General features: G+C 63.6%; 81 protein-coding genes and 1 riboswitch. Of the genes, 47 read left to right on the forward strand and 34 right to left on the reverse strand.

From position 1 onward, the window contains the following. A partial coding sequence (locus LH128_RS22295) for a two-component system sensor histidine kinase NtrB (protein WP_008831953.1) occupies positions 1-1,268 on the reverse strand: 1,268 nt, incomplete at its 3' end. Between the two features lie 125 nt (positions 1,269-1,393). On the opposite strand from LH128_RS22295, the gene LH128_RS22300 reads away from it, so the two are divergent. From LH128_RS22300 to LH128_RS22325, 6 genes are all read left to right on the forward strand, one after another. Next, on the forward strand, positions 1,394-2,083 hold the full coding sequence (locus LH128_RS22300) for an alternative oxidase (protein WP_008831954.1): 690 nt from the start codon (positions 1,394-1,396) through the stop codon (positions 2,081-2,083). 29 nt (positions 2,084-2,112) lie between these two features. Continuing rightward, the gene (locus LH128_RS22305) at positions 2,113-2,472 is read left to right on the forward strand and encodes a histidine kinase (RefSeq protein WP_008831955.1); all 360 of its coding nucleotides are present in this window, start codon (positions 2,113-2,115) and stop codon (positions 2,470-2,472) included. 1 nt (position 2,473) lies between these two features. Then, positions 2,474-2,857, forward strand: coding sequence for a group III truncated hemoglobin (locus LH128_RS22310; RefSeq protein ID WP_008831956.1), 384 nt, complete (start codon positions 2,474-2,476; stop codon positions 2,855-2,857). Beyond that, the gene (locus LH128_RS22315) at positions 2,854-3,147 is read left to right on the forward strand and encodes a DUF1971 domain-containing protein (protein WP_008831957.1); all 294 of its coding nucleotides are present in this window, start codon (positions 2,854-2,856) and stop codon (positions 3,145-3,147) included. Before LH128_RS22310 ends, LH128_RS22315 begins: the two co-directional genes overlap by 4 nt. A 59-nt stretch (positions 3,148-3,206) precedes the next feature. Further along, positions 3,207-3,656, forward strand: a complete 450-nt coding sequence (locus LH128_RS22320; protein ID WP_008831958.1) for a globin domain-containing protein — start codon at positions 3,207-3,209, stop codon at positions 3,654-3,656. A gap of 74 nt (positions 3,657-3,730) precedes the next feature. Continuing rightward, positions 3,731-5,863 (forward strand): putative bifunctional diguanylate cyclase/phosphodiesterase, encoded by a 2,133-nt coding sequence (locus LH128_RS22325; RefSeq protein ID WP_037520874.1) that lies wholly within the window; start codon positions 3,731-3,733, stop codon positions 5,861-5,863. 54 nt (positions 5,864-5,917) lie between these two features. Here the strand turns inward: LH128_RS22325 and LH128_RS22330 are convergent, their stop codons facing one another. The 3 genes from LH128_RS22330 to LH128_RS22340 all read right to left on the reverse strand — a co-directional run bounded on the left by LH128_RS22330 (position 5,918) and on the right by LH128_RS22340 (position 7,633). Beyond that, on the reverse strand, positions 5,918-6,298 hold the full coding sequence (locus LH128_RS22330; protein ID WP_008831960.1) for a nuclear transport factor 2 family protein: 381 nt from the start codon (positions 6,296-6,298) through the stop codon (positions 5,918-5,920). 39 nt (positions 6,299-6,337) lie between these two features. Beyond that, positions 6,338-6,871 (reverse strand): DUF937 domain-containing protein, encoded by a 534-nt coding sequence (locus tag LH128_RS22335; RefSeq protein ID WP_008831961.1) that lies wholly within the window; start codon positions 6,869-6,871, stop codon positions 6,338-6,340. Positions 6,872-7,042: 171 nt separating this feature from the next. Beyond that, positions 7,043-7,633 (reverse strand): hypothetical protein, encoded by a 591-nt coding sequence (locus LH128_RS22340; protein ID WP_008831962.1) that lies wholly within the window; start codon positions 7,631-7,633, stop codon positions 7,043-7,045. Between the two features lie 86 nt (positions 7,634-7,719). On the opposite strand from LH128_RS22340, the gene LH128_RS22345 reads away from it, so the two are divergent. The 6 genes from LH128_RS22345 (at position 7,720) to bktB (ending at position 12,856) form a co-directional block, all read left to right on the forward strand. Next, on the forward strand, positions 7,720-8,868 hold the full coding sequence (locus LH128_RS22345) for a winged helix-turn-helix domain-containing protein (RefSeq protein WP_008831963.1): 1,149 nt from the start codon (positions 7,720-7,722) through the stop codon (positions 8,866-8,868). 86 nt (positions 8,869-8,954) lie between these two features. Next, positions 8,955-9,030: riboswitch (Fluoride riboswitch) on the forward strand. A 20-nt stretch (positions 9,031-9,050) separates the two neighbouring features. Continuing rightward, a complete protein-coding gene (gene crcB / locus LH128_RS22350) occupies positions 9,051-9,428 on the forward strand; it encodes a fluoride efflux transporter CrcB (protein WP_008831964.1) in 378 nt (125 codons plus the stop codon). A gap of 185 nt (positions 9,429-9,613) precedes the next feature. Beyond that, complete coding sequence (locus LH128_RS22355) at positions 9,614-10,507, forward strand: DnaJ C-terminal domain-containing protein (RefSeq protein WP_008831965.1); 894 nt, start codon at positions 9,614-9,616, stop codon at positions 10,505-10,507. Beyond that, entirely contained in the window at positions 10,504-10,842 is a 339-nt protein-coding gene (locus tag LH128_RS22360) for a chaperone modulator CbpM (protein WP_008831966.1), read from the forward strand. Before LH128_RS22355 ends, LH128_RS22360 begins: the two co-directional genes overlap by 4 nt. A 268-nt stretch (positions 10,843-11,110) precedes the next feature. Beyond that, positions 11,111-11,422, forward strand: a complete 312-nt coding sequence (locus tag LH128_RS22365; protein WP_008831967.1) for a hypothetical protein — start codon at positions 11,111-11,113, stop codon at positions 11,420-11,422. A gap of 237 nt (positions 11,423-11,659) precedes the next feature. Continuing rightward, positions 11,660-12,856, forward strand: coding sequence for a beta-ketothiolase BktB (bktB, locus tag LH128_RS22370; RefSeq protein WP_037520907.1), 1,197 nt, complete (start codon positions 11,660-11,662; stop codon positions 12,854-12,856). Between the two features lie 73 nt (positions 12,857-12,929). Here the strand turns inward: bktB and LH128_RS34715 are convergent, their stop codons facing one another. Next, complete coding sequence (locus LH128_RS34715) at positions 12,930-13,085, reverse strand: hypothetical protein (RefSeq protein WP_327195240.1); 156 nt, start codon at positions 13,083-13,085, stop codon at positions 12,930-12,932. Between the two features lie 332 nt (positions 13,086-13,417). Beyond that, positions 13,418-14,491 (reverse strand): catalase family protein, encoded by a 1,074-nt coding sequence (locus LH128_RS22380; RefSeq protein ID WP_008831970.1) that lies wholly within the window; start codon positions 14,489-14,491, stop codon positions 13,418-13,420. Between the two features lie 116 nt (positions 14,492-14,607). On the opposite strand from LH128_RS22380, the gene LH128_RS22385 reads away from it, so the two are divergent. From LH128_RS22385 to LH128_RS22400, 4 genes are all read left to right on the forward strand, one after another. Then, a complete protein-coding gene (locus LH128_RS22385; RefSeq protein ID WP_008831971.1) occupies positions 14,608-15,603 on the forward strand; it encodes an SDR family oxidoreductase in 996 nt (331 codons plus the stop codon). A 68-nt stretch (positions 15,604-15,671) separates the two neighbouring features. Continuing rightward, positions 15,672-16,178, forward strand: coding sequence for a (2Fe-2S)-binding protein (locus tag LH128_RS22390; RefSeq protein ID WP_008831972.1), 507 nt, complete (start codon positions 15,672-15,674; stop codon positions 16,176-16,178). Then, a complete protein-coding gene (locus tag LH128_RS22395) occupies positions 16,175-17,188 on the forward strand; it encodes an FAD binding domain-containing protein (protein WP_008831973.1) in 1,014 nt (337 codons plus the stop codon). The genes LH128_RS22390 and LH128_RS22395 overlap by 4 nt, the downstream gene beginning before the upstream one ends. A 10-nt stretch (positions 17,189-17,198) precedes the next feature. Next, on the forward strand, positions 17,199-19,451 hold the full coding sequence (locus LH128_RS22400) for a xanthine dehydrogenase family protein molybdopterin-binding subunit (protein WP_008831974.1): 2,253 nt from the start codon (positions 17,199-17,201) through the stop codon (positions 19,449-19,451). Positions 19,452-19,531: 80 nt separating this feature from the next. Here the strand turns inward: LH128_RS22400 and LH128_RS22405 are convergent, their stop codons facing one another. The 4 genes from LH128_RS22405 to LH128_RS22420 form a co-directional block, all read right to left on the reverse strand. After that, entirely contained in the window at positions 19,532-19,921 is a 390-nt protein-coding gene (locus LH128_RS22405) for a hypothetical protein (RefSeq protein WP_235870846.1), read from the reverse strand. Between the two features lie 147 nt (positions 19,922-20,068). Continuing rightward, on the reverse strand, positions 20,069-20,824 hold the full coding sequence (locus LH128_RS22410) for an RES family NAD+ phosphorylase (protein WP_008831976.1): 756 nt from the start codon (positions 20,822-20,824) through the stop codon (positions 20,069-20,071). Then, the gene (locus LH128_RS22415; RefSeq protein ID WP_233448251.1) at positions 20,817-21,500 is read right to left on the reverse strand and encodes a hypothetical protein; all 684 of its coding nucleotides are present in this window, start codon (positions 21,498-21,500) and stop codon (positions 20,817-20,819) included. The genes LH128_RS22410 and LH128_RS22415 overlap by 8 nt, the downstream gene beginning before the upstream one ends. A 397-nt stretch (positions 21,501-21,897) precedes the next feature. After that, positions 21,898-22,662: an AraC family transcriptional regulator gene (locus tag LH128_RS22420; protein ID WP_008831978.1), complete on the reverse strand. Its 765-nt coding sequence runs from the start codon at positions 22,660-22,662 to the stop codon at positions 21,898-21,900. A 102-nt stretch (positions 22,663-22,764) separates the two neighbouring features. Here LH128_RS22420 and LH128_RS22425 point away from each other — a divergent pair, with 102 nt between their 5' ends. After that, positions 22,765-24,000, forward strand: coding sequence for an MFS transporter (locus tag LH128_RS22425; protein WP_008831979.1), 1,236 nt, complete (start codon positions 22,765-22,767; stop codon positions 23,998-24,000). A 130-nt stretch (positions 24,001-24,130) separates the two neighbouring features. On the opposite strand, the gene LH128_RS22430 is transcribed toward LH128_RS22425, so the two are convergent. Then, on the reverse strand, positions 24,131-25,132 hold the full coding sequence (locus LH128_RS22430; RefSeq protein ID WP_008831980.1) for a rod shape-determining protein: 1,002 nt from the start codon (positions 25,130-25,132) through the stop codon (positions 24,131-24,133). 57 nt (positions 25,133-25,189) lie between these two features. Beyond that, positions 25,190-25,462, reverse strand: a complete 273-nt coding sequence (locus LH128_RS22435; protein WP_008831981.1) for a hypothetical protein — start codon at positions 25,460-25,462, stop codon at positions 25,190-25,192. Between the two features lie 495 nt (positions 25,463-25,957). Between LH128_RS22435 and sciP the strand changes: the two genes are divergently transcribed. Next, positions 25,958-26,257: a CtrA inhibitor SciP gene (sciP, locus tag LH128_RS22440; RefSeq protein ID WP_008831982.1), complete on the forward strand. Its 300-nt coding sequence runs from the start codon at positions 25,958-25,960 to the stop codon at positions 26,255-26,257. 118 nt (positions 26,258-26,375) lie between these two features. On the opposite strand, the gene LH128_RS22445 is transcribed toward sciP, so the two are convergent. The 5 genes from LH128_RS22445 to rnk form a co-directional block, all read right to left on the reverse strand. Further along, positions 26,376-26,591, reverse strand: coding sequence for a hypothetical protein (locus LH128_RS22445; RefSeq protein WP_008831983.1), 216 nt, complete (start codon positions 26,589-26,591; stop codon positions 26,376-26,378). Between the two features lie 248 nt (positions 26,592-26,839). Then, the gene (gene gdhA, locus LH128_RS34185; RefSeq protein WP_008831984.1) at positions 26,840-29,065 is read right to left on the reverse strand and encodes an NADP-specific glutamate dehydrogenase; all 2,226 of its coding nucleotides are present in this window, start codon (positions 29,063-29,065) and stop codon (positions 26,840-26,842) included. A 151-nt stretch (positions 29,066-29,216) separates the two neighbouring features. Next, positions 29,217-29,648 (reverse strand): hypothetical protein, encoded by a 432-nt coding sequence (locus LH128_RS22460; protein WP_008831985.1) that lies wholly within the window; start codon positions 29,646-29,648, stop codon positions 29,217-29,219. Between the two features lie 246 nt (positions 29,649-29,894). Beyond that, entirely contained in the window at positions 29,895-30,068 is a 174-nt protein-coding gene (locus LH128_RS33690; RefSeq protein WP_179443507.1) for a hypothetical protein, read from the reverse strand. Between the two features lie 55 nt (positions 30,069-30,123). Continuing rightward, entirely contained in the window at positions 30,124-30,540 is a 417-nt protein-coding gene (rnk, locus tag LH128_RS22465; RefSeq protein WP_008831986.1) for a nucleoside diphosphate kinase regulator, read from the reverse strand. Between the two features lie 334 nt (positions 30,541-30,874). Between rnk and LH128_RS22475 the strand changes: the two genes are divergently transcribed. The 7 genes from LH128_RS22475 to LH128_RS22505 all read left to right on the forward strand — a co-directional run bounded on the left by LH128_RS22475 (position 30,875) and on the right by LH128_RS22505 (position 47,296). Then, a complete protein-coding gene (locus LH128_RS22475; RefSeq protein WP_165362024.1) occupies positions 30,875-36,436 on the forward strand; it encodes a DUF3883 domain-containing protein in 5,562 nt (1,853 codons plus the stop codon). A 325-nt stretch (positions 36,437-36,761) separates the two neighbouring features. After that, a complete protein-coding gene (locus LH128_RS22480) occupies positions 36,762-36,977 on the forward strand; it encodes a cold-shock protein (protein ID WP_008831988.1) in 216 nt (71 codons plus the stop codon). A gap of 59 nt (positions 36,978-37,036) precedes the next feature. Continuing rightward, positions 37,037-37,258: a hypothetical protein gene (locus LH128_RS22485; RefSeq protein WP_008831989.1), complete on the forward strand. Its 222-nt coding sequence runs from the start codon at positions 37,037-37,039 to the stop codon at positions 37,256-37,258. A gap of 670 nt (positions 37,259-37,928) precedes the next feature. Further along, on the forward strand, positions 37,929-38,321 hold the full coding sequence (locus LH128_RS34720) for a hypothetical protein (RefSeq protein WP_008831990.1): 393 nt from the start codon (positions 37,929-37,931) through the stop codon (positions 38,319-38,321). A gap of 262 nt (positions 38,322-38,583) precedes the next feature. Further along, on the forward strand, positions 38,584-40,344 hold the full coding sequence (locus tag LH128_RS22495; RefSeq protein ID WP_008831991.1) for a hypothetical protein: 1,761 nt from the start codon (positions 38,584-38,586) through the stop codon (positions 40,342-40,344). A 2-nt stretch (positions 40,345-40,346) separates the two neighbouring features. After that, entirely contained in the window at positions 40,347-41,888 is a 1,542-nt protein-coding gene (locus LH128_RS22500) for a hypothetical protein (protein ID WP_008831992.1), read from the forward strand. Further along, positions 41,885-47,296 carry an FtsK/SpoIIIE domain-containing protein gene (locus LH128_RS22505; RefSeq protein ID WP_008831993.1) on the forward strand — a complete coding sequence of 1,804 codons (5,412 nt, stop codon included), beginning with the start codon at positions 41,885-41,887 and terminating at the stop codon, positions 47,294-47,296. Before LH128_RS22500 ends, LH128_RS22505 begins: the two co-directional genes overlap by 4 nt. Before the next feature lie 100 nt (positions 47,297-47,396). On the opposite strand, the gene LH128_RS22510 is transcribed toward LH128_RS22505, so the two are convergent. Genes LH128_RS22510 through LH128_RS22525 form a run of 4 tightly spaced genes read right to left on the reverse strand, consistent with a single transcriptional unit; the run spans position 47,397 to position 53,640 of the window. After that, a complete protein-coding gene (locus tag LH128_RS22510) occupies positions 47,397-48,236 on the reverse strand; it encodes a phosphoadenosine phosphosulfate reductase family protein (RefSeq protein ID WP_008831994.1) in 840 nt (279 codons plus the stop codon). Continuing rightward, positions 48,233-51,541 (reverse strand): hypothetical protein, encoded by a 3,309-nt coding sequence (locus tag LH128_RS22515; protein WP_037520888.1) that lies wholly within the window; start codon positions 51,539-51,541, stop codon positions 48,233-48,235. Before LH128_RS22515 ends, LH128_RS22510 begins: the two co-directional genes overlap by 4 nt. Continuing rightward, on the reverse strand, positions 51,538-52,461 hold the full coding sequence (locus tag LH128_RS22520; protein WP_037520891.1) for a DUF4007 family protein: 924 nt from the start codon (positions 52,459-52,461) through the stop codon (positions 51,538-51,540). Before LH128_RS22520 ends, LH128_RS22515 begins: the two co-directional genes overlap by 4 nt. Positions 52,462-52,470: 9 nt before the next feature. Further along, positions 52,471-53,640 (reverse strand): cysteine desulfurase family protein, encoded by a 1,170-nt coding sequence (locus LH128_RS22525; protein ID WP_008831997.1) that lies wholly within the window; start codon positions 53,638-53,640, stop codon positions 52,471-52,473. A 37-nt stretch (positions 53,641-53,677) separates the two neighbouring features. Between LH128_RS22525 and LH128_RS34725 the strand changes: the two genes are divergently transcribed. Continuing rightward, a complete protein-coding gene (locus LH128_RS34725) occupies positions 53,678-53,812 on the forward strand; it encodes a hypothetical protein (protein ID WP_327195241.1) in 135 nt (44 codons plus the stop codon). Between the two features lie 26 nt (positions 53,813-53,838). Further along, on the forward strand, positions 53,839-56,169 hold the full coding sequence (locus tag LH128_RS22530; RefSeq protein WP_172705144.1) for a DUF262 domain-containing protein: 2,331 nt from the start codon (positions 53,839-53,841) through the stop codon (positions 56,167-56,169). Between the two features lie 104 nt (positions 56,170-56,273). Here LH128_RS22530 and LH128_RS22535 read toward each other — a convergent pair whose 3' ends face one another. The 4 genes from LH128_RS22535 to LH128_RS22550 form a co-directional block, all read right to left on the reverse strand. After that, entirely contained in the window at positions 56,274-56,825 is a 552-nt protein-coding gene (locus LH128_RS22535) for a DUF1003 domain-containing protein (protein ID WP_008831999.1), read from the reverse strand. 158 nt (positions 56,826-56,983) lie between these two features. Then, entirely contained in the window at positions 56,984-57,133 is a 150-nt protein-coding gene (locus LH128_RS22540) for a hypothetical protein (RefSeq protein ID WP_244917342.1), read from the reverse strand. Positions 57,134-57,694: 561 nt separating this feature from the next. Beyond that, positions 57,695-58,582: a hypothetical protein gene (locus LH128_RS22545; RefSeq protein ID WP_037520924.1), complete on the reverse strand. Its 888-nt coding sequence runs from the start codon at positions 58,580-58,582 to the stop codon at positions 57,695-57,697. A gap of 100 nt (positions 58,583-58,682) precedes the next feature. Then, positions 58,683-59,243: a PRC-barrel domain containing protein gene (locus LH128_RS22550; protein ID WP_008832002.1), complete on the reverse strand. Its 561-nt coding sequence runs from the start codon at positions 59,241-59,243 to the stop codon at positions 58,683-58,685. Positions 59,244-59,400: 157 nt separating this feature from the next. Here LH128_RS22550 and LH128_RS22555 point away from each other — a divergent pair, with 157 nt between their 5' ends. Both LH128_RS22555 and LH128_RS22560 read left to right on the forward strand, forming a co-directional pair. After that, positions 59,401-59,964, forward strand: a complete 564-nt coding sequence (locus LH128_RS22555) for an SRPBCC family protein (protein WP_008832003.1) — start codon at positions 59,401-59,403, stop codon at positions 59,962-59,964. A 5-nt stretch (positions 59,965-59,969) separates the two neighbouring features. Next, positions 59,970-61,169, forward strand: coding sequence for a zinc-dependent alcohol dehydrogenase (locus tag LH128_RS22560; RefSeq protein ID WP_008832004.1), 1,200 nt, complete (start codon positions 59,970-59,972; stop codon positions 61,167-61,169). Between the two features lie 19 nt (positions 61,170-61,188). Here the strand turns inward: LH128_RS22560 and LH128_RS22565 are convergent, their stop codons facing one another. Both LH128_RS22565 and LH128_RS22570 read right to left on the reverse strand, forming a co-directional pair. After that, on the reverse strand, positions 61,189-61,545 hold the full coding sequence (locus LH128_RS22565) for a response regulator (RefSeq protein ID WP_008832005.1): 357 nt from the start codon (positions 61,543-61,545) through the stop codon (positions 61,189-61,191). Positions 61,546-61,687: 142 nt separating this feature from the next. Beyond that, the gene (locus LH128_RS22570; protein ID WP_008832006.1) at positions 61,688-62,110 is read right to left on the reverse strand and encodes a DUF3597 family protein; all 423 of its coding nucleotides are present in this window, start codon (positions 62,108-62,110) and stop codon (positions 61,688-61,690) included. Between the two features lie 138 nt (positions 62,111-62,248). Between LH128_RS22570 and LH128_RS22575 the strand changes: the two genes are divergently transcribed. Beyond that, positions 62,249-62,803 carry a DUF4142 domain-containing protein gene (locus tag LH128_RS22575; protein ID WP_008832007.1) on the forward strand — a complete coding sequence of 185 codons (555 nt, stop codon included), beginning with the start codon at positions 62,249-62,251 and terminating at the stop codon, positions 62,801-62,803. 92 nt (positions 62,804-62,895) lie between these two features. Here the strand turns inward: LH128_RS22575 and LH128_RS22580 are convergent, their stop codons facing one another. Further along, positions 62,896-63,312 carry a low affinity iron permease family protein gene (locus LH128_RS22580; RefSeq protein ID WP_008832008.1) on the reverse strand — a complete coding sequence of 139 codons (417 nt, stop codon included), beginning with the start codon at positions 63,310-63,312 and terminating at the stop codon, positions 62,896-62,898. A gap of 208 nt (positions 63,313-63,520) precedes the next feature. Between LH128_RS22580 and LH128_RS22585 the strand changes: the two genes are divergently transcribed. Continuing rightward, positions 63,521-63,706, forward strand: coding sequence for a YdcH family protein (locus LH128_RS22585; protein ID WP_037520926.1), 186 nt, complete (start codon positions 63,521-63,523; stop codon positions 63,704-63,706). Positions 63,707-64,054: 348 nt separating this feature from the next. On the opposite strand, the gene LH128_RS22590 is transcribed toward LH128_RS22585, so the two are convergent. Then, positions 64,055-64,957 carry an EamA family transporter gene (locus LH128_RS22590; protein WP_008832010.1) on the reverse strand — a complete coding sequence of 301 codons (903 nt, stop codon included), beginning with the start codon at positions 64,955-64,957 and terminating at the stop codon, positions 64,055-64,057. Between the two features lie 29 nt (positions 64,958-64,986). Between LH128_RS22590 and LH128_RS22595 the strand changes: the two genes are divergently transcribed. From LH128_RS22595 to LH128_RS22630, 9 genes are all read left to right on the forward strand, one after another. Further along, positions 64,987-65,523: an Lrp/AsnC family transcriptional regulator gene (locus LH128_RS22595; protein WP_037520898.1), complete on the forward strand. Its 537-nt coding sequence runs from the start codon at positions 64,987-64,989 to the stop codon at positions 65,521-65,523. A gap of 171 nt (positions 65,524-65,694) precedes the next feature. Then, complete coding sequence (htpG, locus tag LH128_RS22600) at positions 65,695-67,587, forward strand: molecular chaperone HtpG (RefSeq protein WP_008832012.1); 1,893 nt, start codon at positions 65,695-65,697, stop codon at positions 67,585-67,587. A gap of 258 nt (positions 67,588-67,845) precedes the next feature. Continuing rightward, positions 67,846-68,001 carry a hypothetical protein gene (locus LH128_RS33695; RefSeq protein WP_165362022.1) on the forward strand — a complete coding sequence of 52 codons (156 nt, stop codon included), beginning with the start codon at positions 67,846-67,848 and terminating at the stop codon, positions 67,999-68,001. An 81-nt stretch (positions 68,002-68,082) separates the two neighbouring features. Beyond that, complete coding sequence (locus LH128_RS22605) at positions 68,083-68,502, forward strand: DUF167 domain-containing protein (RefSeq protein WP_315975831.1); 420 nt, start codon at positions 68,083-68,085, stop codon at positions 68,500-68,502. Between the two features lie 45 nt (positions 68,503-68,547). Then, entirely contained in the window at positions 68,548-71,979 is a 3,432-nt protein-coding gene (locus LH128_RS22610; protein WP_008832014.1) for a response regulator, read from the forward strand. A gap of 7 nt (positions 71,980-71,986) precedes the next feature. Further along, positions 71,987-72,814: a CheR family methyltransferase gene (locus LH128_RS22615; RefSeq protein WP_008832015.1), complete on the forward strand. Its 828-nt coding sequence runs from the start codon at positions 71,987-71,989 to the stop codon at positions 72,812-72,814. Next, entirely contained in the window at positions 72,811-73,386 is a 576-nt protein-coding gene (locus LH128_RS22620) for a chemotaxis protein CheB (RefSeq protein ID WP_008832016.1), read from the forward strand. The genes LH128_RS22615 and LH128_RS22620 overlap by 4 nt, the downstream gene beginning before the upstream one ends. Beyond that, positions 73,383-74,516 carry a hybrid sensor histidine kinase/response regulator gene (locus LH128_RS22625; protein ID WP_008832017.1) on the forward strand — a complete coding sequence of 378 codons (1,134 nt, stop codon included), beginning with the start codon at positions 73,383-73,385 and terminating at the stop codon, positions 74,514-74,516. The genes LH128_RS22620 and LH128_RS22625 overlap by 4 nt, the downstream gene beginning before the upstream one ends. 179 nt (positions 74,517-74,695) lie before the next feature. Then, positions 74,696-75,322: a glutathione S-transferase family protein gene (locus LH128_RS22630; RefSeq protein WP_008832018.1), complete on the forward strand. Its 627-nt coding sequence runs from the start codon at positions 74,696-74,698 to the stop codon at positions 75,320-75,322. A 95-nt stretch (positions 75,323-75,417) separates the two neighbouring features. Here LH128_RS22630 and LH128_RS22635 read toward each other — a convergent pair whose 3' ends face one another. Both LH128_RS22635 and LH128_RS22640 read right to left on the reverse strand, forming a co-directional pair. Continuing rightward, positions 75,418-75,843 (reverse strand): DUF983 domain-containing protein, encoded by a 426-nt coding sequence (locus LH128_RS22635; RefSeq protein ID WP_037520901.1) that lies wholly within the window; start codon positions 75,841-75,843, stop codon positions 75,418-75,420. Between the two features lie 223 nt (positions 75,844-76,066). Beyond that, a complete protein-coding gene (locus LH128_RS22640; protein WP_172705145.1) occupies positions 76,067-76,405 on the reverse strand; it encodes a hypothetical protein in 339 nt (112 codons plus the stop codon). Positions 76,406-76,571: 166 nt separating this feature from the next. On the opposite strand from LH128_RS22640, the gene LH128_RS22645 reads away from it, so the two are divergent. Beyond that, entirely contained in the window at positions 76,572-76,841 is a 270-nt protein-coding gene (locus tag LH128_RS22645) for a hypothetical protein (protein ID WP_008832021.1), read from the forward strand. A 46-nt stretch (positions 76,842-76,887) separates the two neighbouring features. Here LH128_RS22645 and LH128_RS22650 read toward each other — a convergent pair whose 3' ends face one another. Beyond that, the gene (locus tag LH128_RS22650) at positions 76,888-78,183 is read right to left on the reverse strand and encodes a hypothetical protein (protein WP_008832022.1); all 1,296 of its coding nucleotides are present in this window, start codon (positions 78,181-78,183) and stop codon (positions 76,888-76,890) included. Between the two features lie 110 nt (positions 78,184-78,293). On the opposite strand from LH128_RS22650, the gene LH128_RS22655 reads away from it, so the two are divergent. Then, complete coding sequence (locus LH128_RS22655) at positions 78,294-79,289, forward strand: lytic transglycosylase domain-containing protein (RefSeq protein ID WP_008832023.1); 996 nt, start codon at positions 78,294-78,296, stop codon at positions 79,287-79,289. A gap of 50 nt (positions 79,290-79,339) precedes the next feature. Here LH128_RS22655 and LH128_RS22660 read toward each other — a convergent pair whose 3' ends face one another. Both LH128_RS22660 and LH128_RS22665 read right to left on the reverse strand, forming a co-directional pair. Then, positions 79,340-79,888, reverse strand: a complete 549-nt coding sequence (locus tag LH128_RS22660) for a hypothetical protein (RefSeq protein ID WP_008832024.1) — start codon at positions 79,886-79,888, stop codon at positions 79,340-79,342. A 95-nt stretch (positions 79,889-79,983) separates the two neighbouring features. Then, positions 79,984-80,496, reverse strand: a complete 513-nt coding sequence (locus LH128_RS22665; RefSeq protein ID WP_051211559.1) for a hypothetical protein — start codon at positions 80,494-80,496, stop codon at positions 79,984-79,986. Between the two features lie 361 nt (positions 80,497-80,857). On the opposite strand from LH128_RS22665, the gene LH128_RS22670 reads away from it, so the two are divergent. From LH128_RS22670 to LH128_RS22690, 5 genes are all read left to right on the forward strand, one after another. Next, on the forward strand, positions 80,858-81,178 hold the full coding sequence (locus LH128_RS22670) for a TrbC/VirB2 family protein (protein WP_008832026.1): 321 nt from the start codon (positions 80,858-80,860) through the stop codon (positions 81,176-81,178). A 56-nt stretch (positions 81,179-81,234) separates the two neighbouring features. Beyond that, positions 81,235-81,525, forward strand: coding sequence for a type IV conjugative transfer system protein TraL (gene traL, locus LH128_RS22675; RefSeq protein ID WP_008832027.1), 291 nt, complete (start codon positions 81,235-81,237; stop codon positions 81,523-81,525). Between the two features lies 1 nt (position 81,526). Then, positions 81,527-82,093, forward strand: a complete 567-nt coding sequence (locus LH128_RS22680; RefSeq protein ID WP_008832028.1) for a type IV conjugative transfer system protein TraE — start codon at positions 81,527-81,529, stop codon at positions 82,091-82,093. Then, positions 82,090-82,893 carry a type-F conjugative transfer system secretin TraK gene (locus LH128_RS22685; RefSeq protein ID WP_037520903.1) on the forward strand — a complete coding sequence of 268 codons (804 nt, stop codon included), beginning with the start codon at positions 82,090-82,092 and terminating at the stop codon, positions 82,891-82,893. Before LH128_RS22680 ends, LH128_RS22685 begins: the two co-directional genes overlap by 4 nt. Before the next feature lie 4 nt (positions 82,894-82,897). After that, the coding region (locus tag LH128_RS22690) for a TraB pilus assembly family protein (protein ID WP_008832030.1) at positions 82,898-83,775 on the forward strand (878 nt) is incomplete at its 3' end.

An 83,775-nucleotide genomic window follows, 5' to 3' on the forward strand; every position in this document is an offset into this window, starting at 1 on the left:
GCCATGTCGGCGTCGGCCGGCGCGATGGCGATGGTCAACGCGCGGGGCCCCGGCCCAGTCCCGGCCATGGCGTCGATGGCATTGCGAACGAGGTTGAGCACCACCTGCTGGATCTGCACCTTGTCCGCGAGCACGAGGTCGATCTCAGGGCTGAAGTCATGCTGGACGCGTATCCCATGCTCCTTGGCGCCGACGAGCGCCAGCGCGCTCGCCTCCTCGACAAGCTTCGGCAGACTTTCGACCGTTCGTTCGGTTTCGCCGCGCGCGACGAAATCGCGCAGCCGGCGGATGATTTCCCCGGCGCGCAGCGCCTCGGCGGCGGCGCGGCCGACCGCATCGATAACCCGGTCGTTGCGATCCTCCTCGCGTTCGAGCAGCATCTTGCTGCCCTTGAGATAGTTGGCGATCGCGGAGAGGGGCTGGTTCAGTTCATGGGCAAGGGCCGAGGCCATTTCTCCCAAGGCGGTCAGCCGCGAGACGTGAACGAGTTCGCTCTGCAATTCCTGAAGCCTCGCCTCGGCATGCTGGCGCTCGGTGAGATCGCGGATGAAGCCGGTGAAGAAGCGCTGCCCGTTGGCCTGCACTTCGCCGACGGCGAGTTCGAGCGGAAAGGTCGACCCATCGCGGCGTTCGCCCACGACGACACGGCCCTTGCCGATGATGCGGCGCTCTCCGGTCTGGTAATAGCGATCCAGATAGCCATCATGGGCTGCGCGGTAGGGCTCGGGCATCAGCAGCCGCACGTTGCGGCCCGTGAGCTCCTGTGCCTTCCAGCCGAACATCCGTTCCGCCGCAGGGCTGAAGTCTCGAATGAGCCCCGCAGCATCGATCACCACCATGGCGTCGGGGACGGTGTCGAGGATCGAGCGCAGATGGGCTTCTCGGCTGGCGAGGCCGGCAGCGGCCTCGTCCGAAGCAAGACGGGCTCGCTGAAACCACTCGCCCCCCAGCGCGATGGCGAGCCCGATCGCCACGAAGGCCACCGCGGCAATTACGCTGCCTTCCTCGATCGGGCCTGTCAGGTGGTCGCACCACAGACCGGCGGCTGCGCCGGCCAGCGAAGCCAGCGCGCCGACGCGAAGGCCTGACAGGGCGCTTGCCGCAACCACGCCCGGGACGAAGAAGATGAAGGTCGCGCGCGCGCCGAGCTGATCGGCAAACAGGAGCCGCACCGCGAGGCCGCCGGCGATCGCGAGCAGCGCGACGCCCAGGGCAGCGGGCAGGGCGAGCCGCGGCAGGAGCCGGCTTGCACCATCGCCGCGAGCCACCTCCGGGAAGTCCCTTAGGGGCGCTGCGGTAGGGACATCATCCAAATTTTCGTCCTTCCTTTCCCTGTCTACTTACGGCCCATCAGCGGCGCCCCGTCAATCGCGTCGCCATCGGAGACACGACAATGACTGCACCGTTCATCGATCTGGGCGTTCACCACAAGGCCAGCGGACTTTCCGACAAGGTGGCGCTCGGCTTCACCAAGGTCCTGCGCTGGTGCGCGGACACCTTTTTTGCCCAGCGCTACGGTCACCGGGCCGTCGTGCTCGAGACCGTCGCGGCGGTGCCCGGCATGGTCGGTGCGACGATCAACCACCTCGCCTGCCTGCGCCGCATGTGTGACGACAAGGGCTGGATCAAGACGCTCATGGACGAGGCTGAAAATGAGCGCATGCACCTCATGACCTTCATCGAGATTTCCAAGCCGACCTGGTTCGAGCGGGCCGTGATCATCGGCGTGCAATGGGTGTTCTATGTCTTCTTCTTTGCTCTTTATCTCTTGAGCGCCAAGACGGCCCACCGCGTCGTCGGCTATTTCGAGGAAGAGGCGGTGATCAGCTACACGCACTATCTCGCGGAAATCGACGAGGGCCGCAGCGCCAATGTGCCGGCGCCCGAGATTGCCAAGCGGTACTGGGGGCTGCCCGAGGAGGCTACCTTGCGCGATGTGGTGCTGGTCGTCCGCGCGGACGAGGCGCACCACCGCGACGTCAACCACGGCTTCGCCAATGAACTGGGCGGGTTGCCGGTTGGAGCCGTCGCGCAGTGCCCGCCCCACGCCGAGCTCGTCCCGAACTGGAAGAAGGCCGCCTGAGCCTCGGCCTGACTGCGGAAGGACATGACATGGTCTTGGATCGCCCGGTCCTGCTGTTCGAAAGCGATCAGCCTGTCCTGTCCTCCCTGCAGTTCGCCCTGAGCCTCGAGGGGTTCCTGCCCGCGGATGGCAATGTGCCGGACGCGGACCCCGCGACGGCCGAATGCCTCGTCATCGACCAGCGATATCGCGCCGATGGGATCGGCTTTCTGCAGGAGCTGCGGGACAAGGGCGTCGCCGTACCGGCGATCCTGCTGGCGACCAATCCCTCGCGGGAACTCCGTCGACGGATGAAGCCGCTCGGAGCGGTCCTGATCGAAAAGCCGCTGCTCGGCAACGAGCTCACTGATGCCCTCCTGACCATCCTCGCTTCCAGCAAGGCCGCCTGACATGTCTGCTTGCTACCTCGACGAAACTGCCATCGACCTGCTCGTACCCGCCTTCTATGCCCGCGTCCGGGCGGATGCGTTGCTCGGGCCGATCTTCGAGAGCGCCATCGACGACTGGCCCCATCACCTGGCGAAGCTGAAGGATTTCTGGTCATCGGTGATGCTGGCAAGCGGGCGCTACAAGGGCCAGCCGATGCCCGCCCATATCCGTCACGAAAGGGCGTTGAGTAAGGAGGCCTTTGCCCGCTGGCTCGCGATCTGGCGAGAGACCACGGACGAACTTCTCGCGCCGGCCGTCGCCAGGGCGTTCCAGGACAAGGCGGACCGTATCGCCCAAAGCCTTCAGCTAGGGATGCAGTTTTATCGCGAACGGAGCGCCGCATGACTGTCGCGATCCCAGCGAACGCCAAACCGTACAAGCGCACCGCGACCTTTACCGAAACCACCATCCCGGCAGGCCTGCTGGGCGACCATTCGACCAAGGAGGGCACCTGGGGCCTGATCCGGTTGGAAGAGGGCGCGCTTCGCTATGTGGTGACCGACGAGCGCCGGCCGCCTTCGGAGCAGGTCCTCACCGTCGCCGGCGAGCCGGGCGTGGTCGAACCGACCATCCTGCACCATGTGGCGCCGGTGGGGCCGGTTCGCTTCCACGTCGAATTTCTAAGGGTGGATTGATCGCCTGACCGGCACCTCCCCTCGTTCCCAACCTCAATAGCCTATCAAGGAGTTCCCTTATGCGTACAGCCTCACCCGCCGCCATGGAGATCGTCAAGGCCACGGCCCCCGCTCTTGAGAAGCATGGCGTCGAGATCACCACGGCCATGTATGCCCGGCTGCTGCAGGACCCCGAGATCGCCGCCATGTTCGATCGCGCGGCGCAGGAAAGCGGCGAGCAGCCGCGCCGGCTGGCCGGCGCGATCCTGGCCTATGCCAAAAATATCGACAAGCTCCAGAACCTTGGGGGCGCCGTGCAGCGCATGGTCGCCCGGCACGTCGAGACCGGCGTCAGGCCCGAGCATTATCCCCATGTCGCGGCCGCTCTCCTCCCGGCGATCCGTGAGGTGCTGGGCGCCGAAGTCGCCACGGACGATGTGCTAGCCGCCTGGGGCGAGGCCTATTGGATGCTTGCCGACATTCTCATCGCTGCCGAAACGCAGGCCTATGAAGAGGCCAGCGCGGCCTGATCGGTCGCGGGGGAGCATCCGTTCCCGAGGCAGCCGACAGGAGAGCTTTAACCTAGTTGCGATATCGCGAATCCATGGCCGCAGCTGTCCGTCTTCTCCGCGTTTCTGTGCCGAGGCAGTATCTTTGGCCGCTCCTGTCGCTGCTCGGCGTATGCTTCGGTTTCATCTTCCTGCTCATCTTCCTCAGTACCCGCGCGCAGGATGCCCAGCAGCTCGAGCGGGAGCGCCAGGCGCTCGGGGGCGTGTTCGCCACCGCGTCCGCGATGGTGCAGCACGATCTGCAGGATTACGCCAAATGGGACGATGCCGTGCGTCACATCGGTTCGCGTTTCGATGCGGCCTGGATGGACGACAATGTCGTGGCCTATCTGGGCCGCACCCAGGGATATTCCGACATCTTCGTGCTCGGCGCGGACGATCGGACCCTTTACAGTTTTAAAGACCGGAAGATCGCCCCGAACACCGCTCAACTGCGTCTTGGCGCCGACTTCGTTCGATCTATCGCCGAAGTGCGGCGCTTGCCGCCCGAGGGCAGTCCGATCGTCAGCGGCTTCACGCGCTCGGGCAACCAGGTCCTGGTCTATGCCACGGCCGCCGTAGTGCCCTTGACGGGTAAGATCGCGGCGCCCCGAGGGCCGACCCGCCTTCTGGTCATCGCCCGGCACGTCGACGAGGCGTTTTTGGCGGACCTCACGCGCGAACTCAATGTACACGATGTGCGGCTGACGCTGGGGAACCGGACAGCCGGAATGGACGCCATCGCCATCAAGGGCCGGTCGGGCGAACGGATCGCCTGGCTGGAATGGCGGTCGCATCATCCGGGTGCATCGCTGAGGCAGCATCTGGTGCCGGCGATCCTGGCGGTGGCCTTCGTCGCCTTTGTGGCGGCCGGTCTTATTCTTCGCCGGGGCAGCCAGTCGATCGAGGCGCTGCGCGCAAGCGAACTGCTCGCCCGGCATCTGTCGGATCACGATCCCTTGACCGAACTGCCCAATCGCCGCGCGTTGGGGGAACGACTGGGCGAGCTTGTCGCGGCAAGGCAAGGACTGGCCCTGCTGTTCCTCGATCTCGACGGGTTCAAGGACGCCAATGATGTCTACGGCCATAGTGCCGGCGATCTTCTGCTCAAGGAAGCTGCTGGTCGCCTGAAGGCCGCGGCGGGCGAGGCCTTTATCGCGCGCGCGGGCGGCGACGAGTTTGCCGTTCTCTTGAGATCGCCATCGTCTGGCGTGGCGGCCGCGACATGCGAGGCCATTCTCGAAGCGTTCTCGACGCCCTTCAAGGTTGGCGCCTACAGCATCACGATCGGGACCAGCATCGGCTATTTCGAGAGCGCCACATCCTGCGACAGCGCGGAAGAACTCATTCGCAAGGCGGACGTCGCCATGTATGCCGCCAAGGATGCGGGCCGGAACTGCGCGCAGGTTTACCACCCCTCGCTCGACGAAGGCCATGAACGGCGCCAGCGGCTCGAGCAGGATCTCAAGCGCGCGGTCGAGAACGAAGAGATCTACGTCCGCTATCAGCCGATCGTCGATGCCCAGTCGGGCGAGGTCGTGGCCGTCGAGGCGCTGGCGCGCTGGTCTCATCCCGTACATGGCGATGTCCCGCCGGATGTCTTCATTCCCATCGCCGAGATCAGCGGGCTGATCAATGCGATCGGCCGCCAGGTGCTGCTCAATGCCTGCCGGGAAATGCGCGAGACCGGGCTCGATCTGGCCGTCAACCTGTCGCCGGCGCAATTTTGGGATGGCAATCTCTACGACGAGGTTCAGCAGGTCCTGGAACGGACCGGCTTTCCCCCCGAGCGGCTGGAGCTGGAAATCACCGAAAGCTTGCTGCTGCGCCGTCCCCAGGTCGCGGCGGCTGTGATCGACCGTCTGCGCTCACTCGGTATCCGCATGGCCCTCGACGACTTCGGCACCGGGTTTGCGAGCATCGCCTATCTCCAGCAACTCACGATCGACCGGCTCAAGATCGACAGGTCGTTCCTCGCTCCGCTGGAATCGGAGCCTGACATGCGAGAGGTGCTGGTCTCCATCGTCGGCCTGGCGAAGGCCTATCATCTCGAAGTCTGCGCCGAAGGGATCGAGACACCGGGACAGGCGCAGCTTGCGCGCCTGGCCGGCTGCGGCCGCTTGCAGGGCTGGCTGTTCGGGCGTCCGCAAGCGGCGAGCGCCTTCCAGGCCGTGGCCTTGCGAGCTTAGGAGCGCGAGGGAAGCGGTCGGCCGGTCAACGGCCGCGCCGATCCTGCGGAACGATCATGGCCGAACGACGGGCGAGCAATGGGCCGCCTCGATGCGCCATTGATCGCCCGGCAGCCGGTGCCAGCAGCGCGTATAGGCGAAGGTGCCGCTGAACGGTTGCGCGTCGTAGGATCCCGACAACTGGACCGCGAGGCAGACCACCGCGCTGTCGCCCAGGAGGCGAACGAGGGGTGGCTCGACGGGGTCCAGTTGTTCGATGCGAAGCAGGCCGGACTGGTGAGCGCCGAGATCATCGCCCTTGTTGAGCCGCGCGTCGACCTGGTTGGTAAAAATCACGTCCGGGCTGAGCAGGGCATCGAGGGTCGCCACATCGCTCGCGAGCATCGCCGTGCGAAGCCGGCCTTCGGCATGCTCGATCTGCGCGCGGTCGTCCATAAGCAGGCCTGCCCCAAAGTCGGTTGAAAGGGAGGGCGGTCAACGGCCGCCCAGGATCGATCCCAATATGCCGCCGAGCCCGCCGGCTGACGCGGCGCTTCCGGAGGACCCGCCGCTACCGGCGAGCGCACCGGCGATGCTGCCCAGAATGGATTCCAGTCCGCCCTGCTGCCCCCCGGAGCGCTTGGCGAGGTGCCCCGCGATGAGCATCGCGAGGATAGGGAGCATCTTCTTGAGGATCGCTGGATCGAGGCCAGTGGCCTGCGATGCTTGCCCGGCGACCTCGCGGCTTACGTCCTTCGAGCCGAACAGGCTCCCCAGCAGTTGATTGCCAAGGCCGGTGTCAGTGGGGTTGGAGCCGACGACATTATCGATGAGCCCCGAGCCACCCAGCGCCTGGACCTGCGCCGCGAGACCTGCCGGTTCAACCGGGGCCGCCGTCTTGCCGTTGATACCGCCGATGAGCGAGGGAAGAAGAGCCTGCGCCCCGCGCTCGGCGTCTTCGCGTGAAATGCCAAGTTGCTGGGTCAAGGCGTCGAGGCTTCCTTCGGGAAGCAGATCGGCAAGGTTCATGTCACGTCTCCAATTCGCATGTGGGGCGGGGCAGCGTTGCGCCCAGGGGTGGGCATCATCGGTCAGGGCGTCAACAGGCTTTCAGCCGCGCCGATACTTGCGCAGCGATGAGGCGGACAGTTCGCTCAGCCCTGCGGCGCCAAAAGCGAGCGTGGCTACTTGGATCAAGGGCTACCGCGACGATGTCGCCGCGCCCTCGGCCCACGAGGCGGCCAGCCAATAGAGGACCGCGGCGATAAGCCAGAGGCCGGCGAACAGAGCGCTGAATGTTCCGCCGCGCGCATCAATCTGTGCGCCCATCGCCGCGATGCCTGCCTGGGCAGCGGCAGCCGCGCCATGGGAGATCGCCATGCCCAGCGGCTTGAAGCGCGCCATCGCCGAGCCGATGAAGGCGATGATGGGCACGCCCGCGAAGAGGAGGTTGAAGGGATTGTCTTCCGACCCGATCATGCCGACCGCGAGATTTGCCCAGACCGTCAGGAAAACGGTGAGGAGCGATACCACGCTGGCCGCGCGGGACCATGGATTGGGCGAGCGCCGGACCAGCCATTCGGCGGCGAGCCCCGTTCCGCCGAGCATGAGGCCCGTGACGAGGAAGTCGGTTTCGTCCCAACGCACCTGCGGGGTGTAGCGCATCGCGATGGCGGGGAGCGCGAGGAGAAGCAACGCGAGCCCCCAGGCCGAGATCCGCCACGGATTGAGCGCCTGCTTGAGCCTGCCATTGCTGGACGCTGCGTAACTATCGTTCCGATGATCATCCATGATATCGCCTCCATTCGAGATGAGATCATCAGGGTCCCGGAAAGACCGATGAGCGTCATGAGAAGCATATGAGGTTTTGCTGAAAAGTGCCGCCGCGTGGATATCATTTCGGCCAGTTCGTCCTCGATCCCGAGGATCGGCGCCTGCTGCGTGACGGCGTTCCGGTCGAACTCAACGCGCGCTATCTCGACGCACTGGCGCTTCTCGTGCGCCATGCCGGGTCGCTCGTCGGCAAGGACCGTTTTCTGGCGGAAGTGTGGAAAGATGTGCCTGTCACCGACGAGGCGCTGACCCAGTGCATCCGGCTCCTTCGCCAGCGTCTGGGTGACGATGCGAGCCGTCCGCATTTCATCGAGACGGTACCCAAGCATGGCTACCGCTTCATTGCCGAGGTCGACTGGCGCGAAAGCTCTGCCCCGGCCGAAGACGCGGCCCCCCACACGCTTCCCCCGTCGGCCGCGCCCTCGGCGCTCCGCCGCGTAGCGATGATGGCGGGAGCCGGGACCCTGGGTGCTGGGGGCGCCGGATTGATCGGCGGGCTCGCATACGGCTTTATCGCCGCGACGCCGCCGCTCTCGAACGGAGGCGGCGCCGCGTCCTCCGTCTTCGTGTTGCTCTGGCTAACCCTGGCGGTGGCGCTCGTGGGCGGCGCGGGTGTCAGCCTAGGGATCGCTTGGGCCGAGGCCGCTGGAAAACGCCCATGGCTTACTCTTGGCGGCGCAGTCGGCGGAATGATCGTCGGCGGCGTCGTGAAGTTGCTTGGGATCGACGCGTTCAATCTCTTGTTCGGCCAGTCACCGACAGGGATTACGGGCGGGCTCGAGGGGCTTTTCCTGGGGGCTGGGGTAGGCCTTGGTGCTACCTTGTCCGGCATGGGCCGCTCTGATCGTTCCCTTCGCTCTGTGGCAGCGCGCGCGGCGCTTTGCGGCGGTGCGGCGGGCAGCGTTGTCGTTCTTCTTGGCGGACATCTCATGGCCGGGAGTTTCGAGCAACTCGTCCAGACATTCCCGCAATCGCGGATCGGCCTTGCGCAGATCGGCGGCCTGTTCGGTGAACAGGGTCTTGGTCCGGTGGCGGAGACGGCATGCGCGTTCGTCGAAGGGGCGCTGTTCGCGGCGGGCCTGGTCGTTGCGATGACGCTGGCGCGCCGTGAGATGGACAGGCCTGAAGGCCGCTCGGCGGCGACGTCCACCCTGGTTGCGAGCCGCAGAGGCGGCGCGCCTCGGTTGGGTTAGAACCCGCCAGCCGGGGCATGGGCAGCGAGCGCCGCCGGTCGCCTCGTTCCGGCTATCATTGACCGTCTAAATCGTCAGGCCTAAATGTTGCGGGAGGCAATGGATTCCTGCCTGGCATGTCGCCGAACCGCCCTCGCACGGGACGATGATTCCTACCGGCGCCATCTGGCGAAGGAGGAATCATGCGCTTGTTCTTCATCGTGTTCATGGGTTCAGGGATCGGTGGCGCGCTGCGCCATCTCGTAGGGCTCGTATCGCTCCGACTGCTCGGACCGAGCTTTCCCTATGGAACGCTGGCCATAAATGTCTTCGGCTCGGCGCTGATGGGGTTGGTCGTCGGAGTGCTGTCGATGCGCTCGGGGACCAGCCATGAGTTGCGGGTCTTCCTGACCACCGGCCTCATCGGCGGTTTCACCACCTGGTCGACGTTCAGCCTTGACGCGTACAGTCTGTGGGAACGCGGCGAACAGGCGGCGGCGATAGGCTACGTCCTTGGCAGTCTCATCCTGTCTTTCGCGGTTCTGGCCGTTGTCCTGGTGGTGGCTCGCCGCTTCGGTTGATGCAGATTAGAGGTTCGACTGAGTGTCAGCGCTCATTTGCCGGCGGCCCTGACGGCGCCACGGAGCCAGACGAAAATCGTGCTGCCAGCCCCAACCGAAATCTTGTTTTTGTCCCGACTGCAACAAAATTGGATGAGCGCGGCTATGCCGCGCTGGGCCAATGATACAGGAGCGAGGGCACGACGTTGAGCAGTCCTTATGAGGTCTTGGGGGTATCGCCGACAGCCTCGGCGGATGAAATTCAGAAGGCCTACCGAAAGCTCGCCAAGACCCTCCATCCCGATCTCAATCCCGGCGACCGTACGGCTGAAGACAAGTTCAAGGCCGTCGCGGGAGCCTATGATCTCCTTCGCGATCCCGAAAAGCGGCGTCGCTTCGACGCCGGCGAGATCGATGAGACCGGCGCCGAGCGACCGCCGCAGGGCTATTACCGGGACTATGCCAGCAACGATTACGGCCGATATGCCAATAGCGGCGGCTTTGCGGATTTCGACGAGGACCTGTTCGCCGACTTGTTCCGGCAACGTGGGAGAGGGCAGCCCAATCGGCGCGGCGAGGATCTCCAGTTCCGCCTGGGTCTGACCTTGGCGCAGGCGATCACGGGCGGCGAACAGCGACTGACCCTGCCGGGTGGTGGTACGCTCGACGTCAAGATTCCTGCCGGGGTCGTCGATGGCCAGACATTGCGCCTCAAGGGCAAGGGCGGGATGGGCTTTGGCAGCGGCGGCCCCGGTGACGCCTACATCATGCTCGAGGTTCTGCCCGATCCGCGATTTGCGCGAGAAGGCGATGATCTCGTTCTCGAGGTTCCGATCTCGCTGAGCGAAGCGGTGCTTGGCGGAAAGATCCAGGTGGCGACACCCACGAGCCAGGTGTCGATGACGGTGCCGGCCGGTTCGAACAGCGGCAGCACATTGCGACTGAAGGGGCAGGGGGCCCCGCGTGCAGGCGGCGGCCGCGGCGACGAACTGGTCAGGCTCAAGATCGTACTGCCCAAGCCGTCCGATCCGGAGCTCGAAGCCTTCGTGAAAAGCTGGGAGGCGGGCAGGGCACACAATCCGCGGGAGACAAGCCGATGATCGACCTGGACGACTTCGTGCAGCGCACGGGTATCGCACGGAAGGTTCTGACGACCTGGATCGAGCGCGAATGGCTGGTCGCCGAGCACCCGGGCACGTTGCAGCTCTCGGAGATGGATGCCGCCAGAGCACGGCTCATTCATCAGTTGGAAGGCGATTTCGGGATTAACGACGAAGGGATCGAGATCGTTCTCCACCTGCTCGACCAGATCCATGGCCTGCGCCGCGCGCTCGAGACCATGCAGCGAGCAGGACCTGCCGGGCAGGGCAGGGTGACCCGGCGTGGGAGCCGCCTCCGCCAGCGCTACTATCGCCTGGGCAAGCGCCGGCCCTAGTTGGCCATTCGCCGCCCGCCCATAGGCGCGAGCAAGATGGGGATTATCGCCAAAGGCACACCGGTGACGCGCCTGGTTCGCGCGCAGTGGGAAAGTCGGCGGAAAGAGGCGGGGAAGACTGTGGAACGCCTGTGAAAAAGAACGGGACCGCACCCGCGATACAATTCGGCGTGTCGTGGAGCATCGGCGACAAATCGGGTGGTCACAAAATCGAAGTTAACGACGAGAGTGGCGCAAATCTGTAAGGGTCCGCTTCAGGAGTAGACAGATGCCTTACAGCTTTTCCCCCGTATCCGTCGATACGGGCTGCGAGGATGTTCAGGGTCTGCAGGTCTTTCGGGATGATCGCCTGATTGCCCTGTTCGTTCGCCTGGACGCGAATTGTCACAGTGACCACCGAGGTTGCTGGTTTCTGGAGGCGGGCTTTGGCCGCTGCGCGGCGATGTCCGCCGGACCCTTTGATAGCGTGTTCGATGCCTTTCGATGGACCGCGGAACAATATGAAGGCCGTCGCATCGGGGACGGGCCCTTGCACAAGCTTGGTATCCTAGCCGAGCAAGTGGCACACTGCATCCATTAGCGCTCCGAAGCGATCGCAACACCGATCCTGGCTCCGAGGAGACGTGACCGAGCACATCTTCGGCCAGCGTCGGCGGCGGGAGCCTCTAACCCTCGGCACCCCACCACCGCGACCCGCGCCACCACGAGATGATTCCATAGGTATACATCTCCATTTATCCGCGCTAATAAATCAGAACTGATGTTTAAAGCATCACTGCGCGGCATTGATGCCAGCGGCTCGCTGAAAGGAGCGATCTTGGAAGACGTTGTGATTCTGGCCGGTACGCGAACGGCGATCGGCGACTTTGGTGGTAGCCTGAAGGACGTCGCGCCCTGGCAGCTTGGCCGTATCGTCATTTCCGAGGCGATCGCCCGCGCCGGGATCGCTGCCGAGGACGTCGGCCATGTCGTCATGGGGCAGGTGATCCAGAGCGAGCCGCGCGACGCCTATCTCGCTCGCATCGCGGCGATCGCGTCCGGCATCCCCGACCGGACGCCGGCGCTCACCTTGAACCGGCTATGCGGATCGAGTGTGCAGGCGATCATTTCCGCGGCGCAGATGATCGCCCTTGGAGAATGCGAGATTGCTGTGGCCGGGGGCGCGGAGAGCATGAGCCAGTCGCCTTATGTCACCAAGGCGATGCGCTGGGGACGGCGCCTGGGCGACGAGGTGATGGTTGACGCACTGAGCGCGGTTCTGACCGATCCGTTCGGCGCCGGGCATATGGGGGTCACCGCCGAGAATGTCGCCGAGCGCCACGCGATCAGCCGCGAGGCGCAGGATGCGCTAGCCGCGCAAAGCCATGCCCGAGCGGCCCGGGCGATCGCGGAAGGTCGCTTCAAGTCGCAGATCGTGGCGGTCGAAGTAAGGGAGCGGGGAAAAGCCAGGTCGTTCGACGTCGACGAGCATGTCCGTCAGGACGTGTCCTCCGAAAGTCTGGCATCGCTCAAGCCGATTTTCAAACCCGAGGGCGGTACCGTCACGGCCGGCAATGCGAGCGGCATCAACGACGGCGGCGCGGCCGTGATCCTCGCGTCGGAGCGGACGGCGCGAGCACGCGGTTTGCAGCCCATGGGGCGGGTCGTCGCCTGGGGGCATGCGGGCGTCGCGCCGGAAGTCATGGGTCTGGGCCCGGTCGAAGCCGTACCGATCGCTCTGGCCCGTGCCGGGCTAACTCTGACCGACATGGATGTCATCGAGGCGAATGAAGCTTTCGCAGCCCAGGCCTGCGCCGTGAGCAAATTGCTGAGTTTCGACCCGGAGAAGGTCAATCCCAACGGGAGCGGGATTGGTCTTGGCCATCCGGTGGGCGCGACCGGAGCCATGTTGACGGTAAAGGCGCTCTATGAGCTGACCCGCACCGGCGGCCGCTACGCCCTCGTGACCATGTGCATCGGCGGTGGGCAGGGGATCGCGATGATCATCGAGCGGCTGGGTCCAAGGCTTTTGTGAATTCATGGCTTAGCGGCATGCTGTTTGGCAGCGGCGGGCTGGGCTGGAATGGAAAGCGCGGAAGCGCTTTACCCTAGGCGGAACCGCCCGGAGGGCTGGCGTCTTGCGCGCTGGCGTCAGCCTCCGCGGCACCGGCTTTTGCGCCTTCCTCGGCGGCTTCGGCCACCGACTTTTCAAACATCTTCTTGAGCACCCAGCCCACTGCGAAAGTGACGGTTGCGGTGACCACCGTCCGTGCGGCGGTCTCCTCGAGAGACCGGATGAATTTCCGACGCCGGCTCGGGGCCGTGGCGCGTTCGATGATACTGTCAGCTGCTTTCATGTCCTGCCTCGCGTGATCCTTCGGTCGTGGAACGCGCTAGGCCTGGCTGCGCTCCCGGCGCCTATGGATCATGCGCAATAAAATTACGTCCAGGAGGCCCAAGTAGCTCCCGTCCGCAGGAGGGAGTGCGCCCTGCTACAGGGTTGTCATGCCGGTTGCCGACGCTACTTGCCGGTGGTCTTGACGCCGATTCGCGTCCCATCATCTCGATGGCGTCACGGGCTACGACACTGCCGCGATCAGGCAGACGGCTCGTGAATCGGACAGCGGTTGTACGCGGAGCGGTAATTGGCCGACATCGGATAGGCGCTGCGCCGGACGCGATTGATGACGCCGAGTGGCTGGTGAGCGGCAAGGCCATGCCATGGACTGAACGCAAGCCCGTCGTCGATGCGCCTGGCCTTCTCGTCGTTCCAGCCAGGCTGGGGCTCGACGACAATCCGGCCGATCGCGCGGAATGGGCTTTGAGCTTCGTCCCAGACCACTGTGGCATCCTCTACGGGCATCGCCTCGAGATCGGTGCACAACTGCACGCGCAATTCCCATTCCGCGCCGTGGGCGGCGATCACCGCGTTTACTTCTTCGCGCAAGCCATTGTCCCGGCCCGCCAAATCGACCGGCTGGTCTTTCAGTGCAACGAGGTGCGGCGACACAGGAGCGAGCGAAAATTTCGCGATATGGTCGCCGAACCGAAAGGCGGTCTGGCTGTAGAAGGTTTCGCCGAGCGGATGCGTGACAGGGTGACCGCCCAGTTGTTTGATCTTAGCGCTCTCGCCGCCAAGGGCTTCGATCACCGCTTCTGTGCCGCGCAGGACGGCTGACAGCGCCTTCTTGCTGCGTTCCGCCTTGTCCGTGGTCCTGGCGAGCAGTTTCAGATTGGCGAGAAAGTCCTTGGCTCGAGGCGCCGAGAAGGCCGGTCCGTTGACCATGATGATGTCCTGCGTGCTGGCATCCTCGGAACCTGGAAGCCGCTCGCCTTCGACGCCCAGGATCTTGATCGCCATCCCGCGCGGCAGGGAGACGCTGTCGGGAAGGATGTCGCCGGCGTTCGTCGAGATGCGCAGCACGACCTTGTGGTGGCCGGGGCGGACGGCGATGCCCTGGGCAAGTTCGGCCGGCAAGCCGTCGAACAAGATGAGCATACCTTCAAGCAGGCCGTGGCTCTTGGCATGCACGCTTCGCACCGCGTGCCCATAATCCTGCGAGGTCGTCTCGAGGATCCTGTGCAGTTCCCGGTCGATCGCCATGCTGGTCTCCGCTTCCTCCGGCTCAGGCGTCTCGACATCGGGGGAGAACAGAACCGGCTGCGGCATGAGGTGTTCCTTGGATTTAGCGTCTGTCCCGGAACCCGTCGCCGGGCAGGCGAGTTCCCGTAGCGCATCCATTATGCGGTCGCACGGCTACCGCCGCAAACCGACCGGACCGCCCCATGCCGCACCGACCGCTTTCCGATCAGGTCTTCGTCATCACTGGCGCGAGCTCTGGCATCGGCCTGCTTACCGCGCGCAAGGCGGCAGGGGCCGGCGCGCGCGTGTTCCTCATCAGCCGGAATGACGCGGCCCTGCGCGCGATCGTGCAGGAGGTCGAGGCGGACGGTGGCCGGGCGGCTTACGCTGTCGCCGATGTCGGGGAGCGCGAGGCGCTGCAGCGCGCGGCCTCCTGCGCCATAGCGGCCTTCGGCCGCATCGACACATGGGTCAGCAACGCGGGGGTCGCCATCTATGCGCCGCTGCTCGCCACGCCATTGGAGGAACATGAGCGATTGTTCCGCACCAACTATTTCGGGGCGGTCAACAGCGCGCAGGTCGCCGTGCCCTATCTCACGGCAAGCGGCGGCGCGCTCGTTACGATCGGCTCGATTGCCGGCGACATGCCTTCGCCTGTCATGGGCGCCTATACTGCCTCCAAGCATGCGATCCACGCCTTCGTCGCCTCGCTGCGGATCGAACTCAAGGCCGCGCGATCGCCGGTGCGGGTGACGCTGATCAAGCCGTCGGGCATGACCACGCCGATCGCGATGCATGCCGCCAATCACGAGGACGGCCAAGCGCGGATCCCGCCGCCGCCTTATGATCCGGCGCTCGTGGCCGATGCCATACTCTATACCGCGACCCACAATGTTCGTGCCCTCACGGTCGGCGGCATCGGACGGCTGGAGGTGTTGTTCGCCAGCCATTTTCCGGCGCTGTTCGAGCGTCTCGCGCCGCTCGTCGGGCCTTTTCTCGTCGATCGCTCGAAGCCCGCGACGCAAGGTGACAATCTTTTCGGGCCCGGCACTGATGGCGAGGCACGCTCGCGCAACGAGGAAGGGCGCCGATCGAGCCTAACCCTGGCGGCACGGACACGGCCACACGCGGCTGCGGCGCTCGTCGGCGGGGCTGCTGTGATCCTGGGCGGCCTGTTCCTGCGCAATCGGCGATCCTAGGGGAACCACGGGGCGACCGGGGGGATTATTGAACAGAGCCGCGCTCCCGCGCGGGACATGGAGCTGCCATGGCCACCATTTCCAAACCCGCGGCCCCTGGCGACGTCGAACCTCTCGATATCAGCCTCACCATCAACGGCGAACGGCAGGCGTTCACGGTCCTGCCCTGGGTAACGCTGCTCGATCTGCTGCGCGATCATGCCGATTTCACGGGCACGAAGAAGGGCTGCGATCATGGCCAGTGCGGTGCCTGTACCGTGCTGGTCGGCGACCGCCGGATCAACAGCTGCCTGCGTCTTGCGGTGATGCATGATGGCGATAACATCATAACGATCGAGGGGATGGGCGATGGGGATGCGCTGCATCCGCTGCAACAGGCGTTTTTGGACCACGACGCCTTCCAGTGCGGCTATTGCACGCCGGGCCAGATCTGCTCGGCCCAGGGGCTGATCAACGAAGGCCGTGCCCGAAGCCGGGAGGAGATACGCGAGCTCATGAGCGGCAATCTTTGTCGCTGCGGCGCGTATACGAACATCGCCGACGCCATCGAGCAGGTTTTGGGAGAGCGAGCATGAACCGCTTTGGCTATGCGCGGCCAACGTCGATCGCGGACGCCGTCAGGCTGGCTGCAAAGGACGGTGCGCGCTACATCGCGGGTGGCACGAACCTGGTCGATCTGATGAAGGAACATGTCGAACGGCCGACGAGCGTGATCGACATTACCCGGCTGCCTCTGGGCAGGATCGAGGAGGCTGAGGATGGGGGATTGAGGCTCGGTGCGCTCGTGCCCAACGCCGACACCGCCTATGACCGGCGCGTCCAGGAGCGTTACCCGCTCCTGTCGTCGGCGATCCTGGCGGGCGCCAGCCCCCAGCTGCGCAATGCCGCGACCAATGGCGGGAATCTCAACCAGCGCACGCGTTGCTACTATTTTTATGACACGGCGACCGCCTGCAACAAGCGGGTTCCGGGCTCTGGCTGCGGCGCGATCGGTGGGGTCAACCGCATCCATGCCATTCTGGGGGCTAGCGATCAGTGCATCGCAACCCACCCGTCGGACATGTGCGTCGCCCTGGCCGCGCTCTCGGCCCAGGTGGAAGTGGCCGGCCCGGACGGCGTGCGCACGATCGCGTTCGCCGACTATCATCGCCTGCCCGGCGAGGATCCCGCGCGCGACAACAGCCTCGAGCGCGGCGAGCTCGTCACGGCCATCATTCTTCCGCATGAGGATTTCACGCAGAACTACACCTATCTGAAGTTGCGCGACCGCTTGTCCTACGCCTTCGCGCTCGTGTCGGTGGCGGCGGCTCTGCGTATCGAGGGCGCCAGGATCGCCGAGGCGCGCCTCGCGCTTGGCGGCGTGGCGCACAAGCCCTGGCGCCTTCCCCACGTCGAACAGTTGCTCGTCGGCCGCGAGGCGGACGAAGCGGTCTTCCGGCAGGTCGCTGACGCACTGCTCGACGGTGCGGCCGGCCAGGGCGAGAACGACTTCAAGATCCCGCTTGCGCGTCGCGCGATCGTGCGGGCGCTGTCGCAGGCCGCGGCCGGTACGCCGCAGTCACAAACCGACAAACGCGTCGCCTGAGGACATGACCATGGCAGCCATCATCGCCCGCGACGGCATCGGCGCTCCGCTCAGCCGGGTCGAGGGTCTTCTCAAAGTGACCGGCAAGGCGCGCTATGCCGCCGAATATCCCGCCACTGGCCTCCTCCATGGGGTCGTGGTCAATGCCGCGATCGCGTGCGGGCGGATCACCCGGATCGACGACAGTGCCGCACGCGCGGTCGCAGGCGTCGTCGATGTGCTCACCCATGAAAATCGGCTGGAGATCGCATCCGCGGACAAGAAATTTCAGGATGACGTTGCCCCGCCCGGCTCGCCCTTGCGCCCCCTGTGCGACGCGCAGATCCACTATAATGGCCAGCCGGTCGCCCTCGTCGTCGCCGAGACATTCGAGGCGGCGCGCTATGCGGCAAGTCTCGTCGAGCTCAGCTACGAGCAGGCTGCGCACAATACCCGGTTCGAAGTCGCGCTTGCGGAAAAGTTCGTACCCAGGAAGAAGCGGTCAGGATATTATCCCCCCAAGAACCGCGGCGACGCGCGGTCGGCCTTCGAGACTGCACCGGTCACGATCGCCGGCGATTATCACAAGGGCGCCGAGCACCATAATCCCATGGAGATGCATGCCTCGACCGTCTTCTTCGAAGGAGACGGCAGGCTCACGGTTCATGACAAGACACAGGGTCCGCAGAATGTGCAGGCCTATCTGGCCGGCGCGTTCGACCTGAAGGCCGACGATGTCCGCGTGCTCAATCCCTTTGTCGGCGGCGCGTTCGGTTCGGGCCTGCGGCCACAATATAATGTTTATCTGGCGGCCATGGCCGCCTTGAAGCTGAAACGCTCGGTACGCGTCGTGCTCACCCGCCAGCAAATGTTTACCCATACGCACCGCCCCGAATGCCTCAACTCGATCTCGCTTGGTGCCGAGCGGGACGGGGCTCTGACAGCGATCCTGACCGACGCCACGACCCTGACGTCCAGGTTCGAGAATTACATGGAGACCGTCGTCAACTGGGGCATGATGAACTATGCCTGCGAGAACGCGGAAGGTGCCTCCTTTATCGCGCCGGTCGACACCTATACGCCTGGCGACATGCGCGCGCCCGGCGCGGCGACCGGCATGACACAATTCGAGATGGCGATGGACGAGCTGTCCTACGCGGTCGGCATCGATCCTCTCGACTTGCGGGTGAAGAATTACTCCAACATCGACGCGATGAACGGGACCGAGTTCACCAGCAAGGCTCTGCGCGAAGCCTATGCGCAGGGTGCCCAGGCTTTTGGATGGGACAGGCGCAGCCCGCAGCCGCGTTCGATGCGCGAAGGCAAGGAACTGATCGGCTGGGGCATGGCGACCGGAATGTGGGACGCGATGTTCTCCAAATGCGCGGTCCGTGCGACGCTCAAGACCGACGGCACGCTCGAAGTCGCAAGCGCGATGTCGGACATCGGCACGGGCACCTATACGGTGATGACCCAGGTCGCGGCGGATACGCTCGGACTACCGGCCTCGGCTATCACGGCAAAGCTCGGCGATTCCACCCTTCCGCTATCGCCGGTAGAGGGCGGCTCCTGGGGCGCGGCGTCAGTGGGCGCAGCGGTGCAGCTTGCCTGTCATGGCGTGGCCGCCCGGCTCGCCAAGGCTGCTGTGAAGATGGACGGCGATCCGCTCGCGGGCGCGAAGCTGGATGACCTGCTCTTCGAGAATGGGACCATGCGCCGCCGTGACGGCAAGGGGGAAGCGGTCCCCTTCACGGCGGCGATGGAGGCTGCGGCGCTGGACAGGATCGAGGTCGAGAAGACAGCGCAGCCTGGCCCCCTCGACATGGTCAGTCTGATGCGCAAGTCGCGCAACACCCATAGCGCGGTGTTCTGCGAGGTGCGGGTGGACGAGGAGCTGGGCGTCGTCCGTGTGACAAGAGTGGTGAGCGCGATCGCGGCCGGCAGGATCATCAACCCCAAGACCGCGCGCAGCCAGATACTTGGCGGGGTCGTGATGGGGATCGGCGCGGCGCTGCACGAGGAAAGCTTCCTCGATCACCGGCTCGGCCGGTTCATGAACCACAATTACGCGGAATATCATGTGCCTGCCCATGCCGACATCCACGATATCGAGGTGATCTTCGTCCACGAGCCGGACCCCGAAGTCACCCCGCTCGGCGTGAAGGGCCTGGGCGAGATCGGTATAGTCGGCACTGCGGCCGCAGTCGCAAATGCCATTTATCACGCGACCGGGGTGCGGGTACGCAGCCTGCCCGTCACGATCGACAAGCTGCTTGCGGACTGAATCAGCGCTTTCCGCCTGGGCGCTTCACTGGCGCCCGGCCACCCGCGGTGATCGCGCGGGATGGCCGAGAAGCACGGATGTCAGGGGGCGGGATATCGTGCGACGATTGCGGCGAGCTCCGCCGAAATCGCGTCTGCATCGCGGATAAGGTCGTCGGCCTGCGCATCAATCTCCTGCTGGATGTCGCGGGGCCACTCATGCTCCATCGTGGCGGAAAGCCGGCTGGCAGAATTGAGATAGGTGCTGGTACGCGCTTCCAGCATGGTGCACTGGTCCGCGTCGGTGTCGCTCTGGGTTGTCGGGTGGGCGGCGGCGAGCACCTTGCGGGCGGCGCGAACCAGCGCGCTCATGCGCAGACCGATCATGCCAAGATGCTGGGCGCGCCACTTGTCGACGGTCGCGTTGTCGTAGGCGGTGCGCGTGTCGCGGATTTCCTGGATCAGGAAGTCCGCTTCGGCGTGCGGGGTCATTTTGGATTTCGGTTCGAACATAGGCATTCTCCAGGCTTTGGCGCCGCCCGTACAAGCCGCGCGGTCGCCAGGGTTTTAGGAAGGGGAGGGAGGCTGCTGCCTGGCGGAGCAGGTCGCAGCTGGATCGCCGAAGCGGGCTTCGCGTGGCTATTTGCCGGTGATCTTCACCCCGATGATGTCGGCGAGCTCGACGAGTGCAGTGAAGGTGTCGGCATCGGCGACGATATTGACGGGCGCTTCGACGCTGCTGAATGGATCGGGCGGCAGCCGGTCTTCGAACAGAATGAGGGCGCGCGCGCTATCGTCCTGACGCGATACCCAGCCCAGGCCCTGCACGTCCGTACACTGGGCATGGATGGCCTCCGCCCAGGCGCGGGTCTGCGGATAGAAATCCTTGTCGCTCTCGATGAGATCGACCCGCGGAATACCAAGCTTGCGCAGCGCGGTGCTGCCGAGATCGGCGAGCCTGAGGTCCGCGGCGGGTTGCAATCTGGAATAATGATGCTTCCTGAGCTTGCGCTTCGCGACGGTCTTCAGTCCCGGCGCATGAGGCACATCGTGGAAGACCGTTTCCATGGCAGCGCATTCGAGCGTGGTACCGCCATAGATGGTGGGGATCGCGTCACCTGCGGCATCGCGGATCGGGCTGAAGCGGGCATTGCCGCCAGGCCCGGGATTGAATGCGTCCGGGGTGTATTCATCGGGGTGAATGCGATGGATTATCTGGCTCGCTGGCCAGCTCGTGCGTTTTACGAGCGCATCGAGATTGGCGGGCGGCGAGGCGATCGTGCGCGAAGGGATCGCTCCGGCACGGGCGGGAGCGGGAGCGACAGGCGCCATCTTGCGCGTTCGCGGCTTGGCTGGATCGGCACCCGCTTCGCGGGGTTTGGCTCCTTTAGCCATGACGCACGCCTGCGACCTCGTCTCGCGCGGCCGCGAGTACGCGCTCGGGATCGCTGATGAGGAGATCCTGTGGCAGAGCGCCGCCCAAAAACCCGTTGGCGGACGCGAACCAGATCGCGATATCCCAGGAGTCGAGTTCGTCGCCGAACACCTCGAGGATAGGCGCGAGGCTCTTCACGGGACGATACTGCGCGTCGGGATCGAGGGCATAGGCCGGATAGAGATCATTGCCATCGTGGCGCAGCGCAAAGATCCGCCTCTCGCGCTTCCACTTGTTTGGCTGGGCGCTCGAATTTTGCCCGGAGAACCCGGCGATTTCGGAAAGCTTGGCGGCATTAACCCATTCCGCGCTTTCCAGCACGGCCTTACGGGCTTCGGCGTTCATCCGAGCCTGGGTGAGCAGATGTTCGGGCGGCGAAACGGCGGGGACGAGGGCGTCGACCAGCTTTTCGAGGGTTGCTGTCTCATGGGCGGCGAGGTTGCGCAGAATCATCGGCGCGATCAGGCGAACCGCCTCGGCAAAGGCAGAGGCCGCAGCCTCGCCAGCATGTTCCAGCTGAAAAGCGATGATGGGTCCGTCATCGTCCTTTAGGTGCGCGCGCACGTCGCGTGCGGAGCCCGTTAGCGGCTTAATACGGACGTCCGAGAAATCCGACCCTGTTGCGGTGGCCATCATCGCCTCCTTGGATATGACGGTTATCTACATAACACGATATTCTAAATATTCAATGGCCGACGTTCCCCGAAGGCACTTGCTCCGATCAACCGCCGTGTTTTTGCAGCAAGCAAATGTCGCACGACCCAGCCATCAATGATGTGCCGCGCTTTGTGCCGCGCGGCACATCATTGATGGGTGAGCCAGATCAGCACAGCTCGAGGTAACAAAGTTTCGATGGGAGCAGCACCGACCGAGGGGTGCAGCAGCGGATCCAATATTCTTTAGAGAACCGGAACTGATAGCAGTTCACAAGAAAGTCGCGAAAAAAGGCGATCTCTAAGGCTCGCTGAAGGCTCGCCACCCTGGTCGACGACCCGACGATGCCGTCGCAATCAGCATGGACCGTAGGTCGCTGTCACCCCGCACGATAATGGCTTGGGGGAACGCCAAGGACCCGCTTGAACATCGTCGAAAAATTGCCGGGTCCGTCATAGCCCAGATCCAGTGCAACCGCCGTCACGGGTTCGCCGGCCACGAGCCTTGGCAGGGCCACCGAGAGGCAAGCCTGTTGCCGCCAAGCGCCAAAGCTCATCCCAGTCTGCAGGCGAAAATGTCGCGTAAAAGTCCGGCGGTTCATCGCCATCGCGTTGGCCCACAGGTCGATGGCCGCCGAGGCGTCGGGCTGGTTCAGGAAGGCGTGGCAGAGCGATGCGAGCTTGGAGTCGGAAGGGAAGGGCACTGCCAGGGGGATGGCCGGCGCACGATCGATTTCTGACGCGAGCAAGGTCATGACCTGTCCGTCACGCCCGTGCTCGTCATATTCGATCGGCAAATCGGCCGCCTCGACAAGCAGTTGACGCAGCAAGGCCGACACGCCGACAACCTGGGTCCGCGCGCCGCGCGACGGACAGATGCCGGGTTCGATCAATACGCTGCGCGTCTGTACCGCTCCGACCATGCGCACAGAATGTGCCGTTCCGCCCGGGATCCATACCGCCCGTTCAGGCGGGGCGACCCAGGCGCCATCGGGTGTGCTCACTGCCATGACCCCGCGCGCGGCATAGAGAAACTGGCTGCGGCGATGACGATGTTCGGCGAGCTCGTAGGAGGGCGGATAGTCATGCCCGATCGCGACGAGCGGGCGCGGCGCTTTGTCATGCTCGGTAGTCATGATGTTCATGGCTTTGTCCCAATCGCAGAAACGAATGACCCATAGGGCGAAGCGGGACGCTCGTCACCTCGCTACAGGCGGTTGCGCAGATTTAAGAAGAAAGCAGTTTCGATGGCCACCAACGCCGCCCCGATCGTCAGCACAACGCCCGCCGCTCCCTCGGGCGAAAACCGCGCGCCGCACGTGCAGGGTTTCGTTACCGGCATCGTTGGCGCGGTAGCGGTGGCCCATCTGCTCAACGATCTCATCCAGTCGGTGCTTCCGGCCATCTATCCGATGCTGAAGGCGAAATATCACCTGACGTTCGGCCAGATCGGCTGGCTGGCGATGGTCTATCAGATCACCGCCTCGCTGCTGCAGCCGTGGATCGGGCTGCACACCGACAAGTATCCCAAGCCCTGGCTGCTGCCCGCGGGCATGGCGGTGACCCTCATCGGTATCGCCGGCGTGGCGCTCGCCGGCAGTTATGAGACGTTGCTGATGGCCTCGGCCGTGATCGGCATCGGCTCGGCGACCTTTCATCCCGAAGCCTCGCGGGTGGCGCGAATGGCCTCGGGAGGCCGGTTCGGAACTGCGCAATCCTGCTTTCAGGTCGGGGGCAACAGCGGTTCCGCGCTTGGCCCTCTCATCGCCTCGGCCGTGATCCTGCCGTTCGGGCAGACCTCGGTCGGTTGGCTTGCGCTGGCCGCCATCGCCGCGATCTGGGTGCTGTTCCTCGTCACGCGCTGGCGGCTGCATCATCCGCAGGCTCGCGCTGCTTCCGCCTCGGCGGCGGCGGCCCAGCCTCTGAACAAGGCGCTGGTCGCGTGCGCGCTCGGCGTTGTGGGCGTCCTGCTATTCGCCAAGTTCATCTATATCGGCGCGTTCACCAACTACTTCACCTTCTACCTGATCGAGCGTTTCGGCCTCACGGCACGGGAGTCGCAATTCTATCTTTTCTGCTTCCTGGCGGCGGTCGCGCTCGGCACTTTTGCCGGCGGTCCGGTGGGCGACCGGATCGGACGCAAGGCGGTGATCTGGGTGTCGTTCCTGGGCGTTGCGCCCTTTGCGTTGATCCTGCCCCACGTCGGATTGACAGCGACCGCGATCCTGGCGGTCATCATCGGACTGATCCTGTCCTCGGCTTTTGCCGCGCTTGTCGTCTATGCGCAGGAGATCGTGCCCGGACGGGTCGGCATGGTCTCGGGCCTGATGTTTGGGCTCATGTTCGGGATCAGCGGTATCGGTGCGGCAGGCCTTGGCCAACTGGCCGATCACTACGGTATCGTCTGGGTCTATGGTCTGTGCGCGTGGTTGCCGTTGTTGGGCGTGGCGACGGCGCTGTTGCCAAAGCCTGACGCGAGCTAACCCGTTCCGCCCAGCGACGGGGAAGAAGTTTCTCGCCCGCCCGCCCGCTCGCGTCGGTCAGCTGCCTCCAGGGCTCCTGCATCGCCGGTCTGTTCGGTTTTCCCTGGATCGACAGCGGAGTTGGATCCGCTCAAGCGTCGAGCAGTCGCTCCAGGCCCTTGGCGACGCATTGCGCGGGCTCATCGGCCGTCATGACCTCAAGCCCCGTCGCCTCCGCGATCATAGTGCGCATCAAGGGCACGAGAGCACTGCCGCCCGTCAGCAGGATGCCCTTGTCATGGATATCCTGGCTAAGGTCGGGCGCGGTCTGCCCGAGCACGTCACGCACGACCTTCACGATCTGGGCTACGTGCTTTTCGACGACCCGGTCGAGATCGGCCATCTTGATCGCAATCGTCTTGGGGAGGCCGGTGCGCAGGCAGCGTCCGCTGACAGGTATCGCATCGCCTTGCGCGCTGCGTGAGCCCTTATGCGCGACATAGTCGAGCTTGAGCTGCTCGGACGAGCGATCGCCGATGAGGAATTTGTGCTGGAGATGGACCTGGTCGGCGAGCGCGCGATTGAGGGTGTCGCCGCCGATCCGCACTGATCCGGTCCCGCAAATCCCGCCAAGCGAGAAGACCGCGACCTCGGTCGTTCCCGCGCCGCATTCCACGATCATCGACCCGGCGGGCTCATCGACCGCGAGCCCGGCCCCGATGGCGGCGGCCAAGGGCTCGGTGAGCAGCGTGATCGGGCCGAGCCCCGCGTCGGCCGCTGCGGTGAGCATCGCTCCGCGCTCTGCCTGGGTCGCGTCGGCGGGCACGCCGATGATAGCGGCAGGCGTGCGCCAGCGGCGCCTGCCCGTGGACTTCGACAGCGCATAGCGAAGCACCCGCTTTGCCGCATCGATGTCCTGGAGCACGCCGCGGCAGAGCGGCCGCGCGATGCGCAGGGCCGCTGGCGTGCGGTCGATCATTGCGTAGGCCTCGCGGCCGGCGGCGAAGAGGCTGGTCATGCTGTGCTTGCCGGCGACACAGCAAAGCGATGGCTCGTCGAAAACGAGACCGTCGCCGCGGCGCAGGACGCGGATGTTCGCGGTCCCGAAATCGATCGCGATCTCAGGTCGCCGCTGGGGCAGGAAAGACGTCATCGGATCGTCCTACCCGTCCCTGGCTTCCTTGTCTTCCATATTGGCGTCTGGCCGGCATCAGACGGCCTGCTCCCGGTCGCGGATCGCGCCCCAGAAACCGTCGATGCAGCGCGCGAGGAGGGGCGCATCGGCATCGCTGGCGAGCACGTCCCTGAGCACCGGCGCGAGACCGTCTCCAAACAGGGCGTAATATGGTCGCGGTATCGCGAGCGGATCGGCGCGAGGGCTGCCGGCGCACGATAGCGCGGCGATGAGAAGGCCCACCAAGTCGCGGGCGGCGTGCTGGTCCGCTTCCGTCGGCGCAGGCCCGCTTGCGAGATGCTGCGCCATGGCGGTCTCTATGGCCGGACGGTGGGCGGACAGGAGGGGCCCCGTGTCTTGCGCGGGGGTTTGGCTGTTCATGAAGAAGGTCCAGTCGGTGGGCGTCCGCTGAGGGGACGCATCGTTCGGGAGGCTCGAGCGAGCCTTGGCTGTCGCACCCCGGCCGCGTGTCCCGCCTGGCTTAGAGGCAGGCCCGCGCCGAGGGGTGCAGGCGCGTCATGAGGGTGCCGCCGTGCGCTGCGAACCGGAGAAAGGCTGGAAGGCCGCTCATCCGCCGAGCGTAGCACGCATCGCGGGGTGCGCAAATGACAGGGCGTTCGCCACCGAGCCGCGCGGCGGATGCTGGGCCGTCCAGTGGCCCTGGCCTCGAGGCTATGGGCGGCGATGACAGGTTCGAGAAATGCGCCGCGCCGCTACGGCTAATGGTCTGTTAAGCCCCTTGGCTCAGACATTGGAAACCCTGTCCGATCACTATCGGCTCCTCCAAATCGCGGGAGAGCTAGGATGATCGAAGGGCAGAAAATTCGCCCCGCGCGGGTGATCGGGCCGCTGGGTGAGCCGCTGAGCCTCGAGACGTTGCCGCCGCCGGACACGTCGCGCTGGGTCGTCAGACGTAAGGCCGAAGTCGTCGCGGCGGTCAATGGCGGGCTGCTCACGATCGGTGAGGTGTGCGACCGTTATGACCTGACGCTTGAGGAGTTCGCCGGCTGGCAGCGCGCGGTCGACCGCTCCGGTTTGCCGGGCCTGCGCGTGACGCGGATCCAGCACTATCGTGAGCTCTACGAACGGCAGTCGCGCTACTGAAGCTTGCCGGCGAAGCATCGGCGTCCGAAGAATGCGATCCGGAAAACGGCTGGCAGCATGCCCCTGGTTCTCGCTGCGGCTTCGGGGGCCGCTTGCGCGGGCCCCCGTCAGCGGCAGGTCAATTGCCTTGGGTGGCCGCCTTGTGCTGGAGCCGGCTCGCTTCATGGCGGGCATGATGGGCCTTGTGGGCTGTCGCCCGGGGCGCCTGCGAGGGGTTGATGCATTCGTCGGTAATCGTCTTCGAACACAGCGGATAGTCGCCCGCCGGTTCGGCGGCATTTGCAGCACTTACGCCGCCGATCGCGAGGACGGCGGCAAGCATGAAGGTCTTCATCGTCCTGGTCCTTCTTCCAACGAGCGCAGCGGGATTGCAATGCGACTCGCGAAGACGATACTAGGTTCGACAACCGGGCAATTCACGTTAACCATTTGTCATGGAACCAAAAGGTGAAGCTGACCTGCTTTACTTCTTGCGACAGAAGTCTCTACTGAACCGGTCGATGTCGCCGGTCACAGTCGAGCGCACATCCAGGCGCCGTTGCTTCAGACAACCGTGGGGAATGGCGGCCTGATTCCAGCGCGCTAAGTGGATACGCGCCCGCTTCGCTCAAGCTTGCCCCAGCCAACCCATGGCCCGCGGACGGCGTTGACCATCGCGCGGATGACGACGCCGTACATGAGTTGGCGATAGACGATGCGCTGCGCGACCAGGAGCAATGCCGGATAGCGCTTCTCGCGCCGCTCGAGCCGATAGGCGATCCAGCCGCACAGGACATCGATGGCGGTGAACAGGATCCAGTAAACCGCCATGCGCAGCACGTCGCTCTGGGTCTGCGCCCAGCCGTGCTGGCTCACCCGAAGGATTGTCGTGAGGAGGCTGACGACCAGCGCCAGGTCGATAAGCGGCGAGATCACCGCGAAACCGATCTGGAACACCCAGGCCTGCGGCACGCCGACATAGGCGAGACCGGCCGGGCGGCCCGTTTTCCAGACGGCGCGGTGCTTCCACAGGCATTGCAGCGTGCCGAAGGCCCAGCGGAATCGTTGCTTGACGAGCGCACGGAAGCTTTCGGGGGCCTCGGTCCAGGCGATCGCATCGGTATCATAGGTGACCCGCCAGCCGTGACGCTGGATGGCGATGGTCAGGTCCTGGTCCTCGGCCAGCGTGTCGGTCGGGTAGCCGCCGACGTCCGCGAGCGCCGTCTTGCGCCAGGCGCCGACGGCGCCGGGTACAACCATGATGGCATCGAACTGCGCGAGCGCGCGGCGCTCCAGGTTCTGGGCCGTCACATATTCGATGGCCTGCCAGCGTGTCACGAGATTGATCCGGTTGCCGACCTTCGCATTGCCGGCGACGGCGCCAATCGCGGGATCGGCGAACCAGCGCGCCAGGCGCGCGATGGTTTCGGGCTCAAATTGCGTGTCTGCATCGAGCGCGATGATGACCTCGCCGTGGGCGAGTTCCAGGCCGCGATTGAGGGCGCGTGCCTTGCCGCCATTTTCAAGGGTGAGAAGGCGCACGCGCGGTTCGTCCGAGAAGGCCTGTCGGACGATTGCGCTGGTCGCGTCTGTCGACCCGTCGTCGATGACGATAACCTCGACCTCAACCTGCGTGCTCGCAAGGACCCGGCGCACGGAAGGCTCGATCACCATGGCCTCGTTGAAGGCGGGGATGAGCACCGAGACGAAGCGTCCCGGGACGATGGCGGGCGGCTGGGGCGCGCGGTGCGGACGCGATGCCCTGACAGCCAGAATAGCGAGCATGATGGCACGGGCGAGACCCAGGAAGCCGTTCTCGATGAGCGCTTTGGCGTCGCGGCCGGTGAGTTCGTTTTGAGTGGCGGATGGCATGGCGATTTCGCAGGGGACATCCCAGATGGAGCCGGTATCGGAGAAACGTGCCCCGTCGCCCTTGAGCCTGGCATATTCCGAAATGCGTTCCCGGCGGCTTTCCTTGACCTCCTTGAGGAGCGCGAGATCGATGCCGGCCTCATCGACCACATAGCCGCTGGAGTCCGAGCAGGCGACGACCTTTCCCCCGAATTCGGTGATCTTCTCGGCGGTGTAGATGGCGACATTACCCGAGCCCGACACCACCACGCGGCGATTTTCGAAGGTGAGCTGCTTGGTCGCGAGCATGCGTTCGACGAAGTACACCGCGCCGTAGCCGGTTGCTTCGGTCCGCGCGCGGGAGCCGCCGTAGACCAGGCCCTTTCCGGTAAGGACACCGGCTTCGTAGCGATTGGTCAGGCGCTTGTACTGACCGAACAGATAGCCGATTTCCCGGCCGCCCACGCCGATGTCGCCGGCGGGGACGTCGGTATATTCGCCCAGGTGCCGGTGAAGCTCGGTCATGTAGGACTGGCAGAAGCGCATGATCTCGCCGTCCGATCGGCCGCGCGGATCGAAGTCGGAGCCGCCCTTGCCGCCACCGATCGGAAGGCCGGTGAGCGCGTTCTTGAACGTCTGCTCGAAGCCGAGAAATTTGATGATGCCGACGTTCACCGACGGATGGAAGCGCAGGCCGCCCTTATAGGGGCCGAGTGCCGAGTTGAACTGTACGCGAAAGCCGCGGTTGATGTGGACCTGGCCCCGGTCGTCGACCCAGGGGACGCGGAAGATGATCTGGCGCTCGGGCTCGCAGATCCGCTCGATGAGGGCGTTCTCGAGATAGCTGGGATATTTCGCGACGACGCGGCCCAGACTTTCGAGGACCTCGGTCACGACCTGGTGAAATTCGAGCTCTCCTGCATTCCGGCGCAGGACCTGATCGAGCACGGGCTCGAGCTTCTCATCGATCTTCGACATGATTTCTCCCAAGGGCGAACACCCTCAAGCGCTTAATGCGAGGCTGTACGAAAGGCCATCGTGGTGTCTTCGGTGAGAGGGGTGGGGGTGGCAGGGGCGCTCTTCGCGCGGATGCCGTCGGCTAGCAGGTCATTGGGGGCATCGCCTTGGCTCAGGCGTTCGGCTTGCCGGCGAGTGCTGCGCAGATGGCGCTGGGGGTCCATCCGGTTTCGGTCGCGGTTTGCACGATCGTATTATAGGTAAGATCCTTGAAATCGGCGACTATGCGCGCACACTCCTCGTTGAACCAGGGATCGAGCTCCTCCATATATTCCCCGAGTGCCGCTTTCACGAGCAGCATATTGACCGAAAGGGAGAAGGCTAGGCCCTCCGGCCTTTGGTGCTCGTTCCAGACGGCGATGAGAGGCATGTCTGCCTGGGCCGCTTTGAAAGCCTTCTCAGACTGCAGATCGGAGCGGTAGACCGGCTTCAGGCCGTGGACGTCGGCCAGATGATTGAGCGTTGCCTGGCGGAAAGCCGCTCGAATTTCGTCATCGGAGATGACCAGGGCGGCTGTCTTCGTTTGCCCGGGCAGCTTCACCACCTTCGGGACGGAGCACTGCGCATTTGCTGCTTCAGCCGTTTGAACATGCGCAATGCTCCGGGTTGTGTGGTCCAATGCAAGTTACAGCAGGGCTGCCTGAGAGGAAAAGCTTTCAATTGTCGCAGCTCGGTGTTCGTGCAGATTGCGCTTGATTGATGAAGGTCCCGACATGCTATCGTTGCAGGTGGCCATTTCGGCGACGCAATACGGTCGACGATCTGCGGCGAGCGCCTAGGCCGGGACTGACTATATCGACTTTGCCGGGTGGGGGGCCTTCGCTTCCTCGCCGCCGGCGGCGCCACGATCGATGATGAAAATGCCATTCTCCAACCTGGCAGCCCTGCGCATAGCCTGCCATGTTCCGTATTTGGCTTTGACGTAACGCGCCAATTTCATAGATTTGTCGGTGTTTACACGCATTCAGGCCTCCAGTGCAGGAGCAGTGCGCGCGGCGCCCGGCTAGGTAACACAGTCATTAGCTAAGCGGCAGCGGCTCGCGGCTTACCTTCGCGATGGTGAGCAGCCGTTCATGTCCATCGCGATCGGGCCAGAGAATGGATTGTCCGGCGCGCAGGCCGATGAGCCCGGCACCGACCGGTGTAAGGATGGATATACGTCCTTCGGCGATGTCGGCGTCTTTGGGATAGACGAGCTGGTAGCGATGCTCCTTACCACTCGCCGCGTCCGTGAACTGGACCACGCTGTGCATCGTGACAATGTCGCCCGGAATCCTCTCAGCTTTGTGGATGGTGGCGCGTCCCAGTTCCTCCAGCAGCAACTGGCTGACCTGGGGCAGGCGGCTGGCGGCGCTGGTGGCCAGATCGGCCAGGATATCGGCTTCGCTGTCGATCATATGGATGGGCGGCCGGCGGGCCGCTTTGGTCTTGGTCATGGCTATGGCTTTCCGGAATAGAGACAAGGCGCACCAATCCAAGTGGTGCGTCACATTGTACTGATCGAGCCCCGGGCTCGGGGCAGGATGCGCCGGAACCCGGGGCTAAATGCCCGCGAGAAGCTGTCCCCCGTGGTGGCGGAACCGGAAGTGATGACGCAGCATCTGCATCGGGTGATGATGTCCCCCTTGTGCCCCCAAGTCAAACCCGATGCCAAGCCATCCGCCGAGATGCCGCTCGCCGGCCTTGCGCGTAGCACGGCGCATGGGCAACGTGCGCGGAGGGGGAAAGCCGATCGCAACCGTAAGTGACCCAGACCGCAGCCCAGCTGCCTTGTCCGAGCGCGCCAGTCTTTTGGCGGCGTTGCCGCCGCGCGCCCATATCGAGCGCATCGCAAGTCGGAAGATCAAGGGTTTCTGCGGAACGATCGACGAGGACGGCGTCTATTACGACCCCGTCCACAAGCAGAACCAGAGCCTTTCCCAGCACATCATCGCGGACTATCACGGCCGCTTCCTGATCGAACTCATCCAGAACGGGCACGACGCCCATGACCGGGCGCGACGGGATGGAGAGATCGCTGTCCTGCTCGCGGGTGATGAAGGCGACAGCGGCACGCTTTACGTCGCCAATCGAGGGCAACCTTTTGCGTCCAGGAATGTCGACGCGCTTTGCGAAATGGGTTTGTCGAGCAAGCCGCCGGGCGAGGCGGTCGGCAACAAGGGCCTCGGCTTTCGCAGTGTCCGGCACGTCAGCGATATTCCGCAAATCTATTCGCGCCTGACCGAGGACAGTCCGGGTGATCTCTTCGACGGCTATCGCTTCACCTTCGCCCGCGGCAGCGAACTTGATCCGCTGCTTCCCGACGAGGCCACGCGGGCGCTCGCGCGCACCGACCTTCCAGCCTTTTACATCCCTCGCTGGCTGGACCAGACGCCGGACACGGTGAAGGAATTCGCGCGCAAGGGATTCTCGAGCGTGATCCGATTGCCGCTGCGCAACCAGGCTGCCCTCGATGTGGTTCGCGCCGAGATATTGGGCCTGGCCAAGGCCGAAGCGCCGATGCTGCTGTTCCTGCGCCGAATTGCGACGCTGCGCGCAGAAATCCAGGGTGACCGGATCAAGGAGGACGCGCTCGACCTGAAACTCTCCCGGAGCGAGACGCCGCTCGAAGACGATCAAGGTCCAGCTTTGGTCGATTTGGGCGAAAACGACTCCTTCTGGGTCGCCCGGGCGGAAATCCCCGAGAGCGACATGCAGGCGGCGGTTGCAGAGGGCCTTGAAAGTGGCGCACTTCCGGAGAGCTGGAAGGGGTGGAAAGGCAGCGGCGAGGTAGCGGTTGCTGTCCCGATCGGCGAGACGATGCCGGACTTTCACCCTCGTCTTTACACCTTCTTGCCAATGGGGCGCGGCGCCACGTCTCCGTTCCGCGGCCATTTGCACGGCAGCTTTTTTCCGAGTTCGAACCGGACGAGCCTCGACCCTGCCGTGCGGGTCAATGCCCTGGTGCTCGATCATGCGGTAAAGCTAGCGTCCGCGACGGCGGCCTGGCTGGAGCGACATGGCTCTGCGCAAATGGAAGCGAAGGTCCCCCTCCTCACCGCTGTGCGGGCGGCTGTCGACCTCTTGCTCTGGAATACGCCGACGAGCCTACTGCAGGGCGAGAGCGATGGCGAGGGCGAGGAGGCGATTGACCTCGGCACCGCGATGACCGCTGCGATTGTTCGGCAGTGGGGGGCGTCCTCGCTGGCGGATGCGGACTTCGTTCCATGCCTGGCCGATTGGACCGGGGATGCGCTCGCCCGGCCCCCCTTCGGGCCGGTTGCCTTTGTCAGTCCGGCGGGCTCGCGCCGTGTGCAGGGCGCCGACACGTCCTTCTCGCTCGACGTGATCGCGCGGCACGGGCAGTCCGCGGGCCTCGCGCCCTTCTGGCCGGGGCTTGGCGAGCAGCGCAGCGAGAAGTTGGCGCTGTTTCTGCGCAGCCATGCCGGCGGCCATTTCAAGGATCGCATGACCGCATCGGAGCGGGCCATCATTGTCGAGGGGCTGGCGAGGGCGATCGCGAAGCCGCGCAGGCCTGATTGGACGCGTTGGACCGCCTTTTACCGCGACCTGTCCGACTTCATGGGAGGCGATGCCTCGACACTGGCGGGCAAGGCGATTCTGATTTGCCAGGATGGCTCGCTGCGCGCCACGCGATCGCAAGCGCGACCCGAGCCGTCGCGGGGGGAGACGCCCAAGCGCCGGACGCGCCGCGCGCCGCGCGAAGCTTCGGTGTTTGTGCCGCCACGGCGCGGCGATGCCGAAGACAGCATTGGCGAGGATTTCTATCCGCCAGCCCCGCTGCGCGAATTCTTCGCCTTCCTGCACGACAGACTGCCCTGGTATGGGGAGCTCGCCGCCGCTCGTCAGTTCCTGGAGAAGGATCTGGCGACGGCATTCGAAAGCGAGGCGCTGCTCACCCGCATTTCGCAGATTCTCGAGCGGGACGAGACGAAGAAGGTCAGGGCAGCGGGACTGCGCTGGGCCTTTGCCATCTGGCGCCGCTCGGTTGCGATCAAGCGAGCCGTCACGCTGTCTTCCGCTTATCGCCTCTTCGTGCCGACGATCGATGGCGAATTCATCCGCGCGTCGGAGGCGGTCTTCTCCTCGGCCTGGCCCGACCGCACCCTTGGCTATGACCTGCAGCAATTTCTCGAGCTCGCGCCTGCGGGATCCGCCGATCTGGACGAGGTGCGCGCCCGCCGGCTGGCCGCGCCGTCCGCCGCCGTGTTTGGAACGCGGTTCGTGGACGACTGGACGGATTTTCTGATCGGGATTGGGGTGCAGCGAGGCCTCGAGCCGCGGACGAAGGAGCTTCAGCATTATGTCAGCGCCGGACGGGTGACGAGCTTCGATTTCCTCAAGGATCTCGGGCTCCCTGACAGTTTCGGATCTCTGTTGAAAAAGGACATCGCGACCCGGCCGGGAGTTTCGCTTGGGCTGCCTACATCGACCGATTATGATGTCGGGGCGCTGTGGTGGATGCCAGGGCAAGCAGATGTCGACGCCTTCAGCGACGAGGCGCTCGACGCCTATGCCAAGCTCGTTCTTGCCTGGATCGGGCGTGCTGTGCACCGGCATCTCTGGATGCCGGTCAAGCATCGCTACAATCATCGCTCGGACAATCGCGATTGGCCCACGCCGCTAGCGGCTTTCCTGCGATCCGCCGCATGGCTGCCCTGCGAAGAGCCGGGCGCCGACGGGCTCAAGCGGTCGCGGCAGGAAGGCGCCAAGGTCTGGCTTGCGCGCGGAAGTGATCGCTTCCCGCCGTTTCTTCGCCGCCTCTCCTACAAGGCCGCCCGAGCGCTGGACCGAACGCCCGACGCCGTCGTCGATACCCTGCGTAAGCATGCCGGGCTCAAGACCTTCAATGCGCCCGACACGTTGCTCGAACAGGCAGGCTTTCTGGCCGAACAATTCGCCCAAGGCTGCGTCCGCCGGTTTCACGAACGCGAGCTCGTCAACATCTATGCGCGCTGCTGGGCCCGGCTTGTTGAGAAATATGGGGCGCAAGATACGACCGTGCCGCCGGGAAAGCCGCCCGCGGCGCTCTTGGTGCGCAGGCGCGGTCAGCTCGGCGTTGCGACGGTGGCGGCCGGTGCCGCCGAGACGATCTATGTTCGAGACAGCACGGATCTGATCGCGACGAGCCTGGTCGAGGTGCTGGGCGATCCGCTGCTCGACGTCCGCGGGGCCGAGCCGGAGCGCGTGGGCGTGCTCCTTCACAAGCTGTACGGCGACGTCGTGCGGCGAACCTCGCAGCTCGCTTACGCGATCGAGGTCGATGGATCGCCTCTCGAAGAACTGGGCCTGGGCCCCAAGTTGGTAAGCTGCTGCCCCTGGCTCCGCTTGATGCTCGCCGTGGCGCTCGAGGCCCTCGACAGTGTCGATCTCAATCGCTTGCCGGCGGACCGTGCCGCCATTCTGCAAACGCTGGACCGGCTCGAGCTTCATCAGACCGCCGCGCTTCGCTTCCTGCTGAACGGCCAGGATGTGACGCCGCCCACTGCGCGCGGAGCCTATCAGTTCGAGCGGGCCGAGGGCGAGCCACTGCTTGTGGTCATGGGAACCGGCCCGCTCGACTGGGGCAAGATCGAAGCGGCGTTGCCGGCGATCGGCGAGGCTATCCGGCATCCGGCCGTTGTCCCTCACATGAAGCTGCTGGCTCGCCAGTTGCTGCTCGACGATGTGGCGGTCGACGATCAGCCTTCAGGTCAGGGGGACCTTCTGCGTCTGTGCCGCGCGCTGGAACTCACCGAACAGGCGGGCGAAGCCGCGCGCGACGCGCTGGGCGAACGGCTGGACCGGTTGGCGCCCTGGTTTCGTGCGGTGGTCTTCCACCATGGCGGGGAAAGCGCATTCGAGACCTGGATGCGAGACGAGGCTGCCGCGCTGGAGGATGCGGGCGTAGCGACCGAGCAGTTGCGATCCCTGTTGCCTGCGGTGAGCAGCGTGGACGAGATCGTGGCGGCGGCCAGGGCTTCGCTTTCGACAGGGGAGCTGCGCGAACGGCTGGGCCTGGAGTTCGGGAGCTTCAATGCCAGCCTGGTTGCGACGGGAAGCGCGCCGGACGTCGACCCGGAGGGCCAGCAGCAGCAGCTCGACTTCTACGTGGCGGACAATCGCATTCTGATCGTCGACGCGCTTCGCAATCTGACAGCGCCGACGCTGCTCGCGTTCACGCCTGATCCGCGCTACAAGACGGCCCTCGAAGCCTTGGGCGCCCTCAAGCCCGATCCCGACTGGCTCCTACGATATGAGCGGATACCCGAGCCACTCCTGGCCGCTCATGTGGCGGCATGGCTGGCAGCGACAGGCGCGCCGGCACTCGGCGAGAATCCGGAAGGGCTGGGCGATCTCGCGGCCGTTCGCACCGGCAACGCCACTATCCTGCGTCAGGTAGCTCGTACAGCGCCGCCGCTGGTGCGCGCCTGGGGCGTGCGGCATTCTGTTTCGGTTGGTGACCTGTGGCGCGACGCCGGGCAGGTGGAGACGGAGCTTCGCCGCAGGCTCGATGATGCGGGCGCGTTCGACTGCCGCCAGTGGGATGAAAGCGAACTCCTCATGTGGCTGGAAAAGCTCGGCGCCTGGCCCTCCGGCATGAAACATAGTCTCGACCGAGTGGTGTTGGGCGTCCCCGAAACCGACATTGAAGCGGCGGCGCAAAAGGCGCGGGAGGAGCGGGAGCGACGCAGTCGCGAAGCGCGATCGGTGCGGCTCAATGGGACGCTGCGCGACCCGCTCGATGTGGACTGGCTCAGCCTGTCCGCCGAGTTGGCCGGCAGCCTGTCAAAGAAGCTTCTGAACCGGCCGATCGGCAGCTTTGCACAGCTGTCCGCTGGTGGCGGCGGCCGCAGCTGGCGCTGGGGATCCGGATCCGGCGGCGGAGGCGGTGGCGGCGCCTACAGCGGGATACCGCAAGAGAAGAAGGACATGATCGGCCGGCTGGGCGAGCTCACGGTCTATCATTGGCTGAAGGCTCGGCAGCCTGGTCAGGATATCGACCGGTGCTGGGTGTCGGGTAATTCCGGGGCCTTCGTCGGCCAGGAAGGACGGGACAATCTTGGCTATGATTTCCGGATCAGCTTCAACAAGCAGGTCTGGTATATCGAGGTGAAGGCGAGCACCGAAGACCCTTGCCAGTTCGAGATGGGAGAGACCGAGGTACGGTGGGCGCGGGACGTAGCCCGCTCTCGCGCGGCCGACCGCTATGTGATCGCCTATGTGGCCAATGTGGGTCAAGCCGGCGCCACGACCATCGACATCCTGCCCAACCCGCTAGGCCCTGAGGCCGACGGTGTGGTGAACATCGCGGGCGATAGCATTCGCTACACGTTCGACCGCCGACGCTAGGAAAGGAAGCGGCTTATGACGTCTGATGGGATGGAGTAAGGTTCGACACGGATCGAGTCTGCTCAGAACCCCTTTCTGAACTCGGTCTGCCGGTCGCGAGGGCGACCTTGCGGCCGGCCTTCGCATCTCATGGATCTGCGCCCGCCTTTGCGTCGTCGTGCACGGCGGCCTTGTTTTTGCGTGATCAGGCCCCATATCTTGCCTGCTACAGTCGCAAATAGACGGTCTTTCGGTGCTTTGCGGCTCTGCTCTTCCTTCTTTCCCTGCCCCTCGCAGCACGAGGGTTTCCGATGTCCGGGAGCCCGCTTCTAGAAGGATATCTCGCATGAGCACCATCACCGGCACCGTCAAGTTCTTCAATGCCGACAAGGGCTATGGCTTCATCGCCCCCGAAACCGGCGGACAGGATGCGTTCGTCCACATCTCGGCTGTCGAGCGCGCGGGCTTCAACACGCTCAGCCAGAACCAGCGCCTCAGCTATGAACTGGAAACCGACCGCCGCGGCAAGACGAGCGCGGTCAACCTGCAGACGCAGGACTGACACACAAGGAGGGCGGCATGAAGTGCCGCCCTTGTTTTTTGTATTCGAAAGGATTGTCCATGGCGAATGACGCCGAGCACTATCGGGGGCTGGCGGCCCGCGCCCAGGCGGAAGCTGACGCGGCGACCCTCACCAATGCCCGCGACCGTGCCCTGAGGTCCGTCGCGGCCTTCGAGACCATGGCGCTTCAGCACGAACATACCGCCAAGCGCCGAGCGGAGCGTGAAGCCTCCGCTGCGGCTGACCGATTGGTCGCGTTCGGCTCGCCTGTACTGCAATAGCGGGCAGACTGGCGCCCGCGCCGTGTTGCAAGCGAGCCCTTCCCTTGCTTCCCGATCCGCGTAACGATTCCCTTCACCGGCGGGCGCAATGCGGATGATGGGGCCTGGCAGCCCCGAACAGCCAATTTGCTACGAAGAGATCGTCTGCCGGCTGAATATGGTGCCGACATCGGATGCGACCTGGCAGCACATCCAGTGATGCTGCTCAAATAGCGATGGTGGAGCACCGCAGGTTCCCCACAACTTGGCTGCCCCACCCGGCTGGTTGACGCCGGCCGGCCCACTGGCTGATACCTGCTTGCCTGTGATTGATCAGTTAGCGCCGGATTGGCAGTACCACATTGCTTTAGTCCGCAGTTCTCCCCTATGACGATACGGTCTGCGGAGACGCGGATGGAGGCGTGGAAACCTTCTTATGTGAGAGCCGGCGAGCTTAGGCTACCGGGCAGCGGACGCGTATGTCCAAGGCCTGGCCCAAAGGCGTTCGCGCCTGACTCACATCAGGTTTCCAATGCCCGGTTTCCGGGCTGCACGCTTCCCTACCAGGCAGCGTGCTGTCGGCTGTCTGCGGCAGATCGACCCACGTAAAGCGGAGCATGTTTGACCACATCATCAAGGGGGGCGGAAATGAGAAAAATAGCGGATACTAACGTTCCAATGGGACGGACTTGTGGCGACTGAGCCGACTTCGCAGTCGCGCGCCGCGTCGCTCATACGTCAGGTCCTGGCTATACTGGATGAGAGTGGTGAGACCACCGCGGCCGCCTATCTGCAGCACGCCCTGGACATCCTGCCCGAAGGGCCGATGGACGATGTTGGGGCGCCGAAGCTCCGCTGCCATATCCCGCTGATCCGCGCCATGGGCGGTGCGCTTGCCCTCGTTGGGACCTTGATCGCGCGTGGCGGAGATGTGCCGATGGACGAATTCTCGCGCCTCCTGGGCATTTACGCGGCCGCCACCTCGGAGAGCGACAATGATGAAGGGATGGTTCTCGCATACTGGGCTGGCATGGTGCGAGATGTGGCAGAAGCTCGGCCCGGCAGTCCGGCGAGCCCCGCCTAGATAGGAGGGGCGCGTGGGGTCGACCGCCGTAGCGGTCTATAGCGATAAGCCTTGTGCCCGGTCAGTCTTGCGCGGGCGTTAAATTCTTATCCTAGAATTCCTGACAATTCTCTGGCGCAGGTCGGCACTTTCCATTGATCGTGCGCGCCCTTTCAGTAGAAGCAACAGGTCGGCGAAGGGGGGAAGTTTGTCAATTCATGCGACTGCAGCGGCTTGGGTGCGCTTCTTGCGCAACTACGGTCCGATCCCAACCAATGATAATATGTACGATGAATCGATTCAGCGCGCACTGAAGCGACATAAGATCGTGCCCATCACGCTGCCGGCCCCTCTGGTGAAGCGTTTAGTAGAGAACTTCCGGGCAGACATGCCTGCCTCGCACATCATCACCGGGACGGCGGGCGACGGAAAGACTTATCATTGCCGCGAGGTGTGGACCGCGCTCGGTGGTGATCCCGCAGTCTGGAACGAAGGCGCGAAGGTCCAGACGCTGGCCATCGGCAGCCGCTCTCTTGTCATCGTCAAGGACCTCAGCGAACTGCGCGATGAGGAAAGTGCCGGCTTGATCGCTGACTTCGCGCGTGACGTGGCCAATCCCGCAACTTCGACCTTCTATCTCCTGGCGGCTAACCATGGCCAGCTTTTGGAAAAGCTCAAGTCCGCGCCGCCGACAGATGAGATCGAACGGGTCACCACCGTTATCGAGGAACTCCTTGTCACGGGCAATAATCCCGATCCGGCTATCGCCATCGACCTTGACGATCTCAGCCGGTCGCCTGCCGCTGAAACGGTGATGACCATCATTGATGAGGTCACGCAGCATGATGGTTGGGACGGGTGCGGTAGTTGTGCCGCCAATACGGGCGATGCCATCTGTCCGATCTACGAGAACCGGCGGCGTCTGATAGGGGAGGGCGAGGGAGACGCCTTTAAGCGCCGCATCGCGGCGCTCATCGAATTGAGCGAGCGCAATGGAAACCACTTTCCCGTGCGCCAGCTCCTCGCTCTCATTGCCAATAGCCTGTTGGGCCATCCCGATGCGCGCGATGGATTGATGAGTTGCGCCGAGGTGCCGCGGATCGTCCAGGAAGGCAGAACTGATCTCGCGAGCATCTACCGGAATATCTTTGGCGAAAACCTGAGACCGAGCAAAGCGGAGAAGACCGAACTCTTCCGCAAGCTCAATGTCTTCGGGATCGGCGCGGAGACAAGTAATCGTGTCGACAATCTGTTGGTCTACGGGGCGGACGATCCTGCTTATCGGGCAGATTACGAGCGGCTGGTTCTTGTCGATCCCATCTATGGGGCGACCCCGGCCTATTCGGCAGCGCAGCGTGCCTATCTCGAAGGGGTCGAAACAACAGATCGCACGGCGTTTCTGGCGAGCCTGAGATCCCAGCGCCAGCGGCTCTTCTTCACCTTGCCCGATGAACTGGCAGTCGATTATGACCTGTGGGATTTGACGGTCTTCCGATACGCCGGCCTCTATCTCGAGGTAGCGGAGAAACTTGCAGCCAAGCAGCCGGTCCCCCGGCAGGCCATCACGATGATAGTGCGGGGCCTCAACCGTATCTTTACCGGGATGCTCGTCCAGAACCAGGACGAACTGGTTCTCGCCACCTCCGGCAGTTATTCGCAGTCCAAGCGCAGCCCCCTTCTCGATGAACTTATCTCCGTCCCGCGGCAGGGCGGTGAGGAAGTCGCCATAGTGAGCGACGGGACAGGCGGCTTCTCTGTGTCGGTACGGTTGGTCCGCGGGTCGGACATTCCTCTCGTCACCCTCGCACTCTCGCCGACACGGTTCGAATTTCTGGGCCGCGTCGCCGAAGGCGCGCTGCCCAGCAGCTTTTCGCTGGAATGCCATGAAGACCTCCTGGCCTTCAAGGCGCGGCTTCTGCGGGAGACCGAGAACCGCCGGAAGCTCGATGGCGATGAGATTGTGGATGGAGAATTGATGCTCCGCTTTATTGATCTTGGCAACGACGGACGCGCGGTCGCGCGCCGCGTAATCGTGCGGGTTTAACGATGGAAATTCTTGCCCGCCCGACGAGTTTTGATGATCGCACCGGCCCCGATTTCTGGATCGACGAGGCTATCTGGGGACATCGTTTGTACGATGAGCAGACCCCGTGGCTGACATTTCTTGAGTTCATGACGGTGCTGCTTGCCGAGCACCGAGCGGGACGAGCATTGCGTGAGGACGCGCTCAACAGCCTGTCTTATCGACCGCAGCTTCAGCTACGGCTGCGTAACCTCGTTTTCAACAATCCGCACATCATGACCGTTCTGGCCGAGGATCGCGCTGACGACGCCGCCTGGAGCATTTGGCTCACCAAGATGGCAGAGTCCGCAGGCGGTATCGAAGAGCGGGATTTCTCCTATCTTCGCGAACGCTTCGAGACTTTCCAAGACTTCGCAGCGGTGATCAGCTTCCTGCAGGGGTCGGCGATCGAAGGATCGAGCAACAAGCGTTGGAGCTCGAAATTCGTTTTCCCGTTTGGGCCGAACGCGCTCTATGAGGACGCCAACGTCAATCCTCGCGGGGGCGTATCGAACGATCGACGCTTTTTCGCCCGAACAGGCGAGTTGCTCTACCTCATGCTTTGTAGGAGCAGGGATGCCGATGCGCTGCGCGGCCTGCTAATTTCGCGCTTTCTGGAAAATCCCGCACCTTATGATCGGATGGCGGCCGCGCTGCAGGGCGAGCCCCATTTCTCCAAGGTCGAGCGAGCGGGGGCCTATCTTCCCTGTTCAAGCCATAGCCTGTTCGACCGCCTGGCCGAGGATTGGCTTGCCATCCTTCAACTGCCGATTCCGGCCTATGACGCCATCCCGCATCTCGTGACGATGACGGGCCTGAACCTCATTCTTTACCAACTCGAGCGTGCGCGTGAGGTGTTGGAAAATGAGCCGGTGCAGCTGGTCTGCGAAATAGTATCGCCGAAGAAGTCGGTGGTGCGGGATCTTTCGGCCGATTCCTATCAACGCAACAATGGACTTCCCCAGCAGGCGGTGGAGCGCTTCGTAAGGCGCGTGGGAGAGACTGAGGAATGGGCAACGGCGCTTCGCTCCGATGAACCTGTCCTGCTCGCCGCGGACATTCTGAAGAAGAATTTCGGCTGGCCTGACACTGAGGAAGAGGAAGCGGCAACAGACCCACAGACCCTCATCAACCAACTCGCCGACAAGGGGATCAGCCGTCACAAGCAGCACATCGGTAAGATCCATATGAGCTGGGCAAGGGCGATAGGGCTGTCATCGCGGCGGTCTAGCCGGCGTGTGCGTTATGCGCCCACCGATCGGCTGCTCAAGACATTGGTCGCCTGCTGTGTCGAAAAGCGCTTGGAATTCAGAGATTTTCTCGCGCTTTTGCATGATCGCTACGGGATCGTCATCGGCGACGCCCAAGCGCGTACCTTTATCGAAAGCGGTGATGCCGATCAGGAGGATTTCTCCGATAATGCCCGGCGCCTGGAGGAGCGCCTTGCTAGCCTCGGGCTGCTGAAGCGTCTCTCCGATTCTTGCGCCTATGTCGAAAACCCGTTTCAGCGAGCCCAAGCCGCGTGACTCCATCAGATCTTATCGGTGCCGCTGGCGCCGCGTCAATTCGCCAGCGCCTTGCCAATCTTGCCGATGCCGAGGGCGTCGCGCGCTATCTTCTGGACCGCCTGACGGGAGAGCAGGTCGCGGCGATCACGCGCGCACTCCTTGAGGATCCTGCGACCGATGCCCTGCTCAAGATTGCGTTGCCGCGTACTTTGATCGGCAACTTTGAGCTTCCGGCTCACGTCGTGACCGACGAACGCACGGTCGCGATCCGCCACGCGGATTGCGATCGTCCAGCTCTTCTCATCGCGAACACCGACGACGACCAGGGCGCATCGCTCGGCGACGTGACGCTCATCGGCGCAAAGCAGCTGACCGAGGACGCGGAGCCGTGGGTGGAAGCCGCTGCCGCCGGGCTTGGGCTTCCCGACAGCCAGATCGGCGCGTGGAAAGCCGCCCTCAAAGGTCTGAATGCGGCCGACGATTGGACGCTCCATCAGATCTCGAATTATGTGGCTCTGACACGCGAGCGGATCGCGGCAGAATCGGCCGCGGTTCCGGACGCCTTGGGATGGGCTTTACCCGCGCTGCACCTGCCGCGCGACAGTGGCTATTTTCTCGCGATCCGCGACAAGGAGCTTGAGCAGGCGCGACGCTGGAAGCGCCTATTTGAAAAGCTCGTATCGGATCGAAAACCGCTCCTCGCCAAGCAGAAGCCCAATCGCCAGATTATCGAGAGCGATGAACTGCGGTCGCAGTTCGAGGCTGTGCAGGAAGATATTCCGGCGGAGGTTCATAGTGCGATCGAGGACTTCATAGCCTCCACTCCGGGGTGGAACGAGGCCGCCGATGCGCTGTCGCAATTTGAATGGGAATCCCAGAGTGTCCTCCAGCTGTTTTCTGGCATCAAGCTCAAGAAGACCACCCTGCCGCAGGAAACGCTGGCCTTTTTCGAATTCACGCTGCCAGATAGGCTGAGCCGATCCGACCTCGACTATCTCGAGGCGCTGAAGGGGCGCTCACTCAAGGAAACGCGCGATGATGATCGCGACTTCTTCGAGGCGCATCGCGACGATCTGGGCCAGGACAAGGCGCTGCGGGTCAAGTGGGAACGTTTCATCTTTGGGCGCCCAATCGAGTGCAACGATTTCCTTGAGGGCTTGCTACGCGCTTTCGAGCGCCTGTTTGGGCAGGTGAACCTCGCAGCGGGCAAACGCACCCTCAAGATTCGCGCCGCGCGAAAAAGCCGTTCGCAGCTCCTCGATATCAATGCCGACGTGGGTCTCGCTTTCGGCCTTCGCTATCGCGGACTACCGGCGCTGACTGGAACCGCGGTCGAATGGGAAGTGCCCTATCTCTTCGACTATGAGGAACTTCTCGACCGCGCGAAAAAGCGCAAGAAGTATCGGCGCAATGAGTCCACCTCGCGGGCGGCGCTACAGATCAAGTTCGACGTCATCCTTGAATGCGGATCGGAGCGGGCGACCGTTCAGCTGATCTGGATTGCGCAGCCCAATGCGATCGGACTGGAGTTGCCCAAGGATCTTGGTCGTCTCGTCAAGCGCCCGATGACCCGCAGCAGCGTCGCGCGTTTGCCGGTCAGCCGTAAGGGTGCTCTGCAATCGGTCTCGCTTGGAGACGTGGGAACACTCCAACCTGCTTTTGGGCAGGACGCGGGGTCGCTCATTCCCCGCACCACTCTTGGCGAGGATCTAGCCAAGGCCTTTCCCAAGGCGCTCAAGCTCGCGGGGCAGGGGGGGCGCATTGATCCGGCAGGTATCGCCGCGATCGAGGCCGCATGGTCTGAGTTTGCCGGAAAATATATCGAGGCCATTGCCGCCTTGCAGGTATCGGGCTTTGCCTCGCCCATATTCCTGGCACAGGCCGAAGCGTTCGGCAGTCTGCTGCGCACGCTTGCGCTTCACGCGCCAGGCGATCTCAATCGTCGTGATCTGTGGGAGCCGGTCCTGAGCTTGGGTGTGATCCCGGTGACCGGAAGCGCACCTTCGGCGATCGTGGCGGCCTGGCATCCGCTCCGGCTTGCCGCGGGAGCGATCCGAATGCGCTCGGTGGCAGGTCTGGCAGACTATCTCCTTTCCGATGTGGACGTGAATTTCGGAGATTCTCGCCTGTTCTTCTCTGATCTGCGCGATGAACTTGCCCATCCGCTCTATCCCGAAATCGCGGTAGGTTATGACGGTACGGAGCCCGTGCTGCTCTCCGAGACGGGGACGATCAACGATTACAGCCTGCTTGAGCGGCCGGTGCGCGATCCTTCGGAGGCGACGACTGACGTCGATCCCGGTGAGGCCTCACGACAAATCCGCGGGCTGCTGGAGCGCTATCTGGACCTCCAGCCGCATGAACGCTCAAATCTCAGCATCATGCTCTTTAATTGCGATGCGGCCGGACTTCCTCTCGCAACCGTAAACAGTCTGAGTTCGGTGCAGGACCAGGAAGAGGTGCATTGCAATGTTCTCGTTCGTCACCGCGATCGATCGCGCCTCTCGCGGGTCTATGGCGAGTTGCTCGACCGATCGGAGGGCGATCCCGATGCCGTTGTGGTGAGCGAGACCTCGCGCAACTTCATGTCCAAGCTGCGGATCGGCGTAATGCTCGACAGCGGCGCGCTCCGCCCCGGCAATGCCGCGCGCGAAATTGATGTAGCATTCCTGCATGATGTAGTGTCTCGCCAGGCGCGGGAGCAGTGGTTTGCGGTCCCCGCCGCGGAGACGAACCCATCCCTGCTAGAGCACGTGCCCGCCCGCTGGTCCTACCGGCGCGTGACGGCGGAAGATGAGCTGAAGGCAACGGTCTATCTCACCTGTCCGCGTCAGCCCGATGCTGGCTGGGCCTATGTCGATGCGGTGGCCAATGTGATCCGGCGCCAGGCCCACGGCAGCCAAGAGCATTACCTCCCTGCAAGACAGATTTCGTTCCAGGATTCAGGCCTCAAGGCGATGTTCGACGAGGTTCATGAGCTTGCCGAATGGGTCGCGACCTATGACGACCTTCTCGACAAGCGGCAGCTTGCGGCGCAGGGGATCAATGTCATCCGGTACCGGCGACAGCGGACCCATGGCCGCAACATGGTGGTTTCCTCCACGTCGGAGCTGCGCATTCTCAATGTCCTGGTGCGTCGCCGGCTGAACGAACTGTCGCTAGGTCTCGATGAGCATCGTCTCTCGAAACTGGCGCGACGGCTTATCGAGGATGCCAACTCGATTTCGGGTGATATCGTACTGCGGGCCGCGAAACGGGGCGTGTCCGCGGGGGAACTTATTGGCCTGGTTCTCAGCCGTGCCCTCGTTGCCGAGGAGCTCGGCGCCCAGCCTGCCGTCGCCTGGTTCCTGCTCGATGACTATGCCGAGTGGCTGGGGCAACGCGAGGAAGGGATCGCCGACATTCTGGGCTTGTGCCTGGTCGGAAGCGAGAGCGAAGGACCACGCCTCCGCGCAATCGTCACCGAAGCCAAGTATGTCGAGCAGAGCGGGTCGGCCGAAGCGAGCCGGAAGTCGCGGCAACAATTACGGCAGACAGTTGCGCGCATCGATGACGCGCTGTTCGGCGATCCGGGGCGACTGGATCGCGACCTCTGGCTTTCCCGCATTGCCGATCTCCTGCTCGACGGCAACGCCGCACTGGGTCAGGCCCACTTGCTGGAGCAAGTCCGGGACGGCATCCGGCGAGGTGGTGTGCCGATCGATTTACGCGGCTATTCCCACATTTTCATCACGGGACCGGCAACCGATGGCAGTTCGCTTGGTGAACAGGAGCGCATCACTGACGTGAGCGGGGGGCTCCAGGAGACCTTCTCGCGCGAAGGCCTGCGGCAGCTTCTCAAGGCCTATGAAGGCGGTCAGCCGCTAAAGCCAATCCGCGCTGGACTTGGTGAGGCAGATAGCTGGGATCGTCCCAGTTACCGTGACCCTGCTCCCCGCGTCGACTGGACCAAGGACGTCACGGCCGAACCCAAGGCGGCAATAGCGGCCCAGGTCGTGGCCCATGACTATGATGACGATGATTTCGAGGAAGAGGCGACGGCGTCTCCAGAACGTGTCGCGGCAGACCTAGTGCCGGCTGCGATTGAGGCGACAACGATCGATGTCGATGTCGATGGGCCCGGTCAGACGGCAGCGGCCGTTGCCGAGGTGGTCCCACAAAATCCAGCGCACATCCCGCCGGCGATCGACGCGCCGACCGGGGCAGTGGCGGCTGCGCGGATGGCACCGACAGCACCGGCAGGATCGACAACTTTTAGCGAACTCGTAGCGGCGCGCGCTGAACGCGCACAGGACGATTCTGCCGACGATCAGGCGTGGCTCGAAGCGACCTCACAGAGGCTGCGTTCCGCGCTTATGGGGTATAATCTTCAGGCCAAGGTTCTAGGGACGCGCCTGACGCCCAATGCGGCTCTCATCCGGTTCATGGGCAGTGATCGACTTCGGGTCGAAGACATCGAGGCGAAGCAATCGGCACTGCTTACCACGCACGGACTGCGTCTCATCTCGGTTTCGCCTCATCCCGGAGAGATTGTCGTCGGCGTGGCACGACCACAGCGGCAGATCGTGTCTCTATGGGATGTCTGGGGACGCCGGGAACTGAACCGCAACGCGGCGGGCGTGAATGCGTCGTTCGTGCTGGGCCTGAAGGAAATGGACGGAGAAATCCTTTATCTCAACCTGGGAGGACCCTTTGCCGGCGGGCAACAGCATGAGCCGCACACGCTCGTTGCCGGCGCGACCGGTTCGGGGAAGTCAGTCCTGATCCAGGCCCTGCTCCTTGATATCGCGGCGACCAATCCGAGTAGCTTGGCGCACATCCATCTCATCGATCCGAAAATGGGTGTAGACTACGCGGCGATTGAGCGACTGCCGCATCTGCAAGGCGGCGTGATCGTTGATCAGACGCGCGCGATCGAGGTGATGGAATCCCTCGTCGCCGAGATGGAGCGCCGCTACGAACAATTTCGTGTCGCCGGCGCGCGCGATATCCGGGCCTATAATACCAAGGTCGGTCCGGCAGAGCGTTTGCCCTACGTGTTTCTTGTCCATGACGAATTTGCCGAATGGATGCTCACCGACGACTATAAGACGGCCGTCACCTCGAATGTGTCGCGCCTGGGCGTGAAGGCGCGCGCGGCGGGCATGCATCTTATCTTTGCAGCGCAGCGTCCGGACGCCAACGTCATGCCGATGCAGCTGCGCGATAATCTCGGCAATAGGCTCATTCTGAAAGTTGCAAGCGTTGGAACTTCCGAGATCGCCTTGGGGGTCAAAGGGGCGGAGCAACTGCTCGGTCTGGGGCATCTTGCAGCGCGGCTGAGCGGCGAGCCGGCGATCATCTATGCGCAGGCCCCTTTCCTTTCGGACGAAGATATAGATGCCGCGGTGGATGCCATTATCCGCAGCGAGAACCAGACCGCATAGGGATCGCGCAAAGCTCGACGCGCTTGGAGACTATACAAGCGCGTCGGCTGCTTTCCCCTGTTTCTCGCGGCAACGGCCATTGTGCTTTTAGACGCTCGGTTCACTTATGGCAGATCACACAACTGCTCGAACCCTCATCGACACCATAAATATCATCCAAAGTGGGAGCAGGTTTGGCGGATAGAGGATTGACGCGGCGGTTGCGCAACAGGCGCTCACGCCGCTTTTGATAGTCGTCCTTGATCTGATCGACGCGTTTCGGTTCGATCAGTTCGGTCAAACTCTCCCCCTGCGTCCAGGTAAAGGGAGAACCGTCCCGCAACGCGGTTTTTTCATAGTCGACCGCTTCCTGGAACCGGGCGGGATGCTCCTCGAAAAGGCGAACCCATTCGATCTTTTGCTGGAAGAAGCAAAAGGTACAGCCGGATCGCGAGCGCCACTGATAATATTCGGGTTCGCCGACGTCTGAGTGCTGGAGGATTTCAAGCACGCCAGCGCGATCTATACCAGCGTCGCGCAACGGCAGGTGAACCCGCATATTGGGATGGGTAGCTTGATAACCTTCCCGGCTCGGCTCATCCGCGCGAATAGCTACATAGGAATGGACGATCGTGCCCGCATCGAGATCTTGGCGGAGCCAATGCTCAAGCGGGCGAAGCTTGAGCTGGCGCGTGCACCAGCGCGTGCGGGGCGACGGCAGGAAATTGCCATATTCCTTGAGCCAGAAGTCGAAGTCGCGATCGGGATTGAGCCGCGCGATCGAACGCCCGAGAAAACCCTCAAGCTTGTCGAGGAACTTGTAGACTTCGGGAAGTTCCTTGCCCGTATCGGTGAAGAAATATTCAAGTGGCAGATCGGAATGATGCTGGCGCATATAGACGGCAAGGGCCGCGCTATCGCGGCCGCCCGAGAGGCCGAGGATGTGTCGTTCCTTGGTCATGCCGCTTCCACTTCGTCATCGGCTTCGGCAGCAAGCATTGCCACCGCGCGCGCGAGCGCTGCGAGCCTCAGGCGGCCCGATTTGTCATCGGATCGCAGTTCGGCAACAACGCGATCCGCAAGGGTCGCAGCGGCTTTCTTTTCCTTCTCGCTCAACACAAAACTGCGCATCAGGGGCGGAGTCTTAGGGTCAAGGCCGACCACAAGCGCGAGCGCCTCAGTGTGGGATTGCCGGTCACGCACCACGGCAAGAGCCTCGAGCTCGCGGAAGCGGCGGCCAAAGCGAGCGATCCCGGTCAGTGCCTCTTCCCGATCGCGGTCCGACCAGTTGCGTGCGGGCTTGTGGAGCAGGACGCTGACCAGGCTCTCAAGATCGCCGGTTCCCTGCTCGATCGCTCCGGCACGATCAGCGAAGGCATCGAAGGCATAATCGTTGGTGAGACCCTTGATCGTGGCGGCGCGCTCCGAAATGCCACCAAAGCTTTCGATATCAATGCCAAGGGCACGGGCAAGCGCTTGGCGCAATTCCGTCAGCAACTCAGGGTAGCTGGCCTCGCATGCAAGGAGCCCTTGATAAACGAGTTCAGGGGAAAGCCGTTGGCCGAAAGCCTCTGGCAAGGCATCGAACAGCAGCGCCTCGGGATCCTCCGCCTTCGTCACGACGGCACGGACTTTGCGTGCATCGTCTGCCAATCGCTGGGTGCGTAAGGCATAATCCGGCAACGCCTCGAAGCGCTGGAACAGCGCAGCCGCAACGGGAAGGGAACCTTCGCTTGACGCCGTGCCGAGGAGTTCTCCCAGACCGCTGAGGAATGCAGTCTCCCGCACCGAACGGTCAATTCGCCGCAGACGGAAGTCGGCGGGCCGCTGTAGCAGCTTGTCGACAACCACGTCGTTGATGGCGGTCTGGTAGACCCCGTCAATATAGATGGCGACGCTGTCCCGACGGGCGAGCATATAGGCAAGCGCCAGGACGGGCATGACGCCCGCCTTAAGGCCGTAAGGAGCTCGTGCCCACTGGCTGAATACTGTGTCGAGTCCCTCTGAGCCAGCGGCGTCGATCAGGTCCCAGGCAGGCTGAAGCGAGCGGCCTTCCGGACTGTCATCGGGATCGTAAAAAGCATAGTTGCCCGCAGGCGTCTGCCGATGGAGTCCGAACGGCTTGAGGACCGTCAGATATAGCCCGAGCTCTGCCGGGTAGCCCGTTATACCCAAATCGGCTTCCGCGGAGCGGCTGACCATTGCGTGTGCAAGGTCGCGCAGCGCGGCCATGGCGTTTGATGAGGGCTTGTCGCGCTGCAGCAGCTCGCTCTTGAGGATCGGTGCTGAGGGATACCCAGCGTCGGCCAGCGCGCTTGCAACGACGGCGAGTGGTTCGCGCAGCCCCTTCGCTGGCGCGGGCGCGAGGAACCAGCGCGCGGTCTCGAGAGCGGCTTCGAGACTGCGATGGAGTTCATCGACGCAAAGGGACTGGCGCGCTGCGATCTCGCGCCGCGCAATCCTGTCGCCCTCAAGTTGTGGGTGGTCGCGAACGACTCTCTCGACCGCGAGCAGTTCCGAGGCGGACGATCGGAGGGCGAAACTGTCCGCGGCAGCTCCGACCGCGATTACTCGGCCTTTCCGTTTCAGGAGCTTTGCGGTCGCTTTTGCCAAGACATCAAGCTCGGCAGGCTGCACCGAACCATCGCCGAGGATCAGGACCAAAAGGCCACTACCTCGTTCGCTGCGGGCCAGAAGCGCGGTGGAGAGAGACTGCGCGCTCTCGTCGGCTCCAACGATATGGAGAGCGATCTCGAACGTACGTAGAGCGCCGGTGAGGAAATAATGCCGCTTCGCGGTTGCAAATCCAAACCCTGCGCGCTGGGGGATGGGATCGAGCTGCCGGTTGTCGATCGGCATGATCGCGCGGCTGACGGCATCTTCCAGATCGAAATCGCTGCCAGCAAACAGGGCGTACCCGCCGAGACGGGGTTGGCGGATGAGAACAGCCCAGTCGAGGAGATCCTTGATCGCGGCTTCCCGCTCGGCCTCTGCTGCCATGGGATGGGCCGCGGTCAGAAAATCGTCGGCAAGGGCAACGCCTGAGCCATTGCGGAAGAATTCGATGACGGCGGCGGACTTTGTCAATGCTACGTGCAGCGGCCCACCCTTGGCGCTGGCGCGTTCGATGGCCTCAAAGGCAAGGCTAAAGCGACTACCATCGGGGCCGCTGGCAAGCGCCATACCGAAGTTGGCAGAAAGATAGTCCCAAAGCATCGAGGGATCATACGTCCCTGCTCCAACCTTGGTGGCTGTGAGGAACTGCTGAAAACCGGCAGGTTCGGCCGAACTCAGAAAGCCGAACACGCTGCGCTCGTTCTGCGCGAAGCGCGCGCGAGAAACGGGTCCGAGAAGCAGGGCGGTCACAGGATTGAGGGGCCATGTGTCCGCCAGGGCCTGCGCGAGACTGGCGATTTCGGTAGGCCGGCGCTGAGCGACGGCCGTCGCGACGTGACCGGCATTCTCGAGGGCTTCGGCCGGCGGCGTGCTCGCGATCGCGCGGCCAAGCAGGGCAACGGTCTCGTCCGCACCACTGAGAAACGCGATGTCCTGATAGCGACCCTGGACCTTTGCCCATTCCTGGCGGGCATCGCGTGCAGCGCGCGCGGCATATTGTTCAAAAGACTGGTGAAGAATGCCGATGACGACCAAACGGCCGTCGCTACGTGACGCGCGCTCGGCGAGATCCTGCAGGAGATGGACATCGCCGCCCTCGAGCGCCTCATGCTCAAGCATCTTGCCAAGCTCGTCGAGGATCAGGAGCGTCCCGCTGCTGCGCGGCGCTGGGCCAGACAGGAGCGCTTCAATCAGGCGGTCATCGCTGGAGCCATGACGGTTTCGGGCTTGCTCGTCCCAGCCAAAGCTGCTTGCGGCTGCTTCGGCGATTGCCTCTCGCAAGCGTACCCGCCCACCTGTAACCGCGACGACTTTCCAGTCACCACCACGCTTGGGAAAAGCTTTGGCATAAAGCTCGCTCAGCGCCTCGCCCGCGATCTCCCGCGCGATCTTACGGTTCGCTTTGGGCCCCGCGACGAGGTTGGCGAGGAGAAGCGCCGCACTTGACTTGCCGCCGCCGTAAGGGCCGGTCCAGGTGAATGCACCCTGTTGGCTCTCGATCTGGCTCTCAGCAAGTTGCGTTAGCGCCTTGCGGACCGTCGCCTGGAGCACGTAGCCCACAAGTGGCGGAGTACCGTTGAGGTCCGCATCCAGGCGCGCGGAACGCGCGAAGCGGCGATCGATAGCGACATGCGCTGCGAGCGACTTCATGCCGCGACCTTCCAGCCCGGAGCAGCGCTATACGCCGCGGGGACCAGTCGCCTAGCGTCGATTTCCTCAATTTTCTGCACCTGTCGCAAACCTGCGGTATCGACCCACTGCCAGGCGCCTTCAGTCACATCGTCAATGCGCATCAGGCGCGTGATGACGCTGTCCTCATCAAGTTTGAACACGCGCCCAGGCGAGCCTGGCGCGTAGCAGATCTGCTCGGCCGTGAGCGTGGTCGCGCCGCCGGACCGGTCCCAGAATGTTCCCAGGGCATAGGCGAAGATTGCATCATGCAGGGTGGGCTTGGGGCCGCGAACAAATTCATACCAGCCACCAAGACGGGCTTCGCGGATGAGAGCGAGCTCGGCGAGGAGCGGCTCGGCCGCGTCTTCGCTGAATGTCTCCCCCTTGCGCACGTAGCTGCGCAGAAAAACTTCGATGTCGCGCTTCAATGTGCCGCGGGTTGCGCGCCAGCCTTGCGCTGCAACTAGCGCGCTGATTTCCTCCAGGAGATTGGTCGGATCGAACTCGATCGCGTTGAGCACGTTGAACGCGTAAAAGGCTGTGGTCGCCTTGGTCTGGACACTCGCAATATGCCAGTGCACGAGCCAGATCGTTGCCGCCTGCTCGAGGAAGGGATCGAGCCCGTCATCAGCAAGAATGGCATGGCCCAGCGTGGTGGGGCGGATGATCCGATCCGCCTCGTCGAAAAGTCCCGAGGCATTCGCCCAGTAGCGCATCGAATTCGCCATGTTGCGCCCGACGCCGAAGCGGGCAATGGCTTCCTGTTCCTGGAATGTTCCTATAGGGGCTTCCGCGCCGACTGCGTCGTATGCCTTCTTCAACCACAGCAGTCGGAGCGGGAACGTCTCGTGTCCCGTGAACTGCACCTTCGAATCAATTTTCAAACCATCCCTAGCCATGCGAAAACGCTACTGGCGAACCTCTCCAGTAGCAAGGGCACATCGCGAGGCAGCAGCGACAATATGATCCGTCGCCGAAAGAATTTCCTCTTCGGTATTGTAGCGATTGCAGAAAACGCGGATCACAGATCGTGCTTCCTGCTCGGAAAGTCCAATGGCTTCAAGAACATGGGATATTCTGATCTGGCCGGACGTGCAAGCTGAGCCTGTCGAAATCGCTACCTGCGAGCCAAGCAGCGCGCTCAGGGTGTCGCCGTCCATCCCGGCGATCGCAATCGCGGCGCCGCCCGGGACTCTGTCGGCGTCGCCGCTCACGAGTGTAACGCGTAGCTGGCGTTCGCGCAGACTATCGAGAAGGCGTGAAAGCAGGCGTTCGCCATGGAAGGGATCCGTACCGAGCGCCGAATGCGCGAGCCGCGCAGCTTCTGCGAACCCGGCAATAAGAGCAACAGGCTCAGTACCCGATCGCAGGCCATTTTGCTGGTTGCCGCCGACCAACAGAGCATCGGGCTTCACGGCGCCGGCGGAGACATACAGCGCGCCGATCCCCATGGGGCCGTAGCATTTATGCGCAGAAAGGCTGAGATAGTCGACGTCGAGATCGAACACGTCGACCGGGATCTTTCCGAGAGCTTGCGCGGCGTCACAATGAATAGATCCGCCCGCCTCATGAATGATCGCTGCCGCTTCACCGACAGGTTGGATCGTGCCGAGCTCGTTGTTCACGAGCATGAACGAGGCGAGCAATATATCGCTGCCGGCAAGCGCGCGAAGAGCTTCGAGATCAATCGTGCCGGTGGGGGTTACAGGCACGATGGTAACGCTGCAGCCTTCAGCTTCTAGACTACGGACGGGTTCGATCACCGCCTTGTGCTCGATTGCCGACATCAGGATGCGACGCCGTCCTGGATGGATACGGGCGAGCGCGCGCGCTGCGCCGATGACCGCGAGATTGTTCGCCTCGGTCGCACCTGAAGTGAAGATGATCTCATCAGGCGCGGCGCCGATCAGGGCGGAGATCGCCGCTCTGCCATCCGCAATGATCCGGGCGGCCCGCTCTCCCGCAGCATTAGGCGAACCCGCATTACCTGGCCTCGACCACGCGTCGAGGATCGCCGCTTGTGCCTCGGGCGCAAGGGGAAGCGTGGCAAAGCCATCAAGATAGATAGGATCGTTCATTCAGGCCGGTCTTAGTCCATTTTGGCGCTGGCGACGCATGAAAGTCTCGAAAGCGACAGTATCGGAACGAACAGAGAACATCAACCGGCCGGCAATTTTCTCCCCGCAATTTATGATGGATGACGCAGAAGAAGCGCTTGGCTACTGGGTAGATCTCGCCGCAGCGGGATAATGGGGAAGGGGAACCCGGATTTGCCGATGAATATCTCGCAAATTTTCAGCGCCGAATCCGAGAGCGTTCATGATTTTCTGACACGGGAGGGGCAGGGTTGCTTCATTCCTGCCTACCAGCGTGGCTATGCGTGGGACAGTGGTCATGTCGGACGCTTGCTCGAGGATGCGACGCTCGGACTTGAACGGCTGATCAGCGATAGCTCTTCAGTGCGATTTCTGGGCTCTATCATCACGGTGCGCGGCAATGCCTTGGTGGCGGCGGCACCGCCATTCGACCGAGAACTTCCCCGCCACGTGATGACGATCATCGACGGCCAGCAGCGGCTCTGTACGATCGTCATCCTCAACATCATTTTCCACGAGCGCTTGCGCCGTCTTGTCCGATCGATGGAGGATGCCGACGAAGCGGGCGTCGTAGCACTGAGGGACGATGCCGCCGATTTCCTCGATGACCTCGCCAAGACGATCCGCTTCGAACGGTCGCGATTACCGGATCTCCATCGCTTCTACCCGCGCATTGTGCGCGCGATAGACGACAGTTGGTCACGAAACGCAGTGACCGCCCGCTACGAGTCCCCCATTGCCCGCGCAATCTGGAGCTATGTCGAACATATCCAGGACGATGAAGCCGGAGAATTTGAATATACCGGAACTGACGCTGATGGTGACATCCTCGAAGGTCATGAGGCGCTCGTCGACGCGATGGCAAACCTCGCCGAACAGGTCGACCAGCTTGCCGCGGACCAGCATGCGATCCTGTCTCTGCCGCCAGTTGATGCCTTGATCGCGGGGGCTTCGCATGTGCTTGCGGAATTGTGGCCGCACGTCTTGTCGGCCCCGGCACGTGCCTTCCTGTTGGGAGATGACGACGAACCGTTTTTTGTCGAGGCGACCCAAACGATGCGCCTCTTGGCGCTGGCACGCTACGTGAACCTCAGGATGGCCGCGACGGTGATCGATGCGAGCAACGAAGATTATGCCTTTGATATGTTCGAATCGCTAAACACCACGGGGCAGCCGCTTACCGCGTTCGAAACGTTCAAACCCAAGGTTGTCGAATCCGAGACGCCGGCCGCTTACCCGGCATCCCCATCCAAGGTTTCGATCGACAAGGTTCAGCAGTTCCTGGATCGGTTCAAGAATGCGGAGCAGCGGCTCGGAGCGACCGCTTCCCTTCTCATTCCGTTTGCCCTCGCCGAGAACGGTCATCGCCTGGAAAAACATCTCAGTCACCAGAGACGTTATCTTCGAGACCAATACGCGGCGGCAAACACCCGAAATGCCAAGCGGAACTTCGTGAAGCATCTGGCCACTACTTCGGATTTCGTAAGTTCGGCGTGGCGCCCCCACGGCCGGCGTGCCCCGCAACTCCTTCCTGACCCAGCGCGTTCGGATGACGTAGCTGAATTCTGTTTCGAGGTCTTGCGGGCGATCCGGCACGAAATTGTTTTGGCGCCGTTATCGCGCTTCTACGCCGCCTTTTGTGACGCCGCCCCTGCCGGCCGCGACCGGGCGGCGGAAGAGTTCTTTGGGGCGATCAAGGCCGTAACGGCCTTTTCGATGCTGTGGCGAGCTGCGAAGGGCGGGACAGCCAACATCGACAGCGTCTATAGGGAACTGATGGCGCGAGGCATCGGTGGGGGCGCAGCCTTGGGGCGGCAGAATGGCGGGGCAGTCTCGCTTGCTAATCTGCGCGCGGCGCTCCTGGCGAAGCTCGATGCAGAGCACCTCGATCGCGCGACATGGGTTGCCGACACGAGTGTATCTGCGATCTACAAGACGGGCCAGTCGATTACGCGGTTTCTGCTACTGACGGCTTCGCACAATGCCGTTCCGGACGATGATGTGCCGGGGATGATTGTGCGAGGGCGTCGGGGTTCCAATCCACTTTTAAGTCGCTCCCAGTGGCTGGATGACGAAATGCTCACGGTCGAGCATGTCGCACCGGACGCCGCCCACAGTCCGGGTTGGCCAAGGGATGTTTATGCCGAGCGCCGGACGGTGCAGCGCCTTGGCAATTTCGTCCTCATTCCCGAGGTCGAGAATAACCTCCTCGCAAACAGGCCATGGGTCCAGAAGCGCATTCTCTATCGGGTGTTCGGGGCCGACACTGCGGCGAAGGCGAGGAGGGCGATTGCCGCAGGCCGGGAGTTCGGCTTCAATCCTGGCCGACGAGCGGAAGACCTCGTCGAGGAGTCGTCGGTTTTGCCGATGTGCCAGGCCATCAGCGCGTTCGAAGGTCCGTGGGACGAAGCGTTTATCGCGGCGCGCTCGGTCCGTCTGGCAGAATTGGCCTGGGACACTGTCCATCCTTGGTTGCAACCACCCCCGCCAAGACGTCGCGGTCGCCGCTAATGGGGCGAAGCGTCAGTCAGGACACGGACCGGGCTCATGCGCACGGCCCATCTCCAGCAATCTGCGATGGCGAAAAATCCTAATCTGGGTTTCACGCCCGGGACTCAACGGTCTCGGCGTGTCACGCCGAGATGCGCGAACAGCGCCTCCTGCCCGGCCGCCAGTTCGTCCAGGCGGGCCATGATCAGGTCATCGAGTTTTTCGTGGATGCGCATGATCTCGAGCTCCGCACGGAGATTGACCTCATAATCCAGGCTAGCTCCCAATCGGTCCTTCGCCGCCTGCCGGTTCTGGCTCATCATGATGATCGGCGCCTGCACGGCGGCCAGCATCGAGAGCATCAGGTTCAGGAAGATATAGGGATAGGGATCGAAGGCGAGATGGAAATGGCCGAGAATATCGGTGTTTAGGATCATCCATCCGAACAGGACGAGCGCGAAACCGATGATGAACCCCCATGACCCGCCGATGGCGGCGACCCGGTCCGCTAGCCGTTCTCCCACGGTCGCACGTTCATCGGCCGCATCCGCGACGTCCTGGCTGGTCGGCAGCTGGTCGCGAATATCGATAAGGACATTGGCTTCTTCGGGCTCGAGCGCGTCGGCCGACTTGCCAAGGAGGGAATGAGCGAGCCGGTGGAGGTCCGTGTCGGTCATGCTGCGCCTCATCTATCTGCTGGTGAGATTCTGTTCAGGAACGATAACAGCCAGCCGCTCGTGTGAGCAACGAACCTCGGGACGTCGGAATCGAACGGGAGACGATGGCATTCGCAGTCTCATCCCGGTGCCGGGGCGCTGCGCGCAGCCCGGCGCGCTTAGCTGTCGAGGGGCATGGCGGCGATAAGCGCCGCGCTTCTGGGATCAATATCCTCAAACCCGCCTTTGGCGAGCGCGGTGTCGATGGCATGCTGAAGCCTCGCGATCACCATATCGTCGTCGATCTCGTCGAGGAAAGTCAGCGCCATGCGCATCAGGCCAACTGCCACCGCCGGGCCCCGTGTGTCACTCGCATTCATCGCCTGACCTTCCTGTCAAACTGTCGAAGCGAAAGCGTAAGGAGCGATCTCCCGAACTCCCGCGCACTGGACGCGGGAGCCGCCGGAGCTGCTAACATGCGAACACACATGCGCCGCCACCTTTAACCCTGAGGTCTGGACATGCGCAGCGGCACCCCGGGAACCGATGGTTCCGAGTTGCTCGCGTTCGCGGGATTAGCAGTCCCGGCGCCGCCCTTTTCGCAGCGCGTTGGCGGTCTACCAAAGCTGGCCGATAAGGCCAAGCCATGATGCCTGCCGGCGCCCTCATGAACGATATCGCTATGTCATCTTTGGGCGTCTGGCGAACAAACGCGTCTGGGCAGAAAGGGAGCCTCCAGGAATGCTCCGCCTTTAGCTCATTGGTAACGGTGGTCCTCTGTGTATCGGGAAGACAGAGCGGGGGGCTCAAGCGGCTCGCGGCGCCGGCCAGCGCTGCGGGCCGCACTCACCGGCTCTCCTGTTGGTGTGATCCAGAAAGACCCTTCCGCGTCATTCGCCGTTCGCCGCGCCATTTTTGCCGATTTCCCGCTCAAGCCAGGCGACGAAGCGCCCATCCTCGAAATTCGCTGGCGTCAGGGCATACGCCCCGTCCTCGGCCATCGCAGCCCCCATCTCCCCATCCTCCGCGATCCCAGCGTCCCCTGGAAGCACGATTCGCAGCTGGCCGATTATCGTCTCCTCGCGCCGCAGGCCGACTTTCCATTGGCGGGCGAGGCCGTCCTCGCCAAGGTCCCGCATGATCATGCAGTCCACACCGTGACAGTCGAGTTTGTCGCGGAGCGCGATGAGCGCCTCGAGCGCGTCCCGCTCGAAGGCCGCTCCCACCGGCATGAAGCAGCGCGCGCTCTTGATGGCTTGCGCATAACCGCGCCGCGCCACCGCCTTGCCTGTCGGATCGACCGTACAGACGAGCAGCACGAGATGAGGACCTGGGAGGTCCAAATCACCCTCGATGCCGAGTTCCACGACCAGCGGCGAGGCATGGCCGAAAAGGACGGCGCGCGGCGCGACCGCCTGGGCGAGTAGCAGAAGAAAGCCCTGCCGCGCCTGCTGCAGGATGAGCGTGCGGGCTAGCGCGCCGTTCCAGTAGGGGCCGCTGCGGGTCCAGAGGAGTTCGCTCAGGCGGTGGCCGCTGGTGAGAACCACCTGGCCGGCAGCCTCCACGAGCGCATCGAGCTCGTCCGTGAGGGCAAGTTCGCTTCTGTGGGCGGGCCCCGGCAACACGTTGCGGCCGGCGCGCGCCATCAGCGACCACAGGCCGCGCCCAAGATCCGAGGCGATCCGCTCAGGCTTCTCGCCGGGCAGCGGCGGAAGCGCGTTGTCCAGGGAGATGGAAAGAAATTCGGGCGCGGAGATCCGCGCAAAGCCGTCCTGCATGATCGTCGCCCCCTCCTGCAAGTCTGCCGTCTCTCTCCTCGTTCAGCAAGGCATGGTGACTACCGAGAGTCGAACCACGACGCTGTGACCACTCGACCGTCTAGCTGCGTCCCGGCGTCGTGCCCGCCGCCTGGGGCGCCGCGGGCCAGTCGCCATCGGCGAGCTCAGGCAGCGCCTCGAACCATGTCCTCTCATGATGCAGGGTGAAGCCCTTGCAGCCAAAGTCGAGATCGCTGCGTGCGACTGCGCGCAGGGTCTCGCCAATGCCGCCCACGCCGCCTGAGCGTATGACCACGTAGCTCACGGTGCCGTCCGCGCAGGTCACCAGGGCCTCGACCACGGTGCCGACCACCTCGCCATCCGATGCCGTGACGGGGAGGCCCGTGATCCCGGTGGCCGTAAAGAGCGTGGGCAGCGCCGAGCGTCGGCTCGCTTCGCTGGCGGACTGGCCGCCATCTTCATAGGCGCGCTGCCGGCCTAGCCAGCGCCAGATGCCAATCAGGTTGACCAGCGTCAGGAAGCCGTTGGTCGCCAGCAGATTTGTCTGCCCGGTCGAGAGCCCGACCACGGACCAACAGATCGAGCCTAGCGTAAAGACGACGAAGCCCCAGCCGGTGACGCGAGCACCGAGATTGGCGGCTGTCATCATGGCGGCGATCATCGTCGCGATCGGGGCGATCCATCCGGCGGCGTCTTCCAGCTTGCTCTCCTATCGCTTGGCCAGACGTCCGATCGGTCGTTTGGGAGGTCCGTGATCCTGGCATCGATCGGAACCCCCGCTACGCGGTGACGTTCCCGAACGAAGGAGATCCGCAGCCATGACAGATTCTGAAACCCGCAGCCGAACCGCCGGACAGGATGACGCCCCCGTCACCGCGTCGAAAACCGCCGATCCCGATCGCAAGCTGCTGGCCGAGGCGGTCACGATCAACCGACCGGCGCGCGAGCTCTATGATTTCTGGCGCGATCCCACGAACCTGGTTTCATTCATGGACAATATCGTCTCGATCGAGCCGATCGACCGCGATCGGTCGCGCTGGACCGTGAAGGCACCGGCGGGCCGCGAAGTGTCCTGGGAGTCGGTCATCACCAAGGACGTCCCGGGCGAGGAAATAACATGGCAGTCTGCCGAGGGCGCCGACGTCGCCAATAGCGGCCGGATCGAGTTTCGCGATGCTGGGCGGCGCGGCACCGTCGTGCGCGCCGTGATCGCCTATGATCCGCCCGGCGGCGTGATCGGCGAACTGGTCGCCAAGCTCTTCCAGCGCGAGCCAAGGATCCAGACGCGGCGCGACCTGCGCCGGTTCAAGCAGCTTATGGAAACCGGCGAAATCGCTACCAACGCGCGTAATCCGCGCATCCTCGCAGAAGAAGGAAAGTAAGCGCGATGAAGGCGATCACCTGGCACGGCAAGCACGACGTGCGCTGCGATACCGTCGACGATCCCGCGATCGTCAATCCGCGCGATGCGATCATCCGCGTGACCTCCACCGCGATCTGCGGGTCGGACTTGCATCTTTACGACGGCTATATCCCGACGATGCAGAAGGGCGACATTCTCGGCCACGAGTTCATGGGCGAAGTCGTCGAGGCCGGGCCCAAGAGCAGCCTCAAGGCCGGACAGCGCGTCGTCGTGCCGTTCACCATCTCGTGCGGCAGCTGCTACCACTGTTCGAAGACGCAATATTCGGCCTGCGAGAATGCGAACCCGGCCGACAACCAGGATATCGGGCGCGAGGGCTATGGCCATCCGATGCCCGGCCTGTTCGGCTACAGCCACATGACCGGAGGCTATGCCGGCGGGCAGGCCGAATATGTCCGCGTGCCCTTCTCTGATGTTGGCCCGCTCGTCATTCCCGACGAGAGCATTCCGGACGAAAAGGTGCTGTTCCTCTCGGACATTCTCCCGACGGGCTGGATGGCGGCAGAGAATGCCGAGATCGAGCCGGGCGACACGGTGACTGTCTGGGGCTGCGGTCCGGTCGGCCTGTTCGCGGTGCAGTCGGCTTTCCTGATGGGCGCCGAGCGGGTCATCGCGATCGATCATTTCCCCCGCCGCCTGGAACTTGCGCGCAAATTCGGTGCCGAGACCGTCAATTTCGAGGAGAGCAAGGTCTACGAGGCGCTGATGGAGATGACGGGCGGGATCGGCCCCGACGCGGCGATCGACTGCGTGGGCCTTGAGGCGCACGGCGCCTTTGCCGACAATATCATCGACCAGATCAAGGCGTCCACCTTCCTGGGGACCGATCGCATCCACGCCATCCGGCAGGTGATCCTGGCGACCCGCAAGGGCGGGCGTGTCTCTATGCCCGCCGTCTATGGCGGCTTCGTCGACAAGTTCCCCTTGGGCGCGCTGATGGAGAAGGGCCTGACCCTCAAGACCGGCCAGACGCATGTGCAGCGCTATCTGCAGCCGCTCTATGCCGCGATCGCGGAGGACAAGATCGATTCAACCTTCCTTATCAGCCACCGCATGGCGCTCGAGGACGGGCCACTCGGCTATCAGAAATTCCACGACGAGCAGGACAGCTATACGAAGATCGTTCTGAAGCCAGGGCAGGCGGCGGGCGCGACGGCGGCCTGACGCCGCGCATGCGGCTTTCTTACACGCCCGCGAGCGCGTCGATCGAAGCCTGTACGTTCTCGTAAGTATAGGGCTTGGTCAGGGTCCGGGCGCCAGCATGGCGCTCCGACGGCGCCTGGAGGTTGCCACCCGTGGCAAGGACGAACGGGATGCCGCGATCCTGAAGCGCGTCGGCGACCGGCCAGGAGGTTTCCTTTCCCAGGTTGAGGTCGAGGATGGCGAGGTCAAAGCTCTGCGCTTCGATCTCGGCGAGCGCGTCGGCAACGCTTCCTACGGCCGCGCCGATCCGATGACCCATCATGTCGATGAAATCCTCGAGCATCATGGCGATGAGCGGTTCGTCCTCAACGACAAGAATGTTGCGTGTGTTTGTCATGGGTTCGGCAATATGCCTCCCTCGCAGGCGCGCCAAGCTATATCCGGGACCTGCCCGGCCTGCACGCCTCGCAGCCTTCGTCACTGGATCGTCGTTGCGGCAATGCGGCTGCTCCGCTGGAACAGCCGCGAGGCGCAACCGCCTAATTGCGCATGTCGTCGGGAACAATGCCGCCATTTTCGGCAAGCTTATCCATGACGGCGCGGTGAAGCGCGATATTCTGTTCGGCTGAACCGGGTTCGCCGGCATTCACCCCGAGTTCCTCGGCCAGCTCCTTTCGGGCGGTGAGACTGGAATCGAGATCGAGAAGCTTCAGGAGATCGACGATCGAGTTCTTGTAGTTGCCGCCATCATCGTCTTTCATTGCGGCCATAGCCTCCAGGACGGGCCCGACGTCGACCGATGTTTGCGCCGGTGCAGCGGCGGTGGCGGCCGGAGCGGGAGTCGTGGGGACTGGGGCGGGACTTGGCGCGGCAGGCGCGGCGGAGGGTGCAGGATTCGCGGGCGCGGCCTTGGCCGCGTTCGGGTGGAAGATCTTGCTCAGGATGTTGCCGAAGATGCTCATCGTCTCGTCTCCTTGGGTCTCTTGCCGCGCTGCGGGCGGGCAGGGGTGTAACGTCCCGCGTTCGAAAAGGTCCGCCGCTGGAACGATGAAGCCTGGTCCGCGTTGAGCAGGCGTCCTGCTCGAATGGGGGAGTTATTCATGAAACCGCTTCTTTTGGTGTCTCTTTCGGCCGCCGCGCTTTGCCTTTCCGCTTGCGGCAAGAAGGCCGAGCCTGTCGAGAACACGGCAGCGACCTCCGCGGCCGAACCTGCCGCGCCGGCACCTGCGGTCCTGAGCCCGGGACAGGCCTTTGCAAACACGGCGGCAGCAAGCGACGCTTTCGAGATCGAGACGTCAAAACTCGCGGCGAGCAAGGCGCAGTCCGCAAAGATCAAGTCCTTCGCCGAGCAGATGATCAAGGCCCACACGGACTCGACTGCGAAGCTCAAAACGGCGGCCGCGGCCGCGACGCCGGCGATCACGCCTGATGCGGCGTTGACTCCGGCCCAGCAGCAGGAGCTCGCCGATCTGCAAACCAAGTCGGGCGCCGAATTTGATCGTGCCTATGCGCGCCTTCAGGCCGATGGCCACCAGAAGACATTGGATGCGCTCAAGGCCTATGCGGCAAGCGGCGACGTTGCATCCCTCAAGACCTTTGCGTCAGAGCTCGTGCCGATCGTCACTGCGCACCTCAATATGGCCAAGGGCCTCTAACGCCAGCCAGATTAACCAACCGGGGTGTCTGGCGGACGCCCTGACCTAAGCATCATGAGGCGCCTGCGCTCCGAATGGGCGCTGCGCGCTTGTCAGTAGCGTTTGAGCAGAGTTTCCACGGTGCGGGTGACGGTCCGATCCTTGTCGTCGTCTGCTTCATTGCGGATGTCGTTCTCCAGGGCTTCCCGAATTTTGGCGATCTGGGCGTCGGTCAGATGCTCGATGCCCACGAACTCGACGCGCGCCTTGTCGAGCGCGCGGATGATTTCGTCGAGCTTGGCCTGCATCGCGGCACCATCGCGGTTCTGGCTGTTCTGGATGAGGAAAACGGCGAGAAAGGTCAGGACGGTCGTCGCGGTGTTCACGATGAGCTGCCAGGTGTCGGAATAATTCAGGAATGGTCCGCTGACTGCCCAGAGAATGATGAACAGGGTCGAGAGAATGAAAGCCAGCGGCTGGCCCATGATCGTGGCGGAGCGGGTGGCGATGGCGGTGAAGAAGCGATCCATGGGGAGATTGTCCAAATCTTTGCTGAGACGATGGTGGTGCTTTGACGCCCAGGCGGCGTGTTGCTGTACGATTGCCGGGGTGCCAGACCAAGCCATGCTGATGTCGGCCAGACGTCTCTGGAATCACTGGAAAAGGGAAAAGCGCGCACCTATTCTCAGGCTGTGCGCGAGAACGCGTACATAGTCACAACCTGGCATGGAGAAGACGATGTCCGACCATTATCTGAACCATCTGCGCGAGGAGCACGCCCGGCTGGAGGCAGAGATCGAGCAGGAACTGCGGCGGCCTGTACCCGACCAGCTTCTGGTCGCGCGTCTCAAGAAGCTCAAGCTCGCCGCTAAGGATCGACTGACGGCCATGGATCGCGGTCGCGCCCAGAGCTCGGCGGCCTGACGACAGGACGGCGGAGCCGAGAACGTCGGTTCCGCCTTTCCGCTGAAGCGCGCGTGACAGGTACATCGGTTAGTGCGTTGGGAATTGACTCGCGGGTGCTACAAATGTCCCGTCGATCGCGTTAGACGTGGACCATGTATGTGCGTTGTCTTCTGGTTGGGCATAAGCCGTCTTCCGCTTCCATAGCGCGCGACAAGCAGGGCCAGTACAAAGCGTTCTGCGAGCGATGCGATTTGCCGATCGAGATGGATCATAAAGGCGCCTGGCGCGTGCCGCCCCCCATTTATGATCGGCCCTCAGGGAAAGACAGCGTCTCGGCTGACGATTAGCGGTGGGCTGCGGGCAGGACTACTGCGCCGGCGGCAGATCCGCCTTGGCATCGCCCAGCAGTACCGATCCCGCTGAAGCGGCAACGACGAGCGCCACGGCCAGCCACTGCATGGGCAGAAGAATTTCGCCCAGCAACACGCCGCCTGCCACGGCGCCGGCGGCGGGTTCAAGGCTCATGAGCACGCCGAACCGGTTCGCTGGGATCTGCTTGAGCGCGATCATCTCGAGCGAATAGGGCAAGGCGCTGGAAAGCACGGCGGTGACGAGACCGGTGAGGACCAGCGAAGGGGCGAGCAGGGTCGCGCCCGCCTCGACGATGCCGAACGGAACGACGACCAGGGCCGCGGTCGCCATGCCGAGCGCGACAGCCTGGCCGCCCGGGAGATGCGTCGTTTTCTTGCCGAACACGATATAGAGCCCCCAGCACAGGCCCGTCATCAGCGCGAAGCCCACCCCGGCCGGATCGAGCGCGTGAGGCGATTCATGTAAAGGCAGAAGCAGGGCCAGTCCGATCGCGGCCATCGCCACCATCGCCAGTTGTCCCGGGCGGCGCGAATAGAGGAGTGATACCGTCAGGGGGCCGAGGAACTCGATCGCGATGGCAAGGCCCAGGGGAATCGTGCGGATGGCGAGGTAGAAGCTGAGGTTCATCAGCCCCAGAACCACACCATAGCGCATCGTTGCGAACAGGTCCGCACGGGTCAGCGACAGGCGCCAGGGGCGGAACACCAGCAATAGGATCAGCGCGGAAAAGCCGACGCGATACGCGATCGTGCCTGTCGCGCCGACGATCGGGAACAGTTGCTTGCCGTAGGACGTGCCAATGCAGAATGCCGTTATCGAACAGGCAAGGGCCGCATAGGGGGCGGCCCGCAGCAACAGTGTGGAAGGCGGACGGGCAGAAACGGACAGCGTGGTCATGGCGGCTATATATCCCCCAGCCCCTGGCGATGGCTGGCGAAATTCGCCATTGTGTGACGGAATACGTCATTTATGGAGATGAAGTGGTGGAAACGGTCGATATCGATCAGTTCGACCGGCGAATCATCGCGATCGTTCGGCGCAACACCCTCACGCCCGCGCGCGCCATAGCCGCTGAAGTCGGCCTGTCGGAAAGCGCGGTACTGCGGCGCCTGCGCCGGTTGCGAGCCGAGGGTGTGATCGTCGCGGACGTCGCGCTGATCGACCCGGCGCGCCTTGCCAGCGCGATCACGATCCACGTTCTGGTAGAATTGAACCAATCAGGACTGCACCGGGAGCAGGCTTTTGCGGAGAAGCTGGGCCGCTATCCAGAAGTGATCGGCGCGTGGAACGTCACCGGCCGCACCGATTTCCTGCTGATGGTCAGTGTTCCCTCGATCGAGGCGTACCAGCATTTTTCCGATGAAGTGCTGGCCTCCGATGAGAACGTCCGCGACTTCGAGACGCTGGTGAGCCTGCGCGAGATCGTGCACCTGAACCCGCTGCGGGCAAGCCTTCCGCTTTGATCCCTACCGATTGGTCAGTGCGCGGCGGATAAACTTGGCGTGGTCCAGTCCCCGATCCTATGCTGCGCGCCACTCGGGACCGGCATTGCGATTAGGTCGTTCATCGGGTTGAAAATCCGGGCGGCTCCAACCAGATTTCGCCCGCCATTCCAAGGAGAGCGAAATATAGCGATGAGCACGATTACCGACGCTTCCCCCGACACGCGGTCCTTTGAAGCCGATGTCGCCAAGCTGCTGCATCTCATGGTGCATTCCGTCTATTCGGACAAGGATGTCTTCCTTCGCGAACTGGTGTCCAATGCCGCCGACGCCTGCGAAAAGCTGCGTTACGAAGCAATAGCGGCGCCGGCACTGCTGGGAGACGACCCTCAGCCTCGGATCGCGATCACGCTCGATCCCGATGCGCGCCAGTTGACCATCGAGGACAATGGCATTGGCATGACCCAGGCCGAAATGGCCGAGGCGCTCGGCACGATCGCCCGTTCGGGCACCAAGGCCTTCATGGAACAGATCGCCGCCAAGCAGGATGGCGAGGGCGGCCAGCTCATCGGGCAGTTCGGCGTCGGCTTTTATTCCGCCTTCATGGTTGCCGACAAGGTCGATGTGCTGTCGCGCCGCGCTGGCGAAGAGGGTGCGGGCCTGTGGACGTCCGATGGTTTGGGCACCTACTCGATCGGGGATGCTGATCCGGCCGAGGCTCCGGCGCGCGGAACGCGCGTCATTCTTCATCTCAAGGAAGATGCGGCCGACTATACCCGGCGCTTCAGCGTGGAGCCCAAGATCAAGGCGCAGTCGGGCCATGTCCCGGTGCCGATCGTCCTCAAGGACAAGCCCGACGCGGAGCCGGCGCAGATTGCCGATGGCGCGGCGCTGTGGACGCGGCCCAAGTCCGAGATCAGCGAGGAGGACTATACCGACTTCTATAGGACCAACGCCGGGCAGTTCGACACGCCGGCACTGACGCTGCACTACCGCGCCGAGGGCGTGCACGAATATAATGTGCTCGCTTTCGTGCCTGAGATGCGGCCCTTCGACCTGTTCGACCCCGATCGGGCGGGGCGGATGAAGCTCTATGTCCGCCGGGTGTTCATCACAAGCGAGGCGCAGATCCTGCCACGCTACCTGCGTTTTGTGCGCGGACTGGTCGACTCGCAGGACCTGCCGCTCAACGTCTCGCGCGAGATGATTCAGGAGAGCCCGGTTCTGGCCGCCATCCAGAAGGGTGTGTCCAACCGCGTGCTGAGCGAACTGGAAAAGCTCTCGAACAGCGATGGCGATAAATACCTCAAGATCTGGGAGAATTTCGGGTCCGTCCTGAAGGAGGGTCTCTACGAGGATTACGCCCGGCGCGAGACACTGCTGGGGCTCGCCCGCTTCAAGACCAGCACGTCGAACAATGAATGGCGTTCGCTCAAGGACTATGCTGCCGGACTGAAAGAGAACCAGACCGCCATCTATTATGCGGTGGGGTCCGACATCGAGCGGCTCGCCTCCTCGCCCCAGCTCGAAGGCTTCCGCGCGCGCGGCATCGAAGTGCTCCTGCTGACCGATCAGATCGACGGCTTCTGGGTGACTGGAGCGCCGGATTTCGAAGGCAAGCCGTTCAAGTCGGTGACACAGGGCATGTCGGATCTGGGTCTCATACCCCTCGCCGATGGCGAGCAACCGCCGGCGGAAACGTCGGACGAGGTCGCCGGCTTCATCGACTTCGTCAAGGCGACGCTGGGCGATGTCGTATCCGATGTCCGCGCGTCGGAACGGCTGACCGACAGCCCTGTCTGCCTGGTCGCGCCCGAACATGGTATGGACCGGCAGATGGAGCGGCTCCTGGCGGGCGCCGGGCAGCTTGCGCAGGTGAGCAAGCCGGTCCTCGAGATCAATCCCCGGCACGCGCTCGTCACCAGGCTCAGCGCGGTAAGTGCAGAGCAGGCCGACTTGCGCGAGGATGCAGCGCATCTGCTGTTCGACGAGGCCCGCATCGCCGACGGTGAACTGCCGCTCGATCCGCGAGCCTTTTCTGAAAGGCTTGGCCGGGTCCTGCTGCGCGGCAGCGGCCCGATCTGAAGGCACGGTTCGGGCGCGTCCAGCCGGCCGCTCAAGCCAAGGTTAGATGTACGGCCCGGTTCCGCTTCATAGTGGGTCCGGGCCTTACCAGTTCTTCGTCTCGCGCGCCCCTGCTGATGCATAGAACATCAAATCTCTATATTCACAGCCTCTATCGATAGATGGTACTAACATGAACGAGGCATGATGCCTCTGCGGGCGCAAGGCTAGTCTCGCAGGGAGCTGGCCCGACGGAATCCAAAAGGGCCGGCACGCATTATGATCATCGCAGCGATCGTCATCATTTCTCTCATCCTGATGGTGCTGTTCTTCGCTGTGACCGTGGCCGGAGGCCGCGCCCATGATCGGCAGAACAGGGAAGCGGCGCGCCGGGCTGATCACCAGCCAAGCGCGGGCGATGACCACCGGTCATGACTTGTCGCCCTCTGTCCGTCTCGCGTCGTGCGCCGCCGCGCTTAAGCAGTCCTGGCGTGACGCGGGGGCGGGCAGCCCGCAATGTCCTTGATCAAGCTGCCTTCGGGCCCATCCCCAAAAGCGAAACGGCTTTGTGCGGCCATGGCGCGGCCTAAAGTGTCCTGGCCGCCTAGGGCGGATATTCTGGCTCTCGTCGATGGTGCGGGTCGGCTTTCCATTCGCGTGACGCCCAATGCCTCCGCCGATGCCATCATCCTGCCGACCGGAGAGGGCATCTTGCAGGTCCGGGCGACAGCGACGCCTGAAGGTGGCAAGGCCAACGAGGCCGTGCTCAGGCTTTTGGCAGCAGCGCTCGGTGAACCAGTTTCTGAACTTGAATTGCTGCGCGGATCGACGGGCCGAAACAAGATCGTCCGGGTGGTCAAGCCTCGCGCGGAGCCGCTGACGGCCGCACGGAGTAAACTCGCCAAATCCTTTCACAGGCAGGAAAAAAGGGTATGACAGCCACCTTTGGCGCGGTCGGGACAGGATACGGGATTGGCGGAAATGTTGGAGAGTAAGAGCACGGTCGTTGGCACGCCGCAGCGGCAGAATAACGGGCTCATTGTCGGTCTGGTCTTGGGGCTGGCCTTCTTCCTGATCAGTACATGGCTTGCCTATTCGAATATCCAGGCGCTGCGCGACGCCGACAAGGCCATTCGCCATACCCACGAAGTGCTGATCGCTCTCGACGATGTTCTTTCCACCGCCAAAGACGCGGAGACGGGCCAGCGCGGCTATCTGCTGACCGGAACCAACGCCTATCTCGAGCCCTATCGGACCGCAGTTGCCGCCTTGCCCGCGCGGCTCGCGGCGCTGAAGACGCTGACCGCCGACAATCCGGTGCAGCAAGCGAGCCTGGGACCGCTCAACCGCCATATCGATGCCAAGCTGGCTGAACTGCGAGAGACGATCGAGTTGCGGCGCGCTCAGGGTCTGACCGCCGCCATGGGGATCGTGACAAGCGACCGCGGCAAGGGCGAGATGGACGCTATCCGCGCCCAGCTTGATGGCATGGCCCGCGAGGAGGTGCGGCTGCGGGAAGAGCGTATGGGCGACATGGCCGATGCGGCGCGTGCCGCCATCACCAGCGGCGTTGTTTCGGGCCTTCTGGGTTCCGCCCTCACCATTGCTATCTTCGTGCTGCTACTCCGAAATGGACGGGCGCGCGCACGGCAGGAATGGCTGCAGTCTGGCGAAGTCGGCCTCTCCGAGGCGATGCGCGGGGACAAGTCCGTCGAACAGCTTGGCGAGGACATATTGGCGTTCCTGGCCGAGCATACCGGCCTTTCGGGGGGCGCCCTGTTCAAGGGCGAAAGCGGCCACTTCCGGCGGGCGGCCGTGGTCGGGGTTCCGGCCGACGCCAATATGCCCTCCTCCTTCAACCTCAAGGAGGGCTTGCTGGGCAAGGTGGCGGTCGACGGGAAGGCGCTGGTCCTGGAAGACGTGCCGGAGGGCTATCTGACGATCGGCTCGGCTTTCGGTCGCGACAAGCCGCGCCATCTGGTCATCGTGCCGGCCAAGGCGGACACCCAGGTCAATGCGGTGCTGGAGCTTGGCTTCTTCAAGCCGGTCGATCCCTTGGTGCTCGATCTCCTGGAGCGTGTCTCGCCGGCGATCGGCATTGCCCTGCGCTCGGCGCGCTTCCGGGCCCGGCTCCAGGATGCGCTCGAGGAAACGCAGCGCCAGGCCGGCGAGCTTCAGGCCCAGAGCGAGGAACTGCGCGTCTCCAACGAAGAGCTCGAAGAGCAGGGCCGGGCGCTACGGGAATCCCAGGTTCGTTTGGAACAGCAGCAGGTCGAACTCGAACAGACCAACAGCCAGCTTGAAGAACAGGCACAGACGCTGGAAACCCAGCGGGACGAACTGGAGCGAGCCGGCGCGGCGCTGGGCGCCAAGGCACATGAACTTGAGCAAGCCAGCCAGTATAAGTCGGACTTCCTGGCAAACATGAGCCACGAACTGCGCACACCGCTCAATTCGCTGCTGATCCTCTCCAAGCTGCTGGGAGACAATCCGCAGGGCAATCTCTCCGACGAGCAGATCAAATATGCCAATACGATCGAGTCGTCTGGCAATGACCTGCTGACCCTCATCAACGACATTCTCGATCTCTCCAAGATCGAGGCCGGGCACATCGAGATCCGTCCCGAGACCGTCGCGCTGCAGCGGCTGACGGGCGACCTGCGGCGGACCTTCGACCCGCTTGCCGAGAAGAAGGGCCTTGGTTTCGACATCAGCCTTTCCGATGACTGTGCCCGCACGATCGAGAGCGACCGGATGCGGCTCGAGCAGATCCTCAAGAATCTCCTGTCCAATGCCTTCAAGTTCACCGAGCGCGGACAGGTGAGCCTTGCCATTGAGCGCGTGGATGATGCGTCCATTCGCTTCGCCGTCCGCGACACGGGCATCGGCATTTCGCCCGAGCAGCAGGCCTCGATCTTCGAGGCCTTCCACCAGGCCGACGCGACGATCAGCCGGAAATTCGGCGGGACGGGCCTTGGCCTTTCCATCTCTCGCGAGCTTGCGCGCCTGCTCGGCGCCCGGATTGCGCTGGAGAGCCGCCCTGGCGAAGGCAGCACCTTCACGCTCACCATTCCACTGGCCTATGAGACCGTCGCCCAGCCGACCCGGCGGCGTTTTGACCCGGGTCCCGCGCCCGTCGCGGCGGCGCCCGCCATCCCCCTGCGTCCGGCGCCCGCGCCATCGGCATGGAGCCTGGAAGACGACCGCGCGAGCCTGACCGAGGGCAACCGGGTCCTGCTCGTCATCGAAGATGATGCGGTGTTCGCACAGATCGTCTGCGAGCTTTCGCGCGAACTCGGCTTCCAGTGCGTCATCGCCGGCAATGCGGAAGACGCGATCAAACATGCTCACGAGTTCAAGCCGAGCGCGATCGTTCTCGACCTGGGTCTGCCGGACCAGTCCGGGCTTACCGTCCTTGACCGGCTGAAGCATGACGATGAAACGCGCCATATTCCGATCCATGTAATTTCGGCGGCCGATCAGAGCCAGACCGCCCTGTCGCTCGGCGCGGTCGGCTACCACATCAAGCCGGTCAAGCGCGAAGAGCTCGCCCAGGTGCTCGAGGGCCTGCAGGCGAAGCTCTCCTCGCGCATGCGCCGGGTCCTCATCGTGGAGGACGATGCGGTCCAGCGCGACGCGGTGGGCAAGCTTTTGGGCTCGGAGGATGTCGAGACGATCGGCGTGGGCACGGCTGCCGAATGCCTGGAACAGCTGCGGCGCGAGACGTTCGATTGCATGGTGCTCGACCTGACCCTGCCGGATACCTCTGGGTTCGATCTTTTGGAAACACTCAGCCAGGAGGGAGATCACGGCTTCCCGCCGGTCATCGTCTACACCGGGCACGACCTGTCCGCCGACGACGAGCAGCGGCTCCGGCGCTATTCGAGCTCGATCATCATCAAGGGCGCAAAATCCCCTGAGCGGTTGCTCGACGAGGTGTCCCTGTTCCTCCACCAGGTCGTCTCCGAGCTGCCGCCCGAGCGGCGGCGCATGATCGAGAAGGCGCGTCACCGCGACGCCGCGCTCGAAGGTCGGCGCATCCTCATCGTCGAGGACGACGTGCGCAACGTCTATTCCCTGTCGAGCGTGCTCGAGCCGCGCGGCGCGATCGTTCAGATCGCCCGCAACGGGCAGGAGGCGATCGATGCGCTCGCCCAGGCCGGCGACGATCCGAAAAAGGCCGTCGACCTTGTGCTCATGGACGTCATGATGCCGGTCATGGACGGGCTGACCGCGACGCGTGCGATCCGGGCCGATGCGCGCTGGGCCAAGCTGCCGATCGTGATGCTGACGGCTCAGGCCATGCCGGACGATCAGCAGCGCTGCCTGGAAGCGGGCGCCAACGACTATATGGCCAAGCCCATCGACGTCGACAAACTCCTGTCGCTGGTGCGCGTCTGGATGCCCCGATGAGGAGGCCTTGGTGACAGGCAGCCTCGAGGATTTGGAGATCGGCCTCCTGCTGGAGGCGCTCTACCAGCGCTATCATTATGATTTTCGCCCCTATGCGCGCGCCTCGATCAAGCGGCGCCTGGTGCAGGCGCGGAGCCAGTTGGGCTTTGCGAGTTTTTCGGCGATGCAGGAAAGCCTGCTCCATGATGAACAGACGCTACCGCGCCTGCTCAATTACCTCACCGTCCAGGTCAGCGAGATGTTTCGCGACCCGGCCTATTATAAGGCGCTGCGCGAACGCGTCATCCCGCACCTTAGGACCTATCCCTCGCTCAAGGTCTGGGTGGCGGGCTGCAGCAATGGCGAGGAGCTCTATTCGCTTTCCATCCTCTTCCGCGAGGAGGGGCTCGGCGCGCGGACGATCTTCTATGCTACCGATATCAATCCCGATGCCTTACGGGCGGCGCAGGCGGGGATCTATCCACTCGACCAGATGCAGAAATATACGGCCAATCACCAGAAGTCGGGCGCGCGCTCGTCGCTGTCGGACTATTATACGGCTGATTACGGGCATGCCGTGTTCGACAAGACGCTCAGGAGCCAGGTCGTCTTTTCCGACCATAGCCTGGTGACCGACGCGGTGTTCGCCGAGATGCATCTCATCTCGTGCCGCAACGTGCTCATCTATTTCGATCGCGAACTCCAGGATCGCGCCATCGGACTGTTCCGCGATTCCCTCGCCCGCAAGGGATTTCTGGGGCTCGGCTCGAAGGAGAGCCTGCGCTTTTCCCGGCACGCGGCGGCCTTCGCCAATTTCAACACCCCAGAGAAAATCTATCAGAAGGTGGAAGGATGAGCCGCGATCCGATCAGGGCGGTCGTCATCGGCGCCTCGGCCGGGGCGGTGCAGGTGCTGCTGGAAATCCTGCCCGCGCTCCCGCCGACTTTTCCGGTCCCGATCTTTATCGTCGTGCATATCCCGCCAGATCGCACCAACGCCCTGACTGCCCTTTTCGCGGATCGCTGCCGGCTGACGGTCAAGGAGGCGGAAGACAAGGAGAGCCCCGTTCCAGGCACGGTCTATTTCGCGCCGGCCGACTATCATCTGCTCATCGAACAGGATGGGCGCGTCGCGCTGGCGATGGACGAGCCGGTTCATCATTCTCGGCCAGCGATCGACGTCCTCTTCGAGACCGCAGCCGACGCCTTCGGCCCCGATCTCGTCGGTATCGTGCTGACCGGTGCCAACGAGGATGGCGCCGCGGGCCTGCGAGCCGTCGGGGAGGCGGGCGGTCTGACCCTTGTCGAAGAACCGACGAGTGCCTCGAGTTCCACCATGCCGGCCGCCGCGCTTGCGGCGTGGCCCCAAGCGCGGGCTCAGGATGTGCGCGGCATCCTCGCTTACCTTCAGACCTTGGTGGCACCATGACGAGTGCGAACCCTCTGCCCAACTGCCTTCTGGTCGACGACCTGGAAGAAAATCTTCTGGCGCTCGAGGCGCTGCTGGGCGACCAGGGTGTGTCGATCCTCAAGGCCCGATCCGGGGAGGAGGCGCTCGAGCTTCTCCTCCAGCATGATGTGGCGCTCGCCCTGCTCGACGTACAGATGCCCGGCATGGACGGCTTCGAGCTTGCCGAATTCATGCGCGCAAGCGAGCGGGCGCGCGATGTTCCGATCATCTTCCTGACGGCCGGCAGCGCCGACCAGCAACGCCGCTTCCGGGGCTATGAGGCGGGGGCGGTGGACTTTCTCCAGAAGCCGATCGAGGCCGATATCCTTCGCTCCAAGGCCCGGATTTTCTTCGACCTCTATCGTCAGCGCCAGAAGATCGGGGCGCAGCGTGATGCGCTTGAGGAGCTGACCGGCGTGCTGCAGACCGCAGATCGCCGCAAGAATGAGTTTCTGGCGGTTCTCGCCCATGAATTGCGCAATCCCATCATGGCGATGGGGGCGGGGCTGCACCTGATGGAACGCAGGCCCGATCCCGAGACAGCCACGATGGTGCGCGGGCAAATGAGCAAATATGTGCGGCATCTCGGCAGCCTGGTCGAGGACCTGCTCGACATCGCACGCATCGACCAAGGCAAGATCGCGCTCAAGAAGGAGCATCTTTTGCTCCAGGATCTGCTGACATTTGCCGTCGAAGGATCACGCCATCATATCGATGCGGCCAGCCATGAGCTGATCCAGGATGTCGCGCCTGAGCCGATCTGGCTGGAGGCCGATCATGCCCGGCTTGCGCAGGTCGTCGGCAATCTCCTCACCAACGCCGCCAAATACACGCCTGCGGGCGGAGAAATTCGCCTCTCCGCGAGGCGCGAGGAGGATCAGGTCCGCATCGAGGTTGCTGATACGGGCGTCGGTATCCCGGCCGAGATGCAGGCCCGGATCTTCGATCTGTTTGCCCAGATCGACGGGTCCAACCAGCGCACGCAGGAAGGACTTGGGATCGGGCTGGCGCTCGTCAAGCAGCTGGTCGAGCTGCACGGCGGCACGATCATGCTCAAGTGCAGCGCGCCAGGGGAGGGGAGTGTCTTCGAGGTCTCTCTGCCGCTTTGATGCCGTTCGGCCCGCACTGTTGCCGTCGGACGTGAGAAGTTCGCTGCCTTCCCATTAACGGGTGGGCCAGTTGTCGGTAAACCACCCCGCTGATGTTATGCTTCGCGCATGCATGCGCTGGCGGGACCATGTAAGGTGCGCGAATGTGGAGCGTCAGGGAAACGCGGGAGGATCGGCGGATGATTACCGTGTGGGGTGGACAGACATCGCGATCGATCCGGGTCGTCTGGCTGCTCGAAGAGATGGGCCTTCCTTACCGCATCCGGCAGGTTGACATGCTGGCCCCCGAGCGGGATCCCGAGTTCCTCGTGGTCAATCCGGCCGATTACATCCCGGCGATCCAGGACGGCGACGTCGTCATGGTCGAGTCAATCGCGATCATGGCGTATCTCATGGCCCGCTACGGGCCGACGCCGCTCGCGCCAGATCCGCACGATCCGAATTTCGCCGCCTATCAGCAGTTTCTACACCTGGGCGAGGCCGGCCTCGCTACCTTGATGATGCCCGTCGTCGTCAGCCGCTTCCTGGCGCCCGAGGCCGAACGCAAGAACTGGGGTGCGACGTGGTGCCTAGGGGCGTTCCAGAAGCGGCTGAAGCTGGTCAACCAACGCCTAGCGAGTTCACCTTATCTCGCGGGCGAGGAGTTTACTGCTGCCGACATCTCGGTGAGCTACGCGCTGAACCTGGGCCAACGCAATTGTGGCATCACGCTGGGCGAAGCCGAACAAGCTTACCTGGCTCGCACCACCGGCCGCGATGCCTACAAACGCGCCATGATGCGTTCACACGACGGTATTAACGCGTAGGCCTGCCTCCGTCGGACGCTCCCTCGTGCGCCCATCAGCGATCAACTTGCTCTGCAATTAGCGGGGGGAGGGCCGGGATGCGTGCTTCATTCCGTTCAAGGCAGGCCATCCCCGGACTTGGCGGACGGTTCAGGACGCTCCCTTACGAACCCATGCATGCCCCACCACCATTGCAACGCGATGATCGCGCCTTTGGCGGGCTGCAACAGGCCAAGGAGCAGAACAAGCGCCAGCGGTACGATGATTGCCATCATGGCGGTGACCGAGAGCGCGAAATCGCGGGCCAGCGCGATGATGAGGGGCGCCATGAGGTGACCGGTCACGATGATCGCCACATAGGCCGGGAAGTCGTCCGCGCGTTGATGGCTCCAGTCCTGGCCGCAGCGTGCGCAGACGGCCACAGGTTTAAGAAACCGGTGGAATAACCGCGCGTCGCCGCAGCGCGGACAGCGGCCGCGCAGGCCCCGCAGCGCGGCGGCACCCAGCGTTTCGGGCAGAGCGCAGTCTCTCCGTTTTGGCATCAGCGGTCCAGCGTGCGGGCCGGACGATCGCGGGGACCGAACGGCGTTCGGATGAAGTCAGGCACGGTCATTCTCGCTGCTGGCCGATAGCGGCAAAGTTCGAAAGCGGGCTGACAGCAAATGAACAGCCACAACGGATATACAATCTCTTTTTCAGATGTGAAGTAGCACTTATGATGTATAAAACATCACACAGCCTTCGAGATCGTTGGATCCAACTTGCTTATAGCGGCGAGCCGAGCGCTTGCGCTGCGTCGCCCAGATCCGCCTCCGCAATGACATAGCTGTCGCCCTCTTCGGCAAAGAAGAGGTTCAGTTGCGCCTCGCTCCTCGTATCTGGCGCGGGACCATGGTGCGCCTCGTCCCAATGCGCGTCGACGAAGCTCCACAAGGCCGCGCTGGCCGCTGGCTGATCGTCATAGATGCCCACCTTTTCCGTCCCCTGGAAGACGATCACCAATACCGTAGCCAGCACAGCCTTCTTCGCCCTTGAACCGTTGCCTTTCGTGGGATTCCGCACGAACCCGCGACGCTTCAGGCACCCCGTGCGGCCTTCATTCACCCTCGGGGCAAGATGGGCAAAGAATGAGCGGGTTCAACAGGCTGAATTAAGACCATTTTGGAGCTAAACCATTTGCCAATATGCTTCTGCTAGGAAGTGTCGAACGCGCGGGAACAGGTGTCGTCTCAAGCGCGTACTGGACATGGCAAGAAAGACATAGAGAATCATGGCGCAGTTGACGCAGATGGAAATTGCCAATTGGCTTGCGATTTACGTTGGCGTCGGCCTGTGCTGCGCGCTCGCGGTTTCGCTGTCGGTCGCCGTGCTTCTCGGACAGCTGGTTCAGGAGCGTGCCTGGCGCCAGATCCACGGTGTACGCGGAGCGGCATTGTTCCTGCCGCGGACCTGGTGGCGCTGGCAGAAACTCTATTTGCTGTCGACGCCGGTCACCTTGTGCATCGTGGCATGGTTTGCCGCGACGCTCCGCTGGTCCTGAGCAGAGGGGCGCGCTTGCCGCATCACAATTGTCTAATGCGCCGGGCTCACAGGCCTAAGGCGGTTCGCACGATATCCGGTACGGCGCCGCGTTCGAGCGCGTCAGGCCCGAGGCTAATCAGCGGCGCGATCGTCTCCAGGCGCGGATGGATGGCGGCTCTCACCGCCAGATAGTTCTCGCCGAGCGCGCTCTGCGCCGCAACGACCAGCTGCCGGACCTCGCCGGTCTCCCTCGATTGCGCTTCAAGCAGGAAGTCGGGCCGACAGGGGCCTTGCGGGGTCAACTGGTCGAAGAGCGGCTTTTCGATCACCAGGTCGATACCGAGGCGATCGAGCGCGCGTCGCGCGTCGAGCAGGCCGCGATAAAGAGATCGCTCGAATTCGGAGGCAACCGGCACGAAACGCTGGCCTGAGAGGATGGGCTGCGCATAGGCGCGCAGCGCCGCATAGCCGTCGGCCTCGGGATATTCGCCGACCACGACCAGCACCAGGTAAGGACCTTTGATCGGGTTGCCGCGGATCGATGGGGACTGCACCCGATTGGCGAGCACCAGCGGCTCGGCGCCCGCGACATGGATGGTCGCACCCTGCACCGCTGTTGCGTAGAGCGCGAGGAACGCCTGCGGTGCGTGACCCGGTGGCCACTGATGGGATAGCGCGCGCAGGCCTGCGAAGACGCGATTGCTGTGAAAGGGACGGGCGTGTGTCCATAAGGCGCGGCCGAGCTCGATGCCGGGTGCAAGCTCGATCCGCGCGGCCGCCGCGCTCAAGGCCCTGAATTCTTGCGCAATGGAGCGTTCAGGGGGCTCCGCGCCAAGCGGCGGCGTGCGATGGACACCGGCCAGGGTCATAAGACGCCAAAGAAGGCGGGCGAGACGCGGCACCGTCGCATTTCGCGTCCTGTCGTCGATACTGTCGGCCTGCGGCTTTTGCGCGAGCTTCTCAGGGGCTGGCCGCAGCACTTCGAAATAACCTTCCGGGGGATCGGCCGGCGAATGGGGTGTACGGATCTCCGAAATGCGATTGGTCGCCTGCTCGCGAAAGAAGGGGCATTGGGGACGATGCTCGGGCCGGTCGGCGCCCGTCAGGCGCCGCAGATAATAGGTTTCAGCTTCCGACAGGAAGGCGGGGGTCAGGACCGGCGGCCGGGTGTCGGGACCCAGGCAGTCGCATGCGATCCACTTGGCGCCGATCCGTGCTTGCTGGACAAGCGCGATCCCCGCCTCTTCATCGCCGCGCGAGCCTTCGCCCATATACCAGCGCACCAGTGCGGACCGCACGAGGTCGGGAAGGGGGATGCGACGACCTTTTTGTCCGTCGCCTTGCCGGTCGATCAGCCACATGGAGGAGCCCTTTTGGAGCGCAATGGGCAAAGTCTGACTAGGCGCCGCGGGATTGACAACGGGATTTGGGTTCACCTCCACTCGGGCAAGGACAGGTTTCGGGAGGTTTTATGAAGACCGCGCTCCTTGCTGCACCGCTGCTCACCATCACCCTCGCAGCCCCGCTTGCCGCCGCCAGCCCGCAAGGTTCGCCGCGTACCGTTCAGCTCATCACGATGGGCGTGCCGGCGCCGCCACGCCTGCCGGCCGCTGCGGGCGCAGATGGCACAGACCGCCCGGACACGCCCGCGGTGGACGAAGGAGCCCCGCTCGCCGAGGCAAGTCCTGCCGCGCTTCCAGCGTCGTTCAGCGTTCATGATCTCAGCCGCAAATGGGTGCAGTTTCAGATGGCGCAGACCTACGGGCAAGCGGTCCCCGGCGAGGCCTCGCCGGTCGACCTGGCCGCTGCCGGTGCTGCGCCCCCGGTTGCGGCCGCGCCCGGCGTTTTTGCCGCGCCGACGCTGGAGGCGATACGCGTTCCGGCGTGGATGCGCGGCGGACTGGCCTTTGCCAGCGCCGCAACCCGATACACGCCAGGATGCTATGCCGGAGGCTATCGGCCGGCCGGTTTTCTCAGCGCCCAGGCGGAGATCCGGCGGGCGGGCTATTACGGGATGATGAGCGCGATCGCGTGCCAATATGGCATCCCGGTCGGCCTTTTCGACGCCATGATCATCCGTGAAAGCCGCTACAATGACCGGGCCGTCTCGCCGAAAAATGCCTATGGATTGACCCAGCTCATGCCCGGCACGGCTGCGGGGCTGGGCGTGGATCGCTACGATATCGAGCAGAATCTGCACGGCGGCGCGCGCTATCTGCGCAGCCAGCTCGATCGCTTCGGCCAGGTCCATCTGGCGTTGGCGGCCTATAATGCCGGGCCGGGACGGGTGCGGGGCGGCCAGGTGCCGCGGATCGCCGAGACCCAGGCCTATGTCGACGATATCCTCCTCAACTGGCGGCGCCTGAGCGGTTTCACGCGGACCGCCAGTGTCACCGGCCCATCGTTGCCGCCCGCTCCAACATCTCCGCGTTTCAATGGACGCAGCGCGATCGTTTCGCGCTTCTGAGACCCGAGGCAACGGACGCCAGTGCGAACCGCACGGACGGCGTCCGACGGTCAATCCAGGCGGAAGCTCTGCTCCATGCGGGCGCGCCGCTCGATGATCGCTATGACCTCGCGTACCACCCGGTCAACGACGCCGTCGCGCAAGGGGCCTGCCCATTCGCGGCGGATCTCGGTGCCATCCATGCCTTCCACTTCGTTGAGCGCATGGACAAGCGAGAGCGGTAGGCTCGCGAACACCTCGGAAATCATCTGCATCATCGTCGAGAATCGGCCGTCATGGAGAAGATCCAGGTCGCGAAGAGTTTCGACACCGAGAACGGCCTGGATGAACCCGATTTGAAGGACATGAAGGATCGTCTGGAACTCGACGAGCGTCATGCTCTCGCGGGTGGAAGGATCGGCGGTGGGCCGCAGAAGATTAGACAGGCGGTTACGTCTGATGCCGGTCTTGAGCGCCAGTTTCCGCACGCTCACATTTTGATCCGACATCGCTTGAAGAATGTAAGGAATATAGTCCCTGAAGGGGATCGCAGCGCTCTCTTCAGCGGACTTGCTTTCGTCCGTCGAGGAAGGTGCCCCGCTGCTGGCAAGGGATGTCATGAACCGGCCCCCTGATCCTGCTCCGTAAGAGCACCAAATCACAGCGGGAAACGCTTTGCAACAACCTCTGACCTGAATTTCTTTATAGGTATCGTCTAAGCCATTGGAACGGATGGACTTGTCTGTTGCGAATCGCTCGCAATTTTTCCGGCGGGCTTGGCAGGCGGTAAATCGAGCCCCTGTTCGCGCAGCTTCGCCACGACGGCCTTCGCCTTCTGCTCGACGATATAGTCGAACAGGAGAAGCGACAGCATGTCGCCGGCGGACATGCCCTGCCCGAGTTGCCTGGCCAGAATATGCTGGGCCTCGCTGAGGTTCTCGGCGCTGCTCGCGGTAACGCGCAGTTTGATACGAATGCCGCCTTCGGTGGGGATCTTGTCCAGATGCGAGCGAAGCACATCGGAATCATGATCCATGGCCGCGGCGGAGGCGGCGCGCGCATTCACCAGCGTCGCGAGCGTCTGGTAAGAATGGGTTTCGTTCGATCGCAGCCGCACGCTTTCGGTGGTGAGGCGGAAGAAGTGCTCGGAAATATCGATGCTGACCTGTCGGGGGAAACCCACTCCCGCCGCGTCCTGTCCCTGTGACGTTTTGTAACCCTGCCCCACTCGACCCCCCTGGAGTGCCGGATCCCGCGTCCTTGCTACGCGGCACGAAGCTCCTGCCGATTCCACGGTAGAACCTAACCGTTAACCAATCTTATCGCAAATTTTCGCGAGTCGCGCGGGTGGCTCGGATTTCGGGCCAGCGTGGCGCGCGCTGGTGACCGTCCCGGTCTGCACAGCGGGCCACCCCGGCTCGCAGCGCGTACCGGAGCGGTTCGCGCGCAGCGCCAAGCGACTCGGGCTGGAAGAAAAATTCATGTCCCCCGCAACGCGCCGAGCCGGGGAAGGTTGCTCGGCCGGCGAGCGAGGGGACAGCCTTCGATTGGGCGCGGAACCGCCGCGTCTCAATCGGAAGGAAATGCTCATGCAACAGGTACTGAAGCATGGCGGGCGGGTAGAGCTTGCGATCCTCGTGATCGCGGCGCTGGCCTTCGCGCTGCTCATGTTCGCCGGACCGGCCTTCGCCGGCGCCGACACCACCTTCGACACCGCGCTCACCAAGTTCACCGACTTCCTCGAGGGATCGGGCGGCAAGATCATCACCGTGCTCAGCCTCGCCGGCGGCGTGGTCGCGCTCGCCTCGGGCCGCTTCTCGATGGGTCAGATCGCCATCCCGGTGGGTGTCGGCGTGGGCGCCGGCACCGGCGTGCCGATCGTCACCTCGACCGTCACCGCAACGATCTGACGTGGGTTCGGGCCGGCGGCGTAGCAGCGCCGACGGTCCAAATGGAGGGTGGTGCGATGTCTGCGGACAAATATGTCATTCCAACTCATCTGGATGATCCAGAACTGATCGGGCTGTGGACCCTGGATGAGTTCCTCGCGATGGTGATTCCGTTCACCTGGGGGATCCTGTCTCAGCATATCCTTATCGGCATTTTGCTCGCTGGAGCAGGCTGGTGGGGCTTGAAGCGCGCTAAGGCGGGACGGGCGGCATCCTGGCTGCTGCACATGGCCTATTGGCACCTTCCGGCCGGGTTCACCGGCATGAAGGCGACACCGCCCTCCTACCTTCGACTGATGGCCGGCTGACATGGAGATCGCCAACAGCCACGCGCAAAGCCAGCGCGTTCTCAAGCAGCGCAACATCCTCGTCGCCATTGCCGGCGTGCTCGCAGCGCTGACCGCCATCCTCTTCCTGATGGTTGCGACCCGCGATCGGGAGATCGTCCTGCAGCCGATCCTGCGGTCGCCGCTCACAGTCAGCAGCGCCGGGGTCAGCCGCGAGTATCTGGAGATGGTCACACGCGACGCCGCGGTGCTGACCCTCGATCGGTCGCCGAGCAACCTGGAATACTGGATGAAGTCGGTTCTCGATATCACGGCGCCAAGCGCACAGGGGCGGCTCAAGGCGGACCTTCTCAAAATCGTCAACGAGCAGCGCGGATCCTCGATCGCGCAGTTCTTCGCGATCCAATCGATGAAGCTCGATCCGGACAATCTGACCTCGGACGTGACGGGCGACCTGCACACGATCGTAGGCAGCAAGGTCATCTCCAAGGACCGCCGGACCTTCCGCTTCAAATGGAAATATTCGGGCGTCTCGCTGCAGCTCGTCGGCTTCGGGATGGTGTCCAAAGCCGAGGAAGGAGATCAATGATGAGTGCTATCGCCATCGGCAGCACGGCTGCCGGCGCAGCCTTGTGCTCCCGATATTATTGCCACGCGAGCCGTTTCATGGGCGCGGGACTGGTCGCGGTGGGTCTGCTCCTGGTCGCCGAGCCCGCCTGGGCGGACCAGACGATCATGGCGTCCGACAGCAGCCAGGTCGACTGCCAGGCGTCGGCCAAGGACCTGACCCGCATCAGCCTCGTCGAGGACGAGTTCGCCAGCGTCTCGAAGATCTCCACCGGCAATCCGACGGACGATTTCAGCGTCGTCAACGAACCGGTGCGCGGGGACATCTATCTGTCGGTACCCGAGGGTTTCGGGCGGCCCGCCCTCTCCTTCTTCGGCACGACCAAGCGCGGCTATGTCTACAAGTTCGTTTGCCGCATCGGCGGCGAGCAGGCGGCGCAGGTCTTCGTTTCCAACCCGGCGATCGCGAAAGATCGTTCGGCTGAGGCGGTCGCCACCACGGTCAAGGCCGGCCCGCAGGATGCAGCCGTCGAACTCGTTCAGGCGATGTATTCCAACAGCATCGTCGATGGCTACGAGATGCGGCAGCGCACTTTGCGCCCGGTCTTCGTCGGCGGGCTCAAAGTCCAGATGATCGCGGAATATCGGGGGCAGGAGCTTACCGGCAAGGTTCTGCGCATCGAGAATATGAGCAACGCGCCGATCGCTCTCAACGAAGGCGCGGTCGCGCCGCGCAGCGCGCTCGCCGTCTCCATCGCCGAGCCGACGCTCGCGCCAGGCAAGGTCACCACGGCCTATCTCGTCTCGCAGATCGGGAGGTAGTCATATGGCACTCGCGGACATTTTCTCGCGCACCCGTCGCACCCTGGACGGTCCCGATGAAGAAACAGAGAATGTTTCTCCGGTAACCGGTGAAATCGGCAGCAACGAGGCGACCCGCAAGAAGCAGCGGTTGTTGCTCGCGGGCGTTGCCGGCGCGGGGCTGGTGCTCTCGTCCTTCTGGATCTTCGGGGGCAACGACAAGGACGCGGCTGAAGAGGACGACGGCGAAAAGGTCGAGGTGTCGACCAAGGATCTGGTGAACCGCAACCTCTCCCAACAGGAGTGGATGGGAATGTCCGAGAACCAGTTCCAGTCGATGGAAAACCAGCTGAAGTCGGTGAATGCGCAGCAAAACCGCGTCGACGCGCTGGCAGCCCAGGTCGAGGCGCTGAAGGGGCAGAACCAGGCCCTTCAGGCCGACGGCCAGCGGGTCTTCTCCGCCTACCAGGCCGAGAACGAACGGCTCAAGCGCGAGGCGGCCCAGCAGCGGGCGGCACCGCCGCCCCAACCAGGTCCAGCCGCGCTTTACGGTCCGGGCGGGACCCAGGCCTATCGGCGGCCCGATGGCACGCCGGGGGCGGCCGGGCCCGCCGGCGCGCCGATGGGCGGCGCGGAGGTCAAGATGGTGAACTTCCAGACCACCGAGACCGGCAATGCCTCGCGCGTCGCCAAGGGCAACACGGTCTATACCGACAGCGTCAATTACCTGCCGCCCAACAGCTTCGCATCCGCCAAGGTGATCGTCGGCGTCGATGCCAGTGCCGGCGTCAACAGCCAGTCCGACCCGCTTCCGGTCGTGCTGCGCGTGACAGGCCCTGCACGCAGCGTCTTCCAGAACGGGCGCCTGCTCACCACGAAGATCGAGGGCTGCCTCATCAACGG

This window comes from Sphingomonas sp. LH128 (assembly GCF_000293195.2).
Classification (GTDB): Bacteria; Pseudomonadota; Alphaproteobacteria; order Sphingomonadales; family Sphingomonadaceae; genus Novosphingobium; species Novosphingobium resinovorum_A.

Excerpts from the sequence above, each read along its gene's own strand:
- LH128_RS22410 (WP_008831976.1), bottom strand. The coding sequence starts at position 20,824 with ATGGCTAAAGGAGCCAAACCCCGCGAAGCGGGTGCCGATCCAGCCAAG.
- LH128_RS22320 (WP_008831958.1), top strand. The coding sequence starts at position 3,207 with ATGCGTACAGCCTCACCCGCCGCCATGGAGATCGTCAAGGCCACGGCC.
- LH128_RS33695 (WP_165362022.1), top strand. The coding sequence starts at position 67,846 with ATGATCATCGCAGCGATCGTCATCATTTCTCTCATCCTGATGGTGCTG.
- LH128_RS22605 (WP_315975831.1), top strand. The coding sequence starts at position 68,083 with ATGTCCTTGATCAAGCTGCCTTCGGGCCCATCCCCAAAAGCGAAACGG.
- LH128_RS22340 (WP_008831962.1), bottom strand. The coding sequence starts at position 7,633 with ATGGATGATCATCGGAACGATAGTTACGCAGCGTCCAGCAATGGCAGG.
- LH128_RS22685 (WP_037520903.1), top strand. The coding sequence starts at position 82,090 with ATGATGAGTGCTATCGCCATCGGCAGCACGGCTGCCGGCGCAGCCTTG.
- LH128_RS22480 (WP_008831988.1), top strand. The coding sequence starts at position 36,762 with ATGAGCACCATCACCGGCACCGTCAAGTTCTTCAATGCCGACAAGGGC.
- LH128_RS22330 (WP_008831960.1), bottom strand. The coding sequence starts at position 6,298 with ATGGACGACCGCGCGCAGATCGAGCATGCCGAAGGCCGGCTTCGCACG.
- LH128_RS22535 (WP_008831999.1), bottom strand. The coding sequence starts at position 56,825 with ATGACCGACACGGACCTCCACCGGCTCGCTCATTCCCTCCTTGGCAAG.
- LH128_RS22570 (WP_008832006.1), bottom strand. The coding sequence starts at position 62,110 with ATGAGCATCTTCGGCAACATCCTGAGCAAGATCTTCCACCCGAACGCG.
- LH128_RS22540 (WP_244917342.1), bottom strand. The coding sequence starts at position 57,133 with ATGGCGCTGACTTTCCTCGACGAGATCGACGACGATATGGTGATCGCG.
- LH128_RS22360 (WP_008831966.1), top strand. The coding sequence starts at position 10,504 with ATGATCGACCTGGACGACTTCGTGCAGCGCACGGGTATCGCACGGAAG.
- traL (WP_008832027.1), top strand. The coding sequence starts at position 81,235 with ATGTCTGCGGACAAATATGTCATTCCAACTCATCTGGATGATCCAGAA.
- LH128_RS22300 (WP_008831954.1), top strand. The coding sequence starts at position 1,394 with ATGACTGCACCGTTCATCGATCTGGGCGTTCACCACAAGGCCAGCGGA.
- LH128_RS22525 (WP_008831997.1), bottom strand. The coding sequence starts at position 53,640 with ATGAACGATCCTATCTATCTTGATGGCTTTGCCACGCTTCCCCTTGCG.
- LH128_RS22485 (WP_008831989.1), top strand. The coding sequence starts at position 37,037 with ATGGCGAATGACGCCGAGCACTATCGGGGGCTGGCGGCCCGCGCCCAG.
- LH128_RS22610 (WP_008832014.1), top strand. The coding sequence starts at position 68,548 with ATGTTGGAGAGTAAGAGCACGGTCGTTGGCACGCCGCAGCGGCAGAAT.
- LH128_RS22445 (WP_008831983.1), bottom strand. The coding sequence starts at position 26,591 with ATGAAGACCTTCATGCTTGCCGCCGTCCTCGCGATCGGCGGCGTAAGT.
- LH128_RS22620 (WP_008832016.1), top strand. The coding sequence starts at position 72,811 with ATGAGCCGCGATCCGATCAGGGCGGTCGTCATCGGCGCCTCGGCCGGG.
- LH128_RS22635 (WP_037520901.1), bottom strand. The coding sequence starts at position 75,843 with ATGCCAAAACGGAGAGACTGCGCTCTGCCCGAAACGCTGGGTGCCGCC.
- LH128_RS22405 (WP_235870846.1), bottom strand. The coding sequence starts at position 19,921 with ATGACCCCGCACGCCGAAGCGGACTTCCTGATCCAGGAAATCCGCGAC.
- rnk (WP_008831986.1), bottom strand. The coding sequence starts at position 30,540 with ATGACCAAGACCAAAGCGGCCCGCCGGCCGCCCATCCATATGATCGAC.
- LH128_RS22495 (WP_008831991.1), top strand. The coding sequence starts at position 38,584 with ATGTACGATGAATCGATTCAGCGCGCACTGAAGCGACATAAGATCGTG.
- LH128_RS22305 (WP_008831955.1), top strand. The coding sequence starts at position 2,113 with ATGGTCTTGGATCGCCCGGTCCTGCTGTTCGAAAGCGATCAGCCTGTC.
- LH128_RS22500 (WP_008831992.1), top strand. The coding sequence starts at position 40,347 with ATGGAAATTCTTGCCCGCCCGACGAGTTTTGATGATCGCACCGGCCCC.
- sciP (WP_008831982.1), top strand. The coding sequence starts at position 25,958 with ATGATCGAAGGGCAGAAAATTCGCCCCGCGCGGGTGATCGGGCCGCTG.
- LH128_RS22425 (WP_008831979.1), top strand. The coding sequence starts at position 22,765 with ATGGCCACCAACGCCGCCCCGATCGTCAGCACAACGCCCGCCGCTCCC.
- LH128_RS22625 (WP_008832017.1), top strand. The coding sequence starts at position 73,383 with ATGACGAGTGCGAACCCTCTGCCCAACTGCCTTCTGGTCGACGACCTG.
- LH128_RS22435 (WP_008831981.1), bottom strand. The coding sequence starts at position 25,462 with ATGGCGCAGCATCTCGCAAGCGGGCCTGCGCCGACGGAAGCGGACCAG.
- LH128_RS22515 (WP_037520888.1), bottom strand. The coding sequence starts at position 51,541 with ATGAAGTCGCTCGCAGCGCATGTCGCTATCGATCGCCGCTTCGCGCGT.
- LH128_RS22670 (WP_008832026.1), top strand. The coding sequence starts at position 80,858 with ATGCAACAGGTACTGAAGCATGGCGGGCGGGTAGAGCTTGCGATCCTC.
- LH128_RS22580 (WP_008832008.1), bottom strand. The coding sequence starts at position 63,312 with ATGGATCGCTTCTTCACCGCCATCGCCACCCGCTCCGCCACGATCATG.
- LH128_RS22520 (WP_037520891.1), bottom strand. The coding sequence starts at position 52,461 with ATGGCTAGGGATGGTTTGAAAATTGATTCGAAGGTGCAGTTCACGGGA.
- LH128_RS22555 (WP_008832003.1), top strand. The coding sequence starts at position 59,401 with ATGACAGATTCTGAAACCCGCAGCCGAACCGCCGGACAGGATGACGCC.
- LH128_RS22660 (WP_008832024.1), bottom strand. The coding sequence starts at position 79,888 with ATGACATCCCTTGCCAGCAGCGGGGCACCTTCCTCGACGGACGAAAGC.
- LH128_RS22630 (WP_008832018.1), top strand. The coding sequence starts at position 74,696 with ATGATTACCGTGTGGGGTGGACAGACATCGCGATCGATCCGGGTCGTC.
- LH128_RS22400 (WP_008831974.1), top strand. The coding sequence starts at position 17,199 with ATGGCAGCCATCATCGCCCGCGACGGCATCGGCGCTCCGCTCAGCCGG.
- LH128_RS22545 (WP_037520924.1), bottom strand. The coding sequence starts at position 58,582 with ATGCAGGACGGCTTTGCGCGGATCTCCGCGCCCGAATTTCTTTCCATC.
- LH128_RS22395 (WP_008831973.1), top strand. The coding sequence starts at position 16,175 with ATGAACCGCTTTGGCTATGCGCGGCCAACGTCGATCGCGGACGCCGTC.
- LH128_RS22680 (WP_008832028.1), top strand. The coding sequence starts at position 81,527 with ATGGAGATCGCCAACAGCCACGCGCAAAGCCAGCGCGTTCTCAAGCAG.
- LH128_RS22655 (WP_008832023.1), top strand. The coding sequence starts at position 78,294 with ATGAAGACCGCGCTCCTTGCTGCACCGCTGCTCACCATCACCCTCGCA.
- LH128_RS22415 (WP_233448251.1), bottom strand. The coding sequence starts at position 21,500 with ATGATGGCCACCGCAACAGGGTCGGATTTCTCGGACGTCCGTATTAAG.
- LH128_RS22650 (WP_008832022.1), bottom strand. The coding sequence starts at position 78,183 with ATGTGGCTGATCGACCGGCAAGGCGACGGACAAAAAGGTCGTCGCATC.
- LH128_RS22385 (WP_008831971.1), top strand. The coding sequence starts at position 14,608 with ATGCCGCACCGACCGCTTTCCGATCAGGTCTTCGTCATCACTGGCGCG.
- LH128_RS22325 (WP_037520874.1), top strand. The coding sequence starts at position 3,731 with ATGGCCGCAGCTGTCCGTCTTCTCCGCGTTTCTGTGCCGAGGCAGTAT.
- LH128_RS22380 (WP_008831970.1), bottom strand. The coding sequence starts at position 14,491 with ATGCCGCAGCCGGTTCTGTTCTCCCCCGATGTCGAGACGCCTGAGCCG.
- LH128_RS22645 (WP_008832021.1), top strand. The coding sequence starts at position 76,572 with ATGGCGCAGTTGACGCAGATGGAAATTGCCAATTGGCTTGCGATTTAC.
- LH128_RS22585 (WP_037520926.1), top strand. The coding sequence starts at position 63,521 with ATGTCCGACCATTATCTGAACCATCTGCGCGAGGAGCACGCCCGGCTG.
- LH128_RS22550 (WP_008832002.1), bottom strand. The coding sequence starts at position 59,243 with ATGATCGCCGCCATGATGACAGCCGCCAATCTCGGTGCTCGCGTCACC.
- LH128_RS22560 (WP_008832004.1), top strand. The coding sequence starts at position 59,970 with ATGAAGGCGATCACCTGGCACGGCAAGCACGACGTGCGCTGCGATACC.
- LH128_RS22310 (WP_008831956.1), top strand. The coding sequence starts at position 2,474 with ATGTCTGCTTGCTACCTCGACGAAACTGCCATCGACCTGCTCGTACCC.
- LH128_RS22590 (WP_008832010.1), bottom strand. The coding sequence starts at position 64,957 with ATGACCACGCTGTCCGTTTCTGCCCGTCCGCCTTCCACACTGTTGCTG.
- LH128_RS22420 (WP_008831978.1), bottom strand. The coding sequence starts at position 22,662 with ATGAACATCATGACTACCGAGCATGACAAAGCGCCGCGCCCGCTCGTC.
- gdhA (WP_008831984.1), bottom strand. The coding sequence starts at position 29,065 with ATGTCGAAGATCGATGAGAAGCTCGAGCCCGTGCTCGATCAGGTCCTG.
- crcB (WP_008831964.1), top strand. The coding sequence starts at position 9,051 with ATGCGCTTGTTCTTCATCGTGTTCATGGGTTCAGGGATCGGTGGCGCG.
- LH128_RS22315 (WP_008831957.1), top strand. The coding sequence starts at position 2,854 with ATGACTGTCGCGATCCCAGCGAACGCCAAACCGTACAAGCGCACCGCG.
- LH128_RS22530 (WP_172705144.1), top strand. The coding sequence starts at position 53,839 with ATGAATATCTCGCAAATTTTCAGCGCCGAATCCGAGAGCGTTCATGAT.
- LH128_RS22390 (WP_008831972.1), top strand. The coding sequence starts at position 15,672 with ATGGCCACCATTTCCAAACCCGCGGCCCCTGGCGACGTCGAACCTCTC.
- LH128_RS34725 (WP_327195241.1), top strand. The coding sequence starts at position 53,678 with ATGAAAGTCTCGAAAGCGACAGTATCGGAACGAACAGAGAACATCAAC.
- htpG (WP_008832012.1), top strand. The coding sequence starts at position 65,695 with ATGAGCACGATTACCGACGCTTCCCCCGACACGCGGTCCTTTGAAGCC.
- LH128_RS22595 (WP_037520898.1), top strand. The coding sequence starts at position 64,987 with ATGGCTGGCGAAATTCGCCATTGTGTGACGGAATACGTCATTTATGGA.
- LH128_RS22575 (WP_008832007.1), top strand. The coding sequence starts at position 62,249 with ATGAAACCGCTTCTTTTGGTGTCTCTTTCGGCCGCCGCGCTTTGCCTT.
- LH128_RS22335 (WP_008831961.1), bottom strand. The coding sequence starts at position 6,871 with ATGAACCTTGCCGATCTGCTTCCCGAAGGAAGCCTCGACGCCTTGACC.
- LH128_RS22365 (WP_008831967.1), top strand. The coding sequence starts at position 11,111 with ATGCCTTACAGCTTTTCCCCCGTATCCGTCGATACGGGCTGCGAGGAT.
- LH128_RS22565 (WP_008832005.1), bottom strand. The coding sequence starts at position 61,545 with ATGACAAACACACGCAACATTCTTGTCGTTGAGGACGAACCGCTCATC.
- LH128_RS33690 (WP_179443507.1), bottom strand. The coding sequence starts at position 30,068 with ATGCGTGTAAACACCGACAAATCTATGAAATTGGCGCGTTACGTCAAA.
- LH128_RS22510 (WP_008831994.1), bottom strand. The coding sequence starts at position 48,236 with ATGACCAAGGAACGACACATCCTCGGCCTCTCGGGCGGCCGCGATAGC.
- LH128_RS22430 (WP_008831980.1), bottom strand. The coding sequence starts at position 25,132 with ATGACGTCTTTCCTGCCCCAGCGGCGACCTGAGATCGCGATCGATTTC.